Below are 110832 nucleotides of genomic sequence, written 5' to 3'. Positions count from 1 at the left end.
GGGGCGGAGGGCATCCAGTGCCTCAGCCGGGTCGGGGAAGGGATGGGGGTCGCCATCAAGGTCGACGACGGGGCCAGACGGGCCAAGCAGGCCGTGGCCCTGCACCTGCTGGAACAGCTGGAATGGCTCACCCCCACCACCCTGGTGGACCTGCGCCAGCGCTACCTCGCCCCCGCCGACCACCTGCGCCTGGAGGTGATCGGCGAGCTCCGTTTCGATGGTGCCCGCCCCTGAGGGGCCCTGCCCCCATCAGCCGATCCGGGGGCGGGCGCATCGGCTGATACGATCTGTTGGTGCGACGCGGGGTAGAGCAGTCTGGTAGCTCGTCGGGCTCATAACCCGAAGGTCAGGAGTTCAAATCTCCTCCCCGCCACCAACTCAGAAGTCCCCCGAGGACTTCATCCAACAACCCTCCAGCCATCGGCTGGGGGGTTGTTGTTTGATGGCCATCACCCACACGGACCCTGCGGTTCAGAGAGCCCGACCGGCAAGCTGACACCAACCAGCGGCCACAACCATCGGGGGCCCTTGCACCGGCCAGCGGCCGCTCCTGCATGATGCCGGGACCGGTTCTCCTGCCGATGTCCGTCGCCCCATCCCCCACCACCGGCAGCGCGGTTCCCTGGGACGCTGTGGTGGTGGGGGCGGGGGCCAACGGATCGGTGGCCGCCATGGTGTTGGCGGAAGCAGGGCTGCGGGTGCTGGTGCTCGAGGCGGGGCCGGAGCTGTCGGCACGGCGGGCCCTGGGCAGCGAGCCACTCAACAGCCTGCGTCGCCTCGCCCATCTCAGCAGCGGCCGCCAGCGCCTGCAGCGGCACCATCCGGGGTTCTGGAAACACAACCCCGAGCTGTTCGTCGACGAGCGCCAGAACCCCTACAGCACGCCGCCGGACGCCCCCTTCCTCTGGACCCGGGGGCGCCAGGTGGGTGGCAAGAGCCTCACCTGGGGGGGCATCACCCTGCGCCTGTCGGAGGCGGAGTTCCAGGCGGCCCGGCGGGATGGCCATGGGCCCGCCTGGCCGATCGGCAGCGCCGAGCTGGCGCCCTTCTACGACCGCCTGGAAACCCTGCTGGGGGTCCACGGCCAGCGGGATGGCCTGAGCCAGCTGCCGGACGGCCAGTTCCTGCCGCCGCTGCCATTCACGCCGGGGGAGAAACATCTGCAGGGGGCGATCGCCCGAGACCTGGGACTGCCCCTGATCCATTCCCGCGGCTTCCGCCTGCACACACCCACCCCGGCGACCCCCTGGCCCCCCTCCAGCGCCCAGGGCCTCAGCCTGGCCCGGGCCCTGGCCACGGGTCGGGTGCAGCTGCGCAGCGGGGCGGTGGTGAGCCATCTGGAGATGGCGACCGGGGGAGGCCTGGCCGAGGCGGTGGTGCTGGTGGAGGCGGCAAGCGGCCGGCGGGAGCGGGTCGCCGCCCCCTTGATCGTGCTCTGCGCCTCGACGATTGAAACCGTGCGTCTGTTGCTGCATTCCAGCGACGCCATCCGACGCGGCGGCCTCAGCGACCCCTCCGGCAGCCTGGGCCGCTTCCTGATGGACCACATCTCCACCAGCCGGTTCTTCTCGATCCCGTCGATCGCCCCGCCGACCGAACCCGCCGAGCTCTCCGGTGCCGGGAGTTGCTTCATCCCCAACACGGTCAATCTGGACGAGCGCAGCGCGGAGGAGGGATTTCTGCGCGGCTATGGGATCTGGGCGGCCCTGCAGCGCTTCGATCCCCCCGCCCTGCTCAGGCGCTGCCCCGGGGAGGCGGTGGGGTTCCTGATCGGCCATGGGGAGGTGATGCCCCGGGCGGACAACCGGGTGAGCCTCGATTGCAAGCGCACCGATGCCTGGGACCTGCCCATCCCCCACATCGACTGCCGCTGGGGCACCAACGAGCGGGCGATGGTGGCCCACATGCAGGGGCGCATGGAGGCGGTGGTGGCCTCGGCGGGGGGCCGCATCCGTCCCATCGAGGAGCTGTTCGTCCTGCCCCTGCTGGAGCCCCTGATCCGCAACAGCCTGGCGGTGCGCCCCGAAGCGCGGCCTCCCGGGTACTACATCCATGAACTGGGCGGGGCCCGCATGGCCGGCAGCCCGGAGGCGGGCGTGGTCGATGCCTGGAACCGCTGCTGGGGGGCCCCCAACGTGCTGGTGACCGATGGGGCCTGCTGGCCCAGCGCCGGCTGGCAGAGCCCCACCCTCACCGAGATGGCAATCACCTGGCGCGCTTGCGCCGCCGCCGCGGATCGGATGCGGCGGGGCTGAGCGCGCCGGTCAGGGAGCCGTCACAAGAGGGGCAAGGTGGTGTCAATCACCACAGTCTTCCCAGCGCAGCCTGCGCACAATGACGGAGCGACCTCCAAAGGGTCGGGCAAGGGAGAAAACCATCAGCGGGGGTTGGCACCCTCGCTTTTTTTTGTCTCACGGTTTCTGGAAGAGTCCGTCGAGGTAGTGCTTGGAAACGACGGGCTCCTGGCAACCGTTCTGGAACAGGAATCCAGCCAGGGCTGAAGTGATGACGCTGTATTGATCCCAGTGCGGATGGGTGTTGATGAAATCCCGCATGCCGTCGTAGAGCACCTCCGGCACCTCCGCTTCAAGACTGACGCTCGCCGCGTCGCCGACGCAGCCCGGGCACTCTGGATCCATGGCCATGCTGGTGGGAATCGGCTGAGGTCGCCCCAAGTACGCCACAGGGGAGGCCCAGCGTCAAAAACGCCTTCATGGGCGACAGCATGGGCTTGGCGTGATGAGACTCGTTGCCCTGACAGGGCCATGGCCCGTGTGTCCCACAACATGCCAGAGGCTGATGGGCGCTGGCGGGGACTGTCAAGGCTGATCCGAGCAATCATTCAGTTTCCCCAGCCCCCGCCTCCCAGGCGCGCCGGAAGCACCCCATCTGTGGAAAAAGCCCCATGAAACGGGGGAAAACGGCCTCGCGGTGGGGGAAAGCCCCGAACCATCGGAAACAATGATCAGAGCCAAGTCTCTCGGGTCCAATCAAGAGATGAGACCGGCGAGGCCAACAGACCCTGACGCGGAGGCTCACTCGGCAGGGCGCCGCAGGGTGAGGGGACCCAGGGGATGGTCGGCATGGGGATAGATCGGATGGTGATGCTGCCCCCCCTGACCATGGACATGGGCGTGGTCGTGGCCGCCGGCCGGGCCTCCCACCGGCAGGGGCACCCCATCGGGCTGGCAGGCTCCCGTGCACTCCCGCTCGCAGAGGGTGCAGCTCTCCACCAGCCCTTCCACGTGGTGGTGGTGGCTGTGCTGGGGCGCCCCCACCTCCCGCTCGAAGCCCAGCACCTGGGCCCTGTACTTGCAAAGGGAGCAGTTCATGTTGGCCTCGCCCCCCAGCACCTCAGCGACCCGCTCGCGGAAGGTGTCCAGCACCAGGGGATGGTCGCCCAGGTAGCCAGCCTGGACCATCTCCAGCTCGGGATGGTCGGCAGCGACCCGCTCACTGTGCTGCCGGATCCGGCTCACCAGCACCCCGGAGAAGAGGAAATAGGGGAAGACGACGATGCGCCGGTAGCCGAGCTTGACCGCCTGGCGCAGGCCCGGCTCCACCAGAGGGAAGGTGACGCCGGAATAGAGCGTCTCCCCCCAGCCGAAGCCGAAGCCCTCCACCAGCATCCGGGTCACCTTGGCCACGTTGGAGTTGGCATCAGGGTCGGAGGAGCCGCGCCCCACCACCGCCAGGAGCGTCTCGTGCAGCGGTACGGGACTGCGGCCGTCGGCGACGGCGGCGGCATCAGCGGCCTCGAGGCTGGCGCGGATGCGGGCGGCCGCGGCCTGGATCATTTTGAGATCCACCCCCAGCTCACGGCCGTAGTCGATGCGCAGGCCCGTCTCAGCGGCGTAGGTGTTGAGCACCGAGGGGATGTCGTTCTTGGCATGGCCGGCGGCGAACAGCATCGCCGGCACCGCCAGCACATGGCGCACACCTCGCTGGCGCAGGGCGTCCAGGCCGTCGCGCAGGATCGGCCGGGCGAACTCCAGGTAGCCGTGGTCGACGGGCACCGGATCGAGGTGGTGCTGGAGCTGATGGGCCAGGGAGGCGAACTCGGCCACCGCCAGACGGTTGCGACTGCCGTGGCCGCAGACCAGCACACCGATCGGGCCGTGGGGTCCGGCCAGGGCGCCGTCTCGGTCAAGGGCGGTGGTCATGGACGTCTGCACGTGGATTGACCCTATTCCCGCGACTGGGACCAGCCGGGATGCCGCCAGGATGGGGGGGAGCCACCGGCACCCATGAGCCTGCACCTGCCCCCCTACCGGCCCCTGCCCCCACCGGGACCCAGGGCGGAACTGCTCAACGTCGCCATCGCCGACCTCCAGCCCACCCAGATGTGTGTGGGTCTGGCGGAGGTGCGCAGTCGCCAGCAGGACTTCTCCCAGGAAACAGCCGAGCAGCGGCTGCGCTACCTGCGCGGCAAACCGGTGCCCCTGGTGCGCGGTGGGGCCGGGGAGCTCTGGATGGTCGACCGCCACCATCGTCTGCGGGGACTGATCGAAATCGATCCAGCCGCCCTGGCCTATGGCTACCTGGTGCTGGATCTGCCCGGAGCCCCACCGGAGGCGGTGCTGGCCGAGCTGCAGGAGCGGGGCTGGCTGTATCTCTATGACGGCCGCGGCCATGGCCCCCTGGCGCCGGCGGCCCTGCCGCAGCGGCTGCCGGATCTCCAGGACGATCCCTACCGCTCGCTGGTGTGGCGACTCAAGAAGGAGGGAATGATCGATCCGGCTCCCCTGATCCCCTTCCACGAATTCCGCTGGGGAGCCTGGCTGCGGCGCCGCCCCCTGCCCCCCTTCAGCTCCAGCAACCTGGCGCCGGCCCTGGCCGCCGCCCGTTCCCTGGTGCGCTCCGGCTCCGCCTCCCACCTGGCCGGCTGGAAAGGCTGAGATCGCGTCCGCCGGCGGCTCAGTCGGGCCTGTTGCGAGGCGGGGCGCCATCCCCCGCCAGCAACAGCCGTTCCCAGCGATCGAACCGCTGGGCCAGCACCAACGCGGCACCGGCCAGCAGCAGCGCCACCACCAGAACCTGGGGGGTCTGCCACCAGTCGACGGCCAGCAGGGCCAGCCAGGGAATCGCCTGCAACAGCGGTCGCCAGCGCCGCAGTCCGCGCCGGGCGCCACGGCAGGCGGCGCAGTGCTGCCCGTGGCTGTGCCAGCGGTCCATCAGCGACGACTGGTCGAGGCGGGGGGGCAGGGGCTGGCCGGGGAAGGGGTCGCCGTCGTGGTCGTTGACCCAGTCGTGCAGGGCCTTGACGTAGACATCGGCGCCGGTGGCCAGGAAGAACGCCCGCTCGGCACCGCCGCTGCGGCCCCGCTGCTCCAGCACCCGCTCCTGCCAGTGCAGGAACACCTGGTCGTCCTCCAGCACGGTGTGGTTGGCGATGTGCTGCAGCCACAGGGGACGCAGACCCAGCAGCAGGGGCGGCAGGCGGGATTCGAACTGGAAGGGGAAACGGGCGAACAGGCGGCATTCGCCCCGGCGGATCGGCGTCGCATAGACCACCGTCAGAATGCGGGCGAAGCCCTGCGCCGTGAGCTCATGCCACATCAGGCCAGGGGCGGCGAAGGTGGTGGACTGGCTGCCGAGCGTTCCCTTGCGTGGCCCTTCCTGCCACAGGGCCGTGAAGCCCTCTGGGCCGGAACTGGTGATCGTCGCTGCCACCGGAGCGGCGTTCTCCCGCTTGCCCACGGTGCGGTGGTGGGTGAAGGGCACATGGCTCACATCGAGCACGTTCTCCAACAGGGTGAGCGCATCCATGGGCAGATCCCGGAAGGTGTCCTGCACGAACCAGCCCGGCTCCTGGAGCACCGGCACCAGGGGCAGGGGCACCGCCGCGGCCGCGGCCGCCTCACCGGCAAACACAAACAGCAGGCCCTGGCCCTCGGCGGTGGCGTAGGCCCGGCAGCTGGAGCGGAGGGCACTGGGGGTCGCCCCAGCCTCGGCCTGGGGGATCGCGGTGCAGTGGCCATCGCCGGCGAAGGTCCAGCCGTGGTAGGGGCACTCCAGCTCCCCGGCGCCGTTGAGGCGCCCCTGGCTGAGGGGCACCAGACGGTGGGGACAGACATCGGCGAAGGCGCGCCAGATCTGGCCGGCGCCATCCCACCAGAGCACCAGGTCCTCCTCCAGCAGGGTGAAGGCGGTGGGCCTGGTGCGGTCAAGATCCCGCAGATAGGCCACCGGATACCAGTGCTGGTGCCAGGCGGAGCTCGTCATGCCCTCAATTCTGCTGAGCGGCGGCGACGGGTGCGGGCCCGTTACGAGACAACGCCCTGGCAGCGGCGGGCGGCGGCGGTGCTCCTAGGACGGCCTGGAGGACATCCCTGCCATCCCTCTCCATTCCTGTGGTCACCTTTCTGGCCGCCAACCCCCTGGCGATCTTCGCCCTGCTGCTGGTGCTCAGCGTGGTGGTGCCGCCCCTGGTGCGGCCGCTGCGGCTGCCGGATCTGGTGGGACTGCTGGTGGCCGGGGTGGCGATCGGTCCCCATGGCCTCGGCTGGCTGGTGTCCAGCAACGAGACCGTGCGGCTGCTCTCCGATGTGGGGGTGATCTATCTGCTGTTCATCGCTGGGCTGGAGATCGATCTGGGGGAATTCCAGCGGATCCGGGCCCGCTCCTTCCGTTTCGGCCTGCTCACCTTCACCCTGCCGATGCTGGCCGGCACGGCCCTGGGCTTCGCCTACGGCTATCCGGTCGTGAGCGCCGTGCTGCTGGGCTCGATCCTGGCGTCCCACACCCCCCTGGGCTACCCGATCGTGCGCAGCTTCGGCGCCATGCGGGAGGAGTGCGTCACGGTGGCGATCGGCGGCACAATCTTCACCGACATCGCTGCCCTGGTGGTGCTGGCCCTCTGCGTCAGCCTCGGCCAGGGCCAGCTGAACGGGCCGGGGGTGGTGGGCCTGCTGCTCAAGGTGGCCCTCTACGCCGCCGCCGTGCTGCTGCTGATCCGACGGCTGGGCCGCGGACTGATCCGCCGCAGCGTCGACGGTGACAGCCGATTGTTCGTGGCGGTGCTGCTGGCCCTGTTCCTGGCGGCGGTGGGGGCGGAGCTGGTCGGGGTGGAGAAGATCGTCGGCGCCTTTCTGGCCGGACTCGCCGTGAATGGCGTCCTGCCCGATGGCCGCGTCAAGGAGCAGGTGGTGGTGGTGGGGGCGAGCCTGTTCATCCCCCTGTTCTTCATCGATCTGGGTCTGCTGCTGAATGTGCCGGTGTTCCTGAGCACCCTGTCGGGCTCGGTCTTCGCCATTGCCCTGATCCTGGCGCTGATCGCCAGCAAAGGTCTGGCCTCCTGGTGGTCGGGCCTGCTCTACCGCTACGACGGCCCCGAGATGCTCACCCTGTGGTCGCTCTCGCTCCCCCAGGTGGCCGCGACTCTCGCCGCCACCTACGTGGGGTACCGGCAGGGGCTGCTGGATGAGCGGGTGCTCAACAGCGTGCTGGCCCTGATGGTGGTGACCGCCACCCTCGGACCGATCCTCACCTCGGTAGCCATGACCCGGATGGCCACGCGTGGGGCCCAGGATCTCAGCCTGCAGGAGAGCGGTCAGCTGGCCCTGGTGCGACGGGCCCTGCGGGTGCTGGTGCCGATCAGCGAGGCCCGCAGCGAGGAACCGCTGCTGGTGCTGGCAGGACGGCTGATCGATGGCGATGCGGGCCGGCAGGGAACCGTGCTGCCCCTGTCGGTGGTGTCGCCGCGCCAGGCCGAGGCGGGTCGCCGGCCCCAGCCGCTCGTGCACAGGGCTCTGGCCGAAGGGCGAGCGCTGCTGGAGCGGGCCGATGCCTTCACTGCGGCAGCAGGGGTGCCCAGCCGCTCCCTGCTGCGGGTCGACAACGACATCCCCGGTGGCATCGCCCGCACGGCCCTCGAGCAGGGCGCTGATCTGGTGCTGGTGGGAGTGGCTCCGGGGCCCCGACTGGGGCGCTGGCTGTTCGGCGATCTGGTGGCCGCCATCTGCCGTCAGGCTCACTGCCCGGTGGTGATGGCCCGTCTGCGGGACGACCCGGCCAGCTTCCGCCGGTTGCTCGTCCCGGTGAAGGACCTCTCCGCCGGCGCCCTGGAGCAGTACCAGCTGGCGGAGCGCCTGCTCAGCGCCTGCCCGCCTGGTGAGGGCGCCGCCATCACCCTGCTGCACATCCATGAGCCCTGGTTGCCCCAGGCGGAGCGGGAGCAGCTGGCCCGCCAGCTCCAGGGCTGGGTTGCCTCTCCCTCCAGGTCCAGGGAGGGCGTGCCGGTCACGGTAGAGCTCCTGGCCCACCAGAACGTGGCCGAGGCGATCGAGCTCGGCAGCGAGAGCCACGATCTGGTGATCCTGCGCTCCCTGAGGCGCCTGGTGGAGGGCGTGCCGATTCCCGCCAGCGACCAGGCCACCAGCCTGCTGCGGCGCCTGCACTGCTCGGCCCTGGTGATCAGCGATCCACTCCACTGATCCACTCCACTGATCCACTGCACTGATCCAGGGCCTTGACTAGACAGAGGAGAGACCTGCCGCTCCCATGTCCTTCAGCCATCTCCTGGTGCCCAGCGACGGTTCCGACCTCTCGATGGCGGCCGTACGCCACGCCGTGGCCCTGGCCGCCTCCCTCGGGGCCCGCATCACCTTCTTCCATGCCCAGGCCAGCGTGCCGGTGCAGGTGGTGGGGCTCGGTGAGATGCTCGATGCCACCACCATGGAGGCCCTGATGAGCGCCAGCCGCAAGGATGGGGATCGCATCCTGGAGGAGTCGCTGGCGGTGGCCAAGGAGGCCGGCGTCAACGCCACGGCCGAGCGTGTGCTGAGCGACCTGCCCCACCAGGCCATCGTCGAGGCCTCCACCCGACTGGGCTGCGACCTGATCGTGATGGCCTCCCACGGCCGCCGCGGCCTGGTGGGGATGCTGATCGGCAGCGAAACCCAGCGGGTGCTGGTCCAGTCCCCCTGCCCGGTGCTGGTGATCCGATGACAGCGAACCCCTCCGGCGGGGGCGGCGGCGCTGCGGATCGGGCCTACGACATCCTGCGCTCCCAGCACCAGCCGCTGGCGGCGCTCTTCTCGCCCAGCACCGTGGCCGTGATCGGGGCCTCCGACCGGCCAGGCAGCGTCGGGCGCGGGGTGCTCTGGAACCTGATCAGCCATCCCTTCGGCGGCACCGTCTACCCCATCAACCCCAAGCGCCCGAGCGTGCTCGGGATCCGGGCCTACGCCACTGTGGCGGAGGTGCCCGAGCCGGTGGACCTGGCCGTGATCGCCACCCCCGCCGCTACGGTGCCGGCCCTGATCGAGGAGTGCGCGGCGGCCGGGGTGAAGGGCGTGATCGTGCTGTCGGCGGGCTTCCGGGAGATCGGCGCCGCCGGCATCGCCCTGGAGGCCCGTATCCGCGATGGCCTGCGCCGCAGCGGCATGCGACTGGTGGGCCCCAACTGCCTGGGGCTGATGAATCCCCGCACCGGCCTCAACGCCACCTTCGCCGGCGCCATGGCCCGCCCAGGCCACGTGGGCTTCCTGAGCCAGTCGGGGGCGATCTGCACCGCCGTCCTCGACTGGAGCCTGCAGGAGAACGTGGGCTTCAGCGCCTTCGTCTCGATGGGCTCGATGCTGGATGTCGACTGGGGGGATCTGATCACCTACCTGGGCGACGACCCGGAGACCCACAGCATCGTCATCTACATGGAATCGATCGGTGACCCCCGCTCGTTCCTCTCGGCGGCTCGGGAGGTCGCCCTCACCAAGCCGATCGTGGTGATCAAGGCCGGCCGCACCGCCGAGGCGGCCCAGGCGGCGGCCTCCCACACCGGGGCCCTCACCGGCAGTGACGCCGTCCTGGATGCCGCCTTCCGACGCTGCGGTGTGCTCCGCGTCGACAGCATCACCGACCTCTTCGATCTGGCCGAAGTGCTGGCCAAGCAACGCCGCCGTCCCCTGGGTCCGCGGCTGACGATCCTCACCAACGCCGGGGGGCCGGGTGTGATCGCCACCGATGCCCTGGTGCGCCATGGCGGTCAGCTGGCCACCCTCACTCCGGCGACGCTCACAGCCCTCGATGCCGTGCTGCCGCAGCACTGGAGTCGGGCCAATCCCATCGACATCCTGGGGGACGCGGATCCGGACCGCTACGAGCGGGCCATCCGCCACGCCCTCGACGACCCCGACAGCGACGGTCTGCTGGTGGTCCTCACCCCCCAGGCCATGACCGATCCCACCAGCACGGCTGAGCGGCTGGTGGCCTTGGCGGCGACCACCACCAAGCCGCTGCTGGCCAGCTGGATGGGGGGCCAGGACGTGGAGGCAGGGGAGCGCCTGCTGAATGCCGCCGGCATCGCCACTTACCGCTACCCGGACGCGGCCGTGCAGCTGTTCGATCTCCTGTGGCGCTACAGCGACAACCTGCGCGCCCTCTACGAAACCCCGGCCCTGGTGCCCGAGACCGAAACGACCGGAGCCGGCGAGCCCCACGCCGATCGCCAGCGGGTGGAAGCGCTGTTGGAAGGGGTGCTGGCCCAGGGACGCACCCTGCTGAACGAATGGGAAGCCAAACAGGTGCTGGAGGCCTATGGCATTCCCACCGTTCCCACCCACATGGCCACCAGTGCCGAGGCGGCGGCGGCGGCGGCCGACGCCATGGGCTACCCGGTGGTGATCAAGCTGCTCTCCGCCGAGCTCACCCACAAGAGCGACGTCGGTGGCGTGCAACTCAACCTGCGCAACGGCGCCGCGGTGACCCAGGCCTTCCGCACCATGCAGGAAGCGATCGTGGCCCTGCATGGGGAGAGCGCCTTCGGCGGGGTGACCGTGCAGCCCATGCTGGAACTCACGGGCGCCTACGAGCTGATCGTCGGCAGCAGCATCGACCCCCAGTTCGGCCCGGTGATCCTGTTCGGCACCGGTGGCCTGCTGGTGGAGGTGTTCCGCGACAGCGCCGTGGCCCTGCCGCCACTGAACACCACCCTGGCCCGGCGGCTGATGGAACGCACCCGCATCTATGCGGCGCTGCAGGGGGTGCGCGGCCGGCCCCCGGTGGATCTGGCGGCACTGGAGCGGCTGCTGGTGCGCCTCAGCCGGCTGGTGCTGGAGCACCCGGCCATCCTCGAGCTGGACATCAATCCCCTCCGGGTGGCGCCTGGGAACGACAAGGGGTCGCTGGTGGCCCTGGATGCCCGGGTGCTGCTGCAACCCTCCTCCGGGGCCACCTGTTTCACCCCCAGGCCAGCGATCCGGCCCTACCCCAGCGAGTACGTGCGCGCCTGGCACCTGCCCGACGGTTCACCGGTGACGCTCCGGCCGATCCGGCCAGAAGACGAACCCCTGCTGGTGAGCTTCCACCGCACCCTGTCGGAGCAGAGCGTCTACTTCCGCTACTTCCATCTGATGACCCTGGGCCACCGCATCGCCCACGAACGGCTGACCCGGATCTGCTTCACCGACTACGACAGGGAGATGGCCCTGGTGGTGGAGCGGCCGGGGCAGAACGGCGCCCCGGCCGAGGTGCTGGGGGTGGGCCGGCTCAGCCGGATCCACGACGACAACGCCGCCGAGTTCGCCATGCTGATTGCCGATCCCTGGCAGCGGCAGGGGTTAGGCACAGCCTTGCTGGGGCTGCTGATCACGATCGGCCGGGCCGAAGGGCTCGAGCGGATCTGCGCCGAGATCCTCCATGAGAACAGGGGCATGCAGCACGTCTGCCAGAAGCTGGGCTTCCGGCTCCGGCCGTCGGCCGAGTGCGTGCATGCCGAGATCAGCCTGCTTGATGCTGCAGTTGCCAGGCCCGCTGCAGATCCACCCGGGTGACGCGGAAACCCAGCCGGCGGGCGGCCAGCAGCAGTTCCGCTCTGGAGCGGCAGTGGCGCAGCCCGCGGCGGATCACCTCATCCGTCTCGGCCTCGTCAACGAGGCGCTCCAGTTCACTCCAGCTCATCGTGTCCTCCCGCCCTCTGACTCACGCTGGCAAGGGCAGGGCGATCTGACCAGGGGTCGACAACAAGCGATGCAGAGGGGGCGCTGGCAGCGAGTCGCATCTTGTCGGACATCGACAGGGGTCCATTCACGGGTCGGTCACATCGCTTCGCTTGATTGATGTCACCCCCACTTCAGGGGTCGCTCCTCACAACGCGAACCACCATGACCACCATCCTTCGTCTGGGTTCCCGCCGCCTCGCGGGACTGCTGGGCACCACCGGCGCCCTGGCCCTGCTCGCCACCCCTCTGGAGGCCTGGGCCGGTCCCTGGGGCCAGGCCGGCGTTCCGCGTCAGGTCGACAGCCGCCGTGTTCCCTACCCCGTGCCCACCCTGCCCAGCCCCTCCTCCTATGGGGATGGCTACGGCGGTGGCTACCGGGCCGACTATGATGTCGACCGCTACCGGGCCAACCTGCCGGTGGCTCCCGACTACATCCAGGCCCAGACCGCCCAGCGCTGCAACGTCGGCCGGCTGGTGGGCGGCATCATCGGCGGTGGCCTGGGCTACGCCGCCTCCCGCCAGGACGGCCGCACCTGGGCCGTGCCGCTCGGGGCCCTGCTGGGTCAGCAGATGGGCTGCAGCATCGGCGCCCAGCGGGCTCCCCTGCCCTGGTGAGCCCCCGGCTCAGGAAGCGGTCCCGAAGGCCACCTGACAGGCGGCATTGAGGAGTTCCGCTTCCTGGGCATTCCCCGGCACCTGGCCATTCAGCAAGCCCGACTGACAGTCGGCCGACAGCTGATAGACGCTGCCGTTGGCACTGACGTCGAAGGCCACCGTGCTGGTGCCGGTCGGTTGAACCGTGCCGAAGAGCAGCTGGTACTCGGTGTTGGGCACCACGATCACGGTCTGGCTGCTGGCCACGGCGGCGTCGACGGCACTGTTGATGATCGAAGCCGTCGCCAGGGTGGCCACACCCCAGGTGGCGGCCCGGGCCCCCCACCATCCCCAGGACGGGGTGGCCCAGCCGCCGTACCAGCCGTGGTTCCAGGGTCGGGCGACGCCCCAGCCCGGACGGGCCCAGCCGGGCCGGACACCGAAGGCGTTGACGTTGGCGGCGCGGGTCCAGTTGCGGTTGACGTTGACGCTGCGGTTGAGGTTGCGGTTGACGTTGACGTTCCGGTTCAGGTTGGCGTTGACGTTGCGGTTGAGGGTTCCGGCCCCGCCGACCCTGTTCACACCCGCTGCCCCAACCCCTGCAGGCCGGTTGAGGCCTGCTGCTCCAACCCCACCAGGTCGTGCCACGGGACCAGCCAGCGAAGGACGACCCATCCCGCCGGCGGCACCGCCGCTCCAGCCACCGGCGGGTCGGGTCGCGCCACGGTTGAGACCACCGGCGCCGCCGGATCCCTGGAAGCCACTGTGGGCCCTGGCCGCACCACCAGCGCGCGCCCCACCACCCGCGGCTCTGCCAGCTCCACCACCAGCTCTGCCAGCTCCCCCGGCCCTGGCACCTCCACCACCTCTGCCACCTCCGCCGCCGCGGGCGATCAGCTGCGGAGTGAGCGAGGAAGAAGACGTTTCCAGGGCAAGGGCAGCCCCGACCGGCGAAGCGATCACACCGGCCATCAACAGAGCGATTCCAGCGAGGGTTTTCATTTCAGCAGCAGCGCGCAGGCGTCGTCGTAGCAGCTGGCGTCCACCCGACCGTCGCTGCCGAAGTGCACCATCACCAGATCTCGGCCCTGGAGGCGGGTGTTGGCGCGATCCTCCCGGACACTGTTGAGGTAATTCGGGTTGACCACACAGAGGTCCTTGCCGTTGAAGCAGACCGTGTTGGTGGAGAACCGGGCCGACGCCCCGCGCAGCGGGCGCCATTGCTTGGTGTCGTTCGCCCAGATCGCCATGGTCACCGGTTCAGCGGTGATGCGGACCGTTTCGACCCCGGTGCCGATGCGGTGGCGGTAGAGCGTGGCCCCGCCCGCATCCACCGCTTCCACTGTGCAGGGCACCGGAGCCGCCCCCTGGAGCGCGCACTGGGTTGAAAGGGTGTAAAGCACCTTGGTCGCTGGAGCAGCCTGAGCCGCTGGAGCGGGCTGCGGTGCCAGCAGGAGAGTGGCCGTCAGACCCGCCAGCATCCCGCCAGCGAGGACGGCGGGACGGTAGCCGGTGCCGCCAGCGTGGCGGCCAAAGGGGTGAAGGCTGATCCGGCGGTGGGGCATGGGGAAACGAATCAATGGGGCTGGCGCACAATGGCTAGCGTTGTTTCCAGAGTGGGCATCAAGGATCTCGGTGACGACGCCATCGCGAAAAACGTTGTAATCGGGGTCGTTGCTCCACGTCCCCATCCCCACGCCGGGACTCCAGCCGTTGCTCCGCTTCGATCTCCCGCTCTGGAAAACTGATTCAGGAAGGTCCGGATCACCGCGACCACGCCAAGCTGAATCAGCTTCTGGCCAGACGGCGCGGGGGTGGCGGCCGGGATGCCGGCGCCGGGCTGGCTCGCCAGGGCCATTGACAGCCAACTGTCGAAGCTGAGCCACCCCAGGATGAAATCGAGCGCAGCAGGGTGACCCGCAGGCAGGAGAGCACCGAGAGTTTCAGGCCAAGCAGGAGGGTGAGGAGCCGTTTCCTTAGCAGCAGAACCACCAGGGGCACCAAGACCGGCCTGCAACCCAATCGAATCACAGACGCTCGATGAAGGAGGAAGCGCTCGGGTCGAGATCCATTCCCCTGAGATCAGCAACCTGGAAAAGGACGCCGGTGAGGTCGACCTCGCCGAAAATGGCTCGGCTGAAGTTGGCCCCCTTCAGGTGAGCGCCCTGAAGATTGGCCTTCCTCATCACCGTGTTGGCGATAATGTTCCCGCGCCAACGGCTGAAAGGGATCCTGACGACCTCCAGATTCGTTCCCTGCGATCCGAAGTCGTCCTGCCAGAGCCCGTCTGCGGAGAGATCCTCAACGATTCACAAGGGCCAGCACTGATCAAGTCCATCCACCACAGAGTGCTGGTCGCAGGCGAGCTTGTGTTACGGAGCCAGACATGCTGCGGCAGCCTATCGCGACTGACGGGCCTGAGCCGGGAGATTCATTGACGCCAACAGATCAACTTGACCCCAAAAGATCAACGCCCTCACGCATTGCCACGCCAAGTCGTTGACATGTTGCCACCGAAGAAGCGGCACATCATGACGAAATGTTCCATGCGATACGCAATCAGGCTGTCAATCATCAAGGTGATTCAAGCCTTGGCGCCCCAGTCGCTTGGGATGTGAACAGCCCGTCGTCGACTCAGAGGGAGCCACTGACGAATGAAGCCCATACGGATGAACCCCTTTAAGAAGCCGAAGCTGCTTTCCCTGGCCGGCCTCACCGCTCTGGCCTGCCTGATCTGGTTCGCCCTGGTGCCCGCCTTTGCACTGGAGGCCAACCGGCCCGCTGCTGGGGCGGTTGGCGGGGCGAACCGACCGAACATCATCGTGATCCTGGCCGACGACCTCGGCAATGCCGATCTCGGCTACCGGGGCAGCGACATCAAGACGCCGAACATCGACAAGCTGGCCCGGGAGGGCGTTCGGATGGAGTCCTTCCACGGCATGCCCGTCTGCACGCCGTCCCGGGCTGCCCTGATGACGGGACGCCACCCGATGCGCTACGGCCTCCAGACCCTGGTGATCTTTCCCAACCACACCTACGGCCTGCCAACGGATGAGCGCACCCTGCCCCAGGCGCTGAAGGAGGCGGGCTACCAGACCTCGATGGTGGGCAAGTGGCACCTGGGCCATGCCGACAAGAAATACTGGCCGCAGAAGCGGGGCTTCGATCACTTCTACGGCAACCTCGTCGGCGAGGTCGACTACTTCACCAAGATGCGCGGCGGCATCGTCGACTGGCAGCGCGACGGCAAATTCCTGCAGGAGACCACCTACTACCTGCCCCTGATCGGTGACGAGGCGGTGAAGCAGATCGAGCGGCAAGACAAAACCAAGCCTTTCTTCCTCTACTTCGCCTCCCTGGCGCCCCATGCCCCCTATCAGGCCCAGAAGGCCGATGAAGACCGTTACGCCGCCAGCATCAAGGACCCGACCCGCCGCACCTATGCCGCCATGGTCACCTCGGTGGACGACCAGGTGGGCCGCATCGTGGCTGCCCTGGAAAAGCGGGGGATGCGCGAGAACACCCTGATCATCTTCTCCAGCGACAACGGTGGCCCCCGCAGTGCCGTGGTGGCCAGCGGTGCCCACTCCCGCGAAGAGCGGGCCGAAAGCGGCGTGAAGGAGGGCTCCCTGCCGGCGAGCAACGGCAACCTGCGCGGTGGCAAGGGCAGCCTCTACGAAGGCGGTGTGCGTGTGCCGACGATCTTCAACTGGCCCGGCACCTTGAAGCCCGCCGTGATCAGTGAGCCGGCGCAGATGGTGGACATCATGCCCACCGCCCTGGCCCTGGCCGGCGCGGCGCCAAACCCCTCCAGCAAGCCCCTCGATGGCAAGAACCTCCTGCCGATGCTCACCGAAGGCAAGCCCTCGCCCCACGACGACCTCCTGATCAACGTCGAAGCCTTCCGCGGCGCCATCATCAAGGGCCAGTGGAAGCTGGTGAAGATTGCGTTGCTGCCGGGCAAGATCGAACTGTTCGACCTCAAGGCCGACCCCGGCGAGAAGAACAACGTGGCCGAGCAGAACCCTGAGGTGGTGCGTGATCTCGAGGCCCGCTTACAGGCCTATGCCAAGCAGCAGAAGATGAGCGAGTGGTTGAAGGCCCAGCCCGACTACCTCGGCGCCCAGGGCGAGAAGACGATCCTGGACCCCGACTTCGACATCGATGACGGCGGACTGCCGCAACAGAAGCCGGTGCTGCCCAAGCCATGAAGCCGCCATTCCGGTTCCTGGCGGTGGCGCTGGTGTGTCTGCTGCTCAGCAGTGGCGTGATCTCCGGGGCCTGGGCCCGTCCAAGCGCATCAGCCACGGCATCAGCCCAATCGGCAGCCAGCCCAGCCGCCACCCCCACCGACGGCTCGGTGCTGCCTTTCCCGCCGGTGCCCAGCGCCAGCCTCGCCCGCCCCCGACTGCAGGACTCGGTGCACAAACGCCGCGCCCAGCCCCAGCACCTCAGAGCCGATGCGCCCAACGTACTGATCGTCCTGCTGGACGACGTCGGCTTCGGCCAGGCCTCCACCTTCGGCGGCGAGATCAACACGCCCACCCTCAGCAAACTGGCGGACCAGGGCCTGAGCTACAACACCTTTCACACCACCGCCATCTGCTCCCCCACCCGGGCGGCCTTGCTCACCGGACGCAATCACCAGCGGGTGGGCAACGGCACGATCGCCGAACGGGCCGTCGACTGGGATGGCTACACGGGCGTGATTCCGAAAACGTCGGCCACCATGGCCGAAGTGCTGCACCACTACGGCTACAAGACGGCGGCTTTCGGCAAGTGGCACAACACACCGGCGGATCAGACCACTGCCATGGGGCCGTTCGATCGCTGGCCGACGGGCCACGGCTTCGATTACTTCTACGGCTTCCTCGCCGGTGAAACCTCCCAGTGGGAGCCCCGCCTGGTGGAGAACACCACCGCCATTGAGCCACCGCACGACAAGAATTACCACCTCAGCGAGGACATGGCCCAGCGCAGCATCGACTGGCTGCGCAAGCACCGGGCCTTCTCACCTGACAAGCCCTTCTTCCTCTACTGGGCCCCTGGGGCGGCCCACGGGCCCCACCAGGTGGGCAAGGAGTGGTCCGAGAAGTACAAGGGCAAGTTCGATACCGGCTGGGATGCCTACCGCGAGCGGGTGTTCGCGCGCCAGAAGCAACTCGGCTGGATTCCCGCCAACACCAAACTGACGCCCCGCACCGGCACCATGCCCGCCTGGGAAAGCATTCCGGCGGCCCAGCGGCCGTTCCAGCTTCGGCTGATGGAGATCTACGCCGGCTTCGTCGAGCACGTGGATGCCCAGGTGGGCAAGGTGATCGATGAGCTGGAGCGCCTGGGGGTGCGGGACAACACAATCGTCATCTACATCTTCGGCGACAACGGCGCCAGCGCCGAAGGCCAGAACGGCACGATCAGCGAGTTGCTGGCTCAGAACGGGATCCCCAACACCGTCGAGCAGCAGATCGCGGCCCTGGAGAAGATGGGCGGCCTCGATCTGTTGGGCGGTCCCAAGACCGACAGCATGTACCACGCCGGCTGGGCCTGGGCAGGCAACACGCCATTCCAATACACCAAATTGATCGCCTCCCATTTCGGCGGTACCCGCAATCCGATGGTGATCTCCTGGCCCAAAGGGATCAAGCCCGACAAGACACCCCGGCCCCAGTTCCACCATGTCAATGACATCGCGCCAACGATCTACGAACTCATCGGCATCAAGCCGCCCACCATGGTGGATGGATTCCAGCAGGATCCGATCGATGGGGTGAGCCTGGCCTACACCTTCGCCGATGCCAAGGCGCCCACGCGCAAGAAGGTTCAGTACTTCGACAACAACGGCAGTCGCGCCATCTTCCAGGACGGCTGGCTCGCCGCCACCTTCGGCCCTTTGGTCCCCTGGCTGCCGGGCGCGCCAGGGCTGGCCTCCTGGGATTCGGCCAAGGACAAATGGGAGCTTTACAACCTCAACGCTGACTTCTCCGAAGCCGACGATCTCGCCGCCCGTGAACCGCAACGGCTGGCCCAACTTCAGACATCCTTCGATCAGCAGGCCGTGGCCAACAAGGTCTATCCGCTGGGCGCCGGTATCTGGCTGCGGCTTCACCCCGAAGACCGGATCAAGTCGCCCTACAGGAGCTGGCAGTTCGATGCCACCACCACGCGCATGCCGGAGTTCACGGCCCCGGGACTGGGCCGGGAGAGCAGCACCGTGAGCATTGATGCCGATTTCAAGGAGAACGGCTCCGGCGTGCTGTATGCCCTGGGCGGATCGGGCGGCGGCCTCAGCCTCTACCTGGACAAGGGACAGCTCATTTACGAGTACAACATGATGATCATCGAGCGCTATACCGCTCGTTCGAAGAACAGGATCCCCGCCGGCAGGCATCGCATCGAGGTGACCACCACCTTCGCCAGTGCGCAGCCCCTCTCGCCGGCTGAGGTGGTGCTGAAGCTGGATGGTCAGGAGGTGGCGCGCACCACGGCGGCTCGCACCGTGCCCGCTGCCTTCTCCCCCAGCGAAACCTTTGATGTGGGCGTGGATCTCGGCTCAACGGTGTCACTCGATTACTTCGAGCGCCGGCCCTTCCGCTTCGACGGCACGATCCACGGCGTTGACGTGAAGATGAACTGAATCAGCATGAACGCAACACCTGCCCCCCGGATTTCCAAGCGCTGCTCCGTTGCGATACGCACCGCCGCCTTCGCGGCCTGCGGGCTGACCCTGGCCCTGGACTGGGGCCGGCCCGCACAGGCCCAGGCCTACGGTCCTCGTCAGTTCTGGCTGGCTCCTGCGGGCACGAACGTGTTCACGGTTTCGGGGATGTACAGCAGCTCCAACACCGTCGTCGACACCAGCATCATCTTTCCCAATCTCAGCGTCGACACCTATGTCGTGGTGCCGAGCTATGCCCGCTTCATCGGGATCGGCCATCGGCTCTCCCAGGTGTCGGTGGCGGTTCCCTACGCCTGGGCCAATGTCAGCCTTTCCACCGCCAATCGCGGGGTGACGCCCAGCAAGCAGGGCCTGGCCGACAGCTACGCCCACTTCACCGTGGGCCTTGTGAACACCCCGGCCCTGGCACCGGCGGAGTTCGGGGCCTACATGCAAAAGCAGAATCCGCCTGTGGTGGTCTATGGCCTGGTGGCTGTGATGCCCCCCACCGGCGACTATCAGAATGATCGACTGGTCAACATCGGCACCAACCGCTGGACCTTCCGGGCCGGCCTTCCCACCACGGTGCGGCTCAGCCCCAACTGGGCACCGGGGAAGACCACCACCTTCGAGATCCTGCCCAGCGTGGATCTCTACACCCCCAACAACGACCCCGCCTTCCCTGAGTTCTCGATCCGGGGGCGGCAGGTGGGCAACAGGCTCGCCAACCAATTCGCCCCCAACCAGACCACCCAGGCCCCCATGGGCACCTTGGAGATGCACCTCACCCACGACCTCAACAAGCAACTGTGGGTGTCGCTGGATTCCTACTCCAGGCTGGGCGGTCAAACCTTCAGCGACGGCCAGGCCGGCGACAATCAACAGGCCTGGACGGCCCTGGGCGCCACCATCGGCGGCAGCCCCTGGTCAAAGGCCAGGCTCTCCCTCACCGGTGGTGCCGTGCTGGCCGGCAACGACAACAGTCCCGATGGCTGGCAACTGCGGCTGCAGTTTCAGCAGTCCTTCTGAACGCCGGGGGGAGCCACACCCTCGTCAGAGCAGGGCATGGCCAATCTTGAGCAACAGCTGGCGCAGCGGGATCTGGGTGCTGATGCCGATCAGCGCCGGGATCAGCAGGGGCACCAGGATCTTGAGCAGTGCCGGCAGACTGACAGGGGTAGGACGGGTAGCCCGGACAGCGTCGTAGATCGCGGCCGTGTCGGCAATCGGGCCCAGCTCAGGGGCCTCCAGGATGTCTGCGTCCGCCAGCCGCTCTCCCAGGATCCAGCGCTGTCGCACCAGGCGGCCATGGACACCCACCAGGGCGCCATAGTCCCGCAGGGCCTGGCGCCTGAACGCGATCAGCCGGGGGGCAAAGGCCAGCAGCGGTGCCACCATCACCAGGGTGGTGCCGGCGATGAAGGCCAGGAAGGGCAGGTGCAACCCCCGCAATGTCTGGCCGTGGTGGTGCAGTTCATGGGTCCAGCTCGCCATGATCACCGCTGACATCGCCAGGGCCCAGAGCGAGAACGCTTCGGGCAGCACCTCCAGAAATCCCAGCCCGCAGGCTCGGTCGGGATGGGTGGGCACCAGAGAGAGATCCAGACGGGCGATGCGCCAGCAGAGCAGGCCCACCAGCAGCAGGCGCCAGCCCCAGCCCAGCAGCAGGGCGATGTAGATCGGCCGAGCCACATAGAGGAACCAGGCCCCGCCGAAGCCAAGCCGTCCCCCGCCCTCCGCGGCCCAGTTGAGGCCATCGAGGCTGGTGGGTGAGGTCAGGGTGATGGCCGCCACCACCCCGAGCACCAGCACCCAGGGCAGGGAAAGGTCCCGCAGGCGAGCCATGCTCTTGAGGATCGAACGGAACCGATCCAGCTGGCCGTCCACCACCAATCCACTGCAGGCGAACTGGAACACCGTGCGCTCCACCACCCGGCGAGCCACCCCCTCCCCCAGGATCAGCAGGGGAATCGCCACCAGGCAGGTGACGGAGATGCCGTAGTGCGCCAGCAGGGGTTCTGGCACTGAGATTCCAAGCAATCGGTTGTGGAACCAGGCCCAGATCACGATCGGCAGCCAGGTGAACAGCGCCACCCCGATCGCCCGCTTCACCAGCCCCTGGCTCTGCCGCGGATTCAGACCGAGGCTGCGAAGCCAGCGATAGGGGGCATCCTCCACCACGGGAGAAAAGCTGAGCTCGATGGGGGTGATTCGATCGATACGGGCGCCCTCCTGTGCGTTCGGATGGGTCACAAGGACAGCCTGCTCAAGAAGCCACCCCCTGCAGACCCTTCTGCCAGCGCAGGAAGGGAATCGAAAGCAGCACGGTGACCAGCAGGTAGGCCAGCACGGCCAGCTTCAGGCCGGGCATCCCGGCGCCGTGGGTGGTGGCGAACAGCAACGCCAGGCCCGGGTTGCGCATCGAGGTGACCAGGGCCACGGTGATGCGCTCGCGAGGCTCCGGGCCAGCCGTGAGGGAGCCGATGGCCAGGGCCGCGGCCACCATCACCGCCATGAAGCCCAGGGCCAGCCAGTTGGAGGCCACGAACGGCACCAGCAAGGGGCCGGCCTTGATCAGAACGAGCACGATCAGCAGCAGAAGCAGGCCGTTGGCGAGCTTGTCGAGCGGCCCCTCCAGCCACGCCACCCAATTGGGCTTCCAGCGACGCAGCAGCAGGCCGGCCAGCAGCGGCAGCACCTGGGCCTTGCCCACCTGCAGGGCCACGTCCCGGGGGGCGATGTCCCAGCCGTCGATGCCGAACGAGGCCCGGAACAGATCAGCGAGCAGGGGTATCGAAACGATCGCGGCCACGGCCGCGCAGGCCTGCAGCAGCGCCGCCAGCTGGCGGTCGCCCCCCGTCTTGCCGACTTTTCGCAGGGTGAGCGGGGCGCTCGGGCAGGCCGCCATCAAGGCAATGCCGAAGCGGGCCGCTGGAGAGAGGGCGAAGCTCAGGGGCAGCTTCATCAGCACCAGCGCCACCAGAGGCACCAGCACACAGGAGCCGATCAGCACGCGGATCACCAGGGCGGGCCTGTGGCGCAACTGCGCGATCGCATCCAGCTGCAACCCCAGGCCGAGGGCGAACATGATCGTGAACAGGGTGAGGCCGACGAGTGCGGCAGAGGCCTGGGCCATGGCGATCAGGGAAAGGGAAGGGAGGAGCTACGAAGGCCCGGAGCGCCAACCCTGCGTAGGGCAACGTCGCAACGGCGACGGCACCGATCATCCTGTGGCTCACCGCCCTGGCGATCGAGCACTGCTCGATGGTCACGAAGGTGTCGCTGTTGGGCGGCGCGGATCCACGGTTTCACCCATGCCCCCTCTCCCCGGCCTCGCTAGCGTTGAAGCAGCCACAGACACTCCATCGATGGCCGTTCTCAACCGCTGCGCGATCGCGGTGGCGCCCCGGCAGCCGATGGTGGACTGGACCCGGCCGTTCTGGACCCGTGAGGACATGGAAGGGCTGGGGGAGGACCACAGCCTCTACCTGATCCCCACCTACGACAGCGAGCTGGAAGCCCAGGACCGGCTGCTGGACAGCTACGGCCAGATCTTCGCCGCCGAGCTCGACCTCTGGTGCCGCGACCGCAGCCGCTGGCCCCATCCCCGCAGCCTCGAACTCTTCGAGGCCTGGTTCTCCGTCCGCTTCTTCCCCCTCGTCGAAGACCTGGACACGGCACCGCTGCACACCTACGTCATCGATGACGACCTCCAGGACGTCCTGCGCGAGGCCATGGGCTGAGCGATGTTCTTCCGCATCCACCATCGCCTCAGCTACACCTACGACCGGCCCGTCTTCCTCGAGCCGATGGCCCTGCGGCTCACCCCCCGCCAGGACGGCAGCCAGAGGATCCTCGAGCACCACCTGCGGCTGGAGGAGCCTCCGGCGGGGCTGAGCCGGGTGCTGGAGCCCGATGGCACCGACGCGATGGTGGCCTGGTTCCAGCAGGAGCGGGACCAGCTCACGATCACGGTGGACATGCTGGTGGAAACCCTGCGCAGCAACCCCTACGACTGGATCGTCACCCACCGGGAGGCCCAGCACCTGCCAGTGAGCTACCCGGAGGCGGAGGCCCGCTCCCTGGCGGGCTGTCTGCAGGATCGGGCCGATCCGGAGGTGCGGGCCTGGGCCCAGGCCATCGCCGACCGGGTCGACGGATCGGCCACCGCCTTCCTCAGCGCCCTCGCCGATGAGATCCACCACGGCTTTCACCATGTGGGGCGGCTGGAGGGGGAGCCCACGGATGCTGCCGAGACCCTCCGCACGCTCACCGGGGCCTGCCGGGACACCGCCATGCTTTATGTGGTGGCCTGCCGCAGCCAGGGACTGGCGGCGCGGTTCGTGAGCGGCTACTCGATGCACCATCCCCCCGAGGTGAGCGAACACGAGCTGCACGCCTGGGCGGAGGTGTATCTGCCCGGAGGCGGCTGGCGGGGATTCGACCCCAGCCTGGGCCTAGCGGTGGCCGATGGCCACCTGGTCCTGGCCGCCGCGCCCGACCACCATCTGGCGGCGCCGGTCAGCGGCCGCTACCGCGGCACCGGCGTGGGCTCCAGCCTGACCTACCTGATCCGTCTGCAGGCCGCCGACGAGATCGAGGGATTAGAGGCGCCGCCTCAGCCGATGATCCCGAGCTGAAGCCAGCAGCCGGCGGGCGCCAGCTTCTCCACCACCACAGGGGTCTGGTGAGCGAGCACCAGACTGCGGGCATACCGCTCCGCCTCGTCGCGGTGGTCGAAGGTCGGACCGGTCACCTCGTTGGGCACGGTGGTCTCGTTCTGGTCGGCGGGTCGGACCCGGTACCGGCCGCGAGGGCTGGGATCACTCATGGGCCCAATCTGCTCCCCGGCCACGCCAACAGGCCGCAGCAGCAGAGTGTCTTTCGATCCGTGCCGGACTCCCCACACGCGGCGGCACCGGCGGGACGAAAACGAACCGACCAAAAAAAACGCCCCTGGAGAGCCAGGGGCGGTTGATCAGGAAACCGGTACCCGCCAGGGCCCGGAAATCCGGCAATGACTCAGTAGCGGCTGCGGCCACCGCCGCCGCCGTACCCACCGCCACCGCCGCCGTAGCCGCCGCCGCCGCCACCGGAGCGACCGCCGCCACCGCCACCGCCGGTGCGGGGTTCGGCCTTGTTCACACGGATGCTGCGGCCCATCCACTCGACGTCCTGAAGATCATCGATGGCCTTGGTCTCGTCGGCGTCGTTGGTCATCTCGACGAACGCGAAACCGCGCTTGCGACCCGTGTCGCGATCGAGGGGAAGGGTGCACTGGCGCAGTTCGCCGTACTGGGCAAAAAGGTTCTTCACGTCTTCCACTTCGGCGTCGAAGGAAAGATTTCCGATGTAAATGGTCATGAACCTGAAAAAAACTATGAACCGATCCTTCGACAGCCCTTTTAGAAAGTGATGAGCTCGCTGGAGAGAAATCTTGGAATCTTCCCTACCCTACAGCCCCCGCGGGCCGGGACCTCAGGCGTAGCGGGTCGGGAAGACCGCCCGGGCGGCGTCTGCGGAGGCCAACAGCAGGCGTGCGAGGCTATCCCAGCGGAGCCGTGCAGCAGATCTGCTGCGTCCCCCTCACATCCGCGACATCGCCGTGATCTTGTTGAGCTTGTCCCGCTCGAGTCCCTCAAGTTCCTCGACCTGGAGCAGACCATCCTTCACCAGGCTGGCGAAGACGAACAGCAGGCCGGGGAGGCGGAAATCGAAACGCCCTTCGATTTCATGGCGCTGGATGCTGAGAAAGTCATGCAGTTTCCAGCATTCCTCCACAGAGTCCATGCGGCTCGCATGGGCCTGAACGGCCCGGATGATGCCAATCGCGGCTCTGGAGTGGGCCTTGTCGAAGGCGCGGCGTGCCACCTGCTGCTCCTGATCCGTCCACTCCAATACCGCACTCACCATGGGTCTCAACAGCTGAATTTGGACGTTAACGCCCAGGCCTGAGCGGACGCGAGTCATCGGCGGGGCCGTAACCATGGCCGTGCTGGTGGGGAACGTGGCCCCGCAACTGCGGCAGCCGGAACCAGGGCACCCCCGGGTGGGCATGGTGCTCCCGGTGGTACCCGAAGTGGTAACAAGCCAGCAGGGAGAGAAGGTGGGGGTACCCCAGACTTCTGACCGCATGGCGGCCGGCGGGGCTGGATCCGTCGCCGCGATGGGGAAGGTAGGTGCCGAACAGAAACAGCTGGAACGAGCTGAGAACCAGCGGCAGCACCCAGAAGGTGGGGACGGCCAGCGCCTGCCGGGGCTCCAGCAGCATCAGGCCTCCCGCCACGGCCAGCCAGCTGGCCAGAAGCAGGACCAGCTGGCCCAGGGAGAGGTAGTTCCCCATGAACCGGGCGTACCAGCGCAGGGCCCCGTCACCAATGGCCCGACGGAAGTCCGGATCCAGGCGGCTGCCCGGGAAGCGGTGATGGCGCAGGTGGTGGCGGCGGCAGCGGGCGTAGGGAAGGCCCGCGTAGAGGAGCAGGGCCAGCCGACCCAGGCCGTCGTTGAGCCGCTGACGACCCGGCACAAGGGTGCGGTGCATCGCATCGTGGCCGAGGATGAACAGGCCCGTCTGCAGGAGCGTGCGCAGGGCGATCACCAGCCCGAGTGCCGCCGGTGTCCAGCCGGCAGGCTCAGCCAGCAGGGCCAGCACCAGGGTGGCCAGCCAGGCCCCGAAGATTCCCGCTCCCAGCAGGAGTCCCATACCTCCCCAAGCCAGTGTGACCGGGGAGGCCGAGGCCTCCCCGGTCAAGGGACCCGCAGACGCGGGGAGGGTGAACGGGCTTCTCAGCGGGCGAACTTGAGCAGTTCGGCGGGGGAGGCCAGCAGATCGATCGCCACGAAGTAGATCTTGTTGTCGGGATCGAGCAGGAAACGCCAGGCCACGTTCATGCCGACACCGGCTCCGAACCAGGGGGTCTGCACCTTTCCGGTCACCTTGATCTGGGTGAAACCTCCATCGGAGGGCTCGCTCACGCCGGTTTCGGGCAGCAGCTTGAGGTTCTGGCAGTCCTCGCGGAAGAAGCGCAGGATGGCGTCGGTGCCGACGATGGGCCGCTGGAAGGGAGGCTGCAGGGCGCCGTCGGGCAGGAACAGCTGGATCAGCTGGTCGAAGTCGTTGGCATTGAGCAGATCCATGTAGGAAAGGATCGTGGCGTTGTCGACGCCGGCGATCGAGACCCTGGTGCGCTGCTCAGGGGCCGTCGGCAGCACGATCGGCTCGGCGATGCGCTCGCTGCCATCGACCTTGCTGGGGTCGAAGCCCATGTCGACGACGAAGTTGCGCAGCACGGTGATCTGCTGCCCCGCATCGATGCCCTTCAGCGAGGACAGCACCGAAGCGGCGTTGGCGGAGAGCTGGTAGCCCTCGGGGATGGGGGCGACGATGCCCTCCTCCATCCACTCACCCAGGCGATACCAGAAGCCGAGCTTGATGTTGACCGACCAGATCGCGTAGGTGCGGCAGATGTCGGTGTCGGAGCGGTTGGCCAGATCCACCATCACCTGGCTCTGGTCGGCGAAGGTCATCGCCTTGATCCGGTTGAGCACCGGCTCGGCGAACTGCATGCGGGCCGCACCGGGGGCGGCGATGGTGATGGTCTTGCCCATCTCGAGGTAAGCGAACCAGATCAGGGCCAGCTGGTCCTCGGCGCTCAGGAGGCTGAAGCGGGCGGTGAGGGCCGGCACCACGTCGGCCGAAAGGGTATCCGGAAAGATCTGGGTCGCTTTTTCGAGCGTGAACATGACAGGCACCTCCGGAAGGTCAAGAAATCTTTACAAATCCTAATGCATGGCGGTGGCGGCGACGGCGTTGCGACCACCTGAAACCAAGGAAAGCACGATTTCGTGTCCGTCAGCACAGCAAGTTGGACTCAGATCCATCTCACCGTGCTGCGGATCACGACCTCCCGGCGATCCCTGCCGGCGGGAGACACTCAGGGCGTTCCGGTGCTGAGCATGGCCGCCGCGGTCCACAGGACCAGGCCGGTGATGGCGAAGCCACCGGCGGTGACCAGCCCCTGCCAGATCTGGCGAGCCAGGGGCGAGGGCTGCTCCCCGAGCCAGGCGGGCCGGGGGGTGCCGGGGGACCAGGGGTTGGCACCGCGGGGCGCCCGGCTGGCGATGACATCGCGCCAGCGGCCGTCGTAGCGGGGCGCCTGCTGGTTGAAGGGGCGCTCGCCCTGGGCCCGGCCTGGCAGCACCCGCGAGCGCTGGAAGGGCACGGTGTCGTAACCGAACGCCTCGAGGTACTCGGGCGAGTCCAGCAGGGTGTCCACCAGCGCCACGAGCCCGTGCTGCGCAATCAGGATCGAATAGCGGATCCGTTCCTGTTCGCCATACACCGGGCGCCCAAGAACCCGGCCGACCAGTTGTTCAACCAGGCGGTAGTTGCTGTTGCAATCATAGAAACCCTCACGGAATCGCCTGGAAAGCAGCAACCCACGGATGAAATCCCTCATGGTGATCTGTCCGCTGCGCAGCTGGGATTCCAGCACCGCTTCCCGATCCACCTTGAAGGCGTGGAAGAAGATCTGGCGGTAGGCCTGCTCGATCTGGACGTCGAGGCTGAGGCGGTCTCCGGAGGGCTTGCGGGTCTCCAGGGTGGCAACGGCCTGGCGGGGGGATTCCTCACTGGCGATCGCGAAACTCGGCACCCTGGCGTTGAGGCTCGAGGGTCGGGCGGCGAGCAGAGGCAGGGCCATGGAGGGTTTCAAGGTGAATGACCCGGAAAGATAACCGTCAAGAAAACTGACCTTGGGCAACCGGCCGGATCCCTCACACAGCTTTACTTTTCGGTCCCGCCACGGGTGGCGCCGGCAGGGGTGCGGGGCGCTCGATGGCCTCGCAGTCCAACCTCAGGACCCGTTCGAGGGTCTGGTTACGGTAGTTTCTGAGGCAGTACTTGCAGCCGCCGGTGGTCTGGAGATGACGCTCCGGCGTGATCACGATCTCCCGGACAGGATGCTCCAGGCAGCGGATCTTGACCGGGCTGCGGTAGCTCTTGTAGCTGATCTGCGAATAATCGTAGCGGCCGCCGAATCGGGACAGGGCTCGCTCCAGAAATGTGGCTTCATCGATCCGTAGGCCCATGGGTCAATCCGCGTGAGTCAGGGAGAAAAAACCAGGTCGCGTGCGTCAGGTTGCGGCCCCAGCCAACGGCTTTCTGGGACAGTTGTCTGGGGCTGTTGTCAGGAACCGTTCGACGGGTTCGACGGCGCCTGAACTGAGGGGGATTCTGCCGCCGAAGCACGGCAGGCTGGCCCAGCGCATGAATTCTCCACACTTCGCCGCGGTCAGGGGCAGGGAGCCCCGGGGGTGGCCAGCTCCTCGGTGATGACGCGGAAGCCGGTGAGCTGGTGGTCGCCGAAGGAGCGCAGGAAAGGCACATCCGCCGCATCCCGCCCCCGGGCGATCAGCACCCGGCCGATGCGGGGGCGATTGTGACGGGGGTCGAAGACGTGCCAGCGATCCTCGAGGAATGCCTCGAACCAGGCCGAGTAGTCGATCGGCTCGGGCAGGGGTGTGGTGCCCGTGTAGCCCAGGTAGCCGGTGCAGTAGCGGGCAGGGATGTTGAGGCAACGGCAGAGGCTGATGGCCAGATGGGCGAAATCGCGGCAGACGCCGCGCCCCTCGCGCAGGGCGTCGTGGGCGGTCTTGTCGCTGCGGGCGGCGCCGTAGTCGAAGCGGAGCTGCTCGTGCACCCAGTCGCAGATGGCCTGGACCCGCGACCAGCCCGGCCGGACGCCGCCGAAGCGCCCCCAGGCGACCTGGGCCAGGCGATCGGTGTCGCAGTAGCGGCTGGGGTTGAGGAAGGGGTAGGTGACGATCGGCAACGCCCCCACCGGGCACTCGCCCACCTCCGGCGCCACCGGATCGGGAAGGCCCGGGTCGGCCACCACCACCTCGAAGCCCAGGGTCGTGCTGCCGCTGGAGGCAACGAAGCGGCAGGCACGGTTGCCATCCGCATCGGTGAGCACCTCGGCGATCCGGTCGGGGCTCAGTCGCAGCCGCTCGGGACCGCGGCGGTCCTCCAGGCGGCTGCCGTGGGGATGGACCAGGGCCAGCACCGGCGTCGGCGCCCAGCAGGAAAGGGTCAGTTCGCAACCGAGCCGGATCAGCATGGCGAAGGCATGGCGAACGGCGGGACCCCGATGGTCGATTGTGGCCCCCCGGCAGGGTTTCCGTGGCGGGAGTCTTGAACGTGAATCCGTGACCCGGCCCGGTGGCGTGGCCGCAGCAACGAAAACCCGCTGCTGCCCTGCTGCGGTCGGGCAGCGGTTCCGCTGCGACTGGGTGGCGCTGGCCGGCTGTGACGATTCCTGCTAGTACAGATGTACCGCTTTCCGTGGCCATGACCTCCGCCCCAGGCCCCGCCCCAGGCCCTGCTCCACGCCCTTCTCGAGAGCCCGACGCCTGGCCCTATCTGGGGCCGGAGCAGCTGCTCCCCAGCCGCAGCCGGCATGTCTGCCTCACCTGCCAGTGGTTCCGTCACCACGCCGACGCCGACGGCATCCCCCTGCTGAGCTGCCAGTGGCATCAGGCCCTGATCTGCCACGGGGACCATCTCACCCAGCGCTGCCAGAGCTGGCTCGAGCCGCTGCAGCGCAGCGCCGGCTGGTGCCCGGAGGCCGCCTGAGGTGCGGCTCCGGACGCGGTGGGGCCCTCGATAGGGTGGGCCTGCCCGCCCCCATCCGCATGGCCCCCGACCGCATGGCCATCGTCCGCGCGCAGGGCCTCGGCAAGACGTACCGGGTGGCCGACAAGCAACCCGGACTGGCCGGCACCCTGCGTCACTTCGTGAACCGCCGCGAGCGCCTGATCGCGGCCGTTCAGGACGTCAGCTTCGCCATCGAGCCCGGCGAGTTCGTCGGCTTCCTGGGGGCCAACGGCGCCGGCAAGACCACCACCCTCAAGATGCTCACGGGGCTGATCCACCCCACCAGCGGCACGGTGGAGGTGGCCGGCTGCCAGCCCCAGCGCCGCGAGGCGGACTTCCTGGGTCAGATCACCCTGGTGATGGGCCAGAAGCAGCAGCTGATCTGGGATCTGCCGCCCCTGGATTCCCTGCGGGTCAATGCGGCCGTCTATGGCATCCCCCCGGCGGAAAGCCGCCGCCGCATCGCCGAGCTGGCGGAGATGCTCGAGCTGGGGGACGAACTGCGCCGGCCGGTGCGCAAGCTCTCCCTCGGCCAGCGGATGAAGGCGGAGCTGCTGGCGGCCCTGCTGCACCGCCCGGCGGTGCTGTTCCTGGATGAACCCACCCTGGGGCTGGATGTGAACGCCCAGGCCCGGGTGCGCACCTTTCTGGCCGACTACAACCGCCGCTTCGGGGCCACGGTGCTGCTCACCAGCCACTACATGGCCGACATCACCGCCCTCTGCCCGCGGGTGCTGCTGATCCACGAGGGCCGCCTCTTCTACGACGGCAGCCTCGAGACGCTCACCCAGCGCCTGGCGCCCTGCCGGGAGGTGCGCCTGGAGCTGCACGCTCCCCTGGGGGCCGGGGCCTTCGCCAGCTACGGCGAGGTGGAGGCGATCGAGGGCCGGGAGGTGCGGCTGCTGATCCCGCGGGAGCGGCTCACCGAACAGGTGGGACGGCTACTGGCCGACCTGGCCGTGGTCGATCTATCGGTGTCCGACCCGCCGATCGAGGACATCATCGGCCGACTGTTCCATCAGGGTGCCCTGGCATGACACGCCCCCTGCCCCAGCGGCTGGGGCACGCCCGCCGCATCGCCGCCGTACTGCTCTCCAGCCAGTACGCCTACATGCTCGAGTACCGGGCCGAGATCGTCCTCTGGGCACTCTCGGGGGTGCTGCCCTTCATCATGCTGGGCCTGTGGAGCGCCGTCGATGCCGGCGGCGGGCTGGGGATGAGCTCCCTGCAGCTGGCCCGCTACTTCCTGTCGGCGTTCGTGGTGCGTCAGTTCACGATCGTCTGGGTGATGTACACCTTCGAGGAGGACAACCTCAACGGGCGCCTGTCGCCTTACCTGCTTCAGCCGCTGCCGCTGGTGTGGCGCTATGTGGCCGCCCACCTCTCGGAGCAGGCCACCCGGCTCCCCTTCGTGGCGATGCTGGTGGGGCTGTTCTTCCTTCTCTATCCCGCCGCCTTCTGGTGGCCTTCGCTGCCCTCACTGCTGCTGGCGGTGCTGGCCACCCTGGCCGCCTTCGCCCTGCGCTTCCTGATGCAGTTCACCCTGACGATGGTGTGCTTCTGGAGCGAGAAGGCCAGCGCCCTGGAGCGCCTCCTCTATCTGCCCTACCTCTATCTCTCCGGTCTGGTGGCCCCCCTGGCCCTCTATCCCGAGTCGGTGCGGGCCTTCGCCTTCTGGACCCCCTTCCCCTACATGGTCGATGTGCCCGCCAGGATCCTGGCCGGCGAGACCGTGCCGGTGCTCCAGAGCTTCGCGGCCATGGCCGCCTGGGCCGCCCTGCTGCTGCCGATCAACCTGCTGCTGTGGCGGCGCGGCCTGCGCCACTATTCGGCCATGGGGGCGTGATGGGCCGCTATCTCACCACCCTGCGGGTGTTCTGGATCGCCTCGTTGACGGCCGAGCTGGAGTACCAGGCGAACTTCCTGATCGAGCTGGTGGCCACGGCCGGCAATCTGGTGGGCAGCATCTTCGTGCTGTCCCTGTTCTATGGACGGGGCCAGTCCCTGGGGGGCTGGAGCTGGGAAGGGGCCCTGGTGGTGCTGGGGGTGTACACCCTGCTGGAGGGGATCACCAGCACCCTGCTGCAGCCCAACCTCAGCACGATCGTGGCCCACGTGCGCACCGGCAGCCTCGATTTCGTCCTGCTCAAGCCGATCGACAGCCAGTTCTGGCTCTCGGCCCGCACCTTCTCCCCCTGGGGCCTGCCCGGCATCGCCCTGGGGGCCGGCCTGATCGGCTACGCCGCCTGGAAGGCCGGCGCCACCCCGGCGCCCCTCACCCTGCTGGGGGCGGCCCTGATGCTGGTGGCCAGCCTGATGATCCTGTACAGCCTCTGGTTCGTGCTGGCGGCCAGCAGCATCTGGTTCGTGAAGATCTGGAACGCCACCGAGGTGCTGCGCAGCGTGCTGGTGGCGGGCCGCTTTCCGGTGAGTGCCTTTCCGGCCGGCCTGCGGGCCTTCTTCACCTTCATCGTGCCGGTGGCCTTCCTCACCACGGTGCCGGCCGAGGCGATCCTGGGTCGGGCCTCCGGCCCCTGGCTGCTGGCCGGCGGCGCGGTGGCCATCGCCGCGGTGGTGGTGAGCCGCTGGTTCTGGCGGTTCGCCCTGCGCTTCTACACCTCCGCCTCCAGCTGAATGGAGCCCCTCGTCCCCCTGCCCCTGGCGGCGCTGCCGGAGCTGCCCCCGCTGGCCCTGGCGGTGGTGGGCCATGTGGAGGTGGTGAGCTTCGTCGGCGTTCACCATCTGCCGGCGGCCGGCGAGATCCTCCACGCCGACGACTTCTGTGAGCTCCCCGCCGGTGGCGGCGCCGTGGTGGCCGTGCAGATGGCCCGTCTGACGGGACAGCGGATTCCGTTCTTCACCGCCCTGGGCGACGACGCCCTCGGCCGCCGGGCCGCCGTTGAGCTTGAGGAGCTGGGGCTGGAGCTGCACATCGCCTGGCGGGAGGCCCCGACGCGGCGGGGAATCACCTTCATCGACGCCGGCGGCGAGCGCACGATCACGGTGATCGGCGAGCGGCTGATGCCCACCGCCGCCGATGGGCTGCCGTGGCAGAGGCTGGCTGGGGCCGATGGCGTCTTCGTCACGGCCACCGATGCGGCTGGCCTGCGGCTGGCGCGGCGGGCCCGGGTGCTGGCCGCCACGCCTCGGGTGCGCCTGCCGACCCTGAACGCGGCAGGGGTGAGCCTCGACGCCCTGATCGGCAGCGCCACCGACCCCGGCGAGGCCTACCAGTCAGGGGATCTCGATCCAGCGCCCCGGCTGCGCATCGGCACCGAGGCCGAAAGGGGCGGGGTGCTGAACCCCGGCGGCCGCTATGCCGCCGTGCCGCGCCGAGGGCCCGCGCTGGATGCCTACGGCGCCGGCGACAGTTTCGCCGCCGGTGTCACCACGGCTCTGGCTGCCGGCTGGAACCTCCAGGACGCCATCAGCCTCGGGGCCCATTGCGGCGCCGCCTGCCTCGATGGCCGCGGACCCTACGCCAGCCAGCTGCAGCTCAGGCCGCGCTGACCAGGAGCAGCAGCCGGTTTGCCTCCGGATCGGCCAGCCAGGCCTCGGCGCCGAAGGGTTCCTGCCGCGGCGGATCCACCAGTGCCGCCCCCAGGGGCAGGACGGTCGTGAGCCAGTCGTTGAGCACCTGCAGGGGCGGGTTCTGCCCCGCCGGGCGGGAGAAGCAGAGGGCCAGCCGGCCCTCGCCGCGGGGACGGGGACGCCGGCGGGACGGGGCGTAGATCTCCAGCCGCCCCTCGCCTGGCCCCAGCAAACGCCAGTGGCTGGGGCTGACCCCGCGCAGCGGGTCCGTCCCCAGCAGGGCGCCGTAGAAGACGGCCAGACGCTCGGGGTCGTCGGCGGCCAGCACCAGAAAGGGGGGTGAAAGGGCAGGGGGCATGGCGGAAAGCGCCGCCTCGGGCGCCGCGATTCGCCACCATGGCAGCAGATCGGACTTCCGAGGGCCATGGCGGTGCTGGTGCTGAACGAGGCGGAGCGGCGCAAGCTGGACGGCACCGACGACGCCCTCTTCTATGCGGAGCCGCGCTACGTGCAGCACCTCGACGGCGCTTTCCGCCGCCGGCTCACGGCGCTTTACCGCGAGCGGATCCCCCCCTGTGCGGTGGTGCTGGATCTGATGAGCAGCTGGGTGAGTCACCTGCCCGAGGAGATCCGCTACGAGGAGGTGATCGGCCATGGCCTCAACGGGGCCGAGCTGGCGGCGAACCCCCGCCTGGATCGGCACTGGCTGCAGAACCTCAACCAGGACCAGCGGCTTCCCCTGGCGGACGCCAGCGTGGATGCGGCGCTGATGGTGGCGGGCTGGCAGTACCTGCAACGGCCCGAACCGGTGGCGGCCGAACTGCTGCGGGTGGTGCGCCCCTGCGGCCAGGTGATCGTGGCCTTCTCCAACCGGATGTTCTTCCAGAAGGCGCCCCAGGTCTGGACCGACGGCAGCGACAGGGATCACCTCGCCTACATCAGCCGGGTGCTGCAGGCCCAGGGCTGGCCGGCCCCGCAGCTGATCGCCGAAGCGACCCGGGCCGAGGGCCCCCAGGGCTGGCTGGGGGGACAGGGGGACCCGTTCTTTGCCGTGGTGGCCGAAAAGCCTGCGCCCTAGGCCCGCCCCATGACCGACGCCATGCCCGCGCCAACCCAGGACGAACCCCTGCCGCCTTGGCGCCCGCTGCTGCGCGGGGCGCTGGAGCGCCAGGGACGGTCTCCCCAGGCCCGCTGGTTGCAGCTGGCCAGCCTGGCGGCGGACGGCACCCCGAGGGTGCGCACCCTGGTGTTCCGCTGCTGGGCCGGGGGAGCGGCCCTGGACCTGCTCACCGACCGCCGCAGTGCCAAAAGCGGCGAACTGAAGGGGCTGGCACCGCTGGAACTTTGCTGGGTGCTGCCCAAGGCCCGCTGCCAGTTCCGCCTCAGGGGGCATCGGCTCCCGCTAGGTGGTGAAGAGGAACGGCAGGCCCTGGATCGCCACTGGCAGGCTCTCACGCCCAGGGGCCGGGCTCTCTGGGGCTGGCCGACGCCAGGGGACCCGCTGCAGGCCGAAGCCCCGTTCCCGCGGGAACTTCAAGACGGCGCGCCAAGGCCGGAGCACTTCGAGCTGCTGCGGGTGCAGCTGCAGCGGGTGGAGCTGCTGGAGCTGCTGGGTCATCCGCACCGGCGCCGCTGCTGGCGAGCCGCCAACGGCTGGCAAGAGGAAAGGCTCAATCCGTGAGGCTTCACGCCGAAGCGTCGCCCACGTTTAACAGATCTTCACATTAGCCTGGGACAAAGCGAGAGACCCATGCTGGAAGCCCTGTTCCCCATCGTTTACATGGTCAGCTTCGCGGTGATCGCTGGCGGCGCCTTTGCCCTGATGACCCAGAACCTGCGCAGCGCTTCGACCATGCCGGCCAAGCGGCCCTCCCATCCCGAAGCCCCCGCCCCGGGCGAAGAAGTGCTGTATGTGGACCTCAGTCGCGAACGGCTTGAACAGCTCTACGAACAGGCCAGCTGAAGGGACCTTCAGCCAGAGAACACCGTGATGCTGGACGTTTCCCGGTAATTGTCATCCGCCATGCTGTCGACCCGAAAGGAGGTCCAGGTGGCAAAGGGCTCGGGATCACAGGCGGTCACCGGCCATTCGATGCGGCGGCTTTGGTAGGTCAGACCAACACAGGTCAAGGCCTGATCGTCGGCCATCAGCGACCAGAGCAGCCTCAGGTCGCTGCGCTCGTAGGGAATGCTCTGCTCCTGGATGCACGGATCGGCGGGATAGCCGGGGGAGAGCTCAAGCGAACGCTGGTTTTCCCAGCAGAGATAATCGCCGTTTTCGGTGGGATAGAACCAGCAGGTTTCGTTATCGGCGTCTCGCAGGGAAAACTGGTCGAGACAGCGTATCGACGTGATGGCCAGGCCATCCGCCGGGTGGCCGGTGCGTTCCTGACGCTCAGGACCGCTGAGCTCATAGGCGCCGAGCCAGAGGGAGCGAGGCTCCAAGTGGGGCACCAGGGCATCACAGATCAGTCGGCGGACGGAGCCCGTCTCCGCGGAGGAGGTGGAATCTTCCTGGCAGGGATCGGTGCGGAGGGGCACGAACGGATCGGCACCGCTGACGTTGGCCTGACCCGAAGCGACCAGCTCATCAAGGCTCAGCTCGGGTGGCGTCGCTGTGCGGAACATGCGCAGGGCAATGCCACTTCCGATGCCAAGGCGTTGGGCCGCCAGGAGATCGGCCCAGGAGGCGCCATCGCCGGGCAGGGCACCGTCTGGGGCCAGGACAAAGACAAGAGCGTGCGCCATGGCGGATCGGGGTGAACGCTGCAGACATCAAAGCCCGGATGGCAGAACCACCCGGGCTGAGGCAGGCGAACCTTCCCGTGAATCAGCCGAGGCCGATCTGGGCAAGGATGCCTTGGCCGGTGAGGATTTCGGTGCCGAGGCCGATCACGAAACCGAGCATGGCGAGACGGCCGTTCCAGGTTTCAGCGAAAGCGACGAAGCCGAAGCGGGTGGTGGAGTCGGTCATGGAAGGAGTTTGTTTGCGAAACTTGAAGGGAGTGTAAACGATCGTGAAGCGTTGTGACTGTCGTCAGCGATGCCGTTGACGACCCAGGGGCTCGATCCATTCCTCGAGGACGCCTGGGGTGGGCTCCTCGGGGGCCGCGGTGTCGGCAGACACCAGGCGGCAGCCCAGCTGGATGTCGCCCTGATCGAGCAGACGACCGAGCCTCAGGGCAGTGGCTTCCTCCAGACGGGAAAAACGGTCCTGCCCATGGGTGAGCCAGGAGAGTTCGGTGGGGGTGATGATCCCGGTGGCCAGGGATTCCAGGTAGAGCTCGCCGACCGTCATGGCTGATGTAACGGAACGTAAACATCCTGGCGCGCGGGAGCGGAGACCGCGGAAGTGGCGATGAATCGCCCGTGGGGGTCGGTCCTTTACAATTCTTAAGACGTTCTTCGGGGACGGGTTCGCTGACCCGTCCTTTTTTTTGCCTGTGCACCTGGGCTCAGGGGCAGGATGAAGGTTCAGTCGTCGGAGACGCGCATGGAGACGGAAACGATGCTGCCCCTGGCCGGGGCAGCGGTGCTGACACTGATGGTGGTGGTGGGGGTCGTGGTGGTGGTGCTGAGGCCCAGCGACCTGCCGAAGCGCTGAGCGGTCTTCCTAGCCTGCGTCGATGGCGCTGCAGGTGGTCTGGTTCAAGCGCGATCTGCGCCTTCACGACCACCGCCCTCTGGTGGAGGCGGCGCGACGCGGCCCGGTGCTGCCCCTCTACGTCGTGGAACCGGAGCTTTGGCAACGCCCGGACGCTTCAGCCCGGCAGTGGACCTTCTGCCGCGAGGCGCTGCAGGAGTTGGCAGAGGCTCTAGCCGACCTGGGCCAGCCTCTGGTGGTCCGTGTTGGCGAGGTGGTGGCCGTGCTGGAGGCCGCCCATCGCCGCCATGGCATCGATGGGCTGTGGAGCCACCAGGAAACCGGCAACCTCTGGACCTACGAGCGGGACCGCCGGGTGGCCGCCTGGGCCAGGGATCGGGGGATCCCCTGGCAGGAATGCGCCAGCTTCGGCGTGATCCGGGGCTTGCAGGATCGCCGCGGCTGGGCCCGGGCCTGGGAGCAACGCATGGCCGAACCCCTGCTGGCCCCTCCCACCACCCTGACCCCGCTGGTCGGGATCGCCGCGCGGGCCCTGCCCACCGCCCGTGATCTGGGACTGGCGGCGGACCCCTGCCCCGCGCGGCAGCGAGGCGGCCGCCGGGCCGGACGGGAACTGCTGGAGGGATTCCTGCGCCAACGGGGACGCGGCTACCACCGCCGACTTTCCAGTCCCCTGACCGCCTTTGACGCCTGTTCGCGGCTCTCGCCCCACCTGGCCTGGGGCACCCTGTCGATGGGGGAGGTGGTGCAGGAGGCCCGCGCCCGCCGGTTGGCCCTGGCGACGCTGCCGGCTCACGCCAGCGCCGGCTGGCCCCGGGCGCTGGACGCCTTCCTCTCGCGCCTGCACTGGCACTGCCATTTCATCCAGAAGCTGGAACGCCAGCCCTCGATCGAGATCCTGGAGCTCCATCCCGCCTCCCGGGGCCTGCGTCGCACCGATCCCGAGCGGCTGGCGGCCTGGAGCGAGGGGCGCACCGGCGTGCCGTTCGTGGATGCCTGCATGCGGGCCCTGCACCACAGCGGCTGGATCAACTTCCGCATGCGGGCGATGCTGCTGTCCTTCGCCAGCCATCACCTCTGGATCGACTGGCGCGACAGCGGCCTGCACCTGGCTCGCCAGTTTGTGGACTACGAGCCCGGCATCCACTGGAGCCAGTGTCAGATGCAGAGCGGCACCACGGGCATCAACACGATCCGGATCTACAACCCGGTCAAACAGGGCCTCGACCACGATCCGGACGGCCTGTTTCTGGGGCGCTGGCTACCCGAGCTGGCGGCGGTGCCGGCCATCTGGCGCCATGAGCCCTGGCGGATGGATCCAGCCACCCAGGCGGCCTGCGGCTGCCGCATCGGCCTCGACTACCCGGCCCCGATCGTGGATGTGGCCGCCGCCGCCCGGGAGGCCAGGGAACAGCTCTGGGGCCTGCGGCGCCAACCGGGCTTCGGTGCAGCGGCGGACGCGATCCAGGAACGGCATGGCTCCAGGCGATCCGGCCTGGCCTCCACCGGCAGGGGCGGCCGCCGCCGGCGCCAGCGGATCGCCGACGGCCAGCTCTGCCTGGATCTGGGCCTGGAACCTGCTTCACGTTCCGTTACCTGAAGCGACAGAATCTTCATAATTCCCCTGCCGCCATGACCACCACCCTGCTGCTCGAGATCTTCGCGGGCTTCTTCACCGCGTTCATCGCCCTGTGGATGCTCGCCCTCAACCGCCCCACCGCCACCGCTGCAGTGCCCGTCAGAGAGGAGGAGAGTGTGATTGCAGCGTCTCCAGGCGCGGCCATCACCGCCAATGCACGCCGGGGCCTGCAGTCCTATCTCCTGCGGGAGGGCCGCCTGGCCAACATCGGACTGCTGATTCTGCGCCTGGCGATCGGCGCGATGATGATCCACCACGGCCAGGACAAGCTGGGCGATCCCCAGTCCTTCGCCGACAACTATGTGGTGCCCCTGCACCTGCCCTTCCCGTTGTTCCTCGCCTACGTGGCGGGTTATTCCGAGATCCTGGGCAGCTGGCTGCTGATTCTCGGGCTGCTGTCGCCCCTCGGGGCCCTGGCCCTCACCGGAACGATGACCGTGGCCGCCTACCACCACATCCTCACCAGCGGGCTCAACATCTATGTGCTGGAGCTGGTGGTGCTCTATCTGGGCGGCAGCCTGGCCCTGCTCCTGCTCGGCCCGGGTCGCTATTCCTTTGATGCCGGCATCGTGGCCGGATTGGTTGACGACTCCGTTGACCCTGCCGCGCAGTCCCCGAGCACCAGCGCCACGGCCTCCTCCTACGACCTGGTGCCCGAAGCCAGCTGAGCGAAGCTCGACCGCCCCGGGAGGCCAGATCTCCTGGTTCACCTGTGGCAGGCTTGACTTCCGGCTCCTTCAGCACCATGACCCGCGAGCACGATCCCTTCCGCATCCCCCGCGCCGGTTGGGAAGCGGCCCCCCTGGCTGGACTGGCGTCGCTGGATCTGAACCACAACGGCGCTGCCTTCAGTGGCAGTGAGTTCTTCTCGGAATCCACCGTCGGCGGGGTGCTGCTTTATGCCACCTACCAGGCCCTGCTGACGGCCCTGCGCACCGAAGCCCTTCGCAAACGGGGCGAGATTGACCGGCTCACCCAGGTGCGGCTGGTGCTGAGCACAAGTCTGGAATCCGCCAAAACCGGGGTCGCCGTCGGTGCCGTGCTCTCGGTGGTGCTGCTGGTCTTTCCCTGGCTGACGGCACCGATGGCCATCCTGGGGGTGGTCGGCAGTGCCAAGGCCTCGCTGGATCTGTTCCATGCCTTCTGGGACGGCCTCGACGAGGAGCAGAAGCTTGAGATCACCGTGGCCGCCCACGAAGCAGGCATCAGCCTGCGCAGCTTCTTCGCCAAGGCCTCGCAGGGGGTGGGAACCGTGGCGGGTTGACGGAGGAGGGGCCACCCCACAAAACCAACCCAACAGCGTCTGGGCCCCTCAGTTTCCACCGAACAGCTGCTGCAGCAAGCCTCCCAGGGCCTGCCCCAGGGACTCGGCATCGCTGGCCTGCACCTGGCCGTTCGCATCCACCACCTGCATGGCCTGGTTCAGCTGAGCCGTGGTGGCCTGGTTGAAGCTTCTGAAGCTCAGGTTGAGCGCATTGCTCCAGCCCATGGAGATCCTGGTGCTGGACTGGCTGGCATTGACCGAGGACTGGACTGTCGCCGTGGATCCATTCGGCATCTGGATCGTCCAGGGGTTGTTGCCGGCGGCCGAGAACCGGATCGTGCGCAACTGGTTCGACATCGGCAGCCTGTCGAACGTGAAGGCCAGGGTCTTGGTGCCGTTGGTGTTGTTCTGGAGGATCTCGTAGCTGCAGCTGCCGTTGTAGATGCTGGTCCCGGCATTCATCCAGTTGCAGGTGCCGCTCTGGCGTGTGCGTGTGAAGGGGGGCTGGAAGCTGTTGCCCGGCGGCTGCATCGGGTTCATGCCACTGCCCCCCTGTCCCCAGTTGGATCCGGCGCCACCGATCACCGTTCCCTGGCCGCCCTGGGTGCCGCCGGAGGAATTGGCGCCGAACACCCAGGGATTCAGCTGCTGGTCGTAGATGGTGCGCTGGCGGTTCGTCCAGCAGCCCCTCAGGCTGAAGTTGCAATAGCGGCCATCGGCGAAGGTGACGTCGATGATGGGGCTGTTGACCAGATTGTTCTCCAGGCTGAGGCGTGCCCGCCGGCCGAACTCCCGCTCGGTGTCGAAGAGGGCGGCCCCTGTGGCGTTGAAGCACACGTTCACCGAGCTGTCGCAGATCACTCCCGGGGCTGGAAAGGACAGGGAACCATTGCCCTGCTGTCCGAAGCCGGGACCGGTGGTCCCCCCCCCGGTGCCCCAGGGGTTGTTGTTCTGCTGGGCCGGAGGCCCCCATGGATTGGAGTTCTGCGGGGGGACCCCCCAGGGGTTGGTCCCCTGGGCGAGGACCGCCGCAGGATGGAGCAGGGCCGGTGTGGCGATGCCGAGGAAAGCCATCCTGCCGAGGAGCGTCTTCATCGCCGGATCCATCACTTTTTTGATGCTATCAGCCAAGTTATTTCGGCTTCTTTCCGCTTTCAGATGCTCGGTACAAAAGCAGAAGAAATATGTACGAATCCTGCCGTTGAAAAACTTCTGCGTCAGCGCTGACAGCTGATCCTCAGCCTGGTGGACAACGCTGGGGCGTGAGCGTTCCGGGGGCAGGCCCCTGGCCTCACTCCGCCTCGAGGCTGCCGCGCACCATGTTCATGCCGCAGTGGAAGGGGTAGGTGCCCGTGCGGCTGGGCAGCAGCTCGATGCTGGTGGTGGCCCCGAGGGGCAGATCGAGGGTGCGCTGGAAGTCGGGAAAGATCACCTGGGCCACACAGCCGCTGGGATCGGTGCGGTGAAACCGGAGGCGCACGGGCTGGCCGGCCTTCACCCGGATTCGGGACGGGGAGTAGCCCCCGTCCACCGTGATGGTGACCTCCTGCAGCCCCTGCTCCCCTTCCCTGGCCACCACGCCACCACCATGGCGGCCCAGAAACCACCACAGCTCCGCAGCGATCAGGGCCAGTCCAACCGCCACCACCAACACCTGCAGGGCCAGCGGCTGGGGAATCGTGCGCCACAGGGGCGCTGAGAGAACGAGGGGCGTCATGCCAGGCCCCCCACAGAACGATGGGCGGGCTGGAAGCGCCGCAGCCGCAGCGCATTGCTCACCACCGACAACGAGCTGAAGGCCATGGCGGCCCCTGCCAGCATCGGGTTCAGCATCCAACCCGTGAGCGGGAACAGCAGACCGGCGGCGATCGGGATCCCCGCCACGTTGTAGGCGAAGGCGAAGAAGAGGTTCTGGCGGATGGTGGCCATGGTGCGGCGGCTGAGTTCGATCGCCGCCGGCACGCCACCCAGATGGCCCGAGAGCAGCGTGATGTCACTGGCGGCGATCGCCACATCGGTGCCCGTGCCCATGGCGATGCCCACCTCCGCCCGGGCCAGGGCCGGAGCGTCGTTGAGGCCATCGCCGACCATGGCCACCGGTCCCTGTCCCTGCTCCTGCAACCGCTGCACCACCGCCGCCTTGTCGCCGGGAAGAACCTCGGCGATCACCCGCACGATGCCGACATCAGCGGCCACCACCTCACTGGTGCGACGGGCATCCCCGCTGAGCAACACCACCTCCAGCCCCAGCTTGCGCAGGGAGGCCACCGCGGCATGGGCTTCGGGCTTGATGGGATCGGCGATGCCGAAACAGGCCTCGATCCGCCCGGCCACCGCCACGGCGGCCACGCTGCGGGCGGCCCGCTCCAGGCGCGCCACCACCGGATCAAGGGGGGCGGTGTCCAGGCCCGAGGCTTCCAGCCAGCGGAGGCTGCCCACCCGCACCTCTTGCCCGCCCACGGTGGCCAGGACGCCAAGCCCCGTCATGGCCTCGAAGGTGTCCACCTCCGGAAGCACCTCGTCGCCTTGACGGCTTGTGGCGTAGGCCACGATCGCTTCGGCCAGGGGATGTTCCGAGCGCGACTCCACCGCCGCCACCAGGGCCAGCAGTGTCTGGGCCGGCACCGCACCGCCACGGAGGCGTTCGAAATCGGTCACCTCAGGCTGGCCGGCGGTGAGGGTACCGGTCTTGTCGAGCACGATGGTGCGCAACCCACCGGCCGTTTCCAGCGCCTCGGCGCTGCGGAAGATCAGACCGTTCTCGGCCCCCTTGCCGGAGGCCACCATGATCGCCGTGGGGGTGGCCAGGCCCAGGGCGCAGGGGCAGGCGATCACCAGCACGCTCACCAGGAAAAGGGTCGCCAGCACCACGTTGCCGCTGACCAGGAACCACACCATGAAGGTGGCGATGGCAATGGCGATGACCACCGGCACGAACCAGCCCACCACCTGATCCGCCAGGCGCTGCACCTGGGTGTGGGAGCTCTGGGCCTGGCGCACCAGCTCCACGATGCGGGCCAGCATGGTGTCGGCTCCCACCCGGGTGACGCGGAAGCTGAAGCTGCCGCTGCGGTTCATCGAGGCGCCGATCACCCCATCCCCAGGCCCCTTGGCCACCGGGGTCGGCTCCCCGGTGAGCATCGATTCCTCCACCCAGGAACTGCCCTCCTCCACCACGCCATCGAGGGGCAGCTTCTCCCCGGGGCGCACCTGCACCAGATCACCCACCAGCACCGTCGCCACGGGGATCTCCGTGGCGATCCCATCCCGGAACACGCGCGCCGTGGCGGGCTGGAGCTGGAGCAGCCGCCGGATCGCCTCGGAGGTCTGGCCGCGGGCCCGTGCTTCCAGCAAGCGGCCCAGCAGCACCAGGGTGAGGATCACCGCGGCGGTTTCGTAATACACGTCTGCCGGCAGTCCCTCGGAGGTGAGCAGACCCGGAAACAGCGTGGCCACCAGCGAGGCCAGCCAGGCGATGCCGGTGCCGGCGGCCACCAGGGTGTTCATGTCGGCGCTGTGCCGGCGCAGCGACGACCAGGCGCCGGTGAAGAACTCCCGGCCGCACCAGAACAGGACCGGCGTGCTCAGCAGCAGCTGGGTCCAGGGGCTGGTGAACCAGCCCGGCAGCCAGCCGCCATGGACACCCAGCATGTGGGGCAGGGTGGCCGCCACCACCAGCCCCGTGAGCACGGCCGCCACCGACAGCTTGCGGCGCAGGACAGTGAGCTCATGGGCCAGCTCCCGTTCCATGGCCGTCGAGGTGATATCAGCCGGGTCGGCGGCGCAACAGGGGGACCCCATGGTGGAGTTGCTCATCGAGGGCGGACCAGCGCTGGTGCCTGGAGATTCACCCTATGGGCTCCCCTCGGATGGAGAGTCAAGCCATCGGCAGCAGGGCCCCAAGGCCCAACTGCACCAGGATCCCCGAGCCGGTGAGGGCCTCGATGGTCAGGCCAATGACGAAACCGAGCATGGCCAGACGGCCATTCAGCCGCTCGGCGCGGCCATGAAAACCCCAGCCGCTCTCACTGCCGGGGCTGGCCAGGACCATGCGTGGCTCGATCGCCCGGGGATCAAGGAGCGGGGAAGCGTCGGAATCCCACCGTCCGCCCTCCGATTCGGCGAAGTGGTTGACATGGCGCTTTTTCGGAATTTGCACAGGGGTTGCCATGGTGATGGTTCGTAGGGAAAAAGTTGTGTTGTGGGAACTAAAAACGCTTGAAGGAATCCACCGCGACATCCAGTCCAGAGAAGACCTTGGCAGGTTGGCAGCGCTATCGACTCTGCATCTGATCCGAGATGGTCAGGTGCCTGGTTCCTTTCCACAACCTAAGGAGAAAGTCCTGTCAACAATCAGCCGCAGCTGATTGGTTCTGGCTTCGGGCGGATGACCCACCCTTCCGATCAGCCAGACGCAGCAGATGCGGGCCCATCAGGGTGAAACCCGTACGCCCTCTACGGTGTGCCGCGATCCACACATGGCGGTGGGAAGGTCGCCAGCAAGCGCCGTACCTAGGCTGGGGACGTGCCCATCTGTCGCGACTGGAGTCACCTGGAGAAGCAGGCCCGGACCCTGCTGGACGGCCTCAGCCTGGACGAAAAACTCAGCCTGCTGGACGGAGACACACCGTTCTGGGGCGGCCTCGCGGGGATTGCCCTGCACGACACCTCCCACCGCCGCCCCTGGCCCGCCGGGGTGCTGGGACGCCTGGGCATCGCTGGGCTGCACTTCGTCGATGGCCCCCGGGGTGTGGTGCTCGAAGGCGGCGCCACCACCTTCCCGGCGCCCATCGGCCGCGGGGCCAGCTGGGACGTTGATCTCGAAGAAAGGATCGGCGCCGCCATGGGCCAGGAAGCGCGATCGTTCGGAGCCAACCTGTTGGGCGGCATCTGCGTCAACCTGCTGCGCCACCCTGGCTGGGGCCGGGCCCAGGAAACGTTCGGCGAGGACCCACTGCATGTGGGTGCCATGGGGGCCGCCTCCAGCCGCGGCGTGCAGCGCCATGCCATCGCCTGCGTCAAGCATTTTGCCCTCAATTCGATCGACAGCGCCCGCTTCCGCGTCGACGTGAGCGCCAGCGAGCGGGCTTTGCACGAGCTCTACCTGCCCGGGTTTCGCGACTGCATCGAGGCCGGTGCCCTGGCGGTGATGAGCGCCTACAACAGTGTCAACGGGGCCTGGTGCGGCCAGCATCCCCATCTGCTGCAGGAGATCCTCAAGCAGCGCTGGGGCTTTCGCGGCTTCGTGCTGAGCGATTTCATCTTCGGAATCCGTGATGGCGAGGCCGCCATCACGGCCGGCCAGGACCTGGAGATGCCGTTCCGGATGATCTTCCAGGCCACGCTTCCGGCGGCGGTCGCTGCTGGACGGGTGCCGATGGCACGGATCGATGACGCCGTGCTGCGGCTGCTGTTAGCCCAGGGAACCGTGCCCCGGGGGGCCTACCCGGAGTCGCTGCGGGGCTGCCGTGAGCACCAGGAGCTGGCGCGAGAGGCGGCCACCAAAACGATCGTGCTGCTCAGGAACAGTGGCGGTGTTTTGCCCCTCAACGGCATCGGCTCCCTGGCGGTGATCGGGCCCCTGGCCGACACCGCCAACCTGGGGGATCGGGGCTCCTCCGATACCCGGCCTGCGCCGGGGTCGGTGGTGACGCCCCTGGCAGGCCTGCGGGCGGCAGCACCAGACCTTCGCCTGCACCACGACGACGGCAGCGATCCGGCCGGGGCCGCAGCCCTGGCGGCCCGCAGTGATGCGGCCCTGGTGGTGGTGGGCCTGGACTGGCGCCACGAGGGGGAACACATCCACCCGGGCGATCTGGCCCCGATCCTTCGCCAGGCACCTCCCCCCGACTGGCTTCTGCGCCTGTGTGGCCGCCGCCGGCTGCTGCCGTTGTGGACGGCGGGGGCGGCGATGGTCGCCGGGGCGACGCGCTTCGGTTCGGCCCGGGCCGGCGGCTCGTTCGCTTCCGGCGATCGCACGGTGCTCCAGCTGCCGCCGCGGCAGGAGGCCCTGATCCTGGCGGTCGCCGCCGCCAACCCGCGCACGGTGGTGGTGCTGATGGGCGGTGGGGCCATCCTGTGCGAGGCCTGGCGGCAGCGGGTGCCGGGCCTGCTGATGCTCTGGTACCCCGGAGAGCAGGGGGGCGCGGCCCTCGCCGACGTGCTGCTGGGACGGATCTCTCCCTCGGGCCGGATGCCCTTTTCAGTGCCCACCGAGGCCGGCCACCTGCCACCGTTCGATCCCCGGGCCCGGCGGATCACCTACGACCTCTGGCACGGCTACCGGCGACTGGCGCGCCTGGGTCAGGCGGCGGCCTTTCCCTTCGGCTTCGGACTGTCGTACTCCACGTTCACCCACAGTGACCCGATGGCCCAGTGGTTCCGCGGGGCCTTGCAGCTCAGCGTGACGGTGGCGAACACGGGGCCGATGGCCGCCGCGGAGGTGATTCAGGTCTACGCCGAACCCCCCGGCCAGGCTGCGGAACGGCCGCGACGCAGCCTGGTGGGCTTCCGCCGGCTGAGCCTCCAGCCTGGCCAGAGGGAGCGGGTGGAGATCCAGATTCCGCTGCGGCGTCTGGCCTGGTTCGATGCATCCCGCGACGCGTTCGTGCTGGAAGGGGGGCGTCACCGGCTCGTGGTGGCTCGCCACGCCGAGGACGAAGGGATCAGCGTGGACCTCTCGCTGGAGGCTGGGGTAGTGGGCCGCTGAGCGTAATTGTGCCTGCGGCAGGAATGGGGAAGACGTGCTGATCGTTGAAGACGACATGCCAGGCCTGGGGCAAGAATGGCCCCCATTCCGATCCACTCCCTTCGGCACAAAAAGCCGTGACCGAATGAGCTGAATGGCGTGGACATCAAGAAAGCCATAGCAAGGCTAAGCTGCTCAACAACAACACTCTCATCCATGCCTCCAGAGAGCAGCCAGGCACCAAAGAAGACCAGGGTCTTGATGTACCTCCATGGCTTTCCTACAATATCGCAGACTTATATGCTCAATGAAGTTGAAGCGCTAAAGGATAATTACGACTTACTCGTCGTGACGCCCTACAAAGCAGATCTTGCCTGCAGAGAGCATCATCCCTTTCGCCAGATCTCTGGTGACGAAGAGCTCCATGCCATCATCCAGGAGTTCAAGCCAGACGTTCTTCACGGCCATTACATCTACACAGCGCCAACTCTTGCAGCGGCAGCCGAGAAATTCTCAATTCCGTTCACCATCAGGACCCATTCCTTCGACGTCTTAAATCTCCAGCACATGACCTATGGCAGCTTGGTTCGTGTTGCTGCAAATTCGGACTCCTGCATCGGCATCCTTGCCTTTCCCTATGCCTGCAAACTCTTGAGCAAGTATGGCATCAGACGAAGCAAGTTGCATCCATGCTGGCCAGTCATGAAGTTCAGCCGTTTCTATGATCGCTCAGACAATAGGCCAGGAGTTCTCAACATTGGCGCCTGCATACCAAAGAAACGATTGGAAGATTTTGTAGAACTTGGCAAACTGACAAGCCAGAAACTCAATCTCTATTCGATCGGCTTCAACACTGATGCTTTCCTCAAGTTCAACTCTGAGAATGGCAGCCCCATCAACATTCATAGGGCGGTTGAGCCCCATGAGATGCCCCTTGTCTACAAGGCCCACAACTGGCTGGTTTACACAGCATGCCCGACCAGAAACACGGTTGGCTGGTCCATGGCCGTCCCTGAAGCCCAAGCGGCAGGCCTCGGCATCGTCTTCCCAAACATTCGACCGGATATCCAAGAGTTCCTGGGAGGAGCAGGATTCACCTACGAGTCCATTCAGGAGGTTCCTGATATCATCAAAGAGCCCTATCCTCAAGAGATGAGAGAGATTGGGTTTGAACACGCGAAGAAATCCGATATCGATCGTCATATCCACATCCTTACCGATCTATGGGATTCAGCCATCAGCAGACAACATAAAATCAATCCTGTGATCAACAACTTCACGTTCTACTCAGGCCTAAGAAGCAGCTTGCTGCCCGTCAAGGAGCAGTTACGCAAACTAAAAAACTTTGCCCGTGGCACCACCAGTTCTTGAGACCCCGTGACCGCGCTTCTTGCGTCGATGGGGCGAACGCAATGTCATCACACACCCCATCCGCTGGGCCATGGAAGATTCAGGCTGGTTACGGGGGCAGATCAATCAGTGATGGGGCGTCCGCTTGTACAGACGCTGCCGCGTGCCCTGGACCCGCAACTGGTTGTTGTAACGCTCAGACCACAGGGCTGTCACGATCGCTAATTGCAAGAGCGCCAGGCTGTTCTTGGCCACAGCCACCGAAAATGCCGGGCCGGCCACCGGCGGCAGGGATGTCCAGCGATCGATGCACGGCTACCGGCGACTGGCGTGTCTCGGTCAGGCGGAGGCCTTTGCCTTCGGCTTCGGACTGTCGTCCTCCACCTTCCGTCCTACCGACGTGGTGATCGAACACCCGCCAGGCAAGGGAATCCCCGATGGACGGCGGCTTCGGCGTGGAGCTCGAGCTGCAGGACCAGCGGGTGGGCCTCAGAACGATCAGGGCTCGGCGCTGTGCCGGCCCTGCATGGCCAGAAGCAGGGGCTGGAGCCGCAGGCGGTTGTAGCGCTGCAGCCACAGGCAGGGCAAATTGAACAGGGTCGCAAAGGTCAGGTTGATCAACACACCGACCGGCGGCAGCCAGAGGGCCGTCACGATCCAGAAGGGCCAGATGGCCAGGTGCACGAGTTCGGCCCGCCGGGTTTCCGCCACGAGGCGCTGCAGCGTGGCTGGATCACGACTCACGAGGCTGTTCTTGCGCACACCTCCAGGCAGGGCATCGCCGGCATCCGGCAGCAGGCCTTTCCAGCGCTCGATCCCCAGCCGTTGCTCGTAGGACTCCATGCTCTCCGGCCAGGGGCGTTGGCCCGTCAACCAGTTGTCGCGCTCCAGGGCCGTCAGGGGCAGGCGCTGGGCCAGCGCCCCGATCAGCACCGACCACCCCAGCCAGCCCAGCGCGCAGGCCAGAACCGCTAGCGCGTCGAGAACTGCCTGCCTTTCCATTCAATCGTGCCCCGCTTCAGATTCAGGATCGCCAGGACGAACACCCCCAGGAAGAACAGAACGGGGATTGGAAACACCAGGCAGATCCAGGCGAAGTTCCCCACCCGCCTGGTGAGGACGATCAACTGAACCGCAAAGGCCAGATACAGGAGCAGGTTGGGCAGGACCGCAGGCTCCCCCATCAAGGGCCAGCCCAGCAGGGCCGCCGGCAGGCACCAGGCGGCCCAGAACAGGCCAGAGATCCACAGGAGGACGGCCAGCATCCAAATCCAGCGCACCTCACCGGCGGCGGTCGCGAAATTCTTGGCGAAGCCCATGACCATGTCATGGAAGCCACCGGGATACATGCGGTACTCGATCAGACCGTCGCCGATGTAGGCACTCACCGGCAGCCCAGCCTTCTCATACAGGTGACCCATGAACCAGTCCTCCACCACCTTGCCGGCGACGGCCTCATGGCCCCCGACCCGGTCGTAGTCCACCCTGCTGGTGGCCATGGCCGGTCCGAAGGCCACACCGCATCCCGGGCCCATCGGCACCGCCATCAGCCCCACCAGGCTGAACAGCACTGAGAGCTGCTCGTAGGGCTTCTCAGTGCGATGGAACGGCTGCACCGACACCAGACCCCCCAACTCCTGCTGGGCCGCCACCAGACGCTCGAGGAAACCGGCAGAGGGCTCGGTGTCAGCGTCGAGAAAGACAAGGATCTCGCCCTTGCTGGCCCGGACGCCATGGTGCAGGGCCCAGGTCTTGCCGCACCACCCTTCGGCCAGGGGTGGCGGTTGCATCACCGTGGCCCCGGCCACCGTCGCGATCGCCGCGGTGCGATCGCTGGAGTGATCGTCGATCACGATCACCTCCAATGGCGTGAGGCTCTGCGCCCGGAGAGCCGGCAGCAGGTTGGGGAGGGTCCACTCCTCATCTCGGGCTGGAATCAGCACCGAGACCCTCGGGTGTCCCTTGGCCCTGCCCAGGGGGAGCCGGAAGAGCCGCAGACAGAGGGCCCAGCCCAGCAACCAGCGCACCAGCACGGAAATGGCGACAAGGTCCATGGGTCGTCGCCAGTTCGCAGGGTTTCAGAAAGGTAAACACAATCCATCAGCAGGATTCCATCCCGCTGCTCACGGCTCAGGCCGCAGCAGTTCCATCACCAGGGGTTCCAGCGCCCCCGGGTGAGTCAGGAGCTGATGGTGGTAGCGCACCGGCAGGTTTTTCCCAGGCCCGAGCGGCAGCACGGCGCGCCAGGCCGGCATCACCATCAGATCTGGTTCACAGTAAAAGCTGCAGCAATCCACGTCCTGCAGCGTGGTGAGATTTCCGTTGAGCCGATGCAGCAGCGGGCTGCCCGTTTTCAGATCGGCGATGCCGGCCAGGGGCCAGCTGGGCCAGGGACGGGCCGTGAGGGTGCCCTGCTGGGGGCTGCCCACGCTGATGAACCGCCGGGTGCGGCGATAGCCGCCCAGGAGCTGGATCCAGGTACGGGCAATCACCCCTCCCATCGAAAAGCCCAGCAGATCGATGGGTTGCTCCAGGCCGAAGTTGGCTTCGATGTGGGATCCGAGCAGCTCTGCCTGCACCTCGATCGGCGTCAGCCCGAAGCGGTGGGGCAGATGGGGGATCAGCAGGGGGCCGCGGCGGCCCGCCAGCAGGCGCCGCAGGGGGTCGAACAGGCGGGGAGTGTCCCACATCCCGTGGATCAGCACCAGCGGTGGGGAATCGCCCTCGGGGCCGGGGGCCACCTACCAGACCAGTTCCGGCAGCTCCCGGAACACCTGCCGCACACCCACGCTCCACTCGGCGCTGAGGTCCTTGAAGTAGGCGTCACCCTCGCTGAATCGGCGCCGCTGGGTGATCGCGAGGCGATCCCGCTCGTAGAGGAGCAGGTCGATCGGCATCCCCACCGAGAGGTTGCTGCGCATGGTGGAATCGAAGGACACCAGCACGCACTTGGCGGCTTCCGCCAGCGTGGTGTCGGAATGGATCACTCGGTCGATGATCGGCTTTCCATACTTGGCCTCGCCCGTCTGCAGGAAGGGCGTGTCCGCACCGGCTTCGATGAAATTGCCCTCGGCATACATCCGGAACAGCCGGGGCTCCTCCCCCTTGATCTGCCCGCCCACCAGGAAGGACGCATTGAAACTGGAGCCGGAGGCCTTGAGGTAGGGACCATCCCGCTGCTCAATCGCCCGCACCGCATCCGACACCAGGCCCATCACCTCGAACATGGTCTGCGCCGTCCAGACGGACGGGCTCCCGTCGCCGGCCTCCGCCCGTTGACGCAGCAGACCGATCACCGCCTGGGTGCCGGCCAGGCTGCCGGAGCTGAGCAGCACGAGCACCCGATCGCCCTTGCGCTCGAACACGGTCATCTTGCAGAAACTGGCGAAATCGTCCAGGCCTGCATTGGTGCGTGAATCGGAGGCGAACACCATCCCGCCTTCCAGCAACACGGCCACGCAATAGGTCATGCGGTCCACACCTCAAACGATTCCAGCTCCGACGGGCCGAAGGTGGTGGTGAGCGCCACATCCGCCGCATCCCGGCCCCGGGCGATCAGGATCCGCCCGATGCGGGGCGTGTTGTTGCGCGGGTCGAACACGTGCCAGCCATCACCGAGGTAGGCCTCGAACCAGGCGTGAAAGTCCATGGCCGTGTGGGGCGGCGGCACCTCAATGTCACTCAGGTAACCGGTGCAGTATCGCGCCGGGATGTTCATGCAGCGGCACAGGGCAATCGCCAGGTGGGCGAAGTCGCGGCACACCCCCTCCCGGCTTTCGTAGGTCTGCAGGGCGGTTTTCGTCGCGCTCGAACGGCCGTAATCGAAACGCACGTGTTCGTGGACGAAATCGCAGATCGCCTGCACCCGCCCCCAGCCGCCAGCCCCCCCCTCGAACCTGGACCAGGCCATGGGCGAGAGCAGGTCGGACTCACAGAAGCGGCTGGCCAGCAGAAACAGCAGCGCCTCCTCCGGCAGCTCCTCCACCGGCCGCTGCTTCAGAGCGGGCAGCACCGGATCAGGCCGGCCGGAATCGGCCACCAGCCCGCTGCCCCGCAGTCGCAGCACGCCGGCCGGTGCCACCAGCCGGTGGCAATGGTTGCCGTAGGAATCCACATACAGGCGCAGCGGCACCTCTGGCTCCACCTGGAGCGGGTCTTCCTCGAGCAGATCGGCGACGCGGCTCGCATGCACCCCCAGGGTGACGATCATGGGCGTCGGCGCGGGGAAGCGCAGCGCCACATCGAATCCCACCCGGATCTCGAGGGGTTGGGTCGGCGGCGGCGAGGCCTGTTGAAAGGAATCCATGCATCACCCTAAAGAGCGTGGACGAGCCGGGGACGGAGGGAATCCCTCCGCCAGGGCTCCCTCCAGCACACCGGCGAGGCGCTGCGCCCACTCCTGCCGGGCGGCCTCGGTGGCCAGCAGATCCTGGCGGATCTCCAGCTCCACGTGGGGAATCCGGCGCCGCTCGCCGTGCACCACCAGCGTGTAGTCGCTGGCGTCACTGACGGCGTAGGGCTCGTTGTCCCCCACCAGCAAGCCGTCCTCAACCTCCAGCCCCTGGCGGATCCGCCGGGCCAGACGGTCATCGCGGCCGTACAGGACCCCCACATGCCAGGGGCGCACATCACTGCCGAGGACCGGCGTGAAGCTGTGCAGCGTCACCAGCACGCTCGGCTGGCCGCGCCCGCGCCGGGCCTCCAGCTCGGCGGCGATGCGTCGGTGGTAGGGGTGGAAGAGCGCATCCAGCCGCTGCTGCCGCTCCGCCGGGGCGAGATGGGCATTGGCGGCGATGGCGGCGGCCTCGCTGTGGCTGACGATCGAATCGGGCGCCTGCGTCGGCCGGTTGGCGTCGACCACGAGCCGCGAATAGTTGTGCAGGATCAGGAAGGCGTCGAGCCGCGCCGACAACCCCAGGGCCAGCCCAGCCACGCCCAGGTCCCAGGCCACATGCGTGTCGAGCACCTGCTCGCTCAGGCCCAGGCCGTCCAGGCGACGGGGAATGGCGCGGCCGGCATGGTCGGCCGTGAGCAGCACGGCGGAGCGCCCGCTGGGGCAGACGATCCGGAAGACGGCCGGATCAGCGGGCCCAAGTAGAGGTTCTAGGGGCACTGTTGCAGCCTGGATCGGAAGGGGTCAGGCAGGCAAGCACGGCCGCGTCACAGTCAGGGGGCAAGCTTGGTAGTGACGCCCTGGAGCTCGGTGATCCAGACGCCCACCTGCATCGACAGCAGGGACGCTCCACCGAAGGTGCCGGCGATGGGGGGCACCGACTCGGGCCGTCGGGCCACCGCGACGGGGATGTGGGTGTCGCCGACGATGACACCATGGGTGGGATCGAACCCCTTCCAGCCAGCCCCGGGCAGAAAGACCTCCGCCCAGGCGTGCGTGCTGCCGGCTTGCTCCGGTGGCAGCGCCGTGAAGCTGTATCCACTGACGAAACGGGCCGCGAATCCGAAACACCGGGCCGCCTCCATGAACAGCACGGCGATGTCACGGCAGGACCCCCAGCCACCTTGAAGCGTCGCAGCGGAGGTCTGGACGCCAGGCTCATCGCGCTTGCGGTAGGAGACGCGCTGGTGGGCCGCCAGATTCAGCCGCTTCAACAACGTGTAGCTCTGAATGCGCTCGCCCGGCTGCCAGACTGTTGCCATCCAGTGCAGCAAAAGCGGACATGGTTGTGGGTCCGTTTCCGTCAGATAGGCCGCCAGCAAAGGCAGATCCCTGGAAGAATAGTGAAAGGGATAGGACACAGCCTCTTCATCCACAACGAAGTCCAACGGAACACGGTCATACTGCTGGATGATCAATTGGCTTTCGATCAGCAATCTGTCAGCGGCATCACGAAACGATGCCATGGCAAGACAATTGCCCTCCACATCACGGTGCCAGCGTAACTTCGCTGCCGGGCGGATGGAGAGCGTGGACGATTCAATGCGTAGATCATGGCCCTCCCGGGGGCGGAGACGCAGCGTATGGGTGCCGAGACGAACCGGGGCGCTGTAGGTGTAGGTGGTGAGGTGATGGATGTTGAAGCGTCGCATCGGCTCGCCATGAAAAGGAAAGGAAGATCACTGGGAATAGATCAGAACGCTGTACGGACCCACACCGAAAGAGCCGTGATAGGGGAACCCATCCCACTCACCTGAAACAGCCGCAACATCAGCGCTTGGGTAGCCGTCAAAGCACTCACTGTAGCCATGCCAATCACTGTTGAAGCGAAGATTCCATGCCTCCGACGCAGGAAAGCCCACGACGTAGTTCTCCTGGGGCTGGTGAGACAAATTGGCGATCACCACCACATCATCTCCGGGCCCTCCCCGGTCCCAGCGGTGAAAGGCCAGCACGCTTCGATCGGTATCGACATGAAACACCTGGGTGAACTGGCCGCAAAGCCCACGGGAGCGGCCCTCCCGATCCAGCCGCAAGTGGATCAGATCCCGGTAGAGCCGCACGATGCCGCGAAACTCCTGGCGCTGATCCCAATCCACGGGAACCGTGTCACGGAACCAGCCACCCTCAAGAAACTCCTGTCCCTGAAACAGCATCGGAATGCCGGGCGCTGTGAACACCATGGCGGCCGCCAGTGTGGAACGCTTCTGGGCATACCAGCCCGTGGGATCCGCCTGATTGACATCCTGGGGAATCCGGGACTGCCCATTGGCCACGTCGTCGTGGGATTCGCTATAGATCACACGCTCGAAGGCGTCGTCGTTGTAGCGATAGAGAATCGCCTCCCGAACGGCCCCCAGGGCCCGGTCTTCATCCCTGGTGGCGATCACGGCCTGACGGATCGGTTGGACAAAGTGGGGATCCCACTGGGATCCAAATCCAGCACCACCGGCTCCGACGTCCTTGGTCAACCAGTCATTGCTGCGCAGATCTTCAGCGATGGTGATCCGCCCAGGGTAATGTCGGGCCACGGTTTCATTGATGGCCTGAAGGATACTCCAGCCATCGGGAATCTCCTCAGTTCCAGCATCTCCGATGTTGCGAATATAACCCGTGCTGTCGAATCGAAGTCCATCGAGGTGATACTCCTCAAGCCACATCCTGACGTTATCCAGGATGTACTGGCGCACCTCCCCTCGGCCATAGTCGGGCCGCGTCTGCCCCCAGGGCGTCTGGGCACGATCATCATTATAGAAATAGATTCCTCCCTTGTCATTCTCCGACCAGCCATCAAATCGCCAGAGGTCTAGATCGCTGGGGCCGAAGTGATTGAAAACAACATCCAGTATCACGCCAATACCAACCTGATGAGCTCGCTTGATGAACCGCTTGAAGCCCAGGGAACCGCCATAGTCGGTATCGACGGCAAAGATATGGGATGGGTTGTAGCCCCAGGAGCGCTGGCCGGCAAATTGGCCGACAGGCATGACCTGAATGGCGTTGATGCCCAGGCGTTTCAGGTGATCCAGTCGCGTCGTGATGGAGTTGAATCGTCCTGGCTGCTTGAGATCGTGATCATTGAAGGTGCCGACATGCAACTCGTAGATCACGAGCTCATTCCAGCTTTGCATGGAGAAATCATCATGCTCCCAGTCAAAGTCGGGATTGTGGATGATGGCGTTGCCAACCGAGTTTGTGACCTCACGGGCATAGGGATCAATCCGATTGATCACCCCCCACGGCGTAGCGAGCTGATACTTGTAGTGGTCGCCGATGCTGGCGCCCTCCACGCAGATGGACCAGAAGCCACGCGGTTCGGAATCCATCGGATGGGCGGCACCATCCCAGTTGTTGAAGGAACCGATGACGGAGACATGCTCGGCATGGGGAGCCCAGACCCGGAACGTGACTCCGTCTGGAGAAGGCACCGATCCCATGCCGGCAGTGATCAGCGGCTTCGCCATGGTTCCACGCTGCTGAAACCACTCTTTCACAGGGATTTCCATTCGCGTCGACCGCTCGGAAACGTTGAAACGGATGCCAAAACAGAGGCAGATCTGCTGCCGGATTGATGCAAGTTGATGCAGAAGATGGCAGCTGGGCCATTCCGATCCAGGTCTGGCCCGCCTTCACCTTGGATTCCGCCCAAGCCTTCACACGCAGGTCGTTCGGCCATCCCTAGGTTGAAACGGCAGCAGCCGATGGATGACAACCTTTTGGCAGCCAAGATCTTGGCACTCAGGAGCCCAGCGCTGCACAGTCCCCTCGCCACCAGAACCATGTCCAACAAAGCTGACGCCGCCGCCAAGGATGCGGAGGGCAAACTTGAATCGGCCCTGGGTGAGCTGACCGGCGACACCGGTCACCAAATCAAGGGCAAGGCCAAACAGGTTCAGGCCTCCGCCATGAACGCGGCTGAAGATCTGAAGGATGGAGCGAAGGCTGTGGCCCAGAAGGTCAGCGATGCTGCCGCGAAACTGGCTGACGGATAGGTCTGACCGGGACGGGCCGACCGGAGACTCGCCGCAGATTCCCTCCATTGGAACTGGCGAGTACGGACCTGCAGAAGGTCATCGTGGGCCAGGATTTCGGGCGTCTTGGCAGTGCATGACGTTGACCATGGCGCTTCTGTGTCGGATCTCCGTCTTCACGGAAGGCCGTCAGGCCCGGATCCTGACGTGGTGGCGGTGGCGCAAGAGGTCGAATCCACCACCAAGGCCATCATCGAGCCGGGTGCTGCCAGCGTGGACGCCGGCAACCTTCGCCGCCGTTAAGGTCAACGTGCGAGTGGAAGCTCATGCCCATGGCGGCCGTCGGCATCAAGACCGGCATGAAGACCGGCATGAAGATCGGTGTGCTGGCTGGGCGCAGCGGCTTGCCCGTCAAGACCCTCCGCTATTACGAGGATCTGGGTCTGCTGCCGGCCATCGGTCGCAGCGAGGGCGGCTACCGGCTGTTTGCGGAAGAGAGCCTGCGGCGCCTCGAGTTCATCCGCCGGCTCAAGACCCTCGGGCTCAGCCTGGAGGAGATCCAGGGCTGTCTGGCGGTGCACGACGCCGGGGATCTTCCCTGCGGTGACATCCAGATCCAGCTGGAGCGGCAGATCGAGCGGATCGATGCCCAGATTGAGGAGCTGGGGCAGCTCAGGCAGGAACTGCAGGGCTTGCTGGCGGGCTGGCAGAGCGATCCGGCCAAGGAAGGGGATGTGATCTGCCCCAATCTGCGGGTGTGATGGATCCCACCCTTCCTCCTGGCCTCACCGCCGCGTGAAGGAATGCTCCGACACCTCGCCTGACCCATGGGCCCTCATCAGGTTGGAGAGAGACCAACGTTCAATGGGGGCTGGATCTGTGGCTGATCTTCACGATCGGGGGCCAAGAACGGGTCGTGGCCTGCTGCTCGCGGGCGGTGGGGCGTGCCTGCTGGCATTGGCGGTGGCCAGCCCCTGTTTCTCCCAGGCCTTTGGCTGGCACGGAGCCCAGGGCCCTGCAGCAGGCATGGGCTGGGACGGGACGGGACGGATGGGGCCGAACGACCAGCGCTTCATCGTGATGATGATTCCCCACCACGAAGGGGCGATCGCCATGGCCGATCTGGCCCTGACCCGTGCCCGCCGGCCGGAGATCAAGGCCCTGGCCCGCAGCATCAAGGCCAGCCAGACCCAGGAGAACGCCCAGATGCGGTCCTGGTACCGGCAGTGGTTCGGTGCCGATGTTCCTGCCTGGGGTGGAAGCTATGGCCGTGGGGCTTATTCCGGCTGGGGTGGCTGGATGGGCGGCAACGGCGGAATGATGATGGGCCGAGGAGGGGGCATGGGAATGATGGGCACCGATCTCGGCTGGCTGAACGAGGCAGCCGATTTCGATCGGGCCTTCATCGAGCAGATGATTCCCCATCACCGCATGGGCGTGATGATGGCCTCGATGGCCCAGACCAACAGCCAGCATCCGCAACTGCGAACGATGCAGCAGGGGATGGTGGAGGCCCAGAGCCGGGAGATCGAGCAGATGGCCCAGTGGTACCGCAGCTGGTACGGAACGCCCTGACGTCCATCCAGTCCCGCGCCGTCAGGCCCAACGCCAATCTGACCCAACGCCAGCCATGGATCCCTTCTGCATTGTCGACACCTCGAAATCCTTCGAGGCGGCCAGTACCGCCCTCCAGGAGGCGGTGATGAACCATGGCTTCGGCGTTCTGGCCGTTCATGATCTGGGCAACACCCTGCGCAGCAAGGGCCTGACGTTTCTGGAGCAGTGCCGCATCTTCGAGGTGTGCAACCCCGAGCAGGCCGCTGCGGTGCTCCACACCACGATGGCGCTCAACATGGCCCTGCCCTGCAGGATCTCGGTTTTTACCGAAGCCGGCCAGACCCGCATCGGCATGATCCGCCCCGGGGCGATGCTCGCCAGCCTCTCGGCCGATCCTTCCCTGGGGGAGGTGGCCCGCGCGGTGGAGGCCTCCACCACGGCGATCATCGAGGCCGCGGCGGCTTAGCCACTCCGTGCCACCCGGTCGCCTGGCCCGGGCCGCATCAGCGAAGACCGGCGAGCCCCTTGACTCTCCAGCCAGGAGGAGACCATACGGTGGGGCGTCCTGTCCAGCCGCCATGACGTCCTTCACGTTCGTGACCCGTTTGCTCGGGCTCGTTGGCGCCCTGTCGCTGGCGGCCCCGACCCTGGCGCAGGACCACGGCGGCATGGACCACAGCGGCATGGACCACGGGGATCATCAGGTCATCCCCGGCAAAACCATCCCGAGCGGAGCGCCCCCTGCGCACGCCGGCCACGCCCATGACGTGGGACCGGCCGGTGCCACCTACGACCTGCGCTTCATCGACGGGATGGTGCAGCACCACACCGGCGCCCTGCGGATGAGTGAATTCGTCTTCGACATCGGCGCGCCCAGCGTGGGGGCCCTCGGCAAGACGATCTGGCGCGATCAGGCCAACGAGATCCGGGCCATGGGACTGTGGCGCAAGGCCTGGTTTCCCCAGGCGCCCGTCTACCCCGTGGCCTTGGCCGAAGGAGGCGATCCCGGCAGCCTTGGCGGCCTGACCCGCATGAGCCAGGCCCAGATCGATGGCATGCGGATGGTGGGCGACGCACCCACGCGGGACAACCGAGTCGTCTGGTTTCTGGAGGGGATGCTCCATCACCACGGCGGGGCGCTGATCATGGCCCATGACGCCCTGGCCAAGAGCACCAATCCCACGATCCGGCGCTTCGCCCGCCAGGTGATCGTGGCCCAGCGCGCCGAGATCATCGAACTGCGGCGGATGCTGGCAACCGAAGGGCTACGCAAGCCTGACTACCACCGCTACGACGCCCTGTTTGTTCTTTGATCCAGGAATCCGGGCGTCGTCGTGCCATTGGCTACGCCGCCCTGTCACCGATGAACCGGCGGCGAGCTGCTGCCATGACTCACTGGAAGATCCACCTCCTGCTGCAGAAGCCGAGCCGGCAGGGCCATGGCGCCAAAACCCGTGAGCGATCGTGAGTGTCCCGCCCGCTGGAGCCGTCGCCGGCTCCTGGCACTGGCCGGAGCGGGTCTGGGCGTCGGAGCCCTGGCCAGTTCCATGGCCGGGGCCATGGCCCGCGGTCGATCCGACGTCGATGGGATGGCCCTGCCCTTCGACCCCACAGCGGGCCTGCGCGCCTTTAACCACGGCACCGTGATCCGGGAGAACGGTGTCCCCATACGGGTGTTTGAGGTGCAGGCCCGCAGCCTCACCGTGCCGCTGCGGCGCGCCACCCGCTTCAAGGCCTGGACCCTGGACGGCTCGATTCCAGGGCCGAACCTGCGGGCCCGGGCGGGGGAGCGAATCCGGGTGATCTTCCACAACGGGGACAGCACCTCCCACAGCCTCCACTTTCATGGGATTCATCCGGCCGCCATGGATGGAATCCAGCCGGTTCTGTTCAACAAGACGACGATCTACGACTTCGAAGCGGGAGCCGCCGGTCTGTATCCCTACCACTGCCATGTGGCTCCGGTGACACGCCATGTGGGCAAGGGCCTGTTCGGCCTGCTGATCGTGGATCCGCTTCAGCCGCGTCCCGCCGCCGACGAACTGGTGCTGGTGATGGGCGGCTACGACCTTCAGAACACTGGCCACAACGATCTCTACGCCTTCAACGGCATCCCCCACCACTTCATGGAGCACCCGATCGCGATCCGCCAGAACCAGCTGGTGCGGCTCTACCTGCTCAACATGGTGGAGCTAGAAGCGCCGCTGACCTTTCACATCCACGCCAACAGTTTCGAGATCCTGCGTCAGGGCGCCAGCGGAGAGTTCCGCGAACGCAGCGACGTCGTCACCCTGGGCGTGGCGGAACGCCAGATCCTCGAGTTTCGCTATCCGTTCCCGGGGCGCTACATGTTCCACCCCCACCAGGACCAGATCGCCGAGAAAGGTTGCATGGGTCTGTTCGAGGTGCTGGCGGTTTGAGCGAGCAGCAACCGCGCCTGTGCCATTGGTGACGTGGGGCTGTCGTCCCTGGACGGCGCCTGGCGGACATCCCAAGCAGGATCAGCGGACTCCGACGGCACCAGATGCCCACACCGCTGCGCAGCATCGAGCTGTTTCTCGCCCTGGGGGCGGCCACCACCGCGATCGGTGCCCTGCCGGCTGACGCCGCCATGGCAGCCACCGGCACCCATCAGGCCGCGCCAACCCACCTGGTGGCCCAGCACGGCGGCCATGGGGGCCCCATCCCCGCGGCCGCCTCTTCGGAGGGCGGAGAAGGGGGAGAGGGCGGCGAAGGCTCCCAGGAGATCGCCGCCTCCGACACCGCCTATCTCGCCGTGCTCGGCCAGATGCGGGGACATCTGATCGTGGCCGTGGAGCTGATGCAGGAGGGCAATGTTGCCCAGGCGGAGAAACACATCGGCCATCCGGTGGAGGAGCTGTACGGGTCCGTGGAACCGGACCTGGAGCGGCGCCGGGTGAAACCGTTCAAGGAGAGCCTCACGGCGCTGCTGGAACTGATCCAGGCCTCTCCAGGGTCGTCCGAAACACGCAAGGCCTACCAATCGGCCGTCGCGGCCATCGACGCGGCGATGCTGGGGGTCCCGGAGACTGTGCGCCGGGATCCCACCACCACCGCGGCGGTGGTGCGAGAGATCGTCAAGGTGGCCGCCAGTGAATACGACGCCTCGATGGCCGACGGAGCCATCGTGGAAACGATCGAATACCAGGATTCCCGTGGTTTTGTGCTCTACGCCGGGGAGTTGCTGACGGCTTCCCTCGGCCCTGGCACCGGGCCCGAAGCGATGGCACTGCTGGTGCCGATCCAGAGGCGATTGACAGCCCTGAGCAAGGCCTGGCCCAGCCTGAAGCCACCGTCCAGACCGGTGATGGATGCGAGAACGGTTACCATTCTCGCCAGCCAGTTGTGACCCGCCCCGCCATGCCTCACCCAGTACAACCCTTCCTGCTCATCGCCGCGCTGGGTCCCGGGGGCGCCACGGCCGCAGAGCTCAATCTCGACGCCATCAACCGCTACGCCAGATCAGCGGCGGGGCAGAGACAGGAGCAGGTCACCAGCATCAACCAGTTCTCCGATGTGAGGCCCACCGACTGGGCCTTCCAGGCGCTCTCCAACCTGATCGAGCGCTACGGCTGCGTCGCCGGCTACCCGAACGGCACCGTCAAGGGCGGCCAGGCCATGACCCGCTATGAAGCGGCGGCCCTGCTGAACGCCTGCCTCGACCGCATCACCGAGGTGACCGACGAGCTCAAGCGCCTGATGGCCGAGTTCGAAAAGGAGCTCGCCGTGCTGCGCGGCCGGGTGGATGGCCTCGAGGCCAAGGTGGGTGAGCTGGAGGCCACCCAGTTCTCCACCACCACCAAGCTGAGCGGCCTGGCCACCTTCGTCATCGGTGCCAATGCGTTTTCGGGCAGCGACACCCCCGCCGTCGACGCCGCCCGGGCCGCGGTGGGGGCCACCACCTTCAGCTACGACATCCAACTGAGCTTCGACACCAGCTTCAGCGGCAAGGATCTGTTGCGCACGATCCTGCGGGCGGGCAATTTCGCCGATTCCGCCTTCGGCGGTGCCGGCCCCACCGGCTCCCTTTCCACCCTGGAGGTGGCGTTCCAGGAGGACTGCGGCACCGGCGTCGACTGCGGCGACGTGGTGGCGATCGACAAGCTCTTCTACCAGTTCCCGATCGGCAGCCAGTTCACCGCCACCGTCGGCGGCCGGGTGGGCCAGGAGGACATGCTCGCCCTCTGGCCGAGCGCCTACCCCTCCGACACCATCCTCAACCTGTTCAGCCTCAACGGAGCCCCGGCGGCGTACAACAAGAATCTCGGGCCGGGGGCCGGCCTTTGGTGGCAGCAGGGTGGGCTGAGCATCAGCGCCAACTATGTGGCTGCCAATGGGGACGTGGGGGATCCCAGCATCGGCGGCATCGGCACGAAGTCCTCCGCCGGCACCGGCACGGTGCAGATCGGCTACGCCAAGGAGCAGTGGGGTCTGGCGGCGATCTACTCCCGGATCCAGTCGGGCGTAGGGGTGCCGGGCACCACCCCCTTCACCGGCCTCACCTATGAGGCCAACCCCAACAGCCGCACCGATGCCTTCGGCCTCAGCGGCTACTGGCAACCCGCCGAGTCCGGCTGGATGCCATCGATCAGTGTCGGCTGGGGCATCAACGGCAGCAGCTACGACACCGCCCAGGCTCCTGGCGCGCTGCGCACCAGCCAGTCCTGGATGGTGGGCCTGCAGTGGGACGACGCTTTCATCAAGGGCAACGCCCTCGGCATGGCGGTGGGTCAGCCCGTGTTCGCCACGGCTCTGGCGGACGGCCAGACCCCCCAGGACGGCAACGTCGCCTGGGAGTGGTGGTACAAGCTGCAGGTCACCGACCACATCAGTGTCACCCCGGCGCTGTTCTATTTCAGCCGGCCCCTCGGCCAGGACACCACGCCAGGTTCGGCGTTCCGCCAACTGGGCGGACTGGTGAAGACCAGCTTCCGCTTCTGATCAAGCCCCGCGGGGTCGGATGATGGTGGGGACCTGGATGGCCCGGCCACCATGGATCTCACCCCATTCCTGGGCAGCCTGGAGGGGAACACCTTTGATGAGGTGCTGCTCTCGGTGGCCGCCGGAAGGAAGGTGGCGATCGCCATGAAAGGCCGCTTCCTGCTGCGGGCCCTCTGCGAGAGCATCAGTGACCGCAGCCTGATCGGCTGCGCGATCACCCAGGAGCAGGGCTGCCTCGACTATTTGCAGCAGGATCCCTACGACCTGCTGCTCTGCACCGACCATCTGGAAAGCGGCAACGGCTTCGAACTGACCCGCAAGGCCAAGGCGCTGTACCCCGACCTCAAGGTGGTGATGCTGGCCCTCGGCGATGTGATCCCGGCGGAATACGAGCACGCCCCCTGGCTGGAGGCCGTGGTGGCGGAGGCCGACATCGTCGACGACCAGCGGCCCCTGCAGGCCGCCGTGATCGCGGTGATGGGCCATCACTCCTACCGCAGCCCTTCGCTGCGCTCGGGCAAGCTTCCCTATCTCAGCTGTCCGCGGCTGACCCCGCGGGAATACGAAGTGCTGGACCTTCTGGCCAGCGGCCTCAGCGACCGGGACATCGCCCAGAAGCTGGTGGTGAGTGATGCCACGGCCCGCACCTACACCAAGCGGCTGCTCCAGACCCTGGGCGTCAACAACCGTCTGCAGGCGGTCCTCAAGGGGGTCCGCTGCGGGATGGTGCAGCTGGGTTGAGCGAGCTCCACGAGAGCCGACGCGTCATCGGGCTCTTCAGGGATGCTGTTCAGGGAAACAATGGGTCGCCTGAGATGTGAACTCCGGACCTGTCAGTGAAAAGGCCTCTGGACTACGTGCTGTTCGTCTGCTGCAACTGGGCTCGTTTGGGAGCGTGGGATCTTCCAGTGGGACATTCACTCCCCCACCCCATCGATCTGCCCAGGGTCCAGGTCTCCTGCCTGAAGGTTCCGAAATGAGGCAGTGGCTCCTGGTCAACCGGCCAGGCCGGAGCGGAGGCGGCGGTTCTTCACCCCGGGGGGATGCCAGCTGCCGCTGCGACCCATTCGGCGGGCCCAGCAACCTGTTGCACATCGATACCCGGTGGGCAAGGATTCGGCCGTGGCGGATATTCAGCTCGCCTTGCCCCTGCGACGACCACGGCCGGAGTCCCTGCCCCACCTGTGAGCCGTTCCCGATCGCGGCCGCAGCGGCTGACCTGCCCACGATCAACCCAAGCCGTTCCGGGCGGACCTCAAACCGACCCATCAACACGTCGCGGTTGCCCTTGATGTCACCTTTCTGGAGGCGCTGGCCGCCATCTCTCCTATTGCTCAACCGTGCGAAGTTTGTCGCGCTGCGTCAATGATCACTGTAGCAATCTAGATCGCAATTCTTTTGCTGTCCTACCCTTCCCCGGCGATGGATCCCCCTCCAATCCCAGAGGACATCACGCCAGCCGCCGACGACGTCTTCGTCCGCTACCATTCCAAAGATGGGATGCTCTGCCTCCAAGATCTAGAGGTGTCGAATGGTGACCTGCGGGCGCTGGATCTACCAGCCAACACCGCCGCTGACGTAGATCGGTATCGCGCCGGCCTGATCACTCGGCAGGCCACCTTCCTGGCTCTCCCAGACGTGCTCTGGTCTGCCATGCAGGCCAGTCGATAGCTGCTTCATGTTGCTTTGGCCTGTCCTGGTGGGCGGCTTATGCGTGCCGTCGAGGAGGCCCCTATCCTTGGCCAATTCATCGTTGCTTTCAGCTGTTAGCCTGAAAATGCGAAGCCTCCAGGACTTACAGGATTTGCTGTCTGCACAGCGAGCGGAGCTGCAGTTACGTCGGAAGCGAGTCTCTGTGCTGAGGAGGCAACTGTCTGACCTGAAGGCGCAGATCGCGCAAGGCGCCATCTGGGACATGCCCACAGTGGAACGTGATTGAGGGGTTTGCCGGTTGACGGGGTGACGCTGGCCGCCTGCTGATCGCCGACTGGGATGCTCGCCGGCAGCGCCCTGCTCGCCCGGTCAAGGATGACGACGCGCCCCGCCCTGGCAGCAACAGAGACCCCCGGGAGCCGTCACAGGTGCCGCCTAGACCGTTTGCCAGCTGGAGGCCGCATGGTTCAAGAAGGTGACACGGATCGCTCTGCTTTGCAAACGACCCCATAGCCGGATCGCCCTTTGCTCCTCCTCAACTGAGCCTGTAATCAGGCGCTGCATATCTGCATCATGCTTATTCATTTAGGCGCTGTGTATCTTTAGCTTGTCCTTTGGATGCTGGAGTTGGCTCGCGCATGGGCTACGCCATGGACACCAAAAGTCGCCGGTTCATCGCATTAGCTGAATTGCTGCTCGTAGAGATCAATGCCGCCAACGAGCTCCCCGCCACTGTTGAGAATGTGGCGGAATTGCTTGAGAGGATGATTCGTACGATTGATGCCTACCGGGCAACCGGCGGCGACGTGGCAGATCTTTTGAGAAAGACTGTCCAGGTCATGGACGCCTACCGAGCAACCGGCGGCGACGTAGCAGCGCTTCTCGCTGCTAGCAATGCTGGCACGAAGTTGAGCGATCTAGGTCAGTTTTTAAGCCCCACCAACATTTGGACTACTACGCTTGACGCAGGCTAGCTGCCGCAAATCGCCCGCAACGATGCTCTCAGGCTCCCTTGTGCCGTCTGCCCATGCAACGATGTCCCTATACTTTAGTCGATTATAAATTTCCATCTTGAGCCGGTGATTGGAAGACAGAAACCCTTGAAAAGTTACAGCATTTGGTATTCGCACAGCGGGTAGTGATGCCATTGGGTCGGCAGCGAATGTCTGAACTGAGGGAGGAATCGGCCGATCTGATAGAGCAGAACGCGCGGCGCGCCACTCGGGATTACTCCGGAGTGGAAGGCGACTGAGGGGTTCGCCGGTTGCCGGAGGGAGGCTGGCTGCCTGCTGACCGCCCCCGGAAATCCTTGCCCCAGTCACCGCCCGTCGTTGCTCATTCCCCGTTTTGCCTTGGACGGCAAACAACAGGGGTTGATCGGCCTGGCGCCTGGAACGGGTCCGCCACCTTCTGGCAAGGGCTCAGGTGAATTCGTCCATTCATGTGACGACATGGCCATGTCCGTTCGTCTGGGCCTTGCGACTGAGGCGCGGCTGGATCGACTCGCCTCCAAAACGCGGCGCACCAAGGCCTTCTATCTGCGGCAGCTGATCGAGCAGGGCATGGACGACCTGGAGGATGCCTACCTCGGCTCAGCCGCAGTGGAACGGATTCGCTTGGGCCAGGAACGTACATACAGCCTCGACGAGGTGGTTGCAGAGCTTGGCCTGGACGCTTCGGATCTCTGACACGGCCAGGCGCCAACTCAAGACGCTGGATCGCTCGACCGCTCAGGGCCTGTTGCGGTACTTGAACCGCCTGCTGATCGAGACCGAGGATCCACGCCAGAGAGAGAAGGCCCTGACAGCCAACCTGCCTGGCTTATGGCGCTACCGGGTTGGTGACTACCGGGTGGTCTGTCTGATCCGGGCTGACCGCCTTGTCGTGCTTGTGGTCAGACATCGCAGCGAGGTCGATCTCTGGCGCCGACGTCCTTACCCGCACCGGTGCTACATCAGGGCGACGATCAAGTAGCAGCGATTTCGCCCACCGATCGCCTTGTGACGAAGCTACGAATCCACGCGAAGCTGACCGTTCCGTCTGGCTGTTCAGGGAAAGGGATGGGTCGCCTGAGATTCGAACTCAGGACCAGTCGGTTAAAAGCCGAATGCTCTACCGCTGAGCTAGCGACCCGTCGCAGGGGAAGCTATCACCCGACGGCGACCCTCTCCAAGCCCGCCAGCCTCCAGCCATGACCAGCCCCGACGCCTGGCCCAGCCACTGGGACGCTCCCCGCATCGACGCCGCCGCCTGGGTGGCCCCCTCGGCGGTGGTGATCGGCGATGTGGAGCTGGCGGCGGGGGCCAGCCTCTGGCCCACCGTCGTGGCCCGGGGGGATGTTTGCACGATCGTTGTGGGGGAAGGCAGCAACGTGCAGGACGGCGCCGTGCTGCACGGGGACCCCGGTCAGCCCGTGACGATCGGCGCCGACGTCACCATCGGCCACCGGGCCGTGGTCCATGGCGCCACGCTGGAAGATGGCTGCCTGATCGGCATCGGCGCGATCGTGCTCAACGGCGTCACGGTGGGGGCCGGGGCCCTGGTGGCGGCCGGCTCGGTGGTCACCCGCGATGTGCCCGCCGGCGCCCTGGTGATGGGGGCTCCGGCGGTGGTGAAACGCCAGCTGGATGCCGCCGCGATCGAGGCCCAGCGCCAGCACGCCCGCCGTTACCGCCAGCTGGCGGAGGTTCACGCTGGACTCCGTTAGGATCCCGCCAACGTTTTTCCCTCCCCCGCCATGGACCTCCGGCTGCTGCTCGTCGCTGCTCCGATCCTCCTGGCCGTGGGTTGGGCCGCCTTCAACATCGGCCGCGCCGCCGTGGGTCAGCTGCAACTGATGCTCAAGCGCGCCCGCGCCTGATGGTCGTCGTCATCGGTGCCGGTCTGGCCGGCACCGAAGCCGCCTGGCAGATCGCCGAAGCCGAGATTCCGGTGCGGCTGGTGGAGATGCGGCCCGTGCGCCCCTCCCCGGCCCACCACAGCGGCGATTTCGCCGAGCTGGTCTGCAGCAACAGCTTCGGCGCCCTCTCCCCCGACCGGGCCGCCGGCCTGCTGCAGGAGGAGTTGCGGCGTCTGGGATCGCTGGTGATCCGCACCGCTGATGCCCATGCCGTGCCCGCCGGAGGTGCCCTGGCCGTCGATCGGGGCCGCTACAGCGCCGCCCTCACCGCCGCTGTTGAAGCCCATCCCCTGGTGACGGTGGAGCGCCGTGAGCAGCTGGCGCTGCCGGACCCGGACGAGATCGCCGTGCTGGCCACCGGCCCCCTCACCGGAGCCGCCCTCGCCGACGACCTGCTGCGCTTCACCGGGCGGGAGTCCTGCCACTTCTTCGATGCGGCGAGCCCGATCGTGGAGGGGGAGGGGATCGATCTTTCGGTGGCTTTCCGGGCCAGCCGCTACGACAAGGGCGACGCCGACTACATCAACTGCCCCATGGACCGGGAGCAGTACCTCGCCTTCCGCACGGCCCTGCTGGAGGCCGAGAAAGCGGAGCTGAAGGATTTCGAGCAGGAGAGCGCCACCTTCTTTGAAGGTTGTCTGCCGATCGAGGAGCTGGCTCGCCGCGGCGAGGACACCATGCGCTACGGGCCGCTCAAGCCGATCGGCCTCTGGGATCCGCGCTGGGGCGACCTGCACGACCGCGACGTGCGCCGCGCCAAACGGGCCCATGCGGTGGTGCAGCTGCGCCAGGAAGACCGCGACGGCCGCCTCTGGAACCTGGTCGGCTTCCAGACCAATCTCAAGTGGGGCGAACAGCAGCGGGTGCTGCGGATGATCCCCGGCCTGGAGAACGCCTCCTTCGTGCGCTTCGGGGTGATGCACCGCAACACCTTCCTCGACTCCCCGGAACTGCTGCAGCCCACCCTGCAGTTCCGCCAGCGGCCCACCCTGCTGGCCGCCGGCCAGATCACCGGCACCGAGGGCTACGCGGCCGCAGTGGCCGGTGGCTGGCTGGCCGGCACCAACGCCGTCCGCCTGGTGCGGGGCCTGGCGCCCCTGAGCCTGCCGGCCACCACCATGGCCGGCGCCCTGATCGCTTTCATCTCGGATGCGGAACGCAGCCACAGCGCCCGCAAGGGGGGCTTCCAGCCCATGCCCCCCAGCTTCGGTCTGATGCAGGACCTCCCCGAGAGGATCAGGGACAAACGCCAGCGGTACGGCGCCTACCGCGACAGGGCCCTGGCGGACCTGGCCGCCTGGGAAGCCCTGCGACGGGCTGACACGCGCTGCGCCGTTGTGGCGGCGGGCTGAGGCCATGCACAACATCTTCTGCATGGCTCCGGAGGTCCGGGAGGCCTTCGAACATGTGAAGGAGGTGGAAAGCCATCGGCTCGAAGGCCGGCTCGATCCCCGCGACATCGACGTCTTCTGGTTGCGCTTCGAGCGCTATTTCGACGATCTCTACTATTCCCTCACGGCCATCTACGGCGAACGGGAGGATGCACTGGTCTGTTTCGGGGCGCTGTTCGGACGGATGGTAGAGGCCTACAGCCAACGGCCCGTTGCCTTGAAACTGCTGGATCTGGAGCGCCAGTTCACGCCCCAGTGGTTCCAGCGCAGCCACATGGTGGGTTACGCCTGCTATAGCGATCTGTTCGCTGAAACGCTCCTGGGTGTGCGTGACAAGCTCCCCTATCTGGAGGAGCTCGGTGTCACCTATCTCCACCTGATGCCCCTGCAGGAGCCGCGCCCAGGAGCCAACGACGGCGGCTACGCGGTGAAGGACTACCGCAAGGTGCGCCCCGATCTGGGCACCCTCGTCGACTTGATCGCCCTGGCCGACGACCTGCGTGGGCGCGGCATCTCCCTCTGCCTCGATCTGGTGCTCAACCACGTGGCGCGCGAACACGCCTGGGCGCTGCAGGCCCAGGCCGGAGAGGAGCGCTATCTCAACTATTTCCACACCTTCCCCGATCGGCTCCTGCCAGATGAATACGAGCGCACACTGCCGGAGATCTTCCCAGAGGAAGCGCCGGGGAATTTCACCTGGGTTCCCGGCATGGGGGGGGAAGGGCGCTGGGTGTGGACCACGTTCAACACGTTCCAGTGGGACCTGAACTACACCAATCCCGAGGTGTTCCTCGAGATCGTCGAGCTGATGTTCTTCCTCGCCAATCTCGGCGTGGATGTGCTGCGGCTGGATGCCGCTCCTTTCCTGTGGAAACGGATGGGCACCAACTGCCAGAACCAACCGGAGGTCTTCCAGCTGATCCAGGCCTTCCGGGCGAGCATGCGGATCGTGGCCCCCGGAGTGATCTTCAAGGCGGAAGCCATCGTTCCCCCCGATGCCCTGGTCCGCTACCTGGGGGTCAAATCGACCGTGGGCAAGCAGTGCGAGCTGGCCTACAACAACCAGCGGATGGTGCAGCTCTGGAGCGCCCTGGCGACGGGCCGCACCACCCTGTTCACCTACGTGATGCATCGGTCGCCCCAGCTGCTGATCGGCTGCGCCCCGATCAACTACCTGCGCAACCACGACGACATCGGCTGGGCGATGACCGATGAGGATCTGCAGGCCGTGGGGGAGACGCCCTACCTGCACCGGCGCTTCCTCAACGACTTCTACAGCGGTCGCTTTGCGGGCTCCTTCGCCCGCGGCGCCCTGTTCCAGATCAATCCCCACACCGGCGACGCCCGCGTCACTGGCTCCACCGCCTCCCTGGCGGGTCTGGAGCTGGCCCTCGAGCAGGGAGACGATGGCGCCATCGACCTGGCCATCGCCAGAATCCTGCTGCTGCATGGCCTGATCCTCGGCGCCGGAGGCATTCCCCTGCTGCACATGGGCGACGAACTGGGTCTGCTCAACGACACCTCCTTTCTGGAGGATCCCCTGCGAGCCGCCGACAGCCGCTGGCTGAACCGGCCGAGGATGGACTGGGACAGGGCCCTGCGACGCCACGACCGCCGCACGGTGGAAGGCCGGATCTTCCAGGGCCTCAGCCATCAGATCCGCACCCGCAAGGCCACCACGCTCCTGCATGGCTTCTCCCTGCTGCAGCCGCTCTGGACCGGCAACGAGCACGTGCTCGGGTACAGCCGCAAGCGGCCCGAGGGAACCGTGCTGGTGTTCGCCAACTTCACCAGCGGCGCGCAGGCCATCGCGGCGGAAATGACCCGCTGGGGGGGACTGAACGGAGAGGTGGTGAACCTGCTGACCCCCGGCCGGCCGGTGCCGATCGATCAGGGCACCCTGCGACTGGCGACCTATGAGGTGATGTGGCTGACGAGCGTCGAGGACGCAGGGCCGGCGGAAGCCTGCTGCGGCTGAGAGGTCCCTAGGGTCGGGCCTTCCCCGTCTGCATGGTTCCAGTGACCGTCACGGCCAGTTCGCCCAACGCCTCCCCCCTTGCCGCCGACGATCGCCGGCCCTGGGACGCCGTCGTGATCGGCTCGGGCATCGGCGGGCTGGTCACCGCCAGTCAGCTGGCGGCCAAGGGGGCGAAGGTGCTGGTGCTGGAGCGCTACCTGATTCCTGGCGGCAGCGGCGGCAGCTTCCGCCGGGCGGGCTACACCTTCGATGTGGGCGCCTCGATGATCTTCGGCTTCGGCGAGAAGGGCCACACCAACCTGCTCACCCGCGCCCTGGCCGACGTGGGCGAGCACTGCGACACGATTCCCGACCCCGCCCAGCTCGCCTACCACCTGCCCGGCGGGCTTGAGGTGGCGGTGGATCGCGACTACGAGCGCTTCCTGGCCGATCTGATCGCCCTGTTCCCCCATGAGGCCACCGGCATCCGCCGCTTCTACGACACCTGCTGGCAGGTGTTCCGCTGCCTCGATGCGATGCCCCTGCTGTCGCTGGAGGATCCCGCCTACCTGGCCAAGGTGTTCTTCAAAGCGCCCCTGGCCTGTCTCGGGCTGGCCCGTTGGCTGCCGGTGAATGTGGGAGCCGTGGCCCGCGCCCACATCAGCGATCCGGCCCTGCTGAAGTTCATCGACATGGAGTGCTTCTGCTGGTCCGTGATGCCGGCCGATCGCACCCCGATGATCAACGCCGGCATGGTGTTCTCCGATCGCCATGCCGGCGGCATCAACTACCCCCGCGGCGGGGTGGGGGTGATCGCCGAGAAGCTGGTGGCGGGCCTGCGCAATCACGGGGGCATGATCCGCTACCGGGCCCGGGTGGTGAAGGTGCTGCTGGAGGGCGAGGGAACCCAGGCCCGGGCCGTGGGCGTGCGGCTGGCGGGCGGGGAGGAGATCCGCGCCCGCCGGGTGGTGAGCAACGCCACCCGCTGGGACACCTTCGGCTCCCTGGTGGATGAGGCCCATACCCCGGCGGCCGAGCGCACCTGGCGGCGGCGCTACCGGCCCTCTTCCTCCTTCCTCTCCCTGCACCTGGGGGTGCGGGCGGAGGCGATCCCCCCCGGCAGCCATGTCCACCACCTGCTGCTGGAGCGCTGGCAGGACATGGAGGCGGAGCAGGGCGTGATCTTCGTGTCCATTCCCACCCTGCTCGATCCCTCCCTGGCCCCGGCCGGCCACCACATCGTGCACACCTTCACCCCCTCGGAGATGGGCGCCTGGCAGGGGCTGGCCCCGGCGGCCTACCGGGCCGCCAAGGAGGCCGCCGCCGCCCGGCTGATCCGCCGGCTGGAAGCCATCCTGCCGGGTCTGGAGGGGGCGATCACCCACCGGGAGATCGGCACCCCCCGCAGCCACCGCCGCTTCCTGGGCCGCCATGGCGGCAGCTACGGGCCGGTGCCGGCCCTGCGGCTGCCCGGCCTGCTGCCGATGCCCTTCAACCGCACCGCCATACCGGATCTGTACTGCGTAGGGGATTCCTGCTTCCCCGGCCAGGGCCTCAACGCGGTGGCCTTCAGCGGCTTCGCCTGCGCCCACCGCATCGGCGCCGACCTGGGCCTGAATCCCTGGAACCTGCCGGCCTGAGCACCACCACCCACGGGGGGCGACCGACCCTGCCTGTGAAGGGATACGGCCGGGTGATGGTGCAGCCGAGGCGACGAAATTACCGTGAAAACAGTGGAATCCCTTGAACGGCCGCTGACGATGAACACATCACCGATCGCCATCGCCCTGACCCTGACGAGCAGCGTGCTGCTGGCACTGGCGGCGGGACCTTCAGCGAACGCCTGCACGGGGGGAGCCCTGACCGCCGCCGATGGGGGCGTGGCTGTGGGTCGCACCCTGGAATTCGGCAAACCGCTCGACTCCCAGATCGCCGTGTGGCCGGCCGGCAGCAGGTTCACCGGGTCGAGCAACCGTGGCCAGGGTCTGAGCTACCGCTCCCGCTACGGATTTCTGGGCGCAACGGCCGCCCAGTACACCGACATGATCCTTGATGGGCTCAATGAAAAGGGGCTCAATGTGGGCCTGTTCTATTTCCCCGGTTTCGCTCAGTACACCCCCGAGGCCAAGGCCAGACAGACCCGCACCCTGGCCCCGGCCCAGCTGGGCACCTGGCTGCTGGCCAACTTCGCCACGGTGGAGGAGGTGAAGGCCAACCTCAACAGCGTGGATGTCACCGCCCAGGTGATCAGCCTGCTGGGTGAGGTTCCTGATGTGCATTTCAAGGTGCAGGATGCCAGCGGCAGAAGCATCGTGATCGAACCCCGGGAGGGGCGGCTGCTGGTGCATGACAACCCCACCCGGGTGCTCACCAACGCCCCCTCCTTCCCCTGGCACCTCACCAACCTCACCAACTTCCTCACCGTCAGCAGCGCGTATCCGCCGCCATCGACGCTGGGTGCTCCCGGTGCCGGCCAGATCAAGCTGGCGCCCTTCGGCATGGGCGCCGGCGGCTTTGGCCTGCCCGGTGATTTCAGCCCTCCCTCCCGCTTCGTGCGGATGGTGTTCTTCACCCAGAACGCCTCAGCCACGCCAACAGCGAGGGCGGCGGTGGCCAATCTCTTCCACATCCTCAACAACTTCGACATTCCGATCGGGGCGGCCAGGCCCCCGGCCGGAACAGCAGAAACGAGTCCGGACTTCACCACCTGGACCAGCGTGTCCAACCTCAGGGATCTCACCTTCAACTGGAAAACCTTCGGTGACCAGCGCGTCAAGACCATCGATCTGCGCCAGGCCCTCGGCGCCGCCAACGGCCGACTGAAGCTGCTGCCGATGGGGCCCCAGCAACCCGATGCGGTGAGCCCCACCTTGGAGGTGCGGGTCAACTGACCCCCTGAAGGCCAACCCCAGCTGTTGCTGGAGGGCCCGCCCGCCTGGGCCCGCAGGCGAGGATCGGGGGGTCTGCTGTGTCGCAAGCCGTGGTTCTGGAGCATCGCCTGCACAGCTTCCTGCGGCCCCGGCCACCGGCCTTCGGCGAAGGCTTGCGGCTGGGGATCTGGCAGGGCAGCGGCAGCGCCGGCACGGCGGCAGCCCTCGCCGAAAACCTCGAGCGACTGGAGCAGGTCTGCGGCCTGGCGGCGGGACACGGCGTGCAGCTGCTGGCCTTTCCGGAGCTCTACCTCACCGGGTACATCGTCACGCCATCGATCGTGCGCGAGCTGGCGGAGCCCGTCGACGGCCCCAGCCTGGAGCGCGTGGCGGCGGCGGCCCACCGCCATGGCCTGGCGGTGGCCTGTCCCTACGCCGAAAGGGCCACCGTGGCGGGTGAAGAGCATTTCTTCGACGCCATCGCCCTGATCGACCAGGACGGAGGCCTGCTGCGCAACTACCGCAAGACCCACCTCTGGGGACCGGATGAGAAACGCTGCTGGAGCGCCGGCTATCGCCATCCCGAGGAAGGGCCGGCGTTCACGGTGCAGCCGGTGAACGGGCTGGGCGTGGGGCTGCTCAACTGCTACGAGGCCGAGTTTCCCGAACTCACCCGGCGACTGGCGCTGGAGGGGGCGAAGCTGGTGCTGATCCCCACGGCCGCCGATGCCTGGGCCGAGCTCAGCACCGGCGAGCGCACCGACAAGCCGTACCCGGATGTCTCCCGCACCCTGCTGCCGGCCCATGCCTTCCAGAACGAGTGTTTCGTGGCCTATGCCAACCGCTGCGGCGAGGAGACCGTGAACGGCCGGGTGATGGCGGCCTACCTGGGGAACAGCCTCATCTGCGGTCCCCATGGCGATGTGCTGGCGGCCGCCCGGCCCGAGCCAACCCTGCTGATCGCTGACTGCCTGCCCGGCGAGTACGGGCCCACCCATCCGGCTGCCACCCGCTATCACGAGGACCTGCGGCCCGAGCTCTACTGAGGCGACGCACCACACCCGCGCCCAGCCGTCTGTACGCTTTGTAAACAAATGTTTCGTGTCCATGGCGGCTCCAATCCCCAGCTCCTCCGACCTGGCCCTCTACCTGGAAGCCCGCGGCGAGATGGGCAAGCCCTGGGTGTGGCACCTGCTTCGCCTCAGCAAGCTCAAGGAGGCCAAGGACACGATGGAGCCCAACGAGTACGTCGAGCGCCTGGGTGAAGCCCACGCCGATCTGATGCGCCTCGGCAGCTTCTGGAAAGGTCGGGAGTCGGAGGTGTTCGGGGGCCGCTACCGACCCTCCCAGGTGATCGAACCCCTGCCCGGATCCCCCGACGACCGATGAGCGCCGAGCCGTCATGCCATCGCTACCCGATGGCACCGCTGATCCGCTTCACGCTCCTGGGGCTCTACCTGGCCCTGGTGCTGCCCCTGCCCCTGCTGGCACCGCAGCCGCTGACGCTGCCGCTAGGGATGGCCTGCATCGCCGGTCTGGTCCTGGTGGTCGCCATCACCAGTGAGCGGGTGGAGCTCGATGGCCAGGGGCTGCGGGTGGGCCACCCGCGCTGGTGCTCCTGGTTGCTACGCCGCGGCTGGCAGGTGTCCTGGAACCGCATCACGGCACTCACCCCGGTCACCACCAGCCAGGGGGGCCGGGTCTACTACGTGCGCAGCGCCGCCACAGGGGATGGCCGCAGCGAAGCCGCCTGGCTACTGCCCCAGCGGGTGGTGCGTTTCGACGACTTCCTGGTGCGCTTCTCCAGCGCCACGGGCCTGTCCACGGAGGGCATCGGCAGGATCAGCCCCCCCTGGACGTATCAGCTGCTGGCCCTGCTGTGCGGCCTGCTGATGGTGGGAGAAGTCCTGGCCCTGATCGTGGGCCCAGCTTGATGGCGCGGACTAGTTGAGACGGCTCGAGCTGCTGGGTGAGGTGAGCAACAGGCCGGCACCGGCGCCGCCGCCAGCCTCTTCACTCATTTCGGGCAGGGTGTCGAGGCTGAAGCGATAGCCCTGCTGCCGCATCGTTTCGATGGCGCCGCCTTCGCCGAGACCCGCCTGCTCCAGTTTGCGCCGCAGGGTCAGCACCTGGGTGTCCACCGAGCGGGGTCCGCCACTGAAGGGCGGCCAAGCCATGCGAAGCAGTTCCTGGCGGCTGCGCACCACCCCGGGAGGCATCAGCAGGGCGCAAAGGAGGGCGAACTCCCGTGGGCTCAGCTCCACCGGCTGGTCGCGCAGGGTGACCTGGCGCAGCAGCAGGTGCACCTCCAGAGGGCCGACGCAGACCCGCTCCTGCAGGCCGCTGCCACTGCGACGCAGCAACGTGCGGCAACGGGCAGCCAGCTCCTCAAGACCGAAAGGCTTGCGCAGCACGTCGTCGGCGCCGGCATCCAGAAGAGCCACCACAGGCTCGGAGCCCGAACGGGCCGTGAGCACCATCACCTGACAGTGAAGCTGGGCCGCCAGGCGCAGAGCGGAGGTTTCCTCAAGCAGCTCGGCGCTCACCAGCAGATCGGGGGATTGCTCCTGGCAGATCTCCAGGGCTTCACGGGCGGTGGCCACTGCTGCAGCCAGGTGGCCGTCCTGGCGGAGGCGCTGGGCGAGAACCGTGCGCAGGGTCGCGTGGGGGTCGACCACGAGCACCCTGCGTGGGGTGCCTCCGGGGTCGGTCAGTTTGTCCTGGGCCACGGCCATCTCCTCGGCATCACGATGAAATCAGAGGCGGAAGTGCCGACAGCCGATTAAGTGCGTCAACGCTAACTGGAAATGTGCGTGGACGCCGGTGACGGGCGATGCCTTGTCAACTGTCTGCTCCCGGAAGGCGGTCGCGGCACGGCAGGATGGGGTCATCTGCCGGCTCTCGCCGCCACAATGACGCCAGGGGCCTAACCCCAGCCATGACAGCACTTCAACATCCCGACGCGATCCGCCACTTCCAGTCCCTGTGCGACGCCTGCCAGGACCTTTCCGATCGTCATCACGGACCCTCCGAGCTGCGGCTGTACGCGGACGGCTACCTGCATGCGTTGCGCCGCACAGCCGTGCTGGATCACCATTCCCAGCGGCGGCTGGAGGAACTGGTTGATCGCTGGATCCAGGACCCATCCAGCTTCATGGGCCCCGACGGCCAACCCCGCCTGCTGATGGAAACGAGCCGCTACTGAGCGGCTCGCTGGACGGGGCTGGTCAGGGGAAAGGTCAGGACGCCAGAGCGACTTCGAGCTTCTCGCGCAGTTCGCCGCTGTTGTACATCTCGATCAGGATGTCGGAGCCGCCCAGAAACTCGCCGTTCACATACACCTGGGGAATGGTGGGCCAGTCGGAGAACTCCTTGATCCCCTGGCGGATCTCCATGTCGGAGAGCACATCAAACGTCTCGAAAGGCACACCCAGCGACTGCAGGATCTGGACCACATTGTTAGAGAATCCACACTGAGGCATCAACTTGTTGCCCTTCATGAAGACCACCACGGGGCTGGTCGTGATCAGGTCGTCGATGCGTTGACGGGTGCTGGCATCCATGGGTCGGAATCGGGGAAGGGGAATCAGGTGGGAACGGAGGTCTGAACCGCCAAGGCATGGATCGCCTCGCTGGCCAGCTCGCTGCGCAGGGCGCCATAGACGAGCTGGTGCTGGCGCACCCGGTTGAGCCCGGCGAAGGCGCCGGACACCACCTTGACCTGGAGGTGGTCACCGCCACCGGTGAGATCCTCCACCTCCACGGCAGCATCGGGAAGCGCGCGGCGGATGGCGTCCTTGACCTGCTCCGGTTGCACCATGGCGGTGGGGATCGTGGGGATGACGGGAAGTTGGAATCTAAGAACGATCAACCACCGGCGGCCGATCCCGGAGCGGTGTAGGGGGTGACCACGAAGCCGAGTTCCACCAGCTGCTGGTAGGCCTTGCGCCCACCTTCGTTGGTGGGGGTCATGATCTTGACCACTTCCACCAGCAGGGGGATGGCCACCTCGGGCTGGTTCTGGCGACGGAACAGGGCCGCCAGCCTCAGGTTGGTCTCGGCCAGCAGTGTCAGGGCCTCCCGCCCCTTGTCATCCATTTCCCGGGGAATGCGGGCATCCAGGCCGCGGAAGGAGCCGCTCAGATCGCGGTAGAAGCCCAGCAGTCGCCGGCTGGCATCCCGGGCCAGGTCGTAGAGGCGCCGTCCCTCGGCCAGGTTGCCGCTGGCCACCGCCGCGTCGCCCCTGGTGAGCAGGGTCCTCACCGAGGACAGGGTGAGATCGGTGCCGGCAGGTTGCACGGTCTGGGGGGAGTCCTGGGCCCGGGCCGGCGGTTGGAGCAGCGGCTGGGCCATGGCAAGCAGGGCCAGGGCGCCTCCGCAGACCCCGGCGAAGCCCGATGGCCGAGCGGATCGGAGGGAAGGGATGGCGGAAGGCCTGATCACGTCGACGCCTGACGGGTAACGGCCGAACTTTACGGGGAGCCGATCGGACGCCCCACCACGGCGCGGGCCGCTTGCTCGGCCGACTCCATGGCGGCGGCGAGGCCGGCACTGAAGGCCAGAGCCGCCTCACGCCCCTGGCCTCGGGCCCGCAGGGGGGGAGCGAAACACAGGGCGGCGCCATCGCCAGGGCGGGGATCGGCGTGGCCGTAGGCGATGCCCACCGGCACCACCGGCACGTCGACCCCCTTGCTGGCAGCCAGCAAGGCAAGGCGGGCCAGGCCCTGGTGCAGGCGGATCGGAGCGTCCTCCCGGCGGATGCGGCCCTCGGGGAACATCACCAGCTGCTGACCACAGGCCAGCAGCTCCATGGAAAACCGCAAGCTGGCCAGGGTGGGACGGCCCTGGTTCACCGGGAAGCAGCCGAGACGGTGCAGGAACCACCCCTGCAGCCCCTTCATCTCATCGGCCGTGACCATGAAGCGGCAGTCCCGGCCAGTGACACGACGCCCAGCCGCCCAGGGGAGCATCAGCGCGTCCCAGCGGGCCCGGTGGGTGGGGGCCAGCAGCACCGCCCCCTTCCTGGGCAGATGCTCACGCCCGAGCACCGTCAGGTCACCGAAATAACCCTGGAGCGCCAGATCGATCGTGACCACCATCGCCACGGGGGACAGCCAGGGGCTGATGCCGTTGCAGAGCGAGCTCTCCCGCGGGCTGATTGCCAGGGAGGGGCCTTCTCCGGAGGGCGTCTGCGCCGCCAACACTCTCGATCCGGCAGAACGTCGATGTCGAAGCTAGGGGCTGGATCCCCCCCTTGCCAGCCGGTGGCGGGCAGTTGGGCCTGCGGCCGCTCCCCCGGCAACCGATACGGTGCGGTCAGGATCGCTTCAGCCACCAGCCACCCATGGCCAGCCTCGGGGTCAACATCGACCACATCGCCAACGTGCGGCAGGCCCGCCGCACCGTGGAGCCCGATCCGGTGCGTTTTGCCCTGCTGGCCGAGCTGGGCGGCGCCGACGGCATCACCGTGCATCTGCGGGAGGACCGCCGCCACATCCAGGACAGGGACGTGGAGCTGCTGCGGGCCACCGTGCGCACCCGTCTCAACCTGGAGATGGCCGCCACCACGGAGATGGAGGCGATCGCCCTGCGCCTCCGCCCCGACATGGTGACCCTGGTGCCGGAGCGTCGCGAGGAAGTGACCACGGAGGGCGGCCTGGACGTGGCCGGGCAAGTGGAGAGCCTCGCTCCCCTGGTGGGGCGCCTGATGGGGGCGGGGATTGGCGTCAGCCTGTTCGTCGACCCCGATGACGCCCAGCTGGAGGCCTGCCGCAGCTGCGGGGCCCGCTGGGTGGAGCTCCACACCGGCGCCTATGCCGAGGCGGCCTGGGAGCAGCAGCCGTTCCAGCTGGCCCGGATCACCGAAGCCACCGCGATCGCCCGGGGCCTCGGCCTGCGGGTGAACGCCGGCCATGGCCTCACCTATCACAACGTTGAGCCGATCGCGGCGATCGAGGCCATGGAGGAGCTCAACATCGGCCACACGATCGTGGCCCGCGCCCTGGCCGTCGGTCTCCAGGAGGCGGTGCGGCAGATGCGGGCGCTGGTGCAGAATCCCCGCCGCGACCCGCTGTTCGGCGACCGCCAGCCCTGAGGCCCCACCCGCCATGACCCGTTACCACTTCGTCGCCGCCAGCCGCGCCTTCCTGCTCGAGGAGGAACCCCTGGAGGAGGTGCTGCGCGAACGCGTGCGCAACTACGCCGAGAAGGACAAGACCATCGACTTCTGGCTCCTGGAACGCCCCGCCTTCCTGGAGGCGCCCGAGCTGGCCGCCGCCGTGGCCGCCGTCCCCCGGCCCGCCGCGGCGGTGGTGTCCACCGACGAGAAGTTCATCACGTTCATGAAGCTGCGACTGGAGTTCGTGGCCCTGGGAAGCTTCGAGGCACCGAGCAGCACCATCCCCGACCCGCTGGCCACCCTGGCCTGATCAGCGCAGCCCCTCAGAACAGACCCAGGAAGCGGCGCCTGGGCGTCTCGTCTTCGGATGAGCTCTCAGGGCGCGGCCTGCCCTGGCCGCCGTCCTGCTGGTAACGGGGCTTGCTGTCGCCGATCGTCAGGGGCGCTTCCTTGTTCTTCCACCAGATCCAGTCCCGGATCGGCGGCGTGTTCTCGAGTTCCCAGCGGGTCAGGCCCAGTCCCAGCCGGGAGGAGGCATCCAGCAGCACATCCAGCATGGCGTCGCCATCACTGCAGCGGGCCAGGGCCTCATTGGTGCGTTTGGCCCCGTCCAGCGCCTTCACCAGGGCGTTGACACGCTGGGTGACCGGCAGATCCTTCAGGTCCATCGCCCGTTGCCTCCTGGAGTGCACCGCGGCCGCACCGTATCAGCGCTGGAAGCCGACCTGCCCCGTCGGGGGTGACAGAACCCCACCTCAAGGGCAACACTTGGGAGGAAGCTTCCTTCTTGATGACGTTCCCGGACCAACGTCCACCACGCCACTGGGTGATCGGGGATGTGCATGGCTGCGCGGACGCTCTCCAATGGCTGGTGACCCAGCTGCCCCCTGGCGACCGGCTGGTGTTCTGCGGCGACGTGATCAACCGCGGCTCCAGCATCCAAGCCGCCATGGAGCTGGTCTGGGACCTGGTGCGCCGCGGCCGGGCCGTGTGGCTCAAGGGCAACCATGAACGGGATCTGGTCACCCGGCTCGACGACGGCCTGGCCCCCACCAGCCGCCCCGAACTGAACGGCAACGACACCTACCGCCAGCTGGGAGCGGCCAGCTGCCGGCTCTGGCGCGACCGGCTCGACCAGCTGCCCCTCGCCTACTGGGGTCAGGGCTGGGTGGCCACCCATGCCGGCTTCGACCCGCGCACCTGGCAGCCCGATCTCAACGTCCGACTGGCCTTCTGGCAGGCCTACGACAACCGCTTCGGCGAGGTGATCGTCGGCCACACCCCCGGGCCGGGCCTACGCAGACTTGGATCGATCGTCCTGCTCGACACCGGGGCCTGCTATGGCGGGGACCTCACGGCCTATTGCCCCGAAACCCAGGAGACGCGGCGGGTCAGCGGTCTCCCGGCGACAGGCAGACACTTGCCCGCCCTCGTGCATGGCTCAGCCCTGAGCTGCGTCCTCTGAGCCCGGCCCCTTGCTGACGGTCTTTCGCAGCAACCGGGCAGAACTGCTGGCGCGCGTGCTGGCCACCCAGCTGCGCTTGCAGCCCCCCGATCCTTTCGAGCAGGTGCAGGTGGTGGTCAACACCTGGCCCACCAGCCGCTGGCTCGGAGAGCAACTGGCCGAGCACCTGGGCGGTATCGCCGCCAACCTGCGCTTTCCTTTCCCGGGCAGCCACTTACGTCAGCTGGTGGACCAATTGCTGGTCCCGGCGGAGACAGGAGCCGGTGGGGGCACGGCCGATCCCTGGCGCGCCGACCAGCTGGTCTGGCCCCTGCTCGACCTGCTGCCGTCGGTGGCCGCCGCGCCGGAGGGGGGGCCGCTGCGCCACTGGCTGGCGGAACGGGGCGGCGGCGACCAGCTGGAGCTGGGACACTGGCAGCTGGGGCGCGCCATCGCCGATGCCTTCGATGACTACGCCCTCTACCGGCCGGAGCTGCTGGGCGCCTGGGAGGCAGGCCAGGCGATCGACGCCAGCGGCCGGTCCCTGCCGGCAACCCAGTGCTGGCAGCCCCTGCTCTACCGCTCCCTGCGCCAGGCGCTGGGCCAGGAACCGTTCGGCCGTCGGGTGCAGGAGCTGGTCGGCCGCCTGCGACGCGGAGAGCTCTCCGAGGAGGCGCGCGGTACCCCCCTGCGCCTCTTCGGCCTCAGCAGCATGGCGCCGATCCAGGTGCAGCTGCTTCAGGCCCTGAGCCTGCATCGTTCGGTGGACCTCTACCTGCTCACCCCCTGCCGCGATCTCTGGCAACGCTGCGGCGAGCGCCGCCGCCAGCTCAGTGATGCCCTGGCTCTGCGCCAGCCGCTCGAGGCCGCCTGGCTGCTGGAGGCCCCGGGCCTGGAAGCCCGCTTCGGCCGTCTGGGGGGGGAATTCCAGCAGCTGCTGGAGGGCACCGGCGAGGCCCAGCTGGGGGAGGCGCAGGAGAAGGATCTCTTCTTCGCTGCGGCCAGCGGCACCGGGCCGGCCCCCTTGCTGGCCCAGCTGCAGGACCAGCTGGCTGACGCCAGCCGGATCCCGGCCCTGCAGGTGGATCCGCAGGATCGCTCTCTCGAGTTCCATGCCTGCCCTGGCCGGCTGCGGCAGGTGCAGATCGTGCGCGACCGCCTGCTGCAGCTGCTGGCGGCCGACCCCAGCCTCGAACCACGCGACATCCTGGTGATGACGCCGGACATCAACGGCTTCGCCCCCCTGGTGGCCTCGGTGTTCGGCGATCGCCACGCCACGGGGGTGGACCTCCCCTGGCGACTGACCGACCGCAGCCAGGAGGAGGGGGCCGGCCTCGGCAGCACGTTGCTGCTGCTGTTGGAGCTGGCCGGCACCCGCCTCACCGCCTCCGGGCTGGAGACCCTGCTGGGTTGCCCGCCCCTGCTGGACCGTTTCGGCCTTGAGGCCAGGGAGGCGGCCCGCCTGGTGGAGGCCTTGCAGGAGGCGGGCTTCCGTTGGGGCCTCGACGGCCAGGAGAAGGACGGGGCCTGCCACAGCCTGGCCTGGGCGATCGACAGGCTGCTGCTCGGCCTGGTGCTGCCCACTGGCGCGGGCCTGGCGCCAGCGGACACGGCCCCCTGGGAGGGGGGCGTGCCGCTGGAACTGAGCGGACGCTGGCTGCATCTGCTCGGCCGTCTGCGCCACTGGCTGGGGGAGCTGCGTCGCGGCGGCGCGGTGACCACCTGGGTGGAACGGCTGCGCCGGCTGATCGACGACCTGTTCGGCGATGGGGGCGAGGCCGCCGGCGAACTACCGGCCCTGATGGGGGCAATCGACGCCTGGCAGACCACCGCCGGCAGCTGTCCGCTGGGCCTGGAAGCCCCGGTGGTGGCGGCCGTGCTGCGGGAGTTGCTGGGGGCCGAAAGCGGCCGCTTCGGCCATCGCAGTGGTGCCCTGACGATCAGCGCCCTCGAACCGATGCGGGCCATCCCGTACAGGGTGATCGTGCTCATGGGGCTGGAGGCGGGCCTGTTTCCCCGGCCGGGCGACCGTCCCGCCTTCCATCTGATGGAGGGCCAGCGCCAGCTCGGCGATCCCCACCCTGCCGACCAGGACCGCTACGTCCTGATGGAGGCCCTGCTCTCCGCCCGGGACCACCTGCTGCTCAGCTGGAGCTGCCGCGACGACCGGACCGGCGCCTCCCTGCCCCCCTCCGGCCCGGTGGGCCAGTGGCTGCAATGGCTGGCCGGCCAGGTGGGTCCTGAGGCCATGGCGCGTCTGCAGGTGGAGCACGCCGCCAACCCCCTCGACCGGCGCAACTTCCTGCCAGCCGCGGGACGGGAAGCCCCCAGTTGCGACCGGCGCCTGCTGGAGGCGGTGCGCCACCTGAGCGGTGATCCGCCGCCGCCACCGGCGCCGCTGCTAGGGGGGCCAAGCCCCCTGGAGGCCCCCACCGACACCGACGCCTTCAGCGACCTGCGGGACTGGCTGGCGGCCCCCCAGACCCACTGGCTCCGATCCCTGGGCCTGCGGCCCGGCGAATGGGACCGGCGCCTCGACGACCTTGAGGCCCTGTCCCTGGGGGAGCGGGAGCGTTCCGCCCTGCTGCGCGGCAGGCTGCAGCGCAGCGACGGCGACCCCGGAGACGGAGGCCCGGGCACGGCGGCGGACTGGATCGCGTGGCACCGGGGGCAGGGTCTGCTGCCCCCGAAGGCGGCGGGTGGCCTGGAAGCGGGCCTGCTGCAACGGCGCTGGTCAAGCCTGTCGGAGGCCCTCGAGCGCCTCGGCCCCCCGCAGCAGCACACCCACCGGTGGGGACCCTGGCAGGCCCCGGTTCCCTGGCGCGGCGAGACGGTCGTGCTGGTGCACACGGCCCAGGCCCGAGTCGGCCATCGGCTGGGGCTCTGGTTGCAGCTGTTGCTCGCGGCCGCCGCGGCCGGGGAGCCGCGGCGGGGCGTGCTGATCGCCCGCGATGGCGACGTCTTCGCCCCGGCCCTGGACCTCAGGGCACCGGCCCCCCAGGCCGCCCGCGACGAACTCGAACGGCTGGCCGGCCTGCAGAGCGACTGGCGGCGCCGGGGCTGGCCGGTGCCCCCGGAAACGGGCTGGAGCTACGTGACAGGCGAGCGCAAGCGACCCGGCCAGGGGCGGATCAAGGCCGCCGGCACCTGGGAGGGTTCCAGCTTCCACAGCGGTGAGCGGCAACGGGCCGAGATGGAGGCCTGCTTCGGTGCCCGCCTGCCGGCGGAGGTCCTGCTGACTCCGGAGCGGCTGGAACTGGCCGACGCCCTGTACTCCCCCCTGCTGGCGGCGGAGGGGGGACCATGACCACCATCGAGGCCCCATCCCCCGAAAGCTTCGATCCCAACGCCGTCCCCCTCGATGATGGCGTGCTGCTGCTGGAGGCCAGCGCCGGCACCGGCAAGACCTTCGCCCTGGCCCACCTGGTGCTGCGGCTCCTGGCCGAGCGGCGGCTGGGGCTACGGCAGCTGCTGGTGGTGACCTACACCAACGCGGCGGCAGCGGAACTGCGCGACCGCATCGGCCGTCGGATCCAGGAGGCTCTCACCGGCCTCCAGCCCCCCCCCGGCTGGCGGGCTCCCGATCCCGTGCTGGAGCAATGGCTGGAGCGCCAGCCGGAGGAGGCCGGCGCCCGCGACACGGTGCAGGGCCTGCTGCTGCTGGCCCTCGAAGAACTCGACGCCGCCGACATCACCACCATCCATGGCTTCTGCCAGCGCACGCTGCGGCGCCAGGCCATGGAGGCCGCCCGCCCGCCTGAGCTGACGGTGGAGACCGATGCCGGTGAACTGGTGCGCCAGGTCGCCCACGATTACTGGCAGCAGCAGGTGCTGGCCCTTCCCCTGCATCTGGTGGAAGGGTTGGCGGCGGGCGCCGGCCTGGACGACCTGGAGCGGCTGTTGCACCTGCTCGACGGGGATCCCGGCCTGGTCCTTGAACCCCTGCCCGAAGGTCTGAGCCTGGATCGGCCGCTGGTGGAGCAGCAGGAGACGCTGTGGCACCAGCCCTGGAGAACCTTCAAGCAGGCCTGGACGGACCAGGGCCAGGCCCTCGACCAGGCCTTCCGGAACGCTGCCCGCGACTGGCGTGCCGCCGGCGCCAGCAGCACCACGCCCTATGCCGCCAAGCCCAGAACCGATCACTGCGGGCTGGTCGAGGCCTGGCTCGCCGGCCAGGACGAGGCCGGGAGTTACGCCGCCGTCCGTGCCGAGAAAGAGCTGGGGGGGTATTTCCACCCCGAAACGTTCTGCCGGGTGGCCCGATCGCTGGAAGGCCCCGAGCCAGGCAGCCGACTGCCCTGCCCGGACCTGCTGGAGGCGGTGGCCGCCCTGCGGGAGGGTCCGGCCGAAGCGGTGCTGCTGCACGGCTGCCACTGGGGGCGGGCCGAGCTGGCCCGGCGCCGGGCGCGCAGCGGCAGCATCGGCTTCGCCCAGCTGCTCGAGGGGCTCGACCCGGGTCCAGAGGCCACCGCTCCCACGCCCCTGCTGCGGGCGGTGGGCGAGCGGTACCGGGCGGCCCTGATCGACGAGTTCCAGGACACCGACCCCGTCCAATGGCGGATCCTGCGGCTGGCCTTCGCCGATGACGCCCACCTGCTGGTGATGGTGGGCGATCCGAAGCAGGCCATCTACCGCTTCCGGGGCGGCGACCTGGACACTTACCGGCGGGCCCGCCGCAGCGCCGCGCAGGTGCTCGCCCTGCAGGAGAACCGGCGCTCCAGCCCGGCGTTGATCGACGGCCTCAACAAACTGATGGCCCCGGCGGGCCTGCCCCGCTCTCTTCTGCCGGTGCCGGCGGTGGAGGCCCGATCCCGGCGCCGCGGCCCCGACGGCATGGCCCCGGTGCGCCTGCTCTGGCTTGGCCGTGAGCGGACAGCCGAGGCCCCCCTGCCCAGCAAGAGTGCACTGGAGAGCCGGCTGCCCGACCTGGTGGCCGGTGCCGTCGCTGAGCTGCTGGAGGAGGCCCCCGCCCTCGAGGCGGGCGACGGCCAGCCCGCCCGCCCCCTCTGTGCCGGCGACATCGCCCTGCTGGTCCACAACCACCACCAGGCGGAGCAGCAGCGCAGCGCCCTGGAGCGCCAGGGCATCGCCAGCCGGCTGGTGAGCAAGGCCGATGTGTTCGCCAGTCCGGCGGCCACCGCCCTGCAGCGGCTGCTGGATGCCCTCGCCGATCCGGCCGATCCCAACCGCCTGCGGCTGCTGGCCGCCTCCCCCCTGCTCGCCTGGTCGGCCGAGCGGATCGCCGCCGCCGAGCCGGGCGAATGGAGCGAGCTGGCCGGACGGCTTCAGGCCCTGGCCAGGGATCTGCCCGATCAGGGACCGCTCGGGATGCTCTCCCAGCTGGTGGACGGCGAAGGTCTGGCCCGACTGAGTGCCGGCGGCCGGTTGCTGGCGGATCTGCAGCAGGTGGCCGAACTGCTGCAGGAACGGCTGCACGTGGAGCACCTCGCCGTGGCCGCCGCCGCCGACTGGCTGCGGCGGCTGCGGCTGGACCAGAGCCGGGCCTCCGGAACCATCCCGGAGTCCCACCAGGCCCACAGCGACAAGGTGGACGAGGCGATCACGGTGATCACGGTGCACCGCAGCAAGGGCCTGGAGTTTCCCGTGGTGGTCTGCCCCTATCTCTGGGAGGCGGCCGGCACCACTCCATCGGGCCGGCACCGGGTAGGGATCCGCTGGCAGCCGCCCGGCAGCGCCGAGTCCCACCTCGACCTTCACCTGCGCCCCTCCTGGGGCCAGGGATGGCAAGCACTCCGCCAGCAGCGGCAGGCCGAACGGGCCGAGCGGGAGCGGCTGGCCTACGTGGCCGTCACCCGCGCCCAGCACCTGCTGGTGCTGGGCTGGGCACCGGCCAAGGGACAGCAGGCCAACCCCCTGTTCCCCTGGCTGTTTCCAGGCGAGCCCCTGCCCGATCCCGATGACGAGGACTCCATCGCTGCCCTGGGCGACGACGACTGGCAGGCGCGGCTGCGGACGGAGATCGCCCAGCGTTCGCTGGATCTGGATCTGCGCCACCCCCCCACGCAGTGGCCAAGCCGTCCCCGCCTGCCCCAGCCCCCGGAGGCCATCGCCGCCCTGGGCTGCGGCCCTGTCCCCTTGCGCCACCTGGACACGGCCTGGGGCCGCAGCAGCTACACCGCCTGGACCCGCGCTGCTCACAACGCCCCGGTGTCGGTGGCAGCCCTCGATCAAGGCCGGGACACCAGTGATCCCAGCCCCCTCGAGGAGGCCCCGGAGGCTGGGGACGGCCTGTGGCCCGAAGAGGGCCCCCTGGCCGGTTTCGCCCGCGGGGCAGCCGCCGGCGACTGCCTGCACCGGATGCTGGAACAGCTGGACTATCGCCGTCCCACCGATGCGGCGGCCAACCGGGAGCTGGTGGAGCGGGAGCTGCGCCGGGCTGGCCTGGAGGCGGACCCCCTGGAGCCGTTGCTGCAAGGACTGGAGCTGGTGCGGCTCACCCCCTTCGGCGCCGAGCTGGGGGGCCTGCGGGTGGCCGACCTGGGACCGGAACGCCGGCTGAACGAGATGAACTTCGATCTCACCCTCGGCTTCGCCAGGGCCGAGGGTCTGGCGGCCGCCTTCGCCGACCACCCCGGCGGCGCCTTCGGTGCCGCCTATGCCGCCACCGTGGCGACCCTGCCGGTGGCCAGCCGCGGCTTCCTCACCGGTTCGATCGACCTGATCTTCACCGCCACCGGGGCCGACGGACAGGAGCGCTGGTGGGTGGCCGACTGGAAGAGCAACTGGCTGGGCCGGCGGGACAGCGAGGGTCGGCCCCTGGCCTGCGGCCCCCGCCACTACAGCCAGGAGGCGATGGCTGCCCTGATGGCCCACAGCCACTACCCCCTCCAGGCCCACCTCTATCTGGTGGCCCTGCACCGCTATCTGGGCTGGCGCCTGCCGGGCTACGCGCCGGAACGCCATCTGGGGGGCTACGCCTACGTCTTCCTGCGCGGCGCCCCCGGAGAAGCGGGGGCGCGGGCCCTGCCAGGAGCGGTGCCGGGCCTGTTCGTGGAACGGCCGCCCCTGGCCCGTGTGCTCGCCCTCGACGGCGCCCTGGGCGGCCACGCCGCGGCCGGCATCGCAGCGGGGTCGCCATGAGGGACCCCAGCCACACCCCCCAGCCCTGGCTGGCGGCCCTCGGCCCCAGCCTGGCCGAAGCCCTGCCGCGTCTCTACGGCACGGCCAACGATCCCCTGGTCGGCGAGCTGATCAACGCCCTCAGCGCAGCCCTGGGGCGGGGGGACCTGGAACTGGATCTGAACGGACCGGCACCGGCTGAAGTGAGCGCGGCGTCCTGGCCCGAGGAGCACCGCAACGCCCTGGCCAACAGTCCGCTCTGCAGGGATCCGGACGGCCCCATGGCCCTGGAGGCGGGACGGCTGCAGTGGCGCCGCTGGCAACGGCAGCGTCAGGAGGTGATCGAGGCCCTGATCGCCCGTGCCGGCAGCCTGGAACCACCGGCCTCCAGCGGGGGGGCGGGGACCCAGGGCCTCCCCGCTCTGGAGGGCCTCGATGGGCGCCAGCGGCAGGCGGTGGCCGCGGTGCTCAGCCACGGGCTGGTCCTGCTTGAGGGAGGACCCGGCACCGGCAAGACCAGCACCGTGGCGACCATGATCGCGGCCTTCCGGGCCGTGGAGCCGGGCGGCCGCCTCCACCTGGCGGCACCCACGGGCAAGGCGGCGGGCCGCCTGCGGGCCGCCACCGGGGGCACCATCCCCTGCACCACCCTGCACCGGCTGCTGGAGAGCCGAGGCGACCGTTTCGGCCGCCACCGCGGCCGCCCCCTCGAGCTCGACCTGCTGGTGGTGGATGAGGTGTCGATGCTGGACCTGGGCCTGATGGCCGCCCTGCTGGAGGCCTTGCCCACCAGCTGCCGGCTGGTGCTGGTGGGCGACCCGGGCCAGCTGCCACCGATCGCACCGGGGGCCGTGCTCCAGGAGCTGCAACGGCCCGAGCACCGGGGCCAGCTCGGGGCCGCCGCCATCACCCTGACCACCACGTACCGCAACGCCGGGGCCATTGCCGCAGTGGCCAGCGCCCTGCGCCAGGGCCTGGCCACCGACCCGATCGCCACGATCCTGCCGCTGCTGCAGGCCCTGGAGCCCACTGACAACCTGCAGTGGCGTCCCTGCTCCCCCCGAACCCTGCCGCCGGAACTGCTGGAGCGGCTGCGCCGCCACCAGGCCTCGCTGGCGGGGCTGGCGGCACACTGCCGGCCAGGAACCGATCAAGGCTGCCACGAGCTGCTCGCCGCGCGCGACCGGCTGCTGGTGATGGCCCCCCAGCGCCAGGGACGCTGGGGGCTGGAGGCGATCCATCGGACCCTGCTGGGGGAACGACTGGACGGCGTCCTGCAGGATCTGCCGGCGGGCACCCCCGTGCTCTGCCGCCGCAACCTGCCGGAACTGGATCTGGCCAACGGAGACGTGGGGCTGCTCGTGGGTGGTCCGGGGCCGTCGGCGCGGCTGCTGTTCGGCGATGGGAGCGGAGAGGCGACCTGGATTCATCCCGGCCAGCTGGCTGGGGCGGCCGAGCCCGCCCTGGCCCTGACGGTGCACAAGGCCCAAGGCAGCGAAGCCGAGGAGGTGATCGTGCTGCTGCCCAGCGGCGGGTCCCAGGATGGCCGCCTGCTCTACACCGCCCTGACCCGGGCCAGGCAGGGCGCCCTGCTGTTCACCGATACGGCCTCAGGTGCCTACGAAAAGTGAACCGTCTGGGGCGGGCATCGGCCACGGATTCATAGTTCATCCATCGGCACGGTCCCCCGGGTCGAACGCACCGGAGCCCCTGCTCCAATAGCCTCCACTGCTGAGATTTCTCCCCTTCAGGGAGCCCCTCCATATCCCCAGCCAGCGGCGTCCGTTGACAGCCTCCAGCACGACGCGCATCCACCGTCCCTGGGGATGGTTCGAAACCCTGGCGACGGGCCCCGGCTATCTCGTCAAGAGGATCCTGATCACGGCGGATCAACGCATCAGCCTCCAGCGCCACCAGCACCGCAGTGAGCACTGGGTGGTGGTGGCCGGGGCCGGTGTGATGGAGTGCGATGGCGATGGCATCGCCGCGATCCCCGGCGCCACCCTCTTCGTTCCATGCGGAGGCGTCCATCGGGCGACGGCGGCGGCAGCTTCCGACCTGGAAATCATCGAGGTGCAACTGGGCACGGAGCTGCGGGAGGACGACATCGAACGTTTCAGCGATGATTACGGCCGGGTGGTAAAGTCTCATTTCAACCTTTGAGCAAGGGCGAGGCAGCCCGGGTGCAAGGCACCCATTCCCACGGTCCGCTGCCGGCCTGCGTTGAAGGATTCACCAGGCTCCAGCATTCCGTGACCCAGATCATTGACGGCAGCACCCTCATCGGTGCCGCTGATTCCCAGGCGGCCATTGAGCAGCCTTGCGAGGACAACGTCCTCTCGTCCGTCGTGGCTCCTCAGGAGGACGACCTCTCCATTCACATCCCCGATTCCGTTGCTTCCGCCAACCCGGAAACGGATCTCCCGATCGCCCCTCCCGAGGCGGAAACCACCGTCCCCGTCAGCGCCTTCGCCGCCTTCGGCCTGCGCCAGGAACTGCTTGACGGCCTGGCGGCCATCGGCTTCGAGGAACCCTCCCCGATCCAGAAAGCCGCCATTCCCGAGCTGATGCTCGGCCGCGACCTGGTGGGTCAGGCCCAGACCGGCACCGGCAAGACGGCGGCCTTTGGCCTGCCCCTGCTGCAGCGCCTCGATCCCGGCCAGCGCACCCCCCAGGTGCTGGTGCTCACCCCCACCCGCGAACTGGCGATGCAGGTGGCGGAGGCCTTCAACAGCTATGCGGCCTGCATGAAGGGCGTCAAGGTGCTGCCGATCTACGGCGGCGCCGATTTCCGCGACCAGATCCAGCATCTGCGCCGCGGCGTTCAGATCGTCGTGGGTACCCCCGGCCGGGTGATGGATCACATGCGCCAGGGCACCCTCGACCTCTCCGGTCTGCGCAGCCTGGTGCTGGACGAGGCCGATGAGATGCTTCGCATGGGCTTCATCGACGACGTCAAGTGGGTGCTCGAGCAGCTCCCTGCCGAGCGTCAGGTGGTGCTGTTCTCCGCCACCATGCCTTCGGAGATCCGCCGCATCTCCCAGAACTATCTCAAGGACCCGGCCGAAGTCACCATTCGCCAGAAGGCTGCCGACGGCCGCCGCATCCGCCAACGTCACCTCGTGGTGAACGGGCCCCAGAAGCTGGAAGCCCTCGAGCGGGTGCTCGAGGCCGAGGGCAGCGAAGGGGTGATCATCTTCGCCCGCACCAAGGCCATCACCCTCACGGTGGCGGAATCCCTCGAGCAGCACGGCTACGACGTGGCAGTGCTCAACGGCGACGTGCCCCAGACCCAGCGGGAGCGCACGATCGAGCGTCTGCGCGATGGCCGCGTCAACGTGCTGGTGGCCACCGACGTGGCGGCCAGGGGCCTCGACGTCGACCGCATCGGCCTGGTCATCAACTACGACATCCCCTTTGACGGCGAGGCCTACGTGCACCGCATCGGCCGCACCGGTCGGGCGGGGCGCAGCGGTGAAGCGATCCTGTTCCTCACCCCGCGAGAGCGTCGCTTCCTGGGGGGTCTGGAGCGCGCCGTGAACCAGCCGATCGAAGCCATGGAGGTGCCTGGCAACGCCAGCATCAACCAGCACCGCCTCGATCGCCTGCGCCAGAAGCTGACCACGGCCCTGCAGCAGCCGGTCTGCAACCCGGAGGAGCGGGCCCTGCTGGCCGAAATCCTGCAACGGGTGGCCCAGGAGCAATCCTGCAGCCCCGACCAGCTGGCCCTCGCCGCCCTGGAGCTGGGGCTGGGCGGCAAACCCCTGCTGCTCCAGGGTGAGGAGCGCTGGGGTCAGTCCCGTCCCGGTGCCCCCACCAGGGAGCGCGACCGCGACCGTGGTGACAGGGAGCGGGGCGGGGATCGCCGGCCCTTCAACGACCGCAGCCAGGAGCGTGGCGAGGACGGCCCCGAGGACAACATGGAGCGGTTCCGGATCGAGGTGGGCTGGCGCGATCGGGTCAAGCCCGGGAACATTGTGGGCGCCATCGCCAACGAATCCGGCCTTGCCGGTCGATCGATCGGAAAGATCCGCATCTTCGATGCCCACAGCACCGTCGACCTGCCCAAGGGCATGCCTGACGATGTCTTCGCTGACCTTCGTCGCCTGAGGGTGATGAACAAGGAACTTCAGATCTCCCGACTGGGCTCCTGATTCCCCTCGCCGGCGTTCACCACGCCAACTCCACCATGCGTTCCCAGCAGCGGCCCCGTTTGCGTTCCCCCCGCGTCCTGCCAGGTCCTGTCTGGCTGAGCCTCAGCCTGGGGGCCCTGGCGGCCTTCGGGCCGGCGGGAGGGCCGGCGCAGGCGGCCTCTGGCCCCATCGTCGAGGTGGTGCGCTCAATCTGCCTCTCCGCCTTCGAAACGGAGCTGGCACAGTCCGGCAAGAAGGCTCCCGACGGGATGGCCAACTACGCCTGCAGCTGTGTGGCCGATCGCATCACGAGCGGCAGCAGTATCTCCTCGGCCCGCAGCAGCTGCAAAGACGCCACCTCAAAGCGCTACCCGATCTGATCGAGGCCCTCAGGCACACATCCGGGTCACCTCCTCGCAGGCCATCACCTGGAGGTCGCTCACTGTGAGCTGCTCCACGGCCGCGATCAGGGACATCTGGACGTCGTGACTTTCGTTGGCCACAAGGACCTGGAGCAGGTCGAAGAGATCCTGGGTGCCGAGCTCGCCATCCTCACGCCAGGTGAGGCTCCAGGGGACGGGGGCGGTTTTCATGGGATCAGCTTGATCAGGGTTTGCTGACAATGGGGCGTCCTGGTCAGGGGACAGGGAAACCTTCGGAATTGCTTCGCTTCCGCTTCAAGCTTCTCCATACAGCCTCTGGCTCGGTTGTAGGCTTCCAACAATTCCATGCCGCTCTGGCTCCCTTCGGCACGCACCGACGGCTCAGGCCCAACAGAACCGGACTCTCCCTCAGATCCGCTCTGCGCTCCATGCCGACCGCCTGCTTTCCCTGGGATTCCCGACACCGGAGGAATCCGTTCCAGCTTTTTCATTGAATGACCATCTACGTCGGCAACCTCTCGTTCCAGGCTGAACGCGAGGACCTTCTCGATCTCTTCGGCCAGTACGGAGAGGTTCGTCAGTGCAGCCTTCCCCTCGACCGGGAAACGGGCCGCAAGCGTGGCTTCGCCTTCATCGAACTGGCCGACGATGCCTCCGAGCAGAAGGCCATCGACGATCTGCAGGACGTCGAATGGATGGGCCGCATGATCCGTGTCAACAAGGCCACACCCCGTGAAGGCGGTGGTGGGGGCGGTGGCCGCTCCGGCGGTGGCGGTTACGGCGGCGGCGGTGGTCGCCCCAGCGGTGGCGGCGGTGGCCGCTCCGGTGGTGGCGGCTACGGCGGCGGTGGCGGCGGCGGCTACGGGGGTGGTGGCGGCGGCAATCGTTGGTGACGCCTGCGGCCACCATGGCCGTTGATGGCGCCAGGGCGCCGACCACCCCAGCACCGGGACTCTCGCGTCTGCTGGCCAGCCTGCGGCCCCACCGCAGGCTCGTCCGGCTGGCGGCCGCCTGCTCGGTCCTCAACAAACTCTTCGACCTGGCTCCGCCTGTCCTCATCGGCCTGGCGGTCGACGTGGTGGTGCAGCAGCGCACCTCCTGGCTGGCCGGGCTCGGCTTCAGCACCGTTCCCGCTCAGCTGGGCGTGCTGGCGGTGCTCTCGTTCCTGATCTGGAGCGCCGAGTCCTGCTTCGAATACCTGTACGCCCTGCTATGGCGTCGCCTCGCCCAGACCGTCCAGCACGAGCTGCGCGTCGAGGCCTACGACCACCTCCAGCACCTGGAGATGGGCTTCTTCGAAGCCGGCAGCAGCGGGCGTCTGCTCACTGTCCTCAACGACGACATCAACCAGCTGGAGCGCTTCCTCGATCAGGGGGCCAACGAGATCCTGCAACTGGTCACCACCGTGCTGGCGGTGGGCGGCACCATGCTCGTGCTGTCCCCCACGGTGGCGGGCGTCTCCTTCCTGCCGATTCCGGTGATCCTGTGGGGGTCCCTGAGGTTTCAGCGGCGCCTGGCGCCCCGCTATCGGGAGGTTCGCGAGCGGGCCGGCGATCTGGCCAGCCTCCTGAGCAACAACCTCGGCGGCATGCTCACCATCAAGAGCTATGCCGCCGAAGAATGGGAGAAGCAACGGCTGATCGCCCAGAGCCAGGCCTACCGCGCCAGCAACGGCCAGGCCATTCGCCTGTCGGCGGCCTTCATCCCGCTGATCCGGTTCGCGATCCTGTTTGCGTTCATCGCGATCCTGGTGATCGGCGGTTTGCAGGCCTGGAGCGGTGCCATCGCCATCGGCACGTATTCGTTTCTCGTTTTCATCACCCAGCGGCTGCTGTGGCCCCTGACCACCCTGGGCCGCACCCTCGACGACTACCAGCGCGCCATGGCCTCCACCCACCGGGTGATGGATCTGCTGGACACCCCGATCGCCATCCCCAGTGGCCACCGGCCGCTGCCTGTCGCCGCCGTCCGCGGTCACATCCGCTTCGAGGCCGTGGACTTCGCCTACGCCGGCCGCGACAGGCTTCTGGAAGGCTTTGATCTGGAGGTGCCCGCTGGCGCCACGCTGGGGATTGTGGGGGCCACCGGCTCCGGCAAGAGCACCATCGTCAAGCTGCTGCTGCGGCTGTATGCGATCCAGGCGGGCCGGGTCCTGCTCGATGGCGTGGCGATCGAGGAGCTGGCGCTGCAGGACCTGCGCCGGGCCATCGGTCTGGTGAGCCAGGAGGTATTCCTTTTCCACGGCACCGTCGCCGAGAACATCGCCTACGGCAGCTTCCAAGCCAGCCGCGTGGCGATCGAAAGGGCCGCCGGCCTGGCCGAGGCGGCCGCGTTCATCAACGAGCTGCCCCAGGGTTACGACACCGTTGTCGGGGAGCGGGGCCTGCGCCTTTCCGGGGGCCAACGGCAACGCATCGCCCTGGCCCGGGCGATTCTCAAGGATCCGCCGGTCCTGGTGCTGGATGAGGCCACCGCCGCCGTCGACAACGAAACGGAAGCCGCGATCCAGCGCTCCCTCGACCGCATCACCGCCTCACGCACCACCCTGGTGATCGCCCACCGGCTGAGCACGGTGCGCCACGCCGACCGGATCGTGGTGATGGAACGGGGCAGAATCGTTGAGAGCGGCGGGCACGACGACCTGCTGGCCAGGGACGGGGCCTATGCGGCCCTCTGGCGGGTGCAGACCGGGCTGAGACCGGAGGAATCCGTGCGCTGAGCCGGGGGGGCTTAGTTTGGATTCAATGAAGATGTCCCAGCCCAGGCCAGCGCGTCGGCGCGCGCCCGTTTTGATTGCCGTGGCCTGCGGTCTTGGGGCGGGCCTGTTGTTGGCAGGGCCCCTGGCCCAGTTGATCTCGGCAAGGTCGAGCGCTGGCGGCGGCGCGGCGCTCACCAACCCCTTCGCGGCCTGGAGCAGCGGCATGGGCCGCCAGGATGTGCTGATTCTCGGCACCGACGTCGGCGGAGGCAACACGGATGTGATCGCCACCCTGCGCATCGATGGCGACCGCACCAGCATCACCCAGATCCCCCGCGACACCTACATCGAGGCCGAGAGTTTCGGGCCGGTCAAGATCAATGCCCTCTACAACCTGGGCGGCATCGAAGCGGTGAAGCGGGAGATTTCCCAGCGTCTGGGCCGTCCCATCCAGCACCATCTGGTGGTCAATCTCTCCTCCATCCGCCAGATGGCCGACGTGCTCGGAGGGATCGAGGTGAATGTGCCCAAACGCATGCTCTATGAAGACCGGAGCCAGGGGCTGTCCATTGATCTGCAGCCGGGGATGCAGACCCTGAGGGGCAAGGATCTGGAGGGCTTCCTGCGCTTCCGCCACGACGAGACCGGCGACCTCGGCCGCATGGACCGCCAGCAGCTGGCCCTGAAATCCCTGTTCCGCAAACTCACCCGACCCGAGTACCTGGTTCGCCTGCCGGCACTGATGATGGCCGCCCGCCAAGACATCCGGACGGACCTTGGGCCGATGGAACTCGGCGGCCTGATCACCGCCATGGGCAGCACCCAGCTCGACACCCAGAGGCTGGACGGCCGGCCCTTCTACAAGGACGGCATCAGTTACTGGGATGCCGTCTGGCCGACTCCGGAGGGCGAACCCCTTGAAGCCGAGGGCGACGGCCAGGCCAACGCTACGAACGGCCGCCACCGCTTCCTTTTTTGAGATCCTCGGGCTGAGGCGGAGCAGCCTCACCGCTGTCGACGGCATGACCGTTGCGGTCGGAAAGGGTGACCAGGGCCAGGCCGAGGGCCATCAACACCGGCACCGGGCTGGAGACGGCCACCGTGACGCCGAGGGCGGCGGTGAACCAGATCGAGGCGGCGCTGCTCAGACCGCGCACCTCCGGGATGGCGTGCTTCTGGCGGACCGGAGGCACCAGGATCTCGCCGGCGCCCAGAAAACCGACCCCCGTCGCCACCCCCTGAATCACCCGGCTGCGGGCCTGGGGATCGGAGCCGGCCGCCAGCACCATCAGGCAGGCACTCATTCCCACCAGCACATGCACCCGCAGCCGGTTGGGGTGGGCCCGGCTGCCGTGGTGGGCCCTGTTGATCCCCACGGCCAGTCCGCAGAGCACCGCCATGCCAAGACGCAGCAGCGCTTCCAGATCCGGACTCAGCGAGAGGAGCATGGCTGCCCACAACACGACAGGTGGCCTTCAACGATCGCGCATCGGCGCCCAACCCTGGCGCATCAACCAGCAGCCCGGGACCATGAACCTCCATAGGCTCCTGCCTGACGACTCCCGGAGGTCCGTGCGATCCGCCTTGCTACGCAACAGCCTCAGGCTCGGGGTGGCCGCCTTCCTCACCGCCGCCCTGTCGCTCTGGTTCGAGCGGATCGCCTACGTCTGGTACCCGATGCTGGCCGTGGTCACGGTCATGGAGGACGGTGACGATCTCAGCCTGCAGGCCGCCAGGGTGAGGGTCTTCGGCACCATGACGGGAGGGCTGGTGACCTTCCTCGTCCATACCCTGCTGTCGGGATGGCAGGGGGTGCTGGTGTCCCTGCTGGTGATGCTGCCCCTGCTGCGCTGGCTGGGCTGGCAGTCAGCCGCCGGGACCGCGACGCTGGTCAGCCTGATGTTCCTGATGATTCCGAGCCACGTGGCCCTGAACTGGGACTACGTCTTCAACCGCACGCTCGATACGTCCGTCGGCTGCGTGATCGCCATTCTGGTGGGCCTGCTGTTCTGGCCCCGGCGGGGATTCGATCGGCTGCTGCAACTGGAAAACGGCTTGCGCCACGGGTATGTCGACCAGCTGGAGCGTCAGCGGCGCTGGCTCGAGGGCCGTGGGGAACGGCCCCTCCCGCTGCTCCCTTCAAGGCTCAGCCACGACCTCATCGCCATGGAAGAACTGGTGGCCCAGGAGCGCCGAGGACCCCATGGTGAGCGCCTGCAGCGGCAGCACTGGTCTCAGAGGCTGCAGCTATGGGCGTCCGTGCAGCACCACTGGGTGCAGTGGGAGCGGCTGCTGGGTGGTCTTCCCGACCCTCCCCCAGCAAAGGACGCCCAAGGGGGCAGCGATCCGTTGCGAACGTGCATGGCGCGCATGGCCACCCAGCTCCAGGGGGGCGCCCTCCCGGCCCTGGCCAGGGACCCTGTGCCATGGCAGACCCTGGCCAGGCAACAGTCGCTGCCGCTGCTGCCCCTGCTGGCCCTGGCCGAGGAGCAGTACCCCCTGATGGCGAGCCTTCGCACCCTGAGCCTGGTGGCCCGATGCTGATCCGCCGCTCGGAGCTGCGCCTGGCCCTGACCGCCGGTCTGATGAACGGCTTCGGCGCCATCGCCCCGGTTCCCTTCGGCTTCTACGCCCCGATGGCGGTGCTGGTCGTCTGCACCGGCACCTACGGGGGCTCCATCGGCCTGGGCCGTCAGCGGCTGCTGGGGTCCGTGGTGGGGGCCCTGGTGCTGCTCGCGTCCTTCAGCGGCCTCAGCCATCTGCCCATCCCCCTGGGGCTGGGTCTGTCCCTGGTCGCGATGCGGCTGCTGGGGGGGGCTCTGGGGCTGGAGGTGGGGTACAAGGTGGGCAGCAACATCATCGTGATGGGCTGGCTGGTCCATGACGGCGACCTGGGCCTCTGGGCCCCGTTGCGGTTGTTCTGGACCGTGGCCGGCATCCTCGTAGCCCTGCTGAGCCTGCGGCTCTTCTGGCCCGACCTGGCCGTGGAAGGCAACCGGCAACGGCTGCGCCGGCTTCTGGCCGACCTCGGCGCCGCCCTGGTGGCTCAGGCCGAACGGATCGAAGCCCCCGCCGCCCCGGCGCACCCGGGAAGCCTGGCGGCCGCCGAGCGGATGGATCTCCAGACGGCACAACGCTTGCGGCGTCAGCTGGTGGTCCTGCGCGACACGATGCCGGCCGTGGCGGATGAGCTGGGCAACAACCCCACCAGCCATGCCACCTACCGGTTGTTCCAGCTCCTGAACGGGGCCTGCTCCCAACTGGTCGGCGTGTTCGACGGGCTGCGTCTGCTGGATCACACCCCCGCCGATCGGGGCCCGCTGGAGGGCCTCCATGCCGCCCAGGCCGAGCTGCTGCGGACCGTGGCCGGGCGACTGGAGCAATGGAACCAGTGCCTGCAGGTACCAAACCGCCACCGGCCAGCCCCACCGGCTGCAGTCCTGGCACCGCCTGCCAGCTGGGGGGACCTGGAGCGCTGGCTGCACGATCCGGATCTGGATGGTTTCGATCTTCCCCTGCTGCAGCGCAATGCCAGCCGTCTGATGCTCTGCGGCCAGGCCTTGCGCAGCATCGAGGAGGCGGAGCATCGCTGGCACGCCCTGGGCGAGGCCAGCGGTTGACCCATGGGTGGACCGCGCTGCTCCACGCCGAAGCTTTCCGGGCTCTGGTTCCCACTGCCTCTCCTGCTGCTGGCCGGTGCCGGCCCCAGCGCCGCCGAGCCCCTTGAACCCGTCGCCGGGGAGAGCGACGCCCCTCCTGCGGCGCCCCTCGTCAGGCTCGAGCCGGGCTGGGGAAGCCTCCAGCAGACCCTGGCTCTGCCGGCCTGGATGGATCTGAACCTCGAGATCCTGGCCGAACCGATGGTCAACCCGGGCGGCGGTCTGGTCCGGGCGGCGAGCTGGATCCAGCAGTCGACCCTCGCACTGACCTTGCGCGCCCCCAGCGACCCGGCCCACGCACCGGCACGGGAATGGCAGCGGTGGGCCCTGCATGGGGCCATCGCCAGCTTCAACGGTGACCCCGTTTATGCCCAGCAGGTGGGGGCGGCGCTGCCCCTGCAGGAGGTGGCCAACCCGGTTGGGCTCTGGCTCACCCGCGCCAGCCTCGAGCGCCGTTCCTCCGATGGCCGCTGGAGCCTGGAGGTCGGGCTGGTGGGCATGGACCCCGATCTGTTCAGCACCCCCATCGAGGACTTCTACGTCCATGACGCCCTCAACGGGGCGCCCGTCCTGTTCACGATCCCGAACTTCCCCGTCTTTCCGGTTGCGGCGCCAGGCGCCCTGCTGGTGCTGCGGCCGACCCCGGCCAGCACCCTGCGGCTGGCCAGTTTCGATCTGGCCGCCGCCAACACCGTGGCGGGGCTGCTGGGGGCCTCCACGGGCCTTCCCCCCGGACGGGGCTGGACCCACCAGCTGCAGTGGAGCTATGCCGCCCCCTGGCTCAACCGCCACCTGGCGACGCCCATCGCCGCCTGCCGTGAAGGCTCCGGCATCAGGAGCCGACAGCGGACCTGCCGCCAGCCGCTGCAGGTGGAGCGGCAACTCCCCGGAGGACAGCTGCAACTGGCGGCCTATGCCGGAACCGGCCCGAACCGGGGCCTGTACGGCAGCGCCACCGTGCCGATGGCGCTGCCCTGGGGCCTCGACCACCGGCTCTGGGCCGCCGCCGCCGCGGGCCTCGACACCGCCGCCAATCCCACGCCCAGCTACCTCGGCGGCGGCCTGGTGAGCCAGGGGGTCCTGCCCGGCCGCCCCCTCGACCTGCTGATCCTGGGCGTGGCCCGCACCGGATTCAGCCCGATCAGCCGTCCCGGTCTCAGCCACGAAGGGGTGGTGGAGCTCGGGTATCAGGTGCGGATCAACCAGTCGTTCAACCTGCAGCCCAGCCTGCAGTGGATCGTCAATCCGGGCGGCGCCGGCCGGGTACCGGGCCTGTTCGCCGCGGGCCTGCAGCTGGGTTTCAGGTTCTAGGAGCCGAGGAGGCTGATGTCGAGCAAACTGGGCGCCGGATGGGGGAGATGGCGGGCCATGGGGGGCAGCGGAACGGGGCGGCCCCTGGTCAGGTGGATCCTCATGGGGCTGGCGCTGGCCCTCGGCCTCGGAGCAGGCCCAGGGGCTGGCCAGCCCCTGCCGGCGGCCAGCGGTGACGATGGGCGTCGCCTCGAGCGCCGCTGGAACGAACTGGATCGCCAGATCCGGGCCCTCGAAGAGCTGCTCCCTGCTGAGGAGGCCCCCCCCAACGGCGTCGCACCGGCCAGCCCATTGCGGTCACCGCAGGACACGGCTCCCCTGCCACCGTTGGCGCTACCGGAGGCCGCCAGCCTGCGTGAAGGCCAGCCCCAGGCCCTCAGCCTGGAGCAGACCCTGGCGATCGGCTTCGCCAACAGCCCCTCCCTGCAGGCCCGCCGCGAGGAGGTGGCCGCCGCCCTGGCCGAGCTCCAGAGCCAGATGGGCACCTACTGGCCGCGCCTCTCGGCCTTTGCCGCCGGTGGCACCGACCAGGCGAGCACCAGCTTCTTCTCCCCCACCGGTACAGGGACCCTCTTTGCCCCCAGCAACCCCTTCTTCATCCCCCCCGGCGGCAGGGGCTCCCTCAACACCAACGCCAACGGGGTGGCCACTGGTCTGCAGCTGCGTTACGAGCTGCTGGATTTCGCCCGCACGCCCAAGGCGCGGGCCGCCCTGGCCAGCCTGCGCAGCGGCCGTCTGGCCTACGCCGATGCCCTACGGCGGCTGCAGCTGACCCTGAGCGAGAGCTATTACCAGCTGCAGCGCGCCGACCAGCTGGTGCGCATCCGCGAGGCCGTCGTGCGCAACGACCTGCTGATCCTGCAGGACAGCCTGGATCTCAAACAGGCAGGGTTGGTTCCCAGGCTCGATGTGCTGCGGCGCCAGGCGATCGAAGCGGACGGGCAGGAACAGCTGATTGCCGCCCTGGCGGACCAGGCCATCGCACGGCGCCGCCTGGCGGCCCTGCTCAATCTGCCGCCCCAGCTGACCCCCGCCGCCGGCGACCCGATCCGGCTCCAGCCGCGCTGGCCCCTGGATCTGGAGGCCAGCCTGGTGGCGTCCTACCGGGACAATCCTGAACTGGAAGCCCTCCTGGCCACCCGCGAAGCCCTGCTGCAGCAGAAGGATGCCGTCGCCGCCGGGCTGTTGCCGAAGTTATCGCTGTTCGCCAGTGCGGGGGCCAGTGCCAGCAATGCGAACAACTGGAATGTGCGCGTTGCCGATGGCGGCTGCTGCGGTGCCACCGTGGCCACCTCCCTGAACACCTACGGCAGCGACTGGTCGGTGGGCCTGGCGGTGAGCTGGCTGCTCTTCGACGCCGGCACCACCCGGGGCCAGGCGCGGGCCCTGGCCCGTCGGGGGGCGGCCGTGGCCCAGCAGTACGCCGCCCAGCGCAACGACATCCGGCTGCGGATCGAGCAGGCGTTCTTCGGCCATGAAGCCAGCCTGGCCAGGCTGGTGGCGGCACGGCGGGGGGTGAAGGCGAGTCTGGAGGCCTTCCGCGACGCCCGCCTCCGCTACCAGGCGGGACTCAGCAGTGAGCTGGATCTCTCCAACACCCAGGAACGGCTGATCGCCAGCCTGGTGCAGCGGCTTGAGGCCACCGTGAACGTGAACGTCACCTACGCCCAGTTGCTGCGTGAGCTGCTGCCCATGCCGACGGATCCGGAGGCGCCGGTGCCAGCGCGGCTGCAGTGGGCCCCATGACAGGTCCGGCCGAAGCGATCGAGGCCGCCGACGCCTGCCAGGAGAGAAGCCTGCGCCGGGGGCAAGTGATCGCCCTGCTGCTGGCCGCACTGCCCCTGCTGTTGCTGCTGCAGCCCTATCAGTGGATGTCGGCCCTGGGCTTCCGGCTCCAGCAGGCCTGGCCGCTGGGCGGCCCCGGAGGCATCTCCGGAGGCAGCCTGCTGCTGGTGTTCGCCGGCACGGTGTTGTTGGCCCTGCTGGCGAACGGCCCCCTGAAGAGCGGCAGGGGGGGCGGCCTCACCGGTGTGATGGCCCTGCAACTGGAGGGGGTGCGCCAGGGACCGGCCCGCTCCGCGGCCCTGGCCTCCCTGGGTCTGAAACGCCAGCTGGCGCGCCTGCCGCTGCTGCTGCTCACCCACGGGGCCAGCCTCACCGTGGGACTGGAGTCCCCCTCCGCCTCCCTGGGGGCGAGCCTGCTGCTGGCCCTTAGGGAGAGGGTGGCCCCCCTGAAGCGTCTGCCCCTGCCGGTGCTGCTCGCGACCGGGGCGGGCGCCGGGCTGGGCATCGCCTTCAACTCCGTGCTGCTGGGGGTCACCTACGCCGCCGAAGAGTTATGCCAACGGCGTTCGGCCGCACTCTTCAACGGAACGCTTCTGATCACGGGTCTGGGGGTCGTGCTCGGATCCGCCACGGGCCTCTGGGGCGCCACCCCGGCCGCCCCCGCCCACCAGGGCGGGATCACCGTGCTGGTGGGCGGGGGCGGACACCTCGTCGTGCCGGCGTTGCTCCTGACCCTGACCGCGGGCTGGCTTGGCGGGGTGTTCACGGCCGGGACCGCCTGGATGGCCAGCCGCTGGAGGGGGTGGATCTCGGCGCCAGCCGGCCCTGGCGGGTCGCCGATTCCCAGACGCCTGCTCTGGGCTGTGCTGGCCGCTCTGGTGATCAGCCTGGCGGCCGTCGCCAGCGGTGGCTGGAGCCTCAACGACGGACAGTTGCTGATTCTGCGCATGGCCTACGGCGACGATCGCCCGGGCCTCGGGGTCCTCCCCTGGCGGCTGCTGGCCTCTGTGCTGAGCATTGCCATGGGCGCCCCTGGGGGCGTGATGCATGACGCCATGTCACTGGGGGCCCTGCTGGCCGGACCGCTGATCGGCGATCTGCCGCCGCTGGAACGGCAATTGCTGGTGTGGATCGGGGCGACGGCCCTGTTCAGCGGTGCCTGCCGCACACCCCTGTTCTGCGCCCTGTTCGTGGCCCAGATCGCCGCCTCTGTCGCCCTGGTGCCGTTGCTGCTGCTGGTGGCTGCCCTGGCGGCACCGATCGGTCGCTGGGTGCGGCCGGACACATGGAACGAGGTGCAACTGGAAAGCTGGCTTGAGGATCACAGAGGAAACGAGGGTGGTGGGATGAAAACAGGCTGAATAACCTGTATTCATCACCCTGCTGTCATCATTTTCCCGAACAGGCTGCATGGCGGAAGACTCAGTCAGGACAGGAACGACACGGCGGATCAGCAGGACTAGGCTAGTATCGATTGGGCTTGTCTGGCTTCTGATCGATTTCTATAACCGTCTGCCGTTCCTCATTGTCCAGCCATGAATCAAAGAGGGATCCATTGAAATCACCCGAAACTCCGGAGGACGAAAAGCTCCGGCTGGCAAAGCTTCGGTCACTGTGCATTCTTGACACCGCGCAGGAGAGTCGTTTTGACCGGTTCACGCGGATGGCCCAACGCCTCTTCAAGGTGCCGATCGCGATGATCAGCCTGGTGGACGCAGAGCGGCAGTGGTTCAAATCCTGTGTGGGCCTGAACGCCTCAGAGACCTCCAGGAGCGTTTCGTTCTGTGGACATGCGATTCTCGGATCCGATGTGTTCAGCGTTGAAGATACCCTCGAGGATGAACGTTTTTTTGACAATCCGCTGGTTCTCGGCGAACCCCAGATTCGCTTTTACGCCGGCTGTCCGTTGATCCTTGACCATCGCAAGCTCGGGACCCTCTGCATCGCCGACCGCGTGCCCCGATCCCTTGATCAGGAGCAGCTCGACAACCTGAAAGACCTGGCCGGCATGGTGGAGCAGGAATTGGCGGCCATCCTCCTCGCCACCAAAGACCAGCTCACCAACCTCGAAAACCGACGCGGCTTCCTTGCCCTTGCTCAGCAGAGTCTGCAACTCTGCACCCGCCAGGGTATCCCCGTCTCACTCCTCTATCTGGACCTCGAGCATTTCAAGACGATCAATAACCTCCATGGACATCAGGAGGGAGATCAAGCCTTGATCGCATTTGCCGATCTGATCAAGCATGTTTGTCGTGATTCCGACGTCGTTGCCAGACTGGGCGGGGATGAGTTCGTGGTTCTACTGATCAACTCGACTCGGGAGCAGTCAGAGACGGTTATCGATCGAATCAAGGCCGCTCTGGAGAATCAGAACAGGGTTTCAGGGAAAGAGTACGCCATTGATTTCTGCTACGGAATCACCTCCTATCAGCCTGAGAGGCATGAAACCATTGCCGAACTCCTTGCCGACGGACATGCTTTGATGCACGAGATCAAACAGCTTCGCAACTATTCTCCGATGGACAACACAGTTCCTGCGAGAAAGTAAACCAAAGCGGGCCTGACATTGGCAGGAGACGAAGGCAGGACCCAGGGAGCCGCAGGTTGAGATCCTGTCAATCAACAGAACATACCTCCGGGATCCAGTGATCAGATCATGGCCTTCATGACTTGAGAGCGGCTGCAAGGATCGTCCTGACCGATACATCAAGTTGATGCAGTTTCACGGGCTTGGCCAGGTATTCGGTAGCACCGGCCTCCATGCACTTTTCACGGTCGCCCTTCATCGCCAAAGCCGTCAGCACAATGATGGGCATCGCGGCAAGCTCTGGCTTGTCACTGGCGCGGACGACGCGCATGACCTCAAAGCCATCGACAATTGGCATGGACATGTCGAGGATCAGAAGGTTCGGCACCTGATGGCGAAGAAAGTCGATCGCCTCCTGGCCATTGCCCACCTGATTAACTTGGTATCCCTTGGCGGTGAGATAGCGTGAATAGATCAGCCGGTTGACCCTGCTGTCTTCTGCCAACAGGATCTGAGGCTGATCAATTTCGGAATAGGAATCCTGACTTGAACCTTCGGCCTCTATCCTCTCAGGAAGTGAAATTCTCGATTCTGCCTCGGCATAGAGTTCAACTGGGATGTAAATGTTGAAACAACTACCTTTTCCCAATGCCGATTTGAGGACAATGTTACCTCCATGGGCCTGAACAATCCTCTTGACAATCGACAGACCAAGGCCAGTGCCTGCGAATTGGCGACTCAACCCACTCTCAACCTGCACGAAAGGCTTGAAGATCTGATCATGGTCCTTGGCATCGATGCCGATGCCCGAATCCTGCACCCTGATGTGGAGCGTCCCATGCGGAGCTTCCCCCTCCCTCTCAAGGATCGTCCTGGCCTGCAGCCGTACAGTTCCTGCTATAGGAGTGAACTTGACGGCATTGCTGAGGAGGTTGATGAGAACTTGCCGAATCAGCCGCTCATCAAGCAAACACGCTGGCAGATCAGGCTGAACATCCGATGACAGGGTGATCGCTTTGGCCTGCGCCATCGGATGAATGGTGGTGATGCAGGATTGGCACAGGGCACTGATGAATACTGGCTCAAGTTGGACTTCGAGCTTGCCTGCTTCAATTTTCGTGATATCCAGAATATCGTTAATCAGATCCAGGAGATGGGCGCCACTACTCTCGATCTCGCCCAAGGCCTTGCGTTGTGTCGGCGAGATTTCACCGTAGATGCTCTCTTGCATGGACTCAGCCATACCGAGGATCCCGTTGAGTGGCGTTCGCAGTTCATGGCTCATGTTGGCGAGAAACTGATCCTTGAGCCTTGTCGAGCGGGCCAATTCCTCATTGATCAAGGCCAGCTCATCATTGGTTCTGCGCAGACTTTCTTCCGCCAGCTTCTTCTCTTGCAATTCCGCTTCAAGCTTCGTGAACAAGTCAGCCTGCTGAATGGCGATGCTGAGCTTCCTCGCCAAGTGACTAACAACTTGGATATCTTCATCTGTCCAGCTTCGTGGCGCTTTGCAGTGGTGTACACAAAGCAGACCCCAGAGTCGAGAGCCGCAAATCAGCGGGACCACAAGATTGGATTGGATTCCCAGCCGATGAAGAAGATCCCGATAGCATGGATTCAAAGCGGCTGTCGCCACATTGTTAATGATCTGATGACGCCCTTTGAGATAGCGGGCCACGAGAGTGCTGCTGAAGCAGGTTTCTTCAATAGACATGGATAGCAAGGCAGCGGTACCTGCCTGGACAGCCTCGGCAACAAATTCGCCCTGACGGCACCGGGAGTCCTGATCAAACTGATAGACGGCGACGCGATCCACATTGAGATAAGGAAGCATCTCATTGACGGCCACCTGAAAGATACGCTTCAGCTCCAGAACGGTCAGAATCCGCTCCGTGATTTCACGCAAGATCAACTCTCGCTTCACCTGACGTTGCAGGAAGGCAGCGTTCTGCTCCATTTTCTCTGCCATCTGATCAAAAGCCGCAGAAATCTGAGCCAGCTCATCAGATCCTCCCAATTCACTCCTGACCTTGAGCTCTCCAGCGCCCAAAGCATAGCTGGCTTTGATGAGTTTCCGTATTCGATTGGTAACAGCAGAATGGAAAAAGATCCAGATGCAGAGGCCAAGAATGACAAGCAGCGCATTGAAAAGAAGTGCTCTTCTCAAGGCCTGTTGAAAAGCGAGGCTCCTCGATTTGGCAAGACTGTAGTCAACAAACAAGACGCCCACGCGTGATGAGCGCAGCTCATTGGGTAGAGCCTTGAGCAGGGTGGGATAAACGGCGATCAGTTGGGAGCGGTCGGATGAAAGCTGAACCGTTCCCTGCAGCATCCGCCGTGTGCTCGAAAAGATTGGAACCAGCGGGGCTGCAACTGTGGTTTCAACAGAACGTCCTAAAAGACTATAGTCACTGGCACTAATGACAACGTTTTTATCATTAAACAGAAGCACACTCAGATAGTCCTGATTGGCTCCCAGCTGGCTCACCAAGGCAACGACTTGATCACCCTCCTCCTCGTTACGAAAAAGATAATCGATCATTCGCGCTGCCTGGGATACTGAGGCTTTCAGATAAATGGCGGCACTTTGCTCAGACTTGCGATTGGCATCCTGGAGTTCCTGGAAAAACGTGATCGCCCCAAGCAGGGCCCCACTGAGGACGATCAAGGCTGGGACTGTAAAGCGAAGGGGTGGGGGGAATCTCTTCATGCCTGCATCGGTGGGCTACGTTCTGGCAAGTGCCCGTTCGACAAACTGGGGATCCAGAAGAGTAGCTGGATCTATCTTTGTTGAAATCAGACCGTTTTTCAGCATGACATCGATCAGCTTTGTCATGGAATCCACCAGCGCCGAGTTACTCTGACTCAACAATGCCACATTCTCCTTCAGTGATGGCTGTTGCAACAGGCTGAACGCTTCCAGCAGCTCCTCCGGCTTCACCTGGGTGCGCTTGGCCATGCGACGCGCTGCCGACTTAGGATTTTGTTGAAAATAATCCAGTGCGTTGAATCTTGCATTCACCAGCGCTTGAAGATTGTCGGCATTGTCAGCGATTGCGGAGCTGCTTACAGCCAGCGTGTCGACAATTTCTCCGGGGATCATGCTGCTGTCAAACAGAAGCTTGGCACCCGTCTTCAGCAAATTGGTGCGCGCAGGTCCAAAGGTGACCACCGCATCAACCCTTCCATCCTTGTAGGCGGCCTGGTGATCACTCATTTCTAGTGACACCACTGTGACATCCTGGGGAGTCATGTCATTGAGGTCAAGGGCCCGTGCCAGGAAAAAGGCTCCCAATGCGGTTGACTCGACGCCAACCCGCTTTCCCTTGAGGTCCTGCAGCTTCGCGAAGCCCGGCCTGGCAAGGATGACATCGCCTCCATTGGAAAAGTCCATGATGGCAATGATCCTGATATCTCCTTGCGTGGCCGCCAAAGCGATGACCTGATCAATCGAGAGGCCGGCTCCATCGATTTCACCATTGCGGTAGGCCCTGACCTGTTCAGTACTGGACGGGTAATCAATCAATTTGATCGGCTTGCCCTTCAGATCTCCGAGATCCCTCGCCAAAAAGAGCGTTTCATAACCTGTCCAAAGGTTGGCGCCAATTCTCAGTGGTATTGACGATGCCCCAGAGCAACTCGTAATCGCGACAGACAGGCTCAGGCCGACAATGCCGAGCAGCAGCATCCCAAGCCAACGTCGCAGGTTCAGGGTCATCCGTTGGTGTCTAGAGCAGGCACGCTTGGGTAAGATTCTCTGCCAGAAGGGAGACAGCACATCAACAATCAAAGAAAATTTCATGATGACATCATGCTGCCAGAAAGGCATCAGAAAGACCTCATCTTTGGCCGTAGGTTTAACGCTTCCAAGGGATCATTCCGGACGAGAAGAATACCAGCGCTCGATCCTGTAGCCCAGGATCACCACCAACACCACCAACCAGAACCACAGCTCAGGTGCATTGGAGTTGCACAGCACCACCAGCAGCACCACCTCACTGATCAGCCAGGGAAGTTCCTGCCGCAGCAAAGGATTGCGGATCTGCCACCGGCGCTCTTCGCTCATGGCAATCCTCCGGGCTGACGCAGGGAGGGGCGGTCCCAGAGGCGATCGATGCGCAGATTGCGATAACCCCCCGTGAGGGACCGCAGCCCGGGGAGCACATACGTGATCGGCGTGCGCCACTCCACGTAAGCATGGGCGGCGATCGTGAGACCCTCCCTCACCGGGAACACCCCGCTGCCGCCCGAGAGGGTCCAGCGGTAGCCGTCACGGCTGGAGGGGTCGCGCTCCAGCTCGATCTCCGTTCGCATCACCGGCCCCTGCTTGAGAAGATCACGGGCCAGCTGGGGGTTGCCGATGGTGGTGGAAATGTCCTCCTCCGTGGCCGGCAAGGCCAGCACCTGGGTCACCTTGCCCACGATGCCGCCGAACCGGCCCCGCTGGTCCCAGAGGGGCACCACCTCCACCGGCAAACCCACCGGAAGTCGGCGGGCATCGGCCGGAGCGAAATAGGCGACGGCCCGCAGAAGCGGGGCACCCGCAGCGGGGGCGGCGAGCCTGCCCAGGGTCCCCAGGCGCTGACCGGTGGCCACCGTCTGGCCCTGGATCACCTGCAGATCCAGCACCGTGCCGTCCCGGTCGGCCAGCACCTGGCCGTCATAGGCCAGGCGGGCCTCAGTGACACGGATCTGGCGGCGCAGATCGTCGATCTGATAGCGCCGCTGCAGGGCCTGGGTCTGGATGTCGAGCTTCACCTGCTCGTAGCGGGTGAGCAGATCCTTCTCCTGGATCCGCACCGCGTCGAGGCTGACGCTGGTGCTGGTCAGACCCTGCTCGGCCGCCACCACCTCGGAGGCCAGGGGAGCCACCACCTCCCGCTGGCTCAGCCAGCGGAGGTTGCGCACCTTCTCCGCGTAGGTGGCGGCCAGCTCCTGGTAGCGACGGCGATCCTGGGCGAGCTTGGCGAGGGAAGTGTCGACACTGAGCTTCTCGCTGGCCAGCCGCAGGGCATCCCGGCGGTCGAGCTCGCGGTTGTCGCGCTCCAGCTGGGCCAGGTTGCCGCGCTGCTGCTGCAGCTGGCGGTCGAGCACCGGCAGGTAGAGCTCCATCAGCACCTGCCCCTTGCGCACCTCCTGCCCCACGGTCACCCGCAGGTGCCGCACCTGACCGCCGGCGCGGGCATCCAGCAGACCAGCCGTGTTGGGGTAAAGCAGCACTCCCTGCCCCATCACCTCCGTGGGCACGGGCCAGAAGAGCACCCACAACCCAAGGGCTCCGCCCATCGCCACCAGGCACGCCCCCACCTGGCCCCGATCACCGAGGCCCCGCCAACGGCGGCGCAAGCCGCCAACCGGCCGGCTTGGCGGCGCAGCACCTGTCGGGGGAGCGGAGGTGGCCATCGCCGCCAGCATGCTGGATGGGAGCCCACCTGTCAGCCCGCCAGAACGCCCAATCGGGCCAGGACAGCGCCATCGGCGACACCCGCGATCACATCGGCCAGCAGGGGAGCCAGCACCGGCACCTGGGCGAAGGCCCCTCCGAAACCACTGAACACCCACAGGCCGGCCGCCCCCGGCAGCGGGCCCACCAGGGGCAGCCCGTCGGTGCAGAAGGCCACCGGCACCTGCCGATAGGGGCCCGGCAGGGCTGCCAGCAACGGGTCAAGTCCGGCCAACCCCTGGCGCAGACGGCCCTCCATGGTCGCCGCGTCTGGCGCCTCACCACTGTCCAGTCCCGGCCGCACCAGACTGATCTGGCCCAGCAGCAACCCATCGCCCCAGGGGGCGCAACCGGCATCGACGATCCAGCGTTCCTCCCGCAACCCTGGCGCCGCCCCCTCCAGGACTGGACGCTGCCAGTGGCGTGGCTGGACGATGCGGCGCTGCATGGCATGCCGCCACCAGGGACTGCCGGATGACGGCGGCAGCGTCGGCCGCGCCGGCATGGCCAGCACCCCGGCCCAGCTGGCGCGGAGGCGCTCCGGCAACGAGGGGGTGAGGGAGCGGCAACCGGCGCCGGCCGCCAGCACCACCTGCTCCGCCAGCAGGGGGCCACCGGACTCCAGCTGCAGCTGCCAGCCAGCGGCCACCGGCCGCGGCGGGGCCACAACCCGCGCC

113 protein-coding genes, 2 tRNA genes and 1 pseudogene (1 of these 116 only partly in view) are annotated in these 110832 nt (G+C 67.4%); 67 read left to right on the top strand and 49 right to left on the bottom strand.

Annotation, left to right across the window (positions count from 1 at the left end; genetic code table 11):
* The 3 genes from VB739_RS01270 to VB739_RS01260 form a co-directional block, all read left to right on the top strand.
* On the top strand, nt 1-234 hold the 3' portion of the coding sequence (locus VB739_RS01270; protein ID WP_323355332.1) for an asparaginase. The gene continues 750 nt to the left of window position 1, outside the view; 234 of the gene's 984 nt are visible here — the last part of the coding sequence; its start codon lies beyond the left edge, outside the window; the stop codon is at nt 232-234.
* A gap of 65 nt (nt 235-299) precedes the next feature.
* A tRNA-Met gene (locus VB739_RS01265) sits at nt 300-376 on the top strand.
* Nucleotides 377-581: 205 nt separating this feature from the next.
* Nucleotides 582-2255: a GMC family oxidoreductase gene (locus tag VB739_RS01260; protein WP_323355331.1), complete on the top strand. Its 1674-nt coding sequence runs from the start codon at nt 582-584 to the stop codon at nt 2253-2255.
* A gap of 156 nt (nt 2256-2411) precedes the next feature.
* Here the strand turns inward: VB739_RS01260 and VB739_RS01255 are convergent, their stop codons facing one another.
* On the bottom strand, nt 2412-2645 hold the full coding sequence (locus tag VB739_RS01255; protein ID WP_323355330.1) for a DUF2811 domain-containing protein: 234 nt from the start codon (nt 2643-2645) through the stop codon (nt 2412-2414).
* Between the two features lie 390 nt (nt 2646-3035).
* Nucleotides 3036-4163, bottom strand: a complete 1128-nt coding sequence (locus VB739_RS01250; RefSeq protein WP_323355329.1) for a sirohydrochlorin chelatase — start codon at nt 4161-4163, stop codon at nt 3036-3038.
* A gap of 84 nt (nt 4164-4247) precedes the next feature.
* On the opposite strand from VB739_RS01250, the gene VB739_RS01245 reads away from it, so the two are divergent.
* Nucleotides 4248-4898, top strand: a complete 651-nt coding sequence (locus VB739_RS01245) for a ParB-like protein (protein WP_323355328.1) — start codon at nt 4248-4250, stop codon at nt 4896-4898.
* Between the two features lie 19 nt (nt 4899-4917).
* On the opposite strand, the gene VB739_RS01240 is transcribed toward VB739_RS01245, so the two are convergent.
* Entirely contained in the window at nt 4918-6225 is a 1308-nt protein-coding gene (locus VB739_RS01240; RefSeq protein WP_323355327.1) for a Rieske 2Fe-2S domain-containing protein, read from the bottom strand.
* A 128-nt stretch (nt 6226-6353) separates the two neighbouring features.
* Here VB739_RS01240 and VB739_RS01235 point away from each other — a divergent pair, with 128 nt between their 5' ends.
* The 3 genes from VB739_RS01235 (at nt 6354) to VB739_RS01225 (ending at nt 11771) form a co-directional block, all read left to right on the top strand.
* Nucleotides 6354-8435 carry a cation:proton antiporter gene (locus VB739_RS01235; protein ID WP_323355326.1) on the top strand — a complete coding sequence of 694 codons (2082 nt, stop codon included), beginning with the start codon at nt 6354-6356 and terminating at the stop codon, nt 8433-8435.
* A 67-nt stretch (nt 8436-8502) separates the two neighbouring features.
* Nucleotides 8503-8949 carry a universal stress protein gene (locus tag VB739_RS01230; protein WP_323355325.1) on the top strand — a complete coding sequence of 149 codons (447 nt, stop codon included), beginning with the start codon at nt 8503-8505 and terminating at the stop codon, nt 8947-8949.
* The gene (locus VB739_RS01225) at nt 8946-11771 is read left to right on the top strand and encodes a bifunctional acetate--CoA ligase family protein/GNAT family N-acetyltransferase (protein WP_323355324.1); all 2826 of its coding nucleotides are present in this window, start codon (nt 8946-8948) and stop codon (nt 11769-11771) included. Before VB739_RS01230 ends, VB739_RS01225 begins: the two co-directional genes overlap by 4 nt.
* On the opposite strand, the gene VB739_RS01220 is transcribed toward VB739_RS01225, so the two are convergent.
* Complete coding sequence (locus VB739_RS01220; protein WP_323355323.1) at nt 11719-11898, bottom strand: Nif11-like leader peptide family natural product precursor; 180 nt, start codon at nt 11896-11898, stop codon at nt 11719-11721. The genes VB739_RS01225 and VB739_RS01220 overlap by 53 nt on opposite strands.
* A gap of 203 nt (nt 11899-12101) precedes the next feature.
* Here VB739_RS01220 and VB739_RS01215 point away from each other — a divergent pair, with 203 nt between their 5' ends.
* Nucleotides 12102-12554, top strand: a complete 453-nt coding sequence (locus VB739_RS01215; protein WP_323355322.1) for a hypothetical protein — start codon at nt 12102-12104, stop codon at nt 12552-12554.
* Nucleotides 12555-12563: 9 nt separating this feature from the next.
* Here VB739_RS01215 and VB739_RS01210 read toward each other — a convergent pair whose 3' ends face one another.
* The 5 genes from VB739_RS01210 to VB739_RS01190 all read right to left on the bottom strand — a co-directional run bounded on the left by VB739_RS01210 (nt 12564) and on the right by VB739_RS01190 (nt 14719).
* Complete coding sequence (locus VB739_RS01210; RefSeq protein ID WP_323355321.1) at nt 12564-13115, bottom strand: hypothetical protein; 552 nt, start codon at nt 13113-13115, stop codon at nt 12564-12566.
* Nucleotides 13112-13408, bottom strand: coding sequence for a hypothetical protein (locus VB739_RS01205; protein WP_323355320.1), 297 nt, complete (start codon nt 13406-13408; stop codon nt 13112-13114). Before VB739_RS01205 ends, VB739_RS01210 begins: the two co-directional genes overlap by 4 nt.
* 123 nt (nt 13409-13531) lie before the next feature.
* Nucleotides 13532-14098, bottom strand: coding sequence for a hypothetical protein (locus VB739_RS01200; RefSeq protein ID WP_323355319.1), 567 nt, complete (start codon nt 14096-14098; stop codon nt 13532-13534).
* Between the two features lie 11 nt (nt 14099-14109).
* The gene (locus VB739_RS01195; protein ID WP_323355347.1) at nt 14110-14391 is read right to left on the bottom strand and encodes a hypothetical protein; all 282 of its coding nucleotides are present in this window, start codon (nt 14389-14391) and stop codon (nt 14110-14112) included.
* Between the two features lie 169 nt (nt 14392-14560).
* Nucleotides 14561-14719: a pentapeptide repeat-containing protein gene (locus VB739_RS01190; RefSeq protein WP_323355318.1), complete on the bottom strand. Its 159-nt coding sequence runs from the start codon at nt 14717-14719 to the stop codon at nt 14561-14563.
* A 483-nt stretch (nt 14720-15202) separates the two neighbouring features.
* Between VB739_RS01190 and VB739_RS01185 the strand changes: the two genes are divergently transcribed.
* Genes VB739_RS01185 through VB739_RS01175 form a run of 3 tightly spaced genes read left to right on the top strand, consistent with a single transcriptional unit; the run spans nt 15203 to nt 20217 of the window.
* On the top strand, nt 15203-16744 hold the full coding sequence (locus VB739_RS01185; protein ID WP_323355317.1) for an arylsulfatase: 1542 nt from the start codon (nt 15203-15205) through the stop codon (nt 16742-16744).
* On the top strand, nt 16741-19167 hold the full coding sequence (locus tag VB739_RS01180) for an arylsulfatase (RefSeq protein ID WP_323355316.1): 2427 nt from the start codon (nt 16741-16743) through the stop codon (nt 19165-19167). Before VB739_RS01185 ends, VB739_RS01180 begins: the two co-directional genes overlap by 4 nt.
* A 6-nt stretch (nt 19168-19173) precedes the next feature.
* Nucleotides 19174-20217, top strand: coding sequence for a transporter (locus VB739_RS01175; protein WP_323355315.1), 1044 nt, complete (start codon nt 19174-19176; stop codon nt 20215-20217).
* Nucleotides 20218-20241: 24 nt separating this feature from the next.
* Here the strand turns inward: VB739_RS01175 and VB739_RS01170 are convergent, their stop codons facing one another.
* Nucleotides 20242-21441 carry a hypothetical protein gene (locus VB739_RS01170; protein WP_323355314.1) on the bottom strand — a complete coding sequence of 400 codons (1200 nt, stop codon included), beginning with the start codon at nt 21439-21441 and terminating at the stop codon, nt 20242-20244.
* A 13-nt stretch (nt 21442-21454) separates the two neighbouring features.
* A complete protein-coding gene (locus VB739_RS01165; protein ID WP_323355313.1) occupies nt 21455-22324 on the bottom strand; it encodes a bile acid:sodium symporter in 870 nt (289 codons plus the stop codon).
* A gap of 232 nt (nt 22325-22556) precedes the next feature.
* On the opposite strand from VB739_RS01165, the gene VB739_RS01160 reads away from it, so the two are divergent.
* Both VB739_RS01160 and VB739_RS01155 read left to right on the top strand, forming a co-directional pair.
* Nucleotides 22557-22931 (top strand): hypothetical protein, encoded by a 375-nt coding sequence (locus VB739_RS01160; protein ID WP_094586972.1) that lies wholly within the window; start codon nt 22557-22559, stop codon nt 22929-22931.
* A gap of 3 nt (nt 22932-22934) precedes the next feature.
* Complete coding sequence (locus VB739_RS01155) at nt 22935-23828, top strand: transglutaminase family protein (protein WP_094586974.1); 894 nt, start codon at nt 22935-22937, stop codon at nt 23826-23828.
* Here VB739_RS01155 and VB739_RS01150 read toward each other — a convergent pair.
* From VB739_RS01150 to VB739_RS01115, 8 genes are all read right to left on the bottom strand, one after another.
* Nucleotides 23807-24019 (bottom strand): hypothetical protein, encoded by a 213-nt coding sequence (locus tag VB739_RS01150; protein ID WP_323355312.1) that lies wholly within the window; start codon nt 24017-24019, stop codon nt 23807-23809. The genes VB739_RS01155 and VB739_RS01150 overlap by 22 nt on opposite strands.
* Before the next feature lie 191 nt (nt 24020-24210).
* On the bottom strand, nt 24211-24552 hold the full coding sequence (locus VB739_RS01145; protein ID WP_094586978.1) for an RNA recognition motif domain-containing protein: 342 nt from the start codon (nt 24550-24552) through the stop codon (nt 24211-24213).
* A gap of 222 nt (nt 24553-24774) precedes the next feature.
* On the bottom strand, nt 24775-25101 hold the full coding sequence (locus tag VB739_RS01140) for a hypothetical protein (RefSeq protein WP_015108481.1): 327 nt from the start codon (nt 25099-25101) through the stop codon (nt 24775-24777).
* Nucleotides 25102-25126: 25 nt separating this feature from the next.
* On the bottom strand, nt 25127-25891 hold the full coding sequence (locus VB739_RS01135) for a fatty acid desaturase (protein ID WP_323355311.1): 765 nt from the start codon (nt 25889-25891) through the stop codon (nt 25127-25129).
* An 83-nt stretch (nt 25892-25974) separates the two neighbouring features.
* Entirely contained in the window at nt 25975-26931 is a 957-nt protein-coding gene (locus VB739_RS01130; protein WP_094586980.1) for an orange carotenoid-binding protein, read from the bottom strand.
* A 191-nt stretch (nt 26932-27122) separates the two neighbouring features.
* Nucleotides 27123-27890 carry a phycobilisome rod-core linker polypeptide gene (locus VB739_RS01125; protein ID WP_323355310.1) on the bottom strand — a complete coding sequence of 256 codons (768 nt, stop codon included), beginning with the start codon at nt 27888-27890 and terminating at the stop codon, nt 27123-27125.
* A gap of 73 nt (nt 27891-27963) precedes the next feature.
* Nucleotides 27964-28278 carry a hypothetical protein gene (locus VB739_RS01120; RefSeq protein WP_323355309.1) on the bottom strand — a complete coding sequence of 105 codons (315 nt, stop codon included), beginning with the start codon at nt 28276-28278 and terminating at the stop codon, nt 27964-27966.
* A gap of 203 nt (nt 28279-28481) precedes the next feature.
* Nucleotides 28482-29309 (bottom strand): transglutaminase family protein, encoded by an 828-nt coding sequence (locus VB739_RS01115; protein ID WP_323355308.1) that lies wholly within the window; start codon nt 29307-29309, stop codon nt 28482-28484.
* 230 nt (nt 29310-29539) lie between these two features.
* On the opposite strand from VB739_RS01115, the gene VB739_RS01110 reads away from it, so the two are divergent.
* From VB739_RS01110 to VB739_RS01090, 5 genes are read left to right on the top strand one after another with little or no spacing between them, the layout of a single operon-like run.
* Complete coding sequence (locus tag VB739_RS01110; RefSeq protein ID WP_323355307.1) at nt 29540-29824, top strand: galactose oxidase; 285 nt, start codon at nt 29540-29542, stop codon at nt 29822-29824.
* A gap of 59 nt (nt 29825-29883) precedes the next feature.
* Nucleotides 29884-30882 (top strand): ABC transporter ATP-binding protein, encoded by a 999-nt coding sequence (locus tag VB739_RS01105; protein ID WP_416233283.1) that lies wholly within the window; start codon nt 29884-29886, stop codon nt 30880-30882.
* Nucleotides 30879-31691, top strand: a complete 813-nt coding sequence (locus tag VB739_RS01100; RefSeq protein ID WP_323355306.1) for an ABC transporter permease — start codon at nt 30879-30881, stop codon at nt 31689-31691. Before VB739_RS01105 ends, VB739_RS01100 begins: the two co-directional genes overlap by 4 nt.
* Nucleotides 31691-32479 carry an ABC transporter permease gene (locus VB739_RS01095; protein WP_323355305.1) on the top strand — a complete coding sequence of 263 codons (789 nt, stop codon included), beginning with the start codon at nt 31691-31693 and terminating at the stop codon, nt 32477-32479. Before VB739_RS01100 ends, VB739_RS01095 begins: the two co-directional genes overlap by 1 nt.
* On the top strand, nt 32480-33355 hold the full coding sequence (locus VB739_RS01090; protein WP_323355304.1) for a PfkB family carbohydrate kinase: 876 nt from the start codon (nt 32480-32482) through the stop codon (nt 33353-33355).
* Here the strand turns inward: VB739_RS01090 and VB739_RS01085 are convergent.
* Entirely contained in the window at nt 33342-33734 is a 393-nt protein-coding gene (locus VB739_RS01085; RefSeq protein ID WP_323355303.1) for a VOC family protein, read from the bottom strand. The genes VB739_RS01090 and VB739_RS01085 overlap by 14 nt on opposite strands.
* A gap of 66 nt (nt 33735-33800) precedes the next feature.
* Between VB739_RS01085 and VB739_RS01080 the strand changes: the two genes are divergently transcribed.
* From VB739_RS01080 to VB739_RS01070, 3 genes are all read left to right on the top strand, one after another.
* A complete protein-coding gene (locus tag VB739_RS01080; RefSeq protein ID WP_323355302.1) occupies nt 33801-34454 on the top strand; it encodes a class I SAM-dependent methyltransferase in 654 nt (217 codons plus the stop codon).
* 21 nt (nt 34455-34475) lie between these two features.
* Entirely contained in the window at nt 34476-35057 is a 582-nt protein-coding gene (locus VB739_RS01075) for a pyridoxamine 5'-phosphate oxidase (RefSeq protein WP_323355301.1), read from the top strand.
* 69 nt (nt 35058-35126) lie between these two features.
* A complete protein-coding gene (locus tag VB739_RS01070) occupies nt 35127-35339 on the top strand; it encodes a hypothetical protein (RefSeq protein WP_323355300.1) in 213 nt (70 codons plus the stop codon).
* 8 nt (nt 35340-35347) lie between these two features.
* Here the strand turns inward: VB739_RS01070 and VB739_RS01065 are convergent, their stop codons facing one another.
* From VB739_RS01065 to VB739_RS01055, 3 genes are all read right to left on the bottom strand, one after another.
* Nucleotides 35348-36124: a hypothetical protein gene (locus VB739_RS01065; RefSeq protein WP_323355299.1), complete on the bottom strand. Its 777-nt coding sequence runs from the start codon at nt 36122-36124 to the stop codon at nt 35348-35350.
* A gap of 82 nt (nt 36125-36206) precedes the next feature.
* The gene (locus tag VB739_RS01060) at nt 36207-36350 is read right to left on the bottom strand and encodes a chlorophyll a/b-binding protein (protein ID WP_216909860.1); all 144 of its coding nucleotides are present in this window, start codon (nt 36348-36350) and stop codon (nt 36207-36209) included.
* Nucleotides 36351-36413: 63 nt separating this feature from the next.
* A complete protein-coding gene (locus VB739_RS01055; protein WP_323355298.1) occupies nt 36414-36674 on the bottom strand; it encodes a hypothetical protein in 261 nt (86 codons plus the stop codon).
* 168 nt (nt 36675-36842) lie between these two features.
* Here VB739_RS01055 and VB739_RS01050 point away from each other — a divergent pair, with 168 nt between their 5' ends.
* From VB739_RS01050 to VB739_RS01035, 4 genes are all read left to right on the top strand, one after another.
* Nucleotides 36843-36980, top strand: coding sequence for a hypothetical protein (locus VB739_RS01050; protein ID WP_323355297.1), 138 nt, complete (start codon nt 36843-36845; stop codon nt 36978-36980).
* A gap of 22 nt (nt 36981-37002) precedes the next feature.
* Nucleotides 37003-38580: an FAD-binding domain-containing protein gene (locus VB739_RS01045; RefSeq protein ID WP_323355296.1), complete on the top strand. Its 1578-nt coding sequence runs from the start codon at nt 37003-37005 to the stop codon at nt 38578-38580.
* 32 nt (nt 38581-38612) lie between these two features.
* Nucleotides 38613-39287 carry a DoxX family protein gene (locus VB739_RS01040; RefSeq protein WP_323355295.1) on the top strand — a complete coding sequence of 225 codons (675 nt, stop codon included), beginning with the start codon at nt 38613-38615 and terminating at the stop codon, nt 39285-39287.
* A gap of 77 nt (nt 39288-39364) precedes the next feature.
* On the top strand, nt 39365-39883 hold the full coding sequence (locus VB739_RS01035; RefSeq protein ID WP_323355294.1) for a hypothetical protein: 519 nt from the start codon (nt 39365-39367) through the stop codon (nt 39881-39883).
* A gap of 48 nt (nt 39884-39931) precedes the next feature.
* Here the strand turns inward: VB739_RS01035 and VB739_RS01030 are convergent, their stop codons facing one another.
* The 4 genes from VB739_RS01030 to VB739_RS01015 all read right to left on the bottom strand — a co-directional run bounded on the left by VB739_RS01030 (nt 39932) and on the right by VB739_RS01015 (nt 44054).
* Nucleotides 39932-40978 (bottom strand): hypothetical protein, encoded by a 1047-nt coding sequence (locus VB739_RS01030; RefSeq protein WP_323355293.1) that lies wholly within the window; start codon nt 40976-40978, stop codon nt 39932-39934.
* A 196-nt stretch (nt 40979-41174) separates the two neighbouring features.
* Complete coding sequence (locus tag VB739_RS01025) at nt 41175-41600, bottom strand: cupredoxin domain-containing protein (protein WP_323355292.1); 426 nt, start codon at nt 41598-41600, stop codon at nt 41175-41177.
* Entirely contained in the window at nt 41597-43699 is a 2103-nt protein-coding gene (locus VB739_RS01020; protein WP_323355291.1) for a copper-translocating P-type ATPase, read from the bottom strand. Before VB739_RS01020 ends, VB739_RS01025 begins: the two co-directional genes overlap by 4 nt.
* Nucleotides 43700-43760: 61 nt before the next feature.
* The gene (locus VB739_RS01015) at nt 43761-44054 is read right to left on the bottom strand and encodes a high light inducible protein (protein ID WP_323355290.1); all 294 of its coding nucleotides are present in this window, start codon (nt 44052-44054) and stop codon (nt 43761-43763) included.
* A 354-nt stretch (nt 44055-44408) separates the two neighbouring features.
* Between VB739_RS01015 and VB739_RS01010 the strand changes: the two genes are divergently transcribed.
* Nucleotides 44409-46592 carry a beta-glucosidase family protein gene (locus VB739_RS01010; protein ID WP_323355289.1) on the top strand — a complete coding sequence of 728 codons (2184 nt, stop codon included), beginning with the start codon at nt 44409-44411 and terminating at the stop codon, nt 46590-46592.
* Between the two features lie 138 nt (nt 46593-46730).
* Nucleotides 46731-47942 (top strand): glycosyltransferase, encoded by a 1212-nt coding sequence (locus tag VB739_RS01005; protein WP_323355288.1) that lies wholly within the window; start codon nt 46731-46733, stop codon nt 47940-47942.
* A gap of 477 nt (nt 47943-48419) precedes the next feature.
* Here VB739_RS01005 and VB739_RS01000 read toward each other — a convergent pair whose 3' ends face one another.
* The 8 genes from VB739_RS01000 to VB739_RS00965 all read right to left on the bottom strand — a co-directional run bounded on the left by VB739_RS01000 (nt 48420) and on the right by VB739_RS00965 (nt 55820).
* Complete coding sequence (locus VB739_RS01000) at nt 48420-48923, bottom strand: hypothetical protein (protein WP_323355287.1); 504 nt, start codon at nt 48921-48923, stop codon at nt 48420-48422.
* A complete protein-coding gene (locus VB739_RS00995; protein WP_323355286.1) occupies nt 48893-49975 on the bottom strand; it encodes a glycosyltransferase family 2 protein in 1083 nt (360 codons plus the stop codon). The genes VB739_RS01000 and VB739_RS00995 overlap by 31 nt, the downstream gene beginning before the upstream one ends.
* Nucleotides 49976-50044: 69 nt before the next feature.
* Entirely contained in the window at nt 50045-50662 is a 618-nt protein-coding gene (locus tag VB739_RS00990; protein ID WP_323355285.1) for an esterase/lipase family protein, read from the bottom strand.
* Complete coding sequence (locus VB739_RS00985; protein ID WP_323355284.1) at nt 50663-51391, bottom strand: peptidase; 729 nt, start codon at nt 51389-51391, stop codon at nt 50663-50665.
* Entirely contained in the window at nt 51388-52227 is an 840-nt protein-coding gene (locus VB739_RS00980; RefSeq protein WP_323355283.1) for a transglutaminase family protein, read from the bottom strand. The genes VB739_RS00985 and VB739_RS00980 overlap by 4 nt, the downstream gene beginning before the upstream one ends.
* Before the next feature lie 3 nt (nt 52228-52230).
* Nucleotides 52231-52959 (bottom strand): N-formylglutamate amidohydrolase, encoded by a 729-nt coding sequence (locus VB739_RS00975; protein ID WP_323355282.1) that lies wholly within the window; start codon nt 52957-52959, stop codon nt 52231-52233.
* A 128-nt stretch (nt 52960-53087) separates the two neighbouring features.
* Entirely contained in the window at nt 53088-53966 is an 879-nt protein-coding gene (locus VB739_RS00970; protein WP_323355281.1) for a transglutaminase family protein, read from the bottom strand.
* 27 nt (nt 53967-53993) lie between these two features.
* Entirely contained in the window at nt 53994-55820 is a 1827-nt protein-coding gene (locus VB739_RS00965) for an alpha-amylase family glycosyl hydrolase (protein WP_323355280.1), read from the bottom strand.
* Nucleotides 55821-56015: 195 nt separating this feature from the next.
* On the opposite strand from VB739_RS00965, the gene VB739_RS00960 reads away from it, so the two are divergent.
* From VB739_RS00960 to VB739_RS00905, 12 genes are all read left to right on the top strand, one after another.
* Nucleotides 56016-56306, top strand: coding sequence for a CsbD family protein (locus VB739_RS00960; RefSeq protein ID WP_323355279.1), 291 nt, complete (start codon nt 56016-56018; stop codon nt 56304-56306).
* 311 nt (nt 56307-56617) lie between these two features.
* A complete protein-coding gene (locus VB739_RS00955; RefSeq protein ID WP_323355278.1) occupies nt 56618-57046 on the top strand; it encodes a heavy metal-responsive transcriptional regulator in 429 nt (142 codons plus the stop codon).
* 289 nt (nt 57047-57335) lie between these two features.
* Entirely contained in the window at nt 57336-57860 is a 525-nt protein-coding gene (locus VB739_RS00950) for a DUF305 domain-containing protein (RefSeq protein WP_323355277.1), read from the top strand.
* A 55-nt stretch (nt 57861-57915) separates the two neighbouring features.
* Complete coding sequence (locus VB739_RS00945) at nt 57916-58308, top strand: DUF302 domain-containing protein (RefSeq protein WP_323355276.1); 393 nt, start codon at nt 57916-57918, stop codon at nt 58306-58308.
* 112 nt (nt 58309-58420) lie between these two features.
* A complete protein-coding gene (locus VB739_RS00940; protein WP_323355275.1) occupies nt 58421-59155 on the top strand; it encodes a DUF305 domain-containing protein in 735 nt (244 codons plus the stop codon).
* 126 nt (nt 59156-59281) lie between these two features.
* On the top strand, nt 59282-60262 hold the full coding sequence (locus tag VB739_RS00935; RefSeq protein ID WP_323355274.1) for a multicopper oxidase domain-containing protein: 981 nt from the start codon (nt 59282-59284) through the stop codon (nt 60260-60262).
* Nucleotides 60263-60366: 104 nt separating this feature from the next.
* Nucleotides 60367-61212, top strand: a complete 846-nt coding sequence (locus VB739_RS00930; RefSeq protein ID WP_323355273.1) for a hypothetical protein — start codon at nt 60367-60369, stop codon at nt 61210-61212.
* 11 nt (nt 61213-61223) lie between these two features.
* On the top strand, nt 61224-62804 hold the full coding sequence (locus tag VB739_RS00925) for an iron uptake porin (RefSeq protein ID WP_323355272.1): 1581 nt from the start codon (nt 61224-61226) through the stop codon (nt 62802-62804).
* Between the two features lie 51 nt (nt 62805-62855).
* Nucleotides 62856-63545 (top strand): response regulator transcription factor, encoded by a 690-nt coding sequence (locus VB739_RS00920; protein WP_323355271.1) that lies wholly within the window; start codon nt 62856-62858, stop codon nt 63543-63545.
* A 1550-nt stretch (nt 63546-65095) separates the two neighbouring features.
* Nucleotides 65096-65431, top strand: a complete 336-nt coding sequence (locus tag VB739_RS00915; RefSeq protein WP_323355270.1) for a hypothetical protein — start codon at nt 65096-65098, stop codon at nt 65429-65431.
* 357 nt (nt 65432-65788) lie between these two features.
* Nucleotides 65789-66145 (top strand): hypothetical protein, encoded by a 357-nt coding sequence (locus tag VB739_RS00910; RefSeq protein WP_323355269.1) that lies wholly within the window; start codon nt 65789-65791, stop codon nt 66143-66145.
* Nucleotides 66036-66431, top strand: a complete 396-nt coding sequence (locus VB739_RS00905; protein ID WP_323355268.1) for a type II toxin-antitoxin system RelE/ParE family toxin — start codon at nt 66036-66038, stop codon at nt 66429-66431. Before VB739_RS00910 ends, VB739_RS00905 begins: the two co-directional genes overlap by 110 nt.
* An 87-nt stretch (nt 66432-66518) precedes the next feature.
* On the opposite strand, the gene VB739_RS00900 is transcribed toward VB739_RS00905, so the two are convergent.
* Nucleotides 66519-66590 (bottom strand) — tRNA-Lys (locus tag VB739_RS00900).
* Nucleotides 66591-66648: 58 nt separating this feature from the next.
* On the opposite strand from VB739_RS00900, the gene VB739_RS00895 reads away from it, so the two are divergent.
* The 9 genes from VB739_RS00895 (at nt 66649) to VB739_RS00855 (ending at nt 75508) form a co-directional block, all read left to right on the top strand.
* Nucleotides 66649-67164 carry a gamma carbonic anhydrase family protein gene (locus VB739_RS00895; protein WP_323355267.1) on the top strand — a complete coding sequence of 172 codons (516 nt, stop codon included), beginning with the start codon at nt 66649-66651 and terminating at the stop codon, nt 67162-67164.
* A gap of 30 nt (nt 67165-67194) precedes the next feature.
* A complete protein-coding gene (locus tag VB739_RS00890; protein ID WP_015108528.1) occupies nt 67195-67317 on the top strand; it encodes a photosystem II protein Y in 123 nt (40 codons plus the stop codon).
* On the top strand, nt 67317-68708 hold the full coding sequence (gene trmFO, locus VB739_RS00885; protein WP_323355266.1) for an FADH(2)-oxidizing methylenetetrahydrofolate--tRNA-(uracil(54)-C(5))-methyltransferase TrmFO: 1392 nt from the start codon (nt 67317-67319) through the stop codon (nt 68706-68708). The genes VB739_RS00890 and trmFO overlap by 1 nt, the downstream gene beginning before the upstream one ends.
* Before the next feature lie 22 nt (nt 68709-68730).
* Nucleotides 68731-70725, top strand: coding sequence for an amylosucrase (locus VB739_RS00880; protein WP_323355265.1), 1995 nt, complete (start codon nt 68731-68733; stop codon nt 70723-70725).
* Nucleotides 70726-70757: 32 nt separating this feature from the next.
* The gene (gene crtH / locus VB739_RS00875; RefSeq protein WP_323355264.1) at nt 70758-72344 is read left to right on the top strand and encodes a carotenoid isomerase; all 1587 of its coding nucleotides are present in this window, start codon (nt 70758-70760) and stop codon (nt 72342-72344) included.
* 120 nt (nt 72345-72464) lie between these two features.
* Nucleotides 72465-73595 (top strand): choloylglycine hydrolase family protein, encoded by a 1131-nt coding sequence (locus VB739_RS00870; RefSeq protein ID WP_323355263.1) that lies wholly within the window; start codon nt 72465-72467, stop codon nt 73593-73595.
* Between the two features lie 89 nt (nt 73596-73684).
* Nucleotides 73685-74620 (top strand): carbon-nitrogen hydrolase family protein, encoded by a 936-nt coding sequence (locus VB739_RS00865; protein WP_323355262.1) that lies wholly within the window; start codon nt 73685-73687, stop codon nt 74618-74620.
* Nucleotides 74621-74681: 61 nt separating this feature from the next.
* Entirely contained in the window at nt 74682-74963 is a 282-nt protein-coding gene (locus tag VB739_RS00860; protein WP_323355261.1) for a hypothetical protein, read from the top strand.
* Entirely contained in the window at nt 74960-75508 is a 549-nt protein-coding gene (locus VB739_RS00855) for a hypothetical protein (protein ID WP_323355260.1), read from the top strand. Before VB739_RS00860 ends, VB739_RS00855 begins: the two co-directional genes overlap by 4 nt.
* A 9-nt stretch (nt 75509-75517) precedes the next feature.
* Here the strand turns inward: VB739_RS00855 and VB739_RS00850 are convergent, their stop codons facing one another.
* A complete protein-coding gene (locus VB739_RS00850) occupies nt 75518-76309 on the bottom strand; it encodes a response regulator transcription factor (RefSeq protein ID WP_323355259.1) in 792 nt (263 codons plus the stop codon).
* A gap of 203 nt (nt 76310-76512) precedes the next feature.
* On the opposite strand from VB739_RS00850, the gene VB739_RS00845 reads away from it, so the two are divergent.
* The gene (locus VB739_RS00845; RefSeq protein WP_323355258.1) at nt 76513-76779 is read left to right on the top strand and encodes a DUF6761 family protein; all 267 of its coding nucleotides are present in this window, start codon (nt 76513-76515) and stop codon (nt 76777-76779) included.
* Nucleotides 76780-76813: 34 nt separating this feature from the next.
* On the opposite strand, the gene grxD is transcribed toward VB739_RS00845, so the two are convergent.
* The 4 genes from grxD to VB739_RS00825 form a co-directional block, all read right to left on the bottom strand.
* On the bottom strand, nt 76814-77137 hold the full coding sequence (gene grxD / locus VB739_RS00840) for a Grx4 family monothiol glutaredoxin (protein ID WP_323355257.1): 324 nt from the start codon (nt 77135-77137) through the stop codon (nt 76814-76816).
* 23 nt (nt 77138-77160) lie between these two features.
* Nucleotides 77161-77394 (bottom strand): BolA family transcriptional regulator, encoded by a 234-nt coding sequence (locus VB739_RS00835; RefSeq protein ID WP_323355345.1) that lies wholly within the window; start codon nt 77392-77394, stop codon nt 77161-77163.
* Between the two features lie 47 nt (nt 77395-77441).
* A complete protein-coding gene (locus tag VB739_RS00830; protein ID WP_323355256.1) occupies nt 77442-77927 on the bottom strand; it encodes a hypothetical protein in 486 nt (161 codons plus the stop codon).
* Between the two features lie 119 nt (nt 77928-78046).
* Nucleotides 78047-78778 carry a lysophospholipid acyltransferase family protein gene (locus VB739_RS00825; RefSeq protein WP_416233282.1) on the bottom strand — a complete coding sequence of 244 codons (732 nt, stop codon included), beginning with the start codon at nt 78776-78778 and terminating at the stop codon, nt 78047-78049.
* A gap of 140 nt (nt 78779-78918) precedes the next feature.
* Between VB739_RS00825 and VB739_RS00820 the strand changes: the two genes are divergently transcribed.
* On the top strand, nt 78919-79668 hold the full coding sequence (locus tag VB739_RS00820) for a pyridoxine 5'-phosphate synthase (RefSeq protein ID WP_323355254.1): 750 nt from the start codon (nt 78919-78921) through the stop codon (nt 79666-79668).
* 13 nt (nt 79669-79681) lie between these two features.
* Nucleotides 79682-80002 (top strand): MgPME-cyclase complex family protein, encoded by a 321-nt coding sequence (locus VB739_RS00815; RefSeq protein ID WP_254945776.1) that lies wholly within the window; start codon nt 79682-79684, stop codon nt 80000-80002.
* Nucleotides 80003-80015: 13 nt separating this feature from the next.
* Here VB739_RS00815 and VB739_RS00810 read toward each other — a convergent pair whose 3' ends face one another.
* Nucleotides 80016-80360, bottom strand: coding sequence for a hypothetical protein (locus tag VB739_RS00810; protein WP_323355253.1), 345 nt, complete (start codon nt 80358-80360; stop codon nt 80016-80018).
* A gap of 122 nt (nt 80361-80482) precedes the next feature.
* Here VB739_RS00810 and VB739_RS00805 point away from each other — a divergent pair, with 122 nt between their 5' ends.
* The 7 genes from VB739_RS00805 to VB739_RS00775 all read left to right on the top strand — a co-directional run bounded on the left by VB739_RS00805 (nt 80483) and on the right by VB739_RS00775 (nt 92729).
* On the top strand, nt 80483-81157 hold the full coding sequence (locus VB739_RS00805) for a metallophosphoesterase (RefSeq protein WP_323355252.1): 675 nt from the start codon (nt 80483-80485) through the stop codon (nt 81155-81157).
* Nucleotides 81158-81167: 10 nt separating this feature from the next.
* A complete protein-coding gene (locus VB739_RS00800; RefSeq protein ID WP_323355251.1) occupies nt 81168-84443 on the top strand; it encodes an exodeoxyribonuclease V subunit gamma in 3276 nt (1091 codons plus the stop codon).
* A complete protein-coding gene (locus tag VB739_RS00795) occupies nt 84440-88237 on the top strand; it encodes a UvrD-helicase domain-containing protein (RefSeq protein WP_323355250.1) in 3798 nt (1265 codons plus the stop codon). Before VB739_RS00800 ends, VB739_RS00795 begins: the two co-directional genes overlap by 4 nt.
* Complete coding sequence (locus VB739_RS00790; RefSeq protein WP_323355249.1) at nt 88234-89847, top strand: ATP-dependent DNA helicase; 1614 nt, start codon at nt 88234-88236, stop codon at nt 89845-89847. Before VB739_RS00795 ends, VB739_RS00790 begins: the two co-directional genes overlap by 4 nt.
* Before the next feature lie 154 nt (nt 89848-90001).
* Nucleotides 90002-90379: a phosphomannose isomerase type II C-terminal cupin domain gene (locus tag VB739_RS00785; RefSeq protein ID WP_323355248.1), complete on the top strand. Its 378-nt coding sequence runs from the start codon at nt 90002-90004 to the stop codon at nt 90377-90379.
* 89 nt (nt 90380-90468) lie between these two features.
* A complete protein-coding gene (locus VB739_RS00780; protein ID WP_323355247.1) occupies nt 90469-92370 on the top strand; it encodes a DEAD/DEAH box helicase in 1902 nt (633 codons plus the stop codon).
* Between the two features lie 35 nt (nt 92371-92405).
* Nucleotides 92406-92729, top strand: a complete 324-nt coding sequence (locus VB739_RS00775) for a hypothetical protein (protein WP_323355246.1) — start codon at nt 92406-92408, stop codon at nt 92727-92729.
* A gap of 9 nt (nt 92730-92738) precedes the next feature.
* Here the strand turns inward: VB739_RS00775 and VB739_RS00770 are convergent, their stop codons facing one another.
* On the bottom strand, nt 92739-92942 hold the full coding sequence (locus VB739_RS00770) for a hypothetical protein (RefSeq protein ID WP_323355245.1): 204 nt from the start codon (nt 92940-92942) through the stop codon (nt 92739-92741).
* Between the two features lie 284 nt (nt 92943-93226).
* Between VB739_RS00770 and VB739_RS00765 the strand changes: the two genes are divergently transcribed.
* Genes VB739_RS00765 through VB739_RS00755 form a run of 3 tightly spaced genes read left to right on the top strand, consistent with a single transcriptional unit; the run spans nt 93227 to nt 96409 of the window.
* Complete coding sequence (locus VB739_RS00765; RefSeq protein WP_323355244.1) at nt 93227-93625, top strand: RNA-binding protein; 399 nt, start codon at nt 93227-93229, stop codon at nt 93623-93625.
* A 14-nt stretch (nt 93626-93639) separates the two neighbouring features.
* On the top strand, nt 93640-95451 hold the full coding sequence (locus tag VB739_RS00760; protein ID WP_323355344.1) for an ABC transporter ATP-binding protein: 1812 nt from the start codon (nt 93640-93642) through the stop codon (nt 95449-95451).
* Between the two features lie 31 nt (nt 95452-95482).
* Nucleotides 95483-96409 carry an LCP family protein gene (locus tag VB739_RS00755; protein WP_416233281.1) on the top strand — a complete coding sequence of 309 codons (927 nt, stop codon included), beginning with the start codon at nt 95483-95485 and terminating at the stop codon, nt 96407-96409.
* Here VB739_RS00755 and VB739_RS00750 read toward each other — a convergent pair.
* Nucleotides 96378-96878, bottom strand: a complete 501-nt coding sequence (locus VB739_RS00750) for an MgtC/SapB family protein (RefSeq protein WP_323355242.1) — start codon at nt 96876-96878, stop codon at nt 96378-96380. The genes VB739_RS00755 and VB739_RS00750 overlap by 32 nt on opposite strands.
* A 124-nt stretch (nt 96879-97002) precedes the next feature.
* On the opposite strand from VB739_RS00750, the gene VB739_RS00745 reads away from it, so the two are divergent.
* The 6 genes from VB739_RS00745 (at nt 97003) to VB739_RS00720 (ending at nt 104733) form a co-directional block, all read left to right on the top strand.
* The gene (locus VB739_RS00745; protein ID WP_323355241.1) at nt 97003-97974 is read left to right on the top strand and encodes an FUSC family protein; all 972 of its coding nucleotides are present in this window, start codon (nt 97003-97005) and stop codon (nt 97972-97974) included.
* Entirely contained in the window at nt 97968-99050 is a 1083-nt protein-coding gene (locus VB739_RS00740) for an FUSC family protein (protein ID WP_323355240.1), read from the top strand. Before VB739_RS00745 ends, VB739_RS00740 begins: the two co-directional genes overlap by 7 nt.
* A 3-nt stretch (nt 99051-99053) precedes the next feature.
* Nucleotides 99054-100400, top strand: coding sequence for a carbohydrate porin (locus VB739_RS00735; protein WP_323355239.1), 1347 nt, complete (start codon nt 99054-99056; stop codon nt 100398-100400).
* 57 nt (nt 100401-100457) lie between these two features.
* On the top strand, nt 100458-102146 hold the full coding sequence (locus tag VB739_RS00730) for a TolC family protein (RefSeq protein ID WP_323355238.1): 1689 nt from the start codon (nt 100458-100460) through the stop codon (nt 102144-102146).
* Nucleotides 102143-103546, top strand: a complete 1404-nt coding sequence (locus VB739_RS00725; RefSeq protein ID WP_323355237.1) for a chloride channel protein — start codon at nt 102143-102145, stop codon at nt 103544-103546. Before VB739_RS00730 ends, VB739_RS00725 begins: the two co-directional genes overlap by 4 nt.
* Nucleotides 103547-103710: 164 nt before the next feature.
* Nucleotides 103711-104733 carry a sensor domain-containing diguanylate cyclase gene (locus VB739_RS00720; RefSeq protein WP_323355236.1) on the top strand — a complete coding sequence of 341 codons (1023 nt, stop codon included), beginning with the start codon at nt 103711-103713 and terminating at the stop codon, nt 104731-104733.
* Between the two features lie 115 nt (nt 104734-104848).
* Here the strand turns inward: VB739_RS00720 and VB739_RS00715 are convergent, their stop codons facing one another.
* The 5 genes and pseudogenes from VB739_RS00715 to VB739_RS00695 form a co-directional block, all read right to left on the bottom strand.
* Entirely contained in the window at nt 104849-107380 is a 2532-nt protein-coding gene (locus VB739_RS00715) for an ATP-binding protein (protein ID WP_323355235.1), read from the bottom strand.
* A gap of 57 nt (nt 107381-107437) precedes the next feature.
* Entirely contained in the window at nt 107438-108541 is a 1104-nt protein-coding gene (locus VB739_RS00710; RefSeq protein WP_323355234.1) for an ABC transporter substrate-binding protein, read from the bottom strand.
* Nucleotides 108542-108586: 45 nt separating this feature from the next.
* Nucleotides 108587-108778, bottom strand: coding sequence for a hypothetical protein (locus tag VB739_RS00705; RefSeq protein WP_323355233.1), 192 nt, complete (start codon nt 108776-108778; stop codon nt 108587-108589).
* Entirely contained in the window at nt 108775-110115 is a 1341-nt protein-coding gene (locus tag VB739_RS00700; RefSeq protein ID WP_323355232.1) for an NHLP bacteriocin system secretion protein, read from the bottom strand. The genes VB739_RS00705 and VB739_RS00700 overlap by 4 nt, the downstream gene beginning before the upstream one ends.
* Before the next feature lie 32 nt (nt 110116-110147).
* Nucleotides 110148-110832, bottom strand: a pseudogene (locus tag VB739_RS00695) (hypothetical protein); the annotation flags it as partial.

This window comes from Cyanobium gracile UHCC 0281 (assembly GCF_034931305.1).
GTDB classification, from domain to species: domain Bacteria; phylum Cyanobacteriota; class Cyanobacteriia; order PCC-6307; family Cyanobiaceae; genus Cyanobium; species Cyanobium gracile_A.
Note: the sequence above shows the minus strand (reverse complement) of the source record. Positions and strands in the feature narration are given on the sequence as shown.

What these genes read in the sequence shown, in the direction of transcription:
- VB739_RS01260 (WP_323355331.1), top strand. Translation starts at nt 582, where the DNA reads ATGTCCGTCGCCCCATCCCCCACCACCGGCAGCGCGGTTCCCTGGGAC.
- VB739_RS01255 (WP_323355330.1), bottom strand. Translation starts at nt 2,645, where the DNA reads ATGGCCATGGATCCAGAGTGCCCGGGCTGCGTCGGCGACGCGGCGAGC.
- VB739_RS01250 (WP_323355329.1), bottom strand. Translation starts at nt 4,163, where the DNA reads ATGACCACCGCCCTTGACCGAGACGGCGCCCTGGCCGGACCCCACGGC.
- VB739_RS01245 (WP_323355328.1), top strand. Translation starts at nt 4,248, where the DNA reads ATGAGCCTGCACCTGCCCCCCTACCGGCCCCTGCCCCCACCGGGACCC.
- VB739_RS01240 (WP_323355327.1), bottom strand. Translation starts at nt 6,225, where the DNA reads ATGACGAGCTCCGCCTGGCACCAGCACTGGTATCCGGTGGCCTATCTG.
- VB739_RS01230 (WP_323355325.1), top strand. Translation starts at nt 8,503, where the DNA reads ATGTCCTTCAGCCATCTCCTGGTGCCCAGCGACGGTTCCGACCTCTCG.
- VB739_RS01225 (WP_323355324.1), top strand. Translation starts at nt 8,946, where the DNA reads ATGACAGCGAACCCCTCCGGCGGGGGCGGCGGCGCTGCGGATCGGGCC.
- VB739_RS01220 (WP_323355323.1), bottom strand. Translation starts at nt 11,898, where the DNA reads ATGAGCTGGAGTGAACTGGAGCGCCTCGTTGACGAGGCCGAGACGGAT.
- VB739_RS01215 (WP_323355322.1), top strand. Translation starts at nt 12,102, where the DNA reads ATGACCACCATCCTTCGTCTGGGTTCCCGCCGCCTCGCGGGACTGCTG.
- VB739_RS01200 (WP_323355319.1), bottom strand. Translation starts at nt 14,098, where the DNA reads ATGCCCCACCGCCGGATCAGCCTTCACCCCTTTGGCCGCCACGCTGGC.
- VB739_RS01195 (WP_323355347.1), bottom strand. Translation starts at nt 14,391, where the DNA reads ATGGCCCTGGCGAGCCAGCCCGGCGCCGGCATCCCGGCCGCCACCCCC.
- VB739_RS01190 (WP_323355318.1), bottom strand. Translation starts at nt 14,719, where the DNA reads ATGAGGAAGGCCAATCTTCAGGGCGCTCACCTGAAGGGGGCCAACTTC.
- VB739_RS01185 (WP_323355317.1), top strand. Translation starts at nt 15,203, where the DNA reads ATGAACCCCTTTAAGAAGCCGAAGCTGCTTTCCCTGGCCGGCCTCACC.
- VB739_RS01180 (WP_323355316.1), top strand. Translation starts at nt 16,741, where the DNA reads ATGAAGCCGCCATTCCGGTTCCTGGCGGTGGCGCTGGTGTGTCTGCTG.
- VB739_RS01175 (WP_323355315.1), top strand. Translation starts at nt 19,174, where the DNA reads ATGAACGCAACACCTGCCCCCCGGATTTCCAAGCGCTGCTCCGTTGCG.
- VB739_RS01165 (WP_323355313.1), bottom strand. Translation starts at nt 22,324, where the DNA reads ATGGCCCAGGCCTCTGCCGCACTCGTCGGCCTCACCCTGTTCACGATC.
- VB739_RS01160 (WP_094586972.1), top strand. Translation starts at nt 22,557, where the DNA reads ATGGCCGTTCTCAACCGCTGCGCGATCGCGGTGGCGCCCCGGCAGCCG.
- VB739_RS01155 (WP_094586974.1), top strand. Translation starts at nt 22,935, where the DNA reads ATGTTCTTCCGCATCCACCATCGCCTCAGCTACACCTACGACCGGCCC.
- VB739_RS01150 (WP_323355312.1), bottom strand. Translation starts at nt 24,019, where the DNA reads ATGAGTGATCCCAGCCCTCGCGGCCGGTACCGGGTCCGACCCGCCGAC.
- VB739_RS01145 (WP_094586978.1), bottom strand. Translation starts at nt 24,552, where the DNA reads ATGACCATTTACATCGGAAATCTTTCCTTCGACGCCGAAGTGGAAGAC.
- VB739_RS01140 (WP_015108481.1), bottom strand. Translation starts at nt 25,101, where the DNA reads ATGGTGAGTGCGGTATTGGAGTGGACGGATCAGGAGCAGCAGGTGGCA.
- VB739_RS01135 (WP_323355311.1), bottom strand. Translation starts at nt 25,891, where the DNA reads ATGGGACTCCTGCTGGGAGCGGGAATCTTCGGGGCCTGGCTGGCCACC.
- VB739_RS01130 (WP_094586980.1), bottom strand. Translation starts at nt 26,931, where the DNA reads ATGTTCACGCTCGAAAAAGCGACCCAGATCTTTCCGGATACCCTTTCG.
- VB739_RS01125 (WP_323355310.1), bottom strand. Translation starts at nt 27,890, where the DNA reads ATGGCCCTGCCTCTGCTCGCCGCCCGACCCTCGAGCCTCAACGCCAGG.
- VB739_RS01120 (WP_323355309.1), bottom strand. Translation starts at nt 28,278, where the DNA reads ATGGGCCTACGGATCGATGAAGCCACATTTCTGGAGCGAGCCCTGTCC.
- VB739_RS01115 (WP_323355308.1), bottom strand. Translation starts at nt 29,309, where the DNA reads ATGCTGATCCGGCTCGGTTGCGAACTGACCCTTTCCTGCTGGGCGCCG.
- VB739_RS01110 (WP_323355307.1), top strand. Translation starts at nt 29,540, where the DNA reads ATGACCTCCGCCCCAGGCCCCGCCCCAGGCCCTGCTCCACGCCCTTCT.
- VB739_RS01105 (WP_416233283.1), top strand. Translation starts at nt 29,884, where the DNA reads ATGGCCCCCGACCGCATGGCCATCGTCCGCGCGCAGGGCCTCGGCAAG.
- VB739_RS01100 (WP_323355306.1), top strand. Translation starts at nt 30,879, where the DNA reads ATGACACGCCCCCTGCCCCAGCGGCTGGGGCACGCCCGCCGCATCGCC.
- VB739_RS01095 (WP_323355305.1), top strand. Translation starts at nt 31,691, where the DNA reads ATGGGCCGCTATCTCACCACCCTGCGGGTGTTCTGGATCGCCTCGTTG.
- VB739_RS01090 (WP_323355304.1), top strand. Translation starts at nt 32,480, where the DNA reads ATGGAGCCCCTCGTCCCCCTGCCCCTGGCGGCGCTGCCGGAGCTGCCC.
- VB739_RS01085 (WP_323355303.1), bottom strand. Translation starts at nt 33,734, where the DNA reads ATGCCCCCTGCCCTTTCACCCCCCTTTCTGGTGCTGGCCGCCGACGAC.
- VB739_RS01080 (WP_323355302.1), top strand. Translation starts at nt 33,801, where the DNA reads ATGGCGGTGCTGGTGCTGAACGAGGCGGAGCGGCGCAAGCTGGACGGC.
- VB739_RS01075 (WP_323355301.1), top strand. Translation starts at nt 34,476, where the DNA reads ATGCCCGCGCCAACCCAGGACGAACCCCTGCCGCCTTGGCGCCCGCTG.
- VB739_RS01070 (WP_323355300.1), top strand. Translation starts at nt 35,127, where the DNA reads ATGCTGGAAGCCCTGTTCCCCATCGTTTACATGGTCAGCTTCGCGGTG.
- VB739_RS01065 (WP_323355299.1), bottom strand. Translation starts at nt 36,124, where the DNA reads ATGGCGCACGCTCTTGTCTTTGTCCTGGCCCCAGACGGTGCCCTGCCC.
- VB739_RS01060 (WP_216909860.1), bottom strand. Translation starts at nt 36,350, where the DNA reads ATGACCGACTCCACCACCCGCTTCGGCTTCGTCGCTTTCGCTGAAACC.
- VB739_RS01055 (WP_323355298.1), bottom strand. Translation starts at nt 36,674, where the DNA reads ATGACGGTCGGCGAGCTCTACCTGGAATCCCTGGCCACCGGGATCATC.
- VB739_RS01050 (WP_323355297.1), top strand. Translation starts at nt 36,843, where the DNA reads ATGAAGGTTCAGTCGTCGGAGACGCGCATGGAGACGGAAACGATGCTG.
- VB739_RS01045 (WP_323355296.1), top strand. Translation starts at nt 37,003, where the DNA reads ATGGCGCTGCAGGTGGTCTGGTTCAAGCGCGATCTGCGCCTTCACGAC.
- VB739_RS01040 (WP_323355295.1), top strand. Translation starts at nt 38,613, where the DNA reads ATGACCACCACCCTGCTGCTCGAGATCTTCGCGGGCTTCTTCACCGCG.
- VB739_RS01035 (WP_323355294.1), top strand. Translation starts at nt 39,365, where the DNA reads ATGACCCGCGAGCACGATCCCTTCCGCATCCCCCGCGCCGGTTGGGAA.
- VB739_RS01030 (WP_323355293.1), bottom strand. Translation starts at nt 40,978, where the DNA reads ATGAAGACGCTCCTCGGCAGGATGGCTTTCCTCGGCATCGCCACACCG.
- VB739_RS01025 (WP_323355292.1), bottom strand. Translation starts at nt 41,600, where the DNA reads ATGACGCCCCTCGTTCTCTCAGCGCCCCTGTGGCGCACGATTCCCCAG.
- VB739_RS01020 (WP_323355291.1), bottom strand. Translation starts at nt 43,699, where the DNA reads ATGAGCAACTCCACCATGGGGTCCCCCTGTTGCGCCGCCGACCCGGCT.
- VB739_RS01015 (WP_323355290.1), bottom strand. Translation starts at nt 44,054, where the DNA reads ATGGCAACCCCTGTGCAAATTCCGAAAAAGCGCCATGTCAACCACTTC.
- VB739_RS01000 (WP_323355287.1), bottom strand. Translation starts at nt 48,923, where the DNA reads ATGGAAAGGCAGGCAGTTCTCGACGCGCTAGCGGTTCTGGCCTGCGCG.
- VB739_RS00995 (WP_323355286.1), bottom strand. Translation starts at nt 49,975, where the DNA reads ATGGACCTTGTCGCCATTTCCGTGCTGGTGCGCTGGTTGCTGGGCTGG.
- VB739_RS00985 (WP_323355284.1), bottom strand. Translation starts at nt 51,391, where the DNA reads ATGACCTATTGCGTGGCCGTGTTGCTGGAAGGCGGGATGGTGTTCGCC.
- VB739_RS00980 (WP_323355283.1), bottom strand. Translation starts at nt 52,227, where the DNA reads ATGGATTCCTTTCAACAGGCCTCGCCGCCGCCGACCCAACCCCTCGAG.
- VB739_RS00970 (WP_323355281.1), bottom strand. Translation starts at nt 53,966, where the DNA reads ATGCGACGCTTCAACATCCATCACCTCACCACCTACACCTACAGCGCC.
- VB739_RS00965 (WP_323355280.1), bottom strand. Translation starts at nt 55,820, where the DNA reads ATGGAAATCCCTGTGAAAGAGTGGTTTCAGCAGCGTGGAACCATGGCG.
- VB739_RS00960 (WP_323355279.1), top strand. Translation starts at nt 56,016, where the DNA reads ATGGATGACAACCTTTTGGCAGCCAAGATCTTGGCACTCAGGAGCCCA.
- VB739_RS00955 (WP_323355278.1), top strand. Translation starts at nt 56,618, where the DNA reads ATGGCGGCCGTCGGCATCAAGACCGGCATGAAGACCGGCATGAAGATC.
- VB739_RS00950 (WP_323355277.1), top strand. Translation starts at nt 57,336, where the DNA reads ATGGGGCCGAACGACCAGCGCTTCATCGTGATGATGATTCCCCACCAC.
- VB739_RS00945 (WP_323355276.1), top strand. Translation starts at nt 57,916, where the DNA reads ATGGATCCCTTCTGCATTGTCGACACCTCGAAATCCTTCGAGGCGGCC.
- VB739_RS00940 (WP_323355275.1), top strand. Translation starts at nt 58,421, where the DNA reads ATGACGTCCTTCACGTTCGTGACCCGTTTGCTCGGGCTCGTTGGCGCC.
- VB739_RS00935 (WP_323355274.1), top strand. Translation starts at nt 59,282, where the DNA reads ATGGCGCCAAAACCCGTGAGCGATCGTGAGTGTCCCGCCCGCTGGAGC.
- VB739_RS00930 (WP_323355273.1), top strand. Translation starts at nt 60,367, where the DNA reads ATGCCCACACCGCTGCGCAGCATCGAGCTGTTTCTCGCCCTGGGGGCG.
- VB739_RS00925 (WP_323355272.1), top strand. Translation starts at nt 61,224, where the DNA reads ATGCCTCACCCAGTACAACCCTTCCTGCTCATCGCCGCGCTGGGTCCC.
- VB739_RS00920 (WP_323355271.1), top strand. Translation starts at nt 62,856, where the DNA reads ATGGATCTCACCCCATTCCTGGGCAGCCTGGAGGGGAACACCTTTGAT.
- VB739_RS00915 (WP_323355270.1), top strand. Translation starts at nt 65,096, where the DNA reads ATGGGCTACGCCATGGACACCAAAAGTCGCCGGTTCATCGCATTAGCT.
- VB739_RS00905 (WP_323355268.1), top strand. Translation starts at nt 66,036, where the DNA reads ATGCCTACCTCGGCTCAGCCGCAGTGGAACGGATTCGCTTGGGCCAGG.
- VB739_RS00895 (WP_323355267.1), top strand. Translation starts at nt 66,649, where the DNA reads ATGACCAGCCCCGACGCCTGGCCCAGCCACTGGGACGCTCCCCGCATC.
- VB739_RS00890 (WP_015108528.1), top strand. Translation starts at nt 67,195, where the DNA reads ATGGACCTCCGGCTGCTGCTCGTCGCTGCTCCGATCCTCCTGGCCGTG.
- trmFO (WP_323355266.1), top strand. Translation starts at nt 67,317, where the DNA reads ATGGTCGTCGTCATCGGTGCCGGTCTGGCCGGCACCGAAGCCGCCTGG.
- VB739_RS00880 (WP_323355265.1), top strand. Translation starts at nt 68,731, where the DNA reads ATGGCTCCGGAGGTCCGGGAGGCCTTCGAACATGTGAAGGAGGTGGAA.
- crtH (WP_323355264.1), top strand. Translation starts at nt 70,758, where the DNA reads ATGGTTCCAGTGACCGTCACGGCCAGTTCGCCCAACGCCTCCCCCCTT.
- VB739_RS00870 (WP_323355263.1), top strand. Translation starts at nt 72,465, where the DNA reads ATGAACACATCACCGATCGCCATCGCCCTGACCCTGACGAGCAGCGTG.
- VB739_RS00860 (WP_323355261.1), top strand. Translation starts at nt 74,682, where the DNA reads ATGGCGGCTCCAATCCCCAGCTCCTCCGACCTGGCCCTCTACCTGGAA.
- VB739_RS00855 (WP_323355260.1), top strand. Translation starts at nt 74,960, where the DNA reads ATGAGCGCCGAGCCGTCATGCCATCGCTACCCGATGGCACCGCTGATC.
- VB739_RS00850 (WP_323355259.1), bottom strand. Translation starts at nt 76,309, where the DNA reads ATGGCCGTGGCCCAGGACAAACTGACCGACCCCGGAGGCACCCCACGC.
- VB739_RS00845 (WP_323355258.1), top strand. Translation starts at nt 76,513, where the DNA reads ATGACAGCACTTCAACATCCCGACGCGATCCGCCACTTCCAGTCCCTG.
- grxD (WP_323355257.1), bottom strand. Translation starts at nt 77,137, where the DNA reads ATGGATGCCAGCACCCGTCAACGCATCGACGACCTGATCACGACCAGC.
- VB739_RS00835 (WP_323355345.1), bottom strand. Translation starts at nt 77,394, where the DNA reads ATGGTGCAACCGGAGCAGGTCAAGGACGCCATCCGCCGCGCGCTTCCC.
- VB739_RS00830 (WP_323355256.1), bottom strand. Translation starts at nt 77,927, where the DNA reads ATGGCCCAGCCGCTGCTCCAACCGCCGGCCCGGGCCCAGGACTCCCCC.
- VB739_RS00820 (WP_323355254.1), top strand. Translation starts at nt 78,919, where the DNA reads ATGGCCAGCCTCGGGGTCAACATCGACCACATCGCCAACGTGCGGCAG.
- VB739_RS00815 (WP_254945776.1), top strand. Translation starts at nt 79,682, where the DNA reads ATGACCCGTTACCACTTCGTCGCCGCCAGCCGCGCCTTCCTGCTCGAG.
- VB739_RS00810 (WP_323355253.1), bottom strand. Translation starts at nt 80,360, where the DNA reads ATGGACCTGAAGGATCTGCCGGTCACCCAGCGTGTCAACGCCCTGGTG.
- VB739_RS00805 (WP_323355252.1), top strand. Translation starts at nt 80,483, where the DNA reads ATGACGTTCCCGGACCAACGTCCACCACGCCACTGGGTGATCGGGGAT.
- VB739_RS00795 (WP_323355250.1), top strand. Translation starts at nt 84,440, where the DNA reads ATGACCACCATCGAGGCCCCATCCCCCGAAAGCTTCGATCCCAACGCC.
- VB739_RS00790 (WP_323355249.1), top strand. Translation starts at nt 88,234, where the DNA reads ATGAGGGACCCCAGCCACACCCCCCAGCCCTGGCTGGCGGCCCTCGGC.
- VB739_RS00775 (WP_323355246.1), top strand. Translation starts at nt 92,406, where the DNA reads ATGCGTTCCCAGCAGCGGCCCCGTTTGCGTTCCCCCCGCGTCCTGCCA.
- VB739_RS00770 (WP_323355245.1), bottom strand. Translation starts at nt 92,942, where the DNA reads ATGAAAACCGCCCCCGTCCCCTGGAGCCTCACCTGGCGTGAGGATGGC.
- VB739_RS00765 (WP_323355244.1), top strand. Translation starts at nt 93,227, where the DNA reads ATGACCATCTACGTCGGCAACCTCTCGTTCCAGGCTGAACGCGAGGAC.
- VB739_RS00760 (WP_323355344.1), top strand. Translation starts at nt 93,640, where the DNA reads ATGGCCGTTGATGGCGCCAGGGCGCCGACCACCCCAGCACCGGGACTC.
- VB739_RS00755 (WP_416233281.1), top strand. Translation starts at nt 95,483, where the DNA reads ATGTCCCAGCCCAGGCCAGCGCGTCGGCGCGCGCCCGTTTTGATTGCC.
- VB739_RS00750 (WP_323355242.1), bottom strand. Translation starts at nt 96,878, where the DNA reads ATGCTCCTCTCGCTGAGTCCGGATCTGGAAGCGCTGCTGCGTCTTGGC.
- VB739_RS00740 (WP_323355240.1), top strand. Translation starts at nt 97,968, where the DNA reads ATGCTGATCCGCCGCTCGGAGCTGCGCCTGGCCCTGACCGCCGGTCTG.
- VB739_RS00735 (WP_323355239.1), top strand. Translation starts at nt 99,054, where the DNA reads ATGGGTGGACCGCGCTGCTCCACGCCGAAGCTTTCCGGGCTCTGGTTC.
- VB739_RS00730 (WP_323355238.1), top strand. Translation starts at nt 100,458, where the DNA reads ATGGGGGGCAGCGGAACGGGGCGGCCCCTGGTCAGGTGGATCCTCATG.
- VB739_RS00725 (WP_323355237.1), top strand. Translation starts at nt 102,143, where the DNA reads ATGACAGGTCCGGCCGAAGCGATCGAGGCCGCCGACGCCTGCCAGGAG.
- VB739_RS00710 (WP_323355234.1), bottom strand. Translation starts at nt 108,541, where the DNA reads ATGCCTTTCTGGCAGCATGATGTCATCATGAAATTTTCTTTGATTGTT.
- VB739_RS00705 (WP_323355233.1), bottom strand. Translation starts at nt 108,778, where the DNA reads ATGAGCGAAGAGCGCCGGTGGCAGATCCGCAATCCTTTGCTGCGGCAG.
- VB739_RS00700 (WP_323355232.1), bottom strand. Translation starts at nt 110,115, where the DNA reads ATGGCCACCTCCGCTCCCCCGACAGGTGCTGCGCCGCCAAGCCGGCCG.